At 38.4% G+C, this 115,343-nt stretch carries 95 protein-coding genes and 2 tRNA genes (2 of these 97 running past the window's edge); 52 read left to right on the top strand and 45 right to left on the bottom strand.

What is annotated here, in order from left to right; genetic code table 11:
• Positions 1 to 535, top strand: the 3' portion of a protein-coding gene (locus PGN18_RS01300) for a ribose-phosphate pyrophosphokinase (RefSeq protein WP_090504927.1). Its footprint begins 407 nt before the window's first position; only the last 535 of its 942 coding nucleotides appear in the window; its start codon lies off the left edge, out of view; the stop codon is at positions 533 to 535.
• 183 nt (positions 536 to 718) lie between these two features.
• Positions 719 to 1,303, top strand: a complete 585-nt coding sequence (locus PGN18_RS01295; RefSeq protein WP_335317558.1) for a 50S ribosomal protein L25/general stress protein Ctc — start codon at positions 719 to 721, stop codon at positions 1,301 to 1,303.
• 115 nt (positions 1,304 to 1,418) lie between these two features.
• Here the strand turns inward: PGN18_RS01295 and PGN18_RS01290 are convergent, their stop codons facing one another.
• Positions 1,419 to 1,613, bottom strand: coding sequence for a hypothetical protein (locus PGN18_RS01290; protein ID WP_335317556.1), 195 nt, complete (start codon positions 1,611 to 1,613; stop codon positions 1,419 to 1,421).
• A 113-nt stretch (positions 1,614 to 1,726) separates the two neighbouring features.
• Here PGN18_RS01290 and pth point away from each other — a divergent pair, with 113 nt between their 5' ends.
• Positions 1,727 to 2,287, top strand: a complete 561-nt coding sequence (pth, locus tag PGN18_RS01285) for an aminoacyl-tRNA hydrolase (RefSeq protein WP_335317554.1) — start codon at positions 1,727 to 1,729, stop codon at positions 2,285 to 2,287.
• A 491-nt stretch (positions 2,288 to 2,778) separates the two neighbouring features.
• On the opposite strand, the gene PGN18_RS01280 is transcribed toward pth, so the two are convergent.
• Together PGN18_RS01280 and PGN18_RS01275 are read right to left on the bottom strand one after the other, a co-directional pair.
• On the bottom strand, positions 2,779 to 3,444 hold the full coding sequence (locus PGN18_RS01280; RefSeq protein ID WP_335317552.1) for a tetratricopeptide repeat protein: 666 nt from the start codon (positions 3,442 to 3,444) through the stop codon (positions 2,779 to 2,781).
• Between the two features lie 122 nt (positions 3,445 to 3,566).
• Positions 3,567 to 3,974: a hypothetical protein gene (locus PGN18_RS01275; protein WP_335317550.1), complete on the bottom strand. Its 408-nt coding sequence runs from the start codon at positions 3,972 to 3,974 to the stop codon at positions 3,567 to 3,569.
• A gap of 105 nt (positions 3,975 to 4,079) precedes the next feature.
• Here PGN18_RS01275 and recF point away from each other — a divergent pair, with 105 nt between their 5' ends.
• Positions 4,080 to 5,183, top strand: coding sequence for a DNA replication/repair protein RecF (recF, locus tag PGN18_RS01270; protein WP_335317548.1), 1,104 nt, complete (start codon positions 4,080 to 4,082; stop codon positions 5,181 to 5,183).
• Positions 5,176 to 5,466, top strand: a complete 291-nt coding sequence (locus PGN18_RS01265) for a DUF721 domain-containing protein (protein ID WP_335317547.1) — start codon at positions 5,176 to 5,178, stop codon at positions 5,464 to 5,466. Before recF ends, PGN18_RS01265 begins: the two co-directional genes overlap by 8 nt.
• 101 nt (positions 5,467 to 5,567) lie before the next feature.
• On the opposite strand, the gene PGN18_RS01260 is transcribed toward PGN18_RS01265, so the two are convergent.
• The 3 genes from PGN18_RS01260 to PGN18_RS01250 form a co-directional block, all read right to left on the bottom strand.
• Positions 5,568 to 5,744 carry a hypothetical protein gene (locus tag PGN18_RS01260; RefSeq protein ID WP_244155737.1) on the bottom strand — a complete coding sequence of 59 codons (177 nt, stop codon included), beginning with the start codon at positions 5,742 to 5,744 and terminating at the stop codon, positions 5,568 to 5,570.
• 357 nt (positions 5,745 to 6,101) lie between these two features.
• Positions 6,102 to 6,872 carry an FKBP-type peptidyl-prolyl cis-trans isomerase gene (locus PGN18_RS01255; protein WP_335317545.1) on the bottom strand — a complete coding sequence of 257 codons (771 nt, stop codon included), beginning with the start codon at positions 6,870 to 6,872 and terminating at the stop codon, positions 6,102 to 6,104.
• A 134-nt stretch (positions 6,873 to 7,006) separates the two neighbouring features.
• Positions 7,007 to 7,426: a nucleoside-diphosphate kinase gene (locus tag PGN18_RS01250; RefSeq protein WP_090988166.1), complete on the bottom strand. Its 420-nt coding sequence runs from the start codon at positions 7,424 to 7,426 to the stop codon at positions 7,007 to 7,009.
• Positions 7,427 to 7,675: 249 nt separating this feature from the next.
• Between PGN18_RS01250 and PGN18_RS01245 the strand changes: the two genes are divergently transcribed.
• From PGN18_RS01245 to PGN18_RS01235, 3 genes are all read left to right on the top strand, one after another.
• Positions 7,676 to 8,686, top strand: a complete 1,011-nt coding sequence (locus PGN18_RS01245) for a DHH family phosphoesterase (protein ID WP_335317542.1) — start codon at positions 7,676 to 7,678, stop codon at positions 8,684 to 8,686.
• A 47-nt stretch (positions 8,687 to 8,733) separates the two neighbouring features.
• A complete protein-coding gene (locus PGN18_RS01240; protein ID WP_335317541.1) occupies positions 8,734 to 9,723 on the top strand; it encodes an FKBP-type peptidyl-prolyl cis-trans isomerase in 990 nt (329 codons plus the stop codon).
• A gap of 194 nt (positions 9,724 to 9,917) precedes the next feature.
• Positions 9,918 to 10,886, top strand: coding sequence for an FKBP-type peptidyl-prolyl cis-trans isomerase (locus PGN18_RS01235; RefSeq protein ID WP_335317540.1), 969 nt, complete (start codon positions 9,918 to 9,920; stop codon positions 10,884 to 10,886).
• A 144-nt stretch (positions 10,887 to 11,030) separates the two neighbouring features.
• Here the strand turns inward: PGN18_RS01235 and PGN18_RS01230 are convergent, their stop codons facing one another.
• The 4 genes from PGN18_RS01230 to PGN18_RS01215 all read right to left on the bottom strand — a co-directional run bounded on the left by PGN18_RS01230 (position 11,031) and on the right by PGN18_RS01215 (position 14,853).
• Complete coding sequence (locus PGN18_RS01230) at positions 11,031 to 11,501, bottom strand: CYTH domain-containing protein (protein WP_335317539.1); 471 nt, start codon at positions 11,499 to 11,501, stop codon at positions 11,031 to 11,033.
• Positions 11,502 to 13,451 (bottom strand): beta-N-acetylhexosaminidase, encoded by a 1,950-nt coding sequence (locus PGN18_RS01225; protein WP_335317538.1) that lies wholly within the window; start codon positions 13,449 to 13,451, stop codon positions 11,502 to 11,504.
• 218 nt (positions 13,452 to 13,669) lie between these two features.
• On the bottom strand, positions 13,670 to 14,059 hold the full coding sequence (locus PGN18_RS01220) for an STAS/SEC14 domain-containing protein (RefSeq protein ID WP_335317537.1): 390 nt from the start codon (positions 14,057 to 14,059) through the stop codon (positions 13,670 to 13,672).
• 74 nt (positions 14,060 to 14,133) lie between these two features.
• Positions 14,134 to 14,853 (bottom strand): gamma-glutamyl-gamma-aminobutyrate hydrolase family protein, encoded by a 720-nt coding sequence (locus PGN18_RS01215; RefSeq protein WP_335317535.1) that lies wholly within the window; start codon positions 14,851 to 14,853, stop codon positions 14,134 to 14,136.
• Positions 14,854 to 15,069: 216 nt separating this feature from the next.
• Here PGN18_RS01215 and PGN18_RS01210 point away from each other — a divergent pair, with 216 nt between their 5' ends.
• Entirely contained in the window at positions 15,070 to 17,166 is a 2,097-nt protein-coding gene (locus PGN18_RS01210; RefSeq protein ID WP_335317533.1) for a M48 family metalloprotease, read from the top strand.
• 84 nt (positions 17,167 to 17,250) lie between these two features.
• Here the strand turns inward: PGN18_RS01210 and yiaA are convergent, their stop codons facing one another.
• Positions 17,251 to 17,661 (bottom strand): inner membrane protein YiaA, encoded by a 411-nt coding sequence (gene yiaA / locus PGN18_RS01205; RefSeq protein WP_335317532.1) that lies wholly within the window; start codon positions 17,659 to 17,661, stop codon positions 17,251 to 17,253.
• Positions 17,662 to 17,826: 165 nt separating this feature from the next.
• Between yiaA and PGN18_RS01200 the strand changes: the two genes are divergently transcribed.
• Positions 17,827 to 19,323 carry an NAD(P)H-hydrate dehydratase gene (locus tag PGN18_RS01200; RefSeq protein WP_335317531.1) on the top strand — a complete coding sequence of 499 codons (1,497 nt, stop codon included), beginning with the start codon at positions 17,827 to 17,829 and terminating at the stop codon, positions 19,321 to 19,323.
• A gap of 106 nt (positions 19,324 to 19,429) precedes the next feature.
• Positions 19,430 to 20,131 (top strand): AIM24 family protein, encoded by a 702-nt coding sequence (locus PGN18_RS01195; RefSeq protein WP_335317530.1) that lies wholly within the window; start codon positions 19,430 to 19,432, stop codon positions 20,129 to 20,131.
• Between the two features lie 246 nt (positions 20,132 to 20,377).
• On the opposite strand, the gene PGN18_RS01190 is transcribed toward PGN18_RS01195, so the two are convergent.
• From PGN18_RS01190 to PGN18_RS01175, 4 genes are all read right to left on the bottom strand, one after another.
• Positions 20,378 to 21,235 carry an anti-sigma factor gene (locus PGN18_RS01190; RefSeq protein ID WP_335317528.1) on the bottom strand — a complete coding sequence of 286 codons (858 nt, stop codon included), beginning with the start codon at positions 21,233 to 21,235 and terminating at the stop codon, positions 20,378 to 20,380.
• 2 nt (positions 21,236 to 21,237) lie between these two features.
• Positions 21,238 to 21,789 (bottom strand): RNA polymerase sigma factor, encoded by a 552-nt coding sequence (locus tag PGN18_RS01185; protein ID WP_335317527.1) that lies wholly within the window; start codon positions 21,787 to 21,789, stop codon positions 21,238 to 21,240.
• A gap of 111 nt (positions 21,790 to 21,900) precedes the next feature.
• On the bottom strand, positions 21,901 to 22,794 hold the full coding sequence (lipA, locus tag PGN18_RS01180) for a lipoyl synthase (protein WP_335317526.1): 894 nt from the start codon (positions 22,792 to 22,794) through the stop codon (positions 21,901 to 21,903).
• A 295-nt stretch (positions 22,795 to 23,089) separates the two neighbouring features.
• Complete coding sequence (locus PGN18_RS01175; protein WP_335317525.1) at positions 23,090 to 23,545, bottom strand: GNAT family N-acetyltransferase; 456 nt, start codon at positions 23,543 to 23,545, stop codon at positions 23,090 to 23,092.
• A gap of 169 nt (positions 23,546 to 23,714) precedes the next feature.
• On the opposite strand from PGN18_RS01175, the gene cysS reads away from it, so the two are divergent.
• The 3 genes from cysS to PGN18_RS01160 all read left to right on the top strand — a co-directional run bounded on the left by cysS (position 23,715) and on the right by PGN18_RS01160 (position 27,262).
• The gene (cysS, locus tag PGN18_RS01170) at positions 23,715 to 25,175 is read left to right on the top strand and encodes a cysteine--tRNA ligase (RefSeq protein WP_335317524.1); all 1,461 of its coding nucleotides are present in this window, start codon (positions 23,715 to 23,717) and stop codon (positions 25,173 to 25,175) included.
• Between the two features lie 196 nt (positions 25,176 to 25,371).
• Positions 25,372 to 26,229, top strand: coding sequence for a nuclear transport factor 2 family protein (locus PGN18_RS01165; protein ID WP_335317522.1), 858 nt, complete (start codon positions 25,372 to 25,374; stop codon positions 26,227 to 26,229).
• 145 nt (positions 26,230 to 26,374) lie between these two features.
• Positions 26,375 to 27,262, top strand: coding sequence for a glycerophosphodiester phosphodiesterase family protein (locus PGN18_RS01160; RefSeq protein ID WP_335317520.1), 888 nt, complete (start codon positions 26,375 to 26,377; stop codon positions 27,260 to 27,262).
• A 221-nt stretch (positions 27,263 to 27,483) separates the two neighbouring features.
• Here PGN18_RS01160 and PGN18_RS01155 read toward each other — a convergent pair whose 3' ends face one another.
• The 5 genes from PGN18_RS01155 to PGN18_RS01135 all read right to left on the bottom strand — a co-directional run bounded on the left by PGN18_RS01155 (position 27,484) and on the right by PGN18_RS01135 (position 31,647).
• Entirely contained in the window at positions 27,484 to 27,675 is a 192-nt protein-coding gene (locus PGN18_RS01155; RefSeq protein ID WP_025144195.1) for a hypothetical protein, read from the bottom strand.
• A gap of 136 nt (positions 27,676 to 27,811) precedes the next feature.
• A complete protein-coding gene (locus PGN18_RS01150; RefSeq protein ID WP_335317517.1) occupies positions 27,812 to 28,333 on the bottom strand; it encodes a hypothetical protein in 522 nt (173 codons plus the stop codon).
• Between the two features lie 379 nt (positions 28,334 to 28,712).
• Positions 28,713 to 29,675: an AAA family ATPase gene (locus PGN18_RS01145; RefSeq protein ID WP_335317516.1), complete on the bottom strand. Its 963-nt coding sequence runs from the start codon at positions 29,673 to 29,675 to the stop codon at positions 28,713 to 28,715.
• Between the two features lie 5 nt (positions 29,676 to 29,680).
• Entirely contained in the window at positions 29,681 to 31,042 is a 1,362-nt protein-coding gene (locus PGN18_RS01140) for a peptidylprolyl isomerase (RefSeq protein ID WP_335317514.1), read from the bottom strand.
• A 53-nt stretch (positions 31,043 to 31,095) separates the two neighbouring features.
• Positions 31,096 to 31,647, bottom strand: coding sequence for a hypothetical protein (locus PGN18_RS01135; RefSeq protein WP_335317513.1), 552 nt, complete (start codon positions 31,645 to 31,647; stop codon positions 31,096 to 31,098).
• Between the two features lie 140 nt (positions 31,648 to 31,787).
• Between PGN18_RS01135 and PGN18_RS01130 the strand changes: the two genes are divergently transcribed.
• From PGN18_RS01130 to PGN18_RS01120, 3 genes are all read left to right on the top strand, one after another.
• On the top strand, positions 31,788 to 32,441 hold the full coding sequence (locus PGN18_RS01130; protein ID WP_335317511.1) for a hypothetical protein: 654 nt from the start codon (positions 31,788 to 31,790) through the stop codon (positions 32,439 to 32,441).
• Positions 32,442 to 32,552: 111 nt separating this feature from the next.
• Positions 32,553 to 32,990 carry a non-canonical purine NTP pyrophosphatase gene (locus PGN18_RS01125; RefSeq protein WP_335317509.1) on the top strand — a complete coding sequence of 146 codons (438 nt, stop codon included), beginning with the start codon at positions 32,553 to 32,555 and terminating at the stop codon, positions 32,988 to 32,990.
• Complete coding sequence (locus tag PGN18_RS01120) at positions 32,923 to 33,129, top strand: non-canonical purine NTP pyrophosphatase (RefSeq protein ID WP_335317508.1); 207 nt, start codon at positions 32,923 to 32,925, stop codon at positions 33,127 to 33,129. Before PGN18_RS01125 ends, PGN18_RS01120 begins: the two co-directional genes overlap by 68 nt.
• 132 nt (positions 33,130 to 33,261) lie before the next feature.
• Here the strand turns inward: PGN18_RS01120 and PGN18_RS01115 are convergent, their stop codons facing one another.
• Entirely contained in the window at positions 33,262 to 35,664 is a 2,403-nt protein-coding gene (locus tag PGN18_RS01115) for an OstA-like protein (protein WP_335317507.1), read from the bottom strand.
• A 65-nt stretch (positions 35,665 to 35,729) separates the two neighbouring features.
• Here PGN18_RS01115 and tilS point away from each other — a divergent pair, with 65 nt between their 5' ends.
• From tilS to PGN18_RS01095, 4 genes are all read left to right on the top strand, one after another.
• The gene (gene tilS / locus PGN18_RS01110; RefSeq protein ID WP_335317506.1) at positions 35,730 to 37,061 is read left to right on the top strand and encodes a tRNA lysidine(34) synthetase TilS; all 1,332 of its coding nucleotides are present in this window, start codon (positions 35,730 to 35,732) and stop codon (positions 37,059 to 37,061) included.
• The gene (locus tag PGN18_RS01105) at positions 37,062 to 37,550 is read left to right on the top strand and encodes a hypothetical protein (RefSeq protein WP_335317505.1); all 489 of its coding nucleotides are present in this window, start codon (positions 37,062 to 37,064) and stop codon (positions 37,548 to 37,550) included.
• 458 nt (positions 37,551 to 38,008) lie between these two features.
• Entirely contained in the window at positions 38,009 to 39,151 is a 1,143-nt protein-coding gene (bshA, locus tag PGN18_RS01100) for an N-acetyl-alpha-D-glucosaminyl L-malate synthase BshA (RefSeq protein ID WP_335317504.1), read from the top strand.
• A gap of 259 nt (positions 39,152 to 39,410) precedes the next feature.
• Positions 39,411 to 39,857: a KTSC domain-containing protein gene (locus tag PGN18_RS01095; protein ID WP_335317503.1), complete on the top strand. Its 447-nt coding sequence runs from the start codon at positions 39,411 to 39,413 to the stop codon at positions 39,855 to 39,857.
• 188 nt (positions 39,858 to 40,045) lie between these two features.
• On the opposite strand, the gene PGN18_RS01090 is transcribed toward PGN18_RS01095, so the two are convergent.
• The 4 genes from PGN18_RS01090 to PGN18_RS01075 all read right to left on the bottom strand — a co-directional run bounded on the left by PGN18_RS01090 (position 40,046) and on the right by PGN18_RS01075 (position 44,273).
• A complete protein-coding gene (locus tag PGN18_RS01090) occupies positions 40,046 to 40,345 on the bottom strand; it encodes a GIY-YIG nuclease family protein (RefSeq protein ID WP_335317502.1) in 300 nt (99 codons plus the stop codon).
• A gap of 227 nt (positions 40,346 to 40,572) precedes the next feature.
• The gene (locus PGN18_RS01085; protein ID WP_335317501.1) at positions 40,573 to 41,292 is read right to left on the bottom strand and encodes a phytanoyl-CoA dioxygenase family protein; all 720 of its coding nucleotides are present in this window, start codon (positions 41,290 to 41,292) and stop codon (positions 40,573 to 40,575) included.
• Positions 41,293 to 41,412: 120 nt separating this feature from the next.
• The gene (locus PGN18_RS01080) at positions 41,413 to 42,522 is read right to left on the bottom strand and encodes a lactonase family protein (RefSeq protein ID WP_335317499.1); all 1,110 of its coding nucleotides are present in this window, start codon (positions 42,520 to 42,522) and stop codon (positions 41,413 to 41,415) included.
• A 254-nt stretch (positions 42,523 to 42,776) separates the two neighbouring features.
• Positions 42,777 to 44,273: a pseudouridine synthase gene (locus PGN18_RS01075; protein WP_335317498.1), complete on the bottom strand. Its 1,497-nt coding sequence runs from the start codon at positions 44,271 to 44,273 to the stop codon at positions 42,777 to 42,779.
• Positions 44,274 to 44,535: 262 nt separating this feature from the next.
• Here PGN18_RS01075 and PGN18_RS01070 point away from each other — a divergent pair, with 262 nt between their 5' ends.
• The 6 genes from PGN18_RS01070 to PGN18_RS01045 all read left to right on the top strand — a co-directional run bounded on the left by PGN18_RS01070 (position 44,536) and on the right by PGN18_RS01045 (position 54,178).
• The gene (locus PGN18_RS01070) at positions 44,536 to 45,318 is read left to right on the top strand and encodes a lytic transglycosylase domain-containing protein (protein WP_335317497.1); all 783 of its coding nucleotides are present in this window, start codon (positions 44,536 to 44,538) and stop codon (positions 45,316 to 45,318) included.
• Between the two features lie 477 nt (positions 45,319 to 45,795).
• Complete coding sequence (locus PGN18_RS01065; protein WP_335317496.1) at positions 45,796 to 46,836, top strand: ferredoxin--NADP reductase; 1,041 nt, start codon at positions 45,796 to 45,798, stop codon at positions 46,834 to 46,836.
• Positions 46,837 to 47,236: 400 nt separating this feature from the next.
• The gene (uvrA, locus tag PGN18_RS01060) at positions 47,237 to 50,152 is read left to right on the top strand and encodes an excinuclease ABC subunit UvrA (RefSeq protein WP_335317495.1); all 2,916 of its coding nucleotides are present in this window, start codon (positions 47,237 to 47,239) and stop codon (positions 50,150 to 50,152) included.
• 75 nt (positions 50,153 to 50,227) lie between these two features.
• Entirely contained in the window at positions 50,228 to 50,995 is a 768-nt protein-coding gene (locus tag PGN18_RS01055; protein WP_335317494.1) for a TatD family hydrolase, read from the top strand.
• Positions 50,996 to 51,355: 360 nt separating this feature from the next.
• On the top strand, positions 51,356 to 52,375 hold the full coding sequence (locus PGN18_RS01050) for an asparaginase (protein WP_335317493.1): 1,020 nt from the start codon (positions 51,356 to 51,358) through the stop codon (positions 52,373 to 52,375).
• Positions 52,376 to 52,765: 390 nt separating this feature from the next.
• Entirely contained in the window at positions 52,766 to 54,178 is a 1,413-nt protein-coding gene (locus tag PGN18_RS01045) for an MBL fold metallo-hydrolase (RefSeq protein ID WP_335317492.1), read from the top strand.
• A gap of 150 nt (positions 54,179 to 54,328) precedes the next feature.
• Here the strand turns inward: PGN18_RS01045 and PGN18_RS01040 are convergent, their stop codons facing one another.
• The 4 genes from PGN18_RS01040 to ileS all read right to left on the bottom strand — a co-directional run bounded on the left by PGN18_RS01040 (position 54,329) and on the right by ileS (position 59,609).
• Complete coding sequence (locus PGN18_RS01040; RefSeq protein WP_335317491.1) at positions 54,329 to 54,847, bottom strand: DUF4269 domain-containing protein; 519 nt, start codon at positions 54,845 to 54,847, stop codon at positions 54,329 to 54,331.
• A 344-nt stretch (positions 54,848 to 55,191) separates the two neighbouring features.
• Positions 55,192 to 55,794 carry a lipoprotein signal peptidase gene (locus tag PGN18_RS01035; protein WP_335317490.1) on the bottom strand — a complete coding sequence of 201 codons (603 nt, stop codon included), beginning with the start codon at positions 55,792 to 55,794 and terminating at the stop codon, positions 55,192 to 55,194.
• Entirely contained in the window at positions 55,794 to 56,177 is a 384-nt protein-coding gene (locus PGN18_RS01030) for a TraR/DksA family transcriptional regulator (RefSeq protein ID WP_090984197.1), read from the bottom strand. The genes PGN18_RS01035 and PGN18_RS01030 overlap by 1 nt, the downstream gene beginning before the upstream one ends.
• A gap of 30 nt (positions 56,178 to 56,207) precedes the next feature.
• On the bottom strand, positions 56,208 to 59,609 hold the full coding sequence (ileS, locus tag PGN18_RS01025; RefSeq protein ID WP_335317489.1) for an isoleucine--tRNA ligase: 3,402 nt from the start codon (positions 59,607 to 59,609) through the stop codon (positions 56,208 to 56,210).
• 269 nt (positions 59,610 to 59,878) lie between these two features.
• On the opposite strand from ileS, the gene PGN18_RS01020 reads away from it, so the two are divergent.
• Positions 59,879 to 60,151, top strand: a complete 273-nt coding sequence (locus PGN18_RS01020) for an isoleucyl-tRNA synthetase (protein WP_335317487.1) — start codon at positions 59,879 to 59,881, stop codon at positions 60,149 to 60,151.
• A gap of 307 nt (positions 60,152 to 60,458) precedes the next feature.
• Here the strand turns inward: PGN18_RS01020 and PGN18_RS01015 are convergent, their stop codons facing one another.
• Positions 60,459 to 61,052: a hypothetical protein gene (locus PGN18_RS01015; RefSeq protein ID WP_335317486.1), complete on the bottom strand. Its 594-nt coding sequence runs from the start codon at positions 61,050 to 61,052 to the stop codon at positions 60,459 to 60,461.
• 68 nt (positions 61,053 to 61,120) lie between these two features.
• Positions 61,121 to 63,394 (bottom strand): efflux RND transporter permease subunit, encoded by a 2,274-nt coding sequence (locus PGN18_RS01010; protein WP_335317485.1) that lies wholly within the window; start codon positions 63,392 to 63,394, stop codon positions 61,121 to 61,123.
• A 198-nt stretch (positions 63,395 to 63,592) separates the two neighbouring features.
• On the opposite strand from PGN18_RS01010, the gene recO reads away from it, so the two are divergent.
• The 3 genes from recO to PGN18_RS00995 all read left to right on the top strand — a co-directional run bounded on the left by recO (position 63,593) and on the right by PGN18_RS00995 (position 64,620).
• Positions 63,593 to 64,318, top strand: a complete 726-nt coding sequence (gene recO, locus PGN18_RS01005) for a DNA repair protein RecO (RefSeq protein WP_335317483.1) — start codon at positions 63,593 to 63,595, stop codon at positions 64,316 to 64,318.
• A gap of 94 nt (positions 64,319 to 64,412) precedes the next feature.
• Positions 64,413 to 64,490 (top strand) — tRNA-Val (locus PGN18_RS01000).
• A gap of 52 nt (positions 64,491 to 64,542) precedes the next feature.
• A tRNA-Val gene (locus tag PGN18_RS00995) sits at positions 64,543 to 64,620 on the top strand.
• 481 nt (positions 64,621 to 65,101) lie between these two features.
• Here PGN18_RS00995 and PGN18_RS00990 read toward each other — a convergent pair.
• On the bottom strand, positions 65,102 to 65,518 hold the full coding sequence (locus tag PGN18_RS00990; RefSeq protein WP_335317482.1) for a VOC family protein: 417 nt from the start codon (positions 65,516 to 65,518) through the stop codon (positions 65,102 to 65,104).
• A 121-nt stretch (positions 65,519 to 65,639) separates the two neighbouring features.
• On the opposite strand from PGN18_RS00990, the gene PGN18_RS00985 reads away from it, so the two are divergent.
• The 3 genes from PGN18_RS00985 to PGN18_RS00975 all read left to right on the top strand — a co-directional run bounded on the left by PGN18_RS00985 (position 65,640) and on the right by PGN18_RS00975 (position 68,254).
• Positions 65,640 to 66,551, top strand: coding sequence for a hypothetical protein (locus PGN18_RS00985; protein WP_335317481.1), 912 nt, complete (start codon positions 65,640 to 65,642; stop codon positions 66,549 to 66,551).
• Positions 66,552 to 66,657: 106 nt separating this feature from the next.
• Positions 66,658 to 67,302, top strand: coding sequence for a class I SAM-dependent methyltransferase (locus PGN18_RS00980; RefSeq protein WP_335317480.1), 645 nt, complete (start codon positions 66,658 to 66,660; stop codon positions 67,300 to 67,302).
• A 55-nt stretch (positions 67,303 to 67,357) separates the two neighbouring features.
• Positions 67,358 to 68,254, top strand: a complete 897-nt coding sequence (locus PGN18_RS00975; RefSeq protein ID WP_335317479.1) for an NAD(P)/FAD-dependent oxidoreductase — start codon at positions 67,358 to 67,360, stop codon at positions 68,252 to 68,254.
• A gap of 14 nt (positions 68,255 to 68,268) precedes the next feature.
• Here the strand turns inward: PGN18_RS00975 and PGN18_RS00970 are convergent, their stop codons facing one another.
• Both PGN18_RS00970 and PGN18_RS00965 read right to left on the bottom strand, forming a co-directional pair.
• A complete protein-coding gene (locus PGN18_RS00970; protein ID WP_335317477.1) occupies positions 68,269 to 68,433 on the bottom strand; it encodes a hypothetical protein in 165 nt (54 codons plus the stop codon).
• A gap of 208 nt (positions 68,434 to 68,641) precedes the next feature.
• Entirely contained in the window at positions 68,642 to 70,096 is a 1,455-nt protein-coding gene (locus PGN18_RS00965; protein ID WP_335317476.1) for an amino acid permease, read from the bottom strand.
• A 604-nt stretch (positions 70,097 to 70,700) separates the two neighbouring features.
• Here PGN18_RS00965 and PGN18_RS00960 point away from each other — a divergent pair.
• The 4 genes from PGN18_RS00960 (at position 70,701) to PGN18_RS00945 (ending at position 75,820) form a co-directional block, all read left to right on the top strand.
• Positions 70,701 to 71,036 carry a PadR family transcriptional regulator gene (locus PGN18_RS00960; RefSeq protein WP_025145298.1) on the top strand — a complete coding sequence of 112 codons (336 nt, stop codon included), beginning with the start codon at positions 70,701 to 70,703 and terminating at the stop codon, positions 71,034 to 71,036.
• A gap of 15 nt (positions 71,037 to 71,051) precedes the next feature.
• A complete protein-coding gene (locus tag PGN18_RS00955) occupies positions 71,052 to 72,788 on the top strand; it encodes a PspC domain-containing protein (protein ID WP_335317475.1) in 1,737 nt (578 codons plus the stop codon).
• Between the two features lie 114 nt (positions 72,789 to 72,902).
• Positions 72,903 to 75,356: an outer membrane beta-barrel family protein gene (locus PGN18_RS00950; protein WP_335317474.1), complete on the top strand. Its 2,454-nt coding sequence runs from the start codon at positions 72,903 to 72,905 to the stop codon at positions 75,354 to 75,356.
• Between the two features lie 101 nt (positions 75,357 to 75,457).
• Positions 75,458 to 75,820 (top strand): hypothetical protein, encoded by a 363-nt coding sequence (locus PGN18_RS00945; RefSeq protein ID WP_335317473.1) that lies wholly within the window; start codon positions 75,458 to 75,460, stop codon positions 75,818 to 75,820.
• Between the two features lie 864 nt (positions 75,821 to 76,684).
• Here the strand turns inward: PGN18_RS00945 and PGN18_RS00940 are convergent.
• The 5 genes from PGN18_RS00940 to PGN18_RS00920 all read right to left on the bottom strand — a co-directional run bounded on the left by PGN18_RS00940 (position 76,685) and on the right by PGN18_RS00920 (position 79,218).
• A complete protein-coding gene (locus PGN18_RS00940; protein ID WP_335317472.1) occupies positions 76,685 to 77,074 on the bottom strand; it encodes a hypothetical protein in 390 nt (129 codons plus the stop codon).
• 103 nt (positions 77,075 to 77,177) lie between these two features.
• Complete coding sequence (locus PGN18_RS00935; protein ID WP_335317471.1) at positions 77,178 to 77,462, bottom strand: hypothetical protein; 285 nt, start codon at positions 77,460 to 77,462, stop codon at positions 77,178 to 77,180.
• An 87-nt stretch (positions 77,463 to 77,549) separates the two neighbouring features.
• A complete protein-coding gene (locus tag PGN18_RS00930; RefSeq protein ID WP_335317469.1) occupies positions 77,550 to 78,206 on the bottom strand; it encodes a hypothetical protein in 657 nt (218 codons plus the stop codon).
• Between the two features lie 70 nt (positions 78,207 to 78,276).
• Positions 78,277 to 78,798, bottom strand: coding sequence for a DUF2199 domain-containing protein (locus PGN18_RS00925; RefSeq protein ID WP_335317468.1), 522 nt, complete (start codon positions 78,796 to 78,798; stop codon positions 78,277 to 78,279).
• 228 nt (positions 78,799 to 79,026) lie between these two features.
• Positions 79,027 to 79,218, bottom strand: a complete 192-nt coding sequence (locus PGN18_RS00920) for a hypothetical protein (RefSeq protein ID WP_335317467.1) — start codon at positions 79,216 to 79,218, stop codon at positions 79,027 to 79,029.
• Between the two features lie 862 nt (positions 79,219 to 80,080).
• On the opposite strand from PGN18_RS00920, the gene PGN18_RS00915 reads away from it, so the two are divergent.
• From PGN18_RS00915 to PGN18_RS00865, 11 genes are all read left to right on the top strand, one after another.
• Positions 80,081 to 82,159: an FUSC family protein gene (locus tag PGN18_RS00915; RefSeq protein WP_335317466.1), complete on the top strand. Its 2,079-nt coding sequence runs from the start codon at positions 80,081 to 80,083 to the stop codon at positions 82,157 to 82,159.
• Positions 82,160 to 83,400: 1,241 nt separating this feature from the next.
• Positions 83,401 to 84,060, top strand: a complete 660-nt coding sequence (locus PGN18_RS00910) for a GDSL-type esterase/lipase family protein (RefSeq protein ID WP_335317465.1) — start codon at positions 83,401 to 83,403, stop codon at positions 84,058 to 84,060.
• Positions 84,061 to 85,377: 1,317 nt separating this feature from the next.
• Positions 85,378 to 88,296 carry a ligand-binding sensor domain-containing protein gene (locus tag PGN18_RS00905; protein WP_335317464.1) on the top strand — a complete coding sequence of 973 codons (2,919 nt, stop codon included), beginning with the start codon at positions 85,378 to 85,380 and terminating at the stop codon, positions 88,294 to 88,296.
• 261 nt (positions 88,297 to 88,557) lie between these two features.
• On the top strand, positions 88,558 to 91,701 hold the full coding sequence (locus PGN18_RS00900) for a SusC/RagA family TonB-linked outer membrane protein (RefSeq protein WP_335317463.1): 3,144 nt from the start codon (positions 88,558 to 88,560) through the stop codon (positions 91,699 to 91,701).
• Positions 91,702 to 91,713: 12 nt separating this feature from the next.
• Positions 91,714 to 93,240, top strand: coding sequence for a RagB/SusD family nutrient uptake outer membrane protein (locus PGN18_RS00895; protein ID WP_335317462.1), 1,527 nt, complete (start codon positions 91,714 to 91,716; stop codon positions 93,238 to 93,240).
• Positions 93,241 to 93,389: 149 nt separating this feature from the next.
• A complete protein-coding gene (locus PGN18_RS00890; RefSeq protein WP_335317461.1) occupies positions 93,390 to 94,730 on the top strand; it encodes a glycoside hydrolase family 30 protein in 1,341 nt (446 codons plus the stop codon).
• Between the two features lie 17 nt (positions 94,731 to 94,747).
• Complete coding sequence (locus tag PGN18_RS00885; protein ID WP_335317460.1) at positions 94,748 to 96,499, top strand: cellulase family glycosylhydrolase; 1,752 nt, start codon at positions 94,748 to 94,750, stop codon at positions 96,497 to 96,499.
• A gap of 85 nt (positions 96,500 to 96,584) precedes the next feature.
• Positions 96,585 to 97,712 (top strand): multiheme c-type cytochrome, encoded by a 1,128-nt coding sequence (locus PGN18_RS00880; RefSeq protein ID WP_335317459.1) that lies wholly within the window; start codon positions 96,585 to 96,587, stop codon positions 97,710 to 97,712.
• A 95-nt stretch (positions 97,713 to 97,807) separates the two neighbouring features.
• Positions 97,808 to 100,132: a TonB-dependent receptor gene (locus PGN18_RS00875; RefSeq protein WP_335317458.1), complete on the top strand. Its 2,325-nt coding sequence runs from the start codon at positions 97,808 to 97,810 to the stop codon at positions 100,130 to 100,132.
• Between the two features lie 4 nt (positions 100,133 to 100,136).
• Positions 100,137 to 100,943 carry a DUF4249 domain-containing protein gene (locus PGN18_RS00870; protein WP_335317457.1) on the top strand — a complete coding sequence of 269 codons (807 nt, stop codon included), beginning with the start codon at positions 100,137 to 100,139 and terminating at the stop codon, positions 100,941 to 100,943.
• Positions 100,944 to 100,986: 43 nt separating this feature from the next.
• Positions 100,987 to 101,946: a 2-hydroxyacid dehydrogenase gene (locus tag PGN18_RS00865; protein WP_335317456.1), complete on the top strand. Its 960-nt coding sequence runs from the start codon at positions 100,987 to 100,989 to the stop codon at positions 101,944 to 101,946.
• Positions 101,947 to 102,096: 150 nt separating this feature from the next.
• Here PGN18_RS00865 and PGN18_RS00860 read toward each other — a convergent pair whose 3' ends face one another.
• Together PGN18_RS00860 and PGN18_RS00855 are read right to left on the bottom strand one after the other, a co-directional pair.
• Positions 102,097 to 104,823 carry a carboxypeptidase regulatory-like domain-containing protein gene (locus PGN18_RS00860; protein WP_335317455.1) on the bottom strand — a complete coding sequence of 909 codons (2,727 nt, stop codon included), beginning with the start codon at positions 104,821 to 104,823 and terminating at the stop codon, positions 102,097 to 102,099.
• Between the two features lie 473 nt (positions 104,824 to 105,296).
• Complete coding sequence (locus tag PGN18_RS00855) at positions 105,297 to 105,929, bottom strand: NAD(P)H-dependent oxidoreductase (RefSeq protein ID WP_335317454.1); 633 nt, start codon at positions 105,927 to 105,929, stop codon at positions 105,297 to 105,299.
• Positions 105,930 to 106,374: 445 nt separating this feature from the next.
• Between PGN18_RS00855 and PGN18_RS00850 the strand changes: the two genes are divergently transcribed.
• Complete coding sequence (locus PGN18_RS00850; protein ID WP_335317453.1) at positions 106,375 to 107,772, top strand: IS4 family transposase; 1,398 nt, start codon at positions 106,375 to 106,377, stop codon at positions 107,770 to 107,772.
• 226 nt (positions 107,773 to 107,998) lie between these two features.
• Here the strand turns inward: PGN18_RS00850 and PGN18_RS00845 are convergent, their stop codons facing one another.
• From PGN18_RS00845 to mutL, 4 genes are all read right to left on the bottom strand, one after another.
• Positions 107,999 to 109,081: an endonuclease/exonuclease/phosphatase family protein gene (locus PGN18_RS00845; protein ID WP_335317452.1), complete on the bottom strand. Its 1,083-nt coding sequence runs from the start codon at positions 109,079 to 109,081 to the stop codon at positions 107,999 to 108,001.
• A 29-nt stretch (positions 109,082 to 109,110) separates the two neighbouring features.
• Positions 109,111 to 109,965 (bottom strand): rhomboid family intramembrane serine protease, encoded by an 855-nt coding sequence (locus PGN18_RS00840; RefSeq protein ID WP_335317450.1) that lies wholly within the window; start codon positions 109,963 to 109,965, stop codon positions 109,111 to 109,113.
• Entirely contained in the window at positions 109,958 to 110,689 is a 732-nt protein-coding gene (locus PGN18_RS00835; protein WP_335317449.1) for a rhomboid family intramembrane serine protease, read from the bottom strand. The genes PGN18_RS00840 and PGN18_RS00835 overlap by 8 nt, the downstream gene beginning before the upstream one ends.
• A gap of 258 nt (positions 110,690 to 110,947) precedes the next feature.
• Entirely contained in the window at positions 110,948 to 112,783 is a 1,836-nt protein-coding gene (gene mutL / locus PGN18_RS00830) for a DNA mismatch repair endonuclease MutL (RefSeq protein WP_335317448.1), read from the bottom strand.
• Between the two features lie 488 nt (positions 112,784 to 113,271).
• On the opposite strand from mutL, the gene PGN18_RS00825 reads away from it, so the two are divergent.
• Entirely contained in the window at positions 113,272 to 114,906 is a 1,635-nt protein-coding gene (locus tag PGN18_RS00825) for an amidohydrolase (protein ID WP_335317447.1), read from the top strand.
• Positions 114,893 to 115,343 carry the 5' portion of a serine hydrolase domain-containing protein gene (locus PGN18_RS00820; RefSeq protein ID WP_335317446.1) on the top strand. It continues 1,367 nt past the right edge of the window, so only the first 451 of its 1,818 coding nucleotides appear in the window; it begins with the start codon at positions 114,893 to 114,895; its stop codon lies beyond the right edge, outside the window. Before PGN18_RS00825 ends, PGN18_RS00820 begins: the two co-directional genes overlap by 14 nt.

Genomic DNA, 115,343 nt, shown 5'->3' with positions numbered 1-115,343 from the left:
GATTCAAGGTTTCTTTGATATTCCGGTTGATCACTTAGATGGGTCGGTAATTTTTGTGCCTTATATCAAAAGCTTAGGCTTAAAGAATTTAACTATTGCATCGCCTGATATGGGTGGTTCATATAGGGCACGTACTTTTGCCAAGTTTTTTAATGCCGAGGTAATTATTTGCGATAAACGCCGTAAACGTGCCAACGAAATCGAATCGATGTCGATTATTGGTGATGTAACCGGACAGGACGTGGTATTGATCGATGATATTTGTGATACCGCCGGAACCTTATCAAAAGCTGCGGCTTTGATTATGGAAAATGGTGCAGCAAGTGTTAGAGCTGTTTGTACACATGCTGTATTATCTGGGAAAGCAGTTGAAACGGTAGAGAATTCGGTTCTAACTGAATTGATTGTTACAGATACGATCCCGTTGAAACAGGAGAGTCCGAAAATTAGGGTGCTAAGTACCGCCAGTTTATTTGCAAGGGCAATAGCCAATGTAAACGAACATGGATCGATTAGTGACTTGTTTAGGGTTTAGTTGGGTGAACTGTAGAAACTGGTTAATCGGTTAATTGTAAATATTTTCAGTTAACCAATTTGAACAATTAACAAGTTAACATAAAAAAAGAATTTAAATAAGGTGGAAGGTAGAGGGTTGAAGACTTGAGGTCTTAATACTCAATACTAGATACTTACTACTAATAATTAAATAAATATAAAAATGAAAACAATCGCAATTAGCGGTTCTCCAAGAGAGAACGTAGGGAAACGCGATGCCAAGGAACTTCGTTACGAAGGTAAAGTTCCGGCGGTATTGTATGGTGGAAAAGAGCAACAACACTTAGCTGTAGTTATTGCTGATTTAAGAGATGTTATTTATACCCCGGAAGTAAACTTTGTGGAGATTGATGTTAATGGTGCTAAAACCAAAGCTATCGTAAAAGATACTCAGTTCCACCCACTTACCGATGTATTATTGCACATCGATTTTCTTCAGTTATTTGACGATAAAGAAATCGTTATGGAGATCCCGGTTAAATTAACAGGAACTTCTCCAGGTGTAAAAATGGGGGGTAAGTTAATTCAGAAGTTACGTAAACTACGTGTTAAAGCTTTACCAGCTAACATGCCTCAAAACGTAGAAGTAAGCTTAGAGAAATTAGAAGTTGGTAGTTTATTCCGTGTTCGTGATCTTCAAGGCGATCAATACGTAATCACTAACACTCCTGAAGATACTATCGTTTCTGTTGCAATGTCTAGAGCATTAAAACAAGCAGAAACTGAAGCTGCTAAAGGTAAAAAATAATCAGGATTCTTAGGATTTCTTGATTTCAAGATGAAGCGTTTCGATTTAATTCGGAACGCTTTTTTTGTTAATATGAACCTTAGTTCGATTAATATCTACCAGTTGTGATTCAATTTTAGTCTCCTTTTCCTAATGCGATCGTCTTGCTGAACTTCCGGCCGGCCGGTCGGACGGGTGTTTCAGCATCTTTCCAGCGAGATAGACCCTGAAATAAATCCAGGGTTACGGCGCTGAATAAGGCCATGTTATTAATCGAATTCAGGTTATGAGATGATTCTGCCAGATGTTTATTACCAACCGTTCTACTCATTATTAAGGGGCTGTTTGGAGATAGTGGTATAGACTGTCGACTTCGGACTCCTGACATCGGACTTTTCGCTTTAGTCTTTGGTCTTTTCCCTTTAAGCTTCTACCTTTGACTCCATGAAATATCTTATAGTTGGCTTAGGGAATATCGGACCAGAGTATGCGCATACCAGGCATAATATTGGTTTTGATATTGCAGATGAATTGGTTAAAGGTTTAGGAGGTAGCTTCGATAATATCCGTTTGGCCTATTATGCCGAGGTTGGTTTTAAAGGTAAAAAACTGCATGTAATTAAACCAACCACCCTCATGAACCTAAGCGGTAAAGCAGTAAACTATTGGATGAAAGAGTTAAAAATAGCGCCAGAAAATGTGCTGGTAGTCGTTGATGATCTTGCTTTACCTTTAGGCAAATTAAGACTTAAACTGCAAGGTTCGAGCGCTGGGCATAATGGACTAAAAAGCATAGAAGAGGTTTGTGGTGGGCAAAATTATGCGCGCCTCCGCTTTGGGATAGGAAACGATTACCCCAAAGGAAGACAGGTAGATTTTGTATTGGGGTTATTTGATAAAAATGAACAGCTGGAACTTCCTGCATTAATTGATAAAAGTGTAGAGTTGATTAAAAGCTTTGTTACCATTGGACCTGCCCATACCATGACAGCTTTTAATAGGTAAATGTTTAATGGGTTAACTGCTAAAACATTTTGTTTTCCTGGGTGCAGCGAAAGATCTTTTCTTCGCAAAGAATATTTAACCATATAAGAATTTGAGCTTACATGACCCTTGTATTTCTTATATGGTAATAGATAGGATGTTTCAATTTTCTGCACCATGCAGCCCTAAATAGCAGTGCTGGCTGCGCCACCTAAACCCGATCGCAGTGATTCCGATGCTTCTGATAAATTACCATATCAGATTAATCAAACATCGGATTAACGTAGAGCGGGACTGCAGTAACCTAAACGCATCTGCACCTGATTTCCAGAAAAAGAATGAAGTAAGTTTTTATGCTGTTTGGTGAGTCACTTAAACAGGAGATCGATTTTGGACCTACGCTGTCGTTATAGATCTCTGCATTTCTGCGCTACAGTCGAGATGATGAAAAGCTGCTAAACAAAAAAAGACCATCTTTCGATGATCTTTCCTGTAAATATGTTTGGTTCGTTCTATTTCACTTTTTCCTGAGCTCTTGCAATGTAAGCATCAATTAACTGTGCTTCTGCACTCTCTGGATATTGTGTTTTTACTTTAGTATAAGCTTCAACGGCGCCTTTAAAATCATTTTGGCTTTCGTTAACCAATCCTAACTTTTTTAAGAACATTGGTGAGGTAAATTTACTGGCCTTATCAGCTGCTTTTTTATAATAAGTAGCAGCTTGTTTATAGTCTTTCAATTCGCTATAAGCATCACCTAATAAACCTAAAGCCAGTGGATCGGCAACCGGGCTACCAGTAGCGCTATATTTACTTAAAGCCTCTATAGCTTGTTTATATTCGCCTTTACGTAAGTAAATACCGCCCAAATAAAGGTTAGCTAGATTTGCCGATTTTGTATTATCATATTCCTTTGCAATCTGCTCAAAACCCGGGTAACCACTTTCACCTTTAACCGCCCTGTTGGATAATGAATCTACACCAACAAACTGCTCTGCTTTATACATTCTGCTGGCAGCTTCTTCAGCACGACCTTTCAAATACACGCCTTGATACCAAAGATATATTAAAACTAATAAAACTACAGCTCCTGCGATAAACAGTAAGCTCTTATTATTCTCTTGTAAAAATGAACCTTTTTTAGTTGGTTGAATTGTCTGGTTATCTGTTGTAGACATGTTTGTTTAAAAAATTTAAGATTGCAAAAATACATTTTTCAATCAAAGTATCAACCTTTATTTTGAAGTATTTAATTAAACATTAGTTAATTAGGCATCAGATCATAAAATTATGACGATCATTAGCGTAACAAGCTAATGAGTGTATTAAACCAGGTTTGGTTGTCGCTAAAGATGCCAGTATGGTTAATTACCAGGTAAACAGTCTGGCTTTCAGAATTGCTTATAACAGATTTGATTCTGATCGGTTGCCAGAATGCACCAAAGTTTTTGGCTGATGACGCCGGGAATAAATCGTCGAAGCCCATATAAACTTCTTCAATATGCGATAACGGAAGTTCCAATTGTTCATCTCCGGTGATGAAGATACCATTTGAGGCTAATAAAATGTCACCCTCGTGATTATGAACGGGCTTTAAAAACGAAAATAGATCAGCGATTTTTTTAATCCAGTTTGAATTTTTATTGCTGTTCAGTTCATGATCATAAGACCACAGCACATTTCCTTCTAACATTTTTTGTGCAACCATTTATTCCTCCTTGCGATGAAAGTACAATTTTTTTAAATCTTATTAACGTTTATTTTAAACAATGGGTTTTAAGAAGTTAAAAAACGGTAAATTTGTGACATATTTATGTGGTTAAAAAATATTACCCTTCTAAATTTCAAGAATTATACGGATGCAGATCTCCACTTTTCGGAAACTGTGAATGTGTTTACGGGTAATAATGGCGCAGGAAAAACGAATATGCTCGATGCCATCCATTACCTGTGTTTATGTAAAAGTTACTTTAATCCGATAGATAGCCAGCAGATCAAAGCCAATGAAGAGGTTTTTATGATTCAGGGCGATTTTGACCGTAATGATAGAAATGAAAAAATTTCTTGTGGTGTAAAGCGGAGCCAGAAAAAACAGTTTAAACGGAATAAAAAAGAATATGAGAAACTGGCCGATCATATTGGCCTCTTTCCGGTAGTAATGGTTTCTCCCTATGATGTAAACCTGATTATGGAAGGGAGCGAGGAGCGGAGAAAGTTTATTGATAATGTAATTTCGCAAACCGACGCGCATTACCTGGATCAATTGATTACTTATAACCGTATTCTGTTAAACCGAAATGCTTTGTTAAAACAGATTGCCATTACCAGAAAATATGATCCTACACTGCTCGAAATTTTGGATGAACAATTGGTTATAGCCGGTAATAAAATATTCACCATCCGCAAAGCTTTTATGGATGAATTTATTCCTTTGTTTAATCAATACTACATTTATCTTACCGAAAACAGGGAAATTGTAGAGCTGAACTACCAATCGCAATTGAATGAAGCAGCCTTTGAAGAATTGTTAAAAAAATCAGTAGGAAAAGACCGTATACTGGAGCGGACCACAACCGGTATCCATAAGGATGAACTGGCCTTTATCATCAGCGGGATGCCTTTAAAAAAGTTTGGCTCACAAGGACAGCAAAAGTCTTTTTTAATTGCCTTAAAAATTGCTCAATATGCTTATCTCGCTAAAAATAAAGGATTTAAACCTTTACTTTTGTTAGACGATATTTTTGATAAACTAGATGATAACCGCGTTCAAAAACTCATGCAAATGGTTTCACACCATGATTTTGGGCAGATATTTATTACCGATACCGGAAAGGAAAGAGTAAAATCGATTTTTGAAAAAATAAAAGTTGATGTAACTTTGTTTGAAGTAGATAACGGAAATATACAAAATGCGTAAACCCAACGATGTTACCTTGAAAGACGCGATCAGCAAGATGCTGGATGTATACCGTTTACGGCGTAAGTTTGACGAAACTTCGATTTTATCTATCTGGCCTGAAATTATGGGTACCGCAATTGCCAACAGAACCAAGCAGATTTATATTCATGATAAACGACTTTTTTTGCGGATAGAATCTTCCGTCATCAAAAATGAACTGATCATGGTAAGACACGGGATCATCCAAAAGTTGAATGAACATGCCGGTAGCGAGGTGATTACTGAAATGGTGTTTTTATAAAATTTACAAAAAGGGCAAAACTTTTCAAACTTTTGCCCTTTATATTTTAATAGGGATGATAATCCCGACTAAAGATTTTAGACTTAGGACTCAAGACTAAACTAACTCCTGCCTCCGCCAAATATTTTGGACAAAATCCAGATGACCAGCGCAACCACCACTACCACTACAATTACGCCTACCCAAACGCCGGCTTTAAATATACCTTCTACCAGTTCACAACTGCTTAAGGTGGTGCATAAAAATGCAATCAGTACTAAAGGAAATGCTCTTTTCATATTCATGTTAATTTGTAATAGCTAACATTGAATACTCAAGAAAGTTTTAATAAATTCCTGGATTCGTCTTGCTAAACTTGTTTTAGCATCATTACATGTGATGTCAGATGTTTCCATATGACATCAGAAGGCCTTTTTTTTTAAAAAAAATCATTTTACTTAAAAAAACAGTCGGCTGGTAACAGCCGACTGCACAGTGTTTTCACAACAACTAACTGTAATTGCCGACAGCATATTGTTTTTCAAAAAAATGGTCATCTCGGCAGCATAAGCTTGTGTGAAATGACGATTTTTATTAATTTATTTCAGATGGTCCACCTTATTTTTCACTTCACATCCTCCACCTTCCATTTATATTTATTTCCCATTAACCTTTAACAACTCTACTTCAAAAATCAAAGTGCTGTAAGGAGGGATGTCTGCTCCTGCGCCACGTTCGCCGTATGCGAGGTTGTAAGGGATGAAAAATTTATATTTTGAACCTGCTGGCATAAGTTGTACACCTTCTGTCCAGCCTGGAATCACACGATTCAGTGGGAACGAAATTGGCTCACCTCTGTCGTAAGAGCTGTCAAATTGTTTTCCATTTAATAAAGTGCCTTTGTAATGTACCAGTACCGAATCTGTTGCTTGTGGTTTAACGCCGGTACCAGCAGTTAAAACTTCGTATTGTAAGCCACTCGCAGTTGTTTGTACGCCTGCACGTTTTTTGTTCTGTTCTAAGAAATCTTGTCCTTCTTTCATAATTGGTGCGTATTTAATTTTATTTGCTGCTTCTTCAGCTTTGTTTTTTACTGATGATGCCTTTGCTAATGCTTCATTTATACATTGTTGGGCCTGTTGTTGGGTTAATAAAACCTTGCCGCCTGTAAATGTATCTTTCAGGCCTTTTAACAATGCTTCGTAATTTAAGGTAGAAAGGCCGGTTGTTTTTAAACTGGCACCAATTGAAGTACCAAAAGCATAACTGGTAGAATCTAAAGCAAATTTTAAACCAGTTGTAGGAACTGATTTTTTACTGGCTGTGGTTGGTTTTTTAACAACAGTTTTTTTTGCTGCTGTTTTCGTTTGTGCATAAGATGCAACAGCGATACCAGATAAGCATACCGCTAAGAAAATTCGTTTCATTATTTGTGTTATGGTGTAACTAATTCCACCTGGTTTAAATGATGGATTATATTTAAGTCCGAAAGATACAAAATAGATAAAACAATAAAACCCCGAATATTCGAGGTTTTATTGTAAATTTTTTGTGTTGACAATTAGAAACGTTCGTCGGCTTTGAAGAAAAAGTTTCCTTCAATTTCTGCATTTTCATCAGAATCTGATCCATGAACTGCATTTGCATCGATCGATTTTGCATATTTCTGACGGATTGTACCTTCCGCAGCTTCAGCCGGGTTAGTAGCACCTATTAATTTTCTGAAATCTTCGATTGCGTTGTCCTTTTCTAAAATAGCTGCAACAATTGGTCCGGAAGACATAAAGCTTACTAAATCTTTATAAAAAGGACGTTCAGCGTGAACCGCGTAAAACTGACCAGCAGTTTCTGGTGTAAGTTTGGTATATTTTAATGCAATGATTTTGAAACCAGCATTAGTAATGTCGTTGATGATTGAACCGATATGGCCGTTTGCAACCGCATCAGGCTTAATCATGGTGAAAGTTCTGTTAGTACTCATTGTGTTTTGATATCAATTTTCTGCAAAAATACGTTTTAATTGACGAATAACCAATACAACTTATTTTTCAGTTGAAAGTGGATGATGCCAAGGCGAAAGTGACTGATCAGGGCTTTTTTTGATTCATAATCCTGCTGATCTTTTATTCCTGTTTAAATATCTTTAATGCTAAAGCCAATGCCCTTCCTAAAATCTTTAAAACCTGATTAATCCTATTTTAAATTTACTTAGCTTTGCAGCGCAAAATATATGCTTACACTAACTGAATTAAAAACATTATTGGCTACGCCACAACGGATTGTGATCACTACGCATCACAAGCCTGATGGCGATGCGATGGGATCGTCCCTGGGTTTATATGGATATTTAATTCAGAAAGGCCACCATGTTAAGGTAATTACCCCAACCGATTACCCTACTTTTTTGCATTGGATGCCAAATAATAGCGATGTAATTATTTTTACAGAAGCGCAAGAAAAGGCTGCTCAACTTGTGGATGAGGCCTCACTTATCTTTTGTCTCGATTTTAATACCTTAAGCCGTATTAATGAATTGGGCGAATTGGTTAGGGCTGCTGGCGCGAAAAAGATCATGATCGATCATCATCTGGAACCAGAAGATTTTGATGATTACCGCCATTGGGATATCAATGCCTGTGCTGCAGCACAATTGGTTTATGATTTTATTGTTAATCAGTTGCAGGATGGTGGGCTGGTTAATAAAGATGTTGCAACTTGCCTGTATACGGGTATAATGACCGATTCAGGGTCTTTCCGTTTCTCATCAGCAACCGCTGAAGTTTACCGTATTGCCGCGAATCTGATCGATCTGGGGGCTGATCAATCGAAAATACACGAATTGGTATACGATAACTCCAGCGAAAACCGATTGCGTTTTTTAGGCTATTGCCTATCTAATAAACTGGAGGTTTTAAGAGATTACAACACCGCCATTATTTCGGTCACTAAAGAGGAATTGGCACAGTACCATAGCATTACCGGCGATACGGAAGGCGTGGTAAACTATGCGCTTTCCATCAACGGCATCCGCTTGGCAGCACTAATTGTAGAGCGTACCGATAAAGTTAAATTATCGGTAAGGTCTACTGGTGATTTCCCGGCCAATGAAATTTGCAAGAAATATTTTAACGGTGGTGGACACAGAAACGCAGCCGGTGGAGCATCAGAGAAATCTTTAGCCGATGTAGTAAACGACTTTAAATCGATATTAGCAGAATATCAAGAGCAATTGATCGCTTAGAAAACAAGAAATAAAACAATAAAAATTTTAAAAAGTCAAATTAATAAATGAAAAAGGGAATTATTATTCTAGCAGCAGCCACTTTAGGTTTAGCAGCATGTAAACAAGAAAAAAAGGGAGCTGGTGGCTTACTATATACCATTCACCACTCTGCAGGTAACGAAAAAATCAAAGAAGGTGATATTGTTAAAATGAATTATATTCAAAAAAATGATAAAGATTCGATTTTAGCAAACACTTTCGAAACTGAAAACCCTGCATTATTTCCTGCACAGAAAAAAATGTACGCGGGTGATATGAACGATGTTTTAACATTGTTTGGAGAAGGTGACAGCGCTACTTTTAAAGTAAACTTAGATACTATGGCATTTCATAGTAAACAACCTAAACCAGAGCAATTCAAGAATGATAAGTATCTGACTTTTACGGTTAAGATCGAAAAAGTAATCAAGAAAAAAGCTGGAGAAGCTGATTCTACTTTTAACAAGCGTGCACAAGAGTTTTTCCAGGCTGATTATAAAGCTAGTTCTGAGAAAAAGAAAGCTGCCGAGCCCGCTAAATTAAAAGCTTACTTAGAAGATACTAAACTGGCTACCAAAACAACTGCAAGTGGTTTACATTACATTATCGAAAAACCGGGAAGTGCAGAAAAACCAGCTTTAGGCGATACCGTATTAATTGATTATACCGGTAGAGTAACTAAAAAAGGTAAAGATGGTAAATACAAAATCTTTGATACCTCTGATAAAAAGCTGGATGAAGCTGAAGGTACACTTAAACCAGGTAAGCCTTATGGTCCTCAAAAAATGCCAGTTGGCGGTACAATCCCAGGATTTACTGAAGCTTTACAGTTAATTGGTAAAGGTGGTAAAATTAAAGTGATTATCCCTTCTAACTTAGGTTATGGCGAGCAAGGTGCACCACAAGTTGGTATCATGCCTTTCAGCCCAATTGCTTTTGATCTGGAAATCAAAGATATCATCAAAGGAAAACCGGCAACTTCAGCTCCGGTAACGGCTGCTCCAGTTAAAAAATAATTTTTAAAATATATTTTAAATCCTGCTTATTATAATAAGCAGGATTTTTTTTTACCAATTTTTTTGACGTTTAACCGAGAAATAATATCTGACAAAGATTCTTAAAAACTTATTATCGCCTATCTTTGTATGATCAGATAAAGTGGCCTGCTATCCTTAAGGATTATAGGCTAATTTTTTAATTAAAATATTAAATGAAAAAAGGAATAATTATTCTCTTGGCAGCAGCATCAGGCCTATCTGCTTGTAACAAGTTTGAAAAGGGTGAAGGAGATATGACTTATAAGATCTATCAAAGTGAAGGTAAGCCAAAAATTCAGGAAGGCGATTATGTAAAGCTGAATGGAGTTCAAACAGTAGAAACCAATACCAATCCCGATTCGGTAATGGTGAATACTTACGATAATGAGCGTCCGGCTTTCTTTGCTATTAGTAAATCGATGTTTAAAGGCGATCTGGCTTCTGGATTGAAACTGCTAGGTGAGGGGGATAGTGCTGTTTTTAAATTGAATCTGGATTCGATGGAGAAATATTCAGGTCAACCGAAACCAAAAGGATTAAAGTCGAACATTGCTTCCTTTACCATTAAAATTGAGAAGGTTTTACATAAAGGAAAGGATCCTGACTCAATTTTTGAGGCCAAGAAAAGACTCTTTTTTGAATCTGAATACAAAGCATTAAATGAGAAAAACAAAACTGTTGAACCTGCCAAAATAGCTAAGTACGTTGAGGAAAACAATTTAAAGGTAACTACCGCACCGTCTGGCTTGCAGTATGTTATTTATGCCTCTGGAAACTCTGAAAGAGCAACTTTAACTGATACAGTTTTAATTGATTATACTGGCCAGTTTACCAATAAAAAATCAAATGGAACATTAAATGTTTTTGATACTTCAAATGCTAAAATTGCTAAAGAGGCTGGAATTTTCTCTGAAAACGTACAATATGTACCTCGGGGTTTACCATTAGGCCAATTGCCGCAAGGCGTAATCCAAGGTATTCAGATGATTGGAGTTGGTGGTAAGATCAAAATGATTTTGCCCTCAAAATTGGGTTTTGGTGAAAGTGGCGGCGGACCGATCAATCCATTTACACCATTGGTATTTGATGTAGAATTAAAGGGCATTATTAAGCCAAATACGGCTGCACCATCAGCGAAATAATTTATAAATTCTCGCAGGTTTTAAAACTTACGGGGGTTATTTAAAGAAGTCAAGTTTTTAAAACTTGACTTCTTTTTTTGTGAATTAAGGAGATCATTCAAGAAAATATTTCCAACAGCAGGTTAAATGCTGCCAGGTCTTAATCTAAATCCAATCCTTAAAAGGCCTAACCGTTAAATTGGCGTTATAATATCTTTCTTCTTCGGTAACTTCTTTATCTATCCAGTCTGGTAGATCGAAAGTTTCATCTTCTCTTTCCAGTTCAATTTCGGCAACGATCAACCCTTCGTTATCGCCCGTAAACACATCCACTTCCCAAAGCTTGCCGTTAAATTCAATTTCGTAACGGGTTTTTGAAAGTTCGGAAACTGAGAAGTTATCCAATAATTCGCTGGCTTCACTAACTGGGATTTCATATTCATATTCTAACCGTGTGGCACCGATGGTTTTACCTTTTATGGTTAAAAAGCCTTTATTTTCAGTTGCCCTTACGCGTATCGTTTTAGCTTGATCAGTTAACAGATAACCCTGCCTTAAAAGTTTTCCTTTTGGCTTAGTCAGGTTATCCCACTTTGGTTGGTGGATTAAAAACTTGCGTTCTATTTCTTTTCCCATTTATCTTGCCCTTTTTTGTAAATCTGCAACAGGCATGCTGATCAACCTTCCAATAGGCTGTTTGCCACGATAGGTAATTACGCGTAGCATACTGGCATCTTTAGGTACCGGTAATGCAGCTGTATACTTCGGATAAAAACGGTCGGGTGTGGAATTGTCAAAGCTATAATAAATGTCCAGACCATCTATTTCTGTGGTCAGGTCTACCATCAGCTGTTTATCTGCGCTGCGTTTAACGGTAAAAATCGGGTCGTAAATAGCGGGTGAATATTTGATCTCTGCTACATCCAATCTTTTGAAATGCTGTTGTGTACGATCGACAAAATTTGTCCAGTTTTTCTTTTCAATCGGGCTCCAGATCGATTCGGCAATGGCAAATGCACGTGGGTAAAGCATGTATTCTACCTGGCGGAATGTAAAAATCTGCTCTGTCCAAAGGTTGGCCTGTGCACCAATAATATACTTTGCGTTTACACCTGCTGGAACCGGATTAAATTGGTAGGCCTTATTTAACCTCAGCGAAGCATACACTTTTGGCTCGGTAATGGCGTCAGCCTGCATATAATCTAAATAGGCAAAATCAGTCGGACTCATCACTACATTATGTTTGTCGTTAGCGGCCTGGATGCCATATTTCATTCCCCTCCAACTCATCACTGCAGCCGTTGGGGAAACACCTCCTTCGAGAATTTCATCCCAACCCATAAATTTTTTACCTTTCGAAATCACAATCTGTTCAACACGTTTCTCAAAATATGCCTGAACTTGTGGAATGGTTTTTAAGCCTTCGCGAACCATTAAAGCTTTAACCTGATCATTCTTTTCCCAAAAATTATGCGGAGCTTCATCGCCACCCATGTGGATGTATTCGAAAGGGAAAAGTTTAGCTACCTGGGTAATTACCGAATCTAAAAAAACATAAACCTTTTCATTGGCCGGGCAAAGTGTATTATCAACCAAGGCCGTTGGTGGCGCACCACGACTCCAATCCATTATTTTTTCGCCCGAGCGAACCTTATAGTTTACCGCATCAGGCGTACATGATAACTCTGGATATGAGGCAATAATGGCTAAACTATGTCCTGGAACATCAATTTCGGGCAATATGTTTACAAAACGTTCCTGTGCATACTGAATGAGTTCTTTAATGTCCTCCTGAGTGTAAAATCCGCCATAAGTTCGGGGCTCATCAGGCGTAGGTGGTGTAAAATCACCAAAAGTTCCTGTTTTTTTAACACTCCAGGCGCCGATTTCGGTTAATTTAGGCAAGCCTTTAATTTCAATCCTCCAACCTTCATCATCTGCAAGATGTAAGTGTAAAAGGTTGAATTTATAGCGTACCATGCCATCAATAAATTGCTTTACTTCCTGTTTGGTAAAAAAATGACGGGCAACATCGAACATCAAACCTCTCCAGCCTAATTTTGGATAATCTATTACATCAACGCAGGGTGCTTTCCATTTGATGCCATTTACCAGCTCTTTACTTTCTATTTCCGCTGGAAAAAGTTGCAGCAATGATTGAACGCCGTAAAAAATACCAGCCGGCTGATTTGCCGTGATGACAACCTGAGTAGGGTTAACATTTAATTTGTAGCCCTCTTTACCCAACTGTGCATCTTCCTGCATGTTTAAAATTAGTTTAATGGTAGGATGGGCCGAATTACTTACGGTGCTCACAAATTTACCTGTAGCGGTAGTGATCCGGTCAGACAGATAGTTAATGCATTGCTTCAGCTCTGCACTTTTTACGGCCTGTATAATTACGTTTTCAGGCAAAGTAAATGTACCTGCCTTTTTTACCAGTGATACAGGTTCAGGTATAATGGCAATTGGCGTTTGTGCAACTTCACTTTCAGCATCTCCAATTTCAGTTTCTGTAACAATAGACTGGGCGGAGATAGTAGCTGCAAAAAAACAGCAGTAGATGATCAGGAATAATTTTTTCATTAAAATAATTAAATCGGGTTGACCGGATAAGTATAATCCGCAATTTATTAAAAAAGATTTTAATGGGGGTGTTGTTTTCTCAATTTAACCACAGGCGTCAAAGAGAAAGACGCAGAGAGCACAGAGTGGGGGCTTAGGCTGGAGCTTTGTCAGTCTGAGCGGTGCCGAAGACTTAACTGATAAGGTCATCGTCTCACAAATAATCAAGCCATCTTAACTTACAAAAAACGCTTTAGCCATTCCATGGCTTTCTGATCATCCGCAAACGATTTAATTGGGATGGGGGGATTTTGAAACTTAAATAAAATCTTCATAATCAATTGCGCCAAACTAGGTTTTGAAACCATGGCCATAGCCGTATAAATTTGAGGCAATTGTTCTGTTGAAAATTTTCTGGTTTCTTTATCTGGTACGGGAGAATTTTTTAAATAAATTAATAATGGAACTTTTTTGTTATTGGTTATTTTCTTCACCAGTGCGACATTGGCTTTAATATTTTCTACAGTACGCAAAATGCTTTTACTATATGAAATCAAGATGCCCTCATCCGTTAGTAAGTAATCGGCAATTTCGCCTTCTATAAGTTGATTGTCGCTGTCACTTCTCATTTCATTACTTCCTTAAATGATCGCCCTATTATTTATTAAATCCCTTGATATTAGTATGTCAATTTATTTTCAGTCTATTCGCTTTCATTCTTTAGATTAGTCTTAATAGCACGAATAAAAGCCTCATGTATATTTTTGCTAAAAGGGCCTTGCTGATCTTTCAACCGCTCGGGATGCCATTGTACTAACAATAGAAAGGATTTGCCTTTGGGTTCGATTCGTTCCATCGCTTCGGTAACCCCGTCAGGAGAAATGGCACTCACCACAAGTCCTTTCCCTGTTTTATCAGTGCTTTGATGGTGGTTGCTGTTTACTAATCCCTTATCGGTATTTACAATCTGGCTTAACCAGGAAGAGGGATTTACCATAATCTCATGATAGCGGTCTGATTTATCGTGCATTTTAGAATGATCGAATTTACCCCATGTTGGGATGTCTGGGATTAAAGTGCCTCCAAAAAACACATTCCCAACCTGAATACCCCTGCAAATGCCTAAAACGGGGATAGAATTGGCTTCGGTATAGGTTAACACCTTAAATTCAAATTCATCACGTTTTTCACTTACGTCATCATCATAACAGTAAGGATAATATTCTGGTTGGTTATAAAATCGTGGATGTACGTCTTCACCTCCAGTTAAAACAATACCATCGCATTTTTTGATCTCGTCGAAGTTATCGAGCTTATATCCAAGTTGGATTACCGCTACATCTTTATCGTAAGATAACACCCAGTCGCGGTAAATTTCATATTTACTACAGTCGGTAACGCCAATAATGATTTGATCAGCCATATCAGTTACATTCGTTCTATTGCACTATTTACAAGATTACAAATTTACCTCTAAAATGAAAATACTTTGCCTTAAGTGCATGGTTCAAATTAACAATTTAATTTTTTTTGAATCATTTATCCTTTTGGCTTTATTGCGATATTTATTGTTAATTTTTTTAAAGCGCTTTTGAGCATTTACCAGTTTTGTTATCTTGCATTACCAAACAATATCTTTATGTACGAAAACGCGCTCCACCCTTCTGCAAATTTTAAGAAAATGGCCCGTAAATCTATTATGGCTATTTTATTATTTGTGCTAACCTACCTTCTGTTGGTCTCTGCCGCGGTGGTTTTAACTGTCCTTTCAGCGTATGCCGGGCTCATGCTCATTGTAGCCAAGCCGATGATAATTACAATTATGCTTGGCGGTGGATTGATTTGTTTTGGAGTGTTGATTTTGATCTTTCTGGTAAAGTTCATATTTAAGGTAAACAAAATTGACCGTTCCCACCTAACACAGGTTACAAAAGCAGAACAACCCGAGCTTTTTAAAATGATTGATGAAATTGTTATCGCAGTAGGTACTGATTTTCCTAAAAAGGTTTACTTTTCGTCAGACGTTAATGCCTCTGTATTCTATGATTCCAGTTTCTGGAGCATGTTTCTTCCGGTAAGAAAAAACCTGCACATTGGCCTGGGGCTTATGAATACAATATCGATAGACGAGCTAAAGGCGATTCTTGCACATGAATTTGGGCATTTTTCACAAAAGAGTATGCGTACCGGAAGTTATGTGTATAATGTTAACCAAGTCATTTACAATACACTTTACGATAACGAAGGTTACAGTCATTTTGCACAACAGATAGCAAATGTGAGCAATTACTTCGCGATTTTTGTTGTTTTAGCCGGTAAAATAACAACTGGAATACAGTTTATACTAAAAAAGATTTACGATGTTGTTAACCTGAACCATTTGGCACTTTCCAGGGAAATGGAATTTCATGCAGATACGGTTGCCGCAAGCGTAGCTGGTTCTGATGCGTTAATTACCGCTCTTCACCGTCTGCAACTTGCCGACTATTCGCTGAACAATGTATTTAATTATTATAACGATAAAATTAAGGATAGGGAAAAAACCAATAACATTTTTCCACAGCAAAAATTTGTGATGGATTTTTATGCCAGTCTTCAGCAGATCAGGACAGTGCATAATCTTCCAATAGTGTCAGAAGAGCATTACAATAAATTCAATAAAAGTAAACTCGTTTTGAAGGATCAATGGTCTTCACATCCAAGTACCTCAGATAGGGTAACGCATCTTAAGAAACTGAATTTTCCGTTGAAAAGTTATGGCTCCGGTATAGCGATAGATTTGTTGGTTAATAAAGATGAAGTACTTGAACTGATTACCAAAAAGCTTTTTGATGCAATAGATTATGGAGATACACCTGTAATTTCAGATATTAGTAAGTTTGAGGAAGATTTTTTTGAAAATCAGCGAAAAAATGCATTCCATCAGCTGTATAACGGCTATTTTGATTTTAGAAATCCACCAATCGATTTTGATGCTGGTGCATTTGAAAAAACTACGTTTACTATCCCGTTAGAGGTTAATCATTTTTTTAGCGATGAAAATCTGAGTTTGATATATCTCCATGATGGTATTAATGAAGATTTAAATCTGCTTAAGCAGATTGAGGATAAAACTTTTGAAGTTAAAACCTTTGATTACGATGGAAAAAGATACACACAGGCTGATTGTCGGGAATTAATTAATCGCTTAGAAAGTGAATCCAAAGATTTGGAAGATCAACTGAAAAGACTAGATATGCAGATTTTTGAGTATTTTCTATCTCTTGCCTGTGAGCAAGGTCGAAAGGAAGAATTTATAAATTTTTATCGCAACTATCAAGCCATCCATTCACTTTTAGAAGGGCAGAATGATTGTCATCATAAAATCGCGCAGGTAACATCTTTCATGCATACACGTACGGCTGTTGAAACGATTGAGCAACAGATGTATTTGGTCAAGAATGAAGAAATTAAATTTAAAAAAGAACTTCTAAAATTACTCACAAACCCTTTGTACAGTGAGCAGGTAAATGAAGAAGATAAAAAACTGATAGAAAAATTTACCTCATCTGATTATAAGTACTTTGCAGGTGGCAGCTATTTTAATCTTCAGGTGGATGAACTTTTTGAGTCGATACAGTTTTTCGTAAAGATTATTAATGTTACAAATTTTAAATCCAAAAAGAAATTACTCGATTTTCAAATAGAATTGGCAAATATACATCTAAGTAAAACCGATAAATTACTTGCTGATTAGTCTTTTCCGTAAATAAAAAAGCAACAGGCTTTATGAATAATTTTCATAAGGCCTGCTTTAATTTTTTGAGTATCATTAGCTATTTTAGTTATCCTGATCTTTGTTTTTATGCGCGATCTGGCTGTCCCTAGTATTTTTTTGGACTGTTATGGCGCCAAAAAGTGAGAGTAAAAAAGCAAAGGCATAAAACCCCTTTTCACTAGGCAACAAGGTTGCGTTCCACAAACCAATTACCAATAACGTAATGGTTAATAAAGTAGAAAACCAACTGATGCCATAATAAATTTCTGTTACAGGGATGCCTTCCAGTTTATCTCGAACAGCTTTTTGCAAAGAAATTACCGCGAAAAGTCCAAACATCAATACGGTAAAATAATATCCTTTTTCATTAAGGAGCATGTCAGAACGCCACAGGCCCACAATAAAGCCAATCATTCCAGTGCCCAGGGCAATCCAGGAGGCTGCTATAAATGCATTTGAAGGTTTTTGATTCATAGTTTTGAGATTTAATTTAATTCGACAGACAAGGCTAACGATGGGTAAAAGGTATAAAATAAAAAGCAATTGCTATAAATTGTTTTAAATCTGTTATCATCAGACACAAAAATCAAACAAAATTCAATCTTTTGTATTATAGCTGTATACTCTTATTTTAGTCATATGCGAACGTTGCTTACATCTGCCCAAATGCGCAGTGCTGATCATTTTACCATCACCAACAATCCTATTGCATCAATTGATTTGATGGAAAAAGCCGCCAGGGCCTTTGTGCAATGCTTTTTAAGAAATGAGTTCGATACAAATAAAAGCATAGCGATCTTTTGCGGGAAGGGAAATAATGGAGGGGATGGACTGGCTATCGCACACTTACTTATTGCTAACGGATATGATAATTTAAAAGTTTACATAGTTAACTTCACGGAAAAGCAAAGCGATGATTTTGCAATTAACCTGCAACGGATGCAGGAAACACGCTGTAAAAAAACAATTATCAATAAGGCTGCAGAGCTAAAAAATCTGAAGGCCGATATCATCATTGATGCGATTTTGGGTTCTGGATTGAATAAGCCACTAAGTGGAGACTTTGAAGCGCTGGCACAGGTTATAAACAAACTGAACAAAAAAGTATATGCCGTTGATGTGCCTACAGGTTTTTTTACTGAAGGTAAATTACCTAAAGATTATAATGGCATAAAAGCCTATAAAACCATTTGCTTTCAAAGGCCAAAGATTAATTTTTTCTTTCCGGAGTCGGCCATGGCGACTGAAAAATTTGAAGCCGTTGATATTGATCTGGATGAAGTTTTTATCCAAAAGCAAGAATCAGATTTTTATTTACTGGAAGCACGTGATATAGAAAAGATCCTACAGCCCCGAAGATTGTTCAGTCATAAAGGCACATATGGTCATGCATTGATTATAGCAGGGAACAGCAATACCATGGGCGCAGCCTTACTTTCTGCCATGGCTTGTTTACATACTGGCGCAGGATTGACCACGGCATGTATTCCACGGAGTGGATTAACCGCCTTAAACGCTACATTACCAGAGGTAATGGCATTGCCAAGGGATGAATACACCAGGATAGAGGATCCAAAGAAATATCAGGCAATTGCTATTGGTCCCGGCTTAGGTACCGAGCCTGATCATGAGAAACTATTAGAAAGTTTGATAATGGCAAAACGGCCACTCATCATTGATGCAGATGCGCTGAACATTTTGGGCAAAAAACCAGATTTGATCGATAAACTTGTTGCAAATACTGTGATCACCCCACATATGAAAGAGTTCGATCGGTTATTTGGTGAGCATGAAAATTGGTGGGATAGGGTGCAGAGTGCCAAATTATGGGCTAAGCAGCATAAAATAGTTATCGTGCTTAAAAACCAATATACTTTTATCTGTTTACCAACAGGTAAGATATTTATTAACCCTACAGGTAATCCGGCCATGGCACAAGGAGGGATGGGGGATGTGCTTACTGGCATGATTGCCAGTTTTAAAGCACAGGGATATCCGGCGGCAGATGCCGCTATTCTGGCCTGCTATATCCATGGCAGAGCAGGCGATTATTTAGCAGAGGAACAATTTGTGGTTCCTGCATCGCAGCTTGCAACAAGAATACCAAAAGAGATTAAAAAACTCATATCTAAATAGATTAATACAATTTTATTTAAAAAAGCTTTATTAGCTTCTATGCTAATAGTTTATAATTCAAAGGAATATTTTAGTTAACAGATATTTTAGAACGGAAAACAAATTTATGGCACAAAAAGAATACACGCTTAGTGAGTTGATTCAGGAATCGGCTGAAAACCCAAATGAAAATGATTTTTTTGAATTAGAGAAACCTGCCATGCTGGAGGTTAATCTGAAAAACCAAAGAATCCTGGCAAAAGCAGGTTCTATGGTAGCTTACATCGGAAATATTGATTTTAAAAGAGAAGGGCTATTGAGTAAAGGGTTGGGCGGTTTATTAAAAAAAGCGATCTCTGGCGAGGGTACTTCACTCATGCATGCAACAGGAACCGGTAAATTGTATCTGGCAGATGAAGGAAAAAAAGTTAAAATTATTAAGCTTCAAAACGAAGCAGTTTTTGTAAACGGTAATGATGTTTTAGCTTTAGAGGATAATATTAAAAATGAAATAAAAATGTTAAAAAGCATTGCAGGGATGATGAGCGGTGGTTTATTCCAGGTAAAATTATCAGGAAGTGGTTATATTGCCATTACTACACATGGCGAACCCATATTATTAAGGGTAACGGGCAACCAGCCTGTGTATACTGATCCAAATGCTACCGTAGCCTGGTCAGAAAATTTAACGCCAAACATTAAAACCAATTTAACATTTGGCTCTTTCATCGGTAGGGGAAGTGGCGAATCTTTTCAGTTGGAGTTTTTTGGCGAAGGATGGGTATTGGTACAGCCTTATGAAGAAGTAAAGTACGCTGCTAAGTCTTAAATTCTTTTATTCGTGGAGACACGAACCAAGGCGATAGTGGGTAAACCTAGAATACGACCACAGTGCCTGCCCATAAAGGCGGGCATAGATCTTTATCTATAAGATCTATCTCTACTTCATGACTCGTGGAAACATGACCAAGGTGATAGTAAAGACCCTGAAACAAATTCAGTGCGCCGATTACTAAACAAAAAATCCCGGCATTTTTTATGTCGGGATTATAATAAGTTATTTGATTATTATGCTTTAAACGCCACCCATGACGGTTAGTTTATCCATTGTTGGATTAACACTTCCACCCATAGGCTCTAAGGTTACCGCAAAAGCTTGCGCTTCCTGTATGGCTTGCATTTTTACCACAGCTTCATTATGGGTAGAATCTATTTTTCCGAAAACACCTAAACTTACAGGCTTGCCATTTACCAAAGCCCAGAGCTGGTATTCATGTTCGGCATCAGTTTTTGGTAAATCCATGGCCACATAATTGATCAATACACTCTTATCTTTTTTATTCCAATAAACCTTCATTTTAGACGCCGGACTAAAAGCCTGCCCCGCCATACGGATGGTTGCCCATTCTTTGCTATCGGCCATTGCGGCCATATTTCCTAGGCCTTGGTTTTCAAACTCAAGCTTACTTACTACTCCGGCAAATTTCTGTTTATCCAGGCTTAAGCTGGCAATCTGATCATGCGCGGCATTTAATTTATTGTATGTAATAAATAGTGCCACTGTACTTATTATCAATAAAGCGATACAAGCTACCAAGGCATAACGTAAAACCCTCACTTTGCCATCGCTTCCGTCCAAACGTATAATTTTTGCTTCTTCTGTATAAATTGGTTCGGGCTGGACATTCAAATCATCTTCAAATTCATTTAATCCCAATTTTTCGAATAATCTTGTTTCTACATCCGGAGATGGCTGTAAAGCATTTTGCATAGCATACCTCTCCATAGCTCGCTCTATAGCAGCTATTTCATCCCCTACCTCAGGATATTGAGATGCCATTTCCTCCACCCGCAATGTTTCTTCAGGTGATAAATCACCCAAAACATACAGTTCAAGTACTCCAGATTCGATATATGCTTTTAAATTTTCCACGCTCAATTAAAATTCCTTCTCAACTCAATAATAGCCAATCGGATCCGGGTTTTCACCGTACCTAATGGCAGATCTAACTTTTCTGCGGCTTCCACATGGGTGAAGCCTTTGTAATAAACTAAATCAAGAACCGCTTGCAAATCCGGTTTAAGGTTATTTACAAGTTGCTTAACACCAAGAACATCGGGATTAAACGTAACCTTGTTTTGCTCATCAACAAAACTTACGTTATTTTCTATATCTTGGTTTTTGAGTGAATTCTTAAAATCTTTAGAACGTAATTTATCGATCGATAAATTGCGGGCAATATTCATCATCCACGTGAATAAACGTCCTTTAGTATGATCATAATGTGCGGCAGATTGCCAGATCTTTACAAAAGTTTCTTGTAAAATATCTTCAGCAAGCTCGGAGTGGGTAATAATGCGTGAAATAACACCATAAAGCGCTGACGAATACATGCTGTATAGTGTTTTTAGTACCGCTGGATCTTTCGATTGCAGTGCTAGCACAAGTTCTGGCTCAGTTAAGGTTAATTTTTTAAATGCAGTCACTATGGATACTAAGATACATTACACAACAGCAAAAGCAAAAAAAAGTTTTATAAAGACATTCCATCAAGGAATATAGTTATAAAACTTTTGTATTTTATTTGTGTGAGTAAACTATACTATCCCTTCAATAGGAAACAAGTGTTTTTCGGCATGGTAAGATGAACGAACCAGCGGACCACTTTCAACGTATTTTAAGCCTTTTGCCAAGCCAACTTCCTTAAACTTGGCAAAGGTATCAGGGTGAATCCAATCAACTACAGGATGGTGGTTGCGGGTTGGTTGTAAATATTGCCCTAAAGTTAAGATGTGCACGCCATTGGCTACTAAATCGTCCATGGCTTCGAAAATATCTTCTTCAGTTTCGCCCAAACCAAGCATAATACCTGTTTTTGTTCTTAAACCAAATTCAGAGATTCTTCTTAGGGCTTCTAAACTTCGATCATATTTTGCCTGGATACGCACTTGTCTGGTTAAACGCTTAACGGTTTCCATGTTGTGCGAAACCACCTCCGGACGTTCTTCCAAAACGCGGTACAAGTTATCCCATTGGCCCTTAAAATCCGGAATCAAGGTTTCTAAGGTAGTAATTGGACTTTCTCTGCGAATAGCTTGCAAGGTTTCTGCCCAGATGATGGAACCGCCATCCTTTAAGTCATCACGATCTACCGAAGTAATTACACAGTGTTTAACCCCCATTAACCTTACCGAATCGGCAATGCGGTTAGGCTCATCAACATCAACAGCCAAAGGACGGCCTGTGGCTACCGCACAAAAAGAACAGCTGCGGGTACAGATGTTTCCTAAAATCATGAATGTTGCTGTACCTGCACCCCAACATTCGCCCATATTAGGGCAATTGCCACTTTCGCAGATGGTATGGAGCTTGTGCGTGTCTACTAAACTGCGAACCTGTGCATATTCTTTACCAACGGGTAATTTTACACGTAACCAATCTGGTTTACGCTTTACTTCAGTCACAGCAGGTACTACCGGTAAATCAATCATGATACAAAGTTAACGAATAGGATTGAATTGTTGCAATGCCGAAATGTTTGAGCGTTGTAATAATAAGTTAGGTTAATTGTTTAAATCGGTTAACTTAAACCCTATTGAAGCGGCAGCTCCCGATTTTTTCATCGGGACTACAGCGGAAAGAGGGACTGCTTTTCCCAACAAGTAGGGCCGTACCTTTTCAAAAAAATAAAAAGTCTTAAAGCCTTTGGGCAAAGTAAATAATGAAATATGTTGCCTGTGAATGTTGGCTAAAAATCATAAGCCTAAAATACCATTGCCCGTGGTGTCAGCTATTTCTATCAGACACTAAAAAAATTAACCCCATTTCAAAAGCGATTTGCTGTTTATTTTCTTTAAAGCCAATCTGCTTGTAAAACCGATGACTTTCAGTCCGTTTAACGTTACACCTTACTTTTATTTTTTTTACCTCATGCTTTTTCGCCCAAATGTTTACATTTTCAATTAACTGCTTCCCGATTTTTAGGTTTCGGTAATTTTCATCCACAATTAAACCTCCAATTTCTACAAATGCATCAGATTCTACCCTTAAAGTGTAAAAACCGTGAATCCAGCCTACTACTTTGTTATCAATTAACGCAACGAAGGCGCAGTTTTCGTTACTGTTATTAATATGTTTAATTCTTGCTGATGTTTGCCTGATGTTACTTTGATAACCCAATTGTGTGGAAAGTGTGGCTACGCTTTCGGCATCTGTTACCGAAATTTCTCTGATCTGAACCATTTATTGATATTTGATAGGAAAACCTAAAAATAGGGATTTAAATTTGTTTCACGTTCAGATGGTAACACTGGCAGCACGGATACCATTTATAAATGTTAGCTAAAAATCATATACTCAACAATACCATTTTAAAGGTTTTAACTTTCTAACTAAATATTACATTTGCAATATGGATACTGGCTTACAGCTTTACAATACGCTTTCGCGCAAAAAAGAACTTTTTCAACCCTTAAATGCACCCAATGTTGGGATGTATGTTTGCGGTCCTACTGTTTACAGCGATGTGCATCTTGGCAATTGTCGTACATTTATCTCTTTCGATTTAATTTTCAGGTACCTGAAGTATGCTGGTTATAAGGTGCGTTATGTACGTAATATTACGGATGCAGGCCATTTGGAGGGCGACAGAGATGAGGGCGATGATAAGTTTGCCAAACGTGCGAAACTGGAGCAGCTTGAGCCAATGGAAATTGTGCAGAAATATACCTTAGGTTTCCATGATGTATTGCGCATGTTCAACACGCAGCCGCCAAGTATAGAACCCACTGCTACAGGCCATATTATAGAGCAGATTGAAATGATCAAGGTCATCATTGCCAATGGTTATGGTTATGAGGTAGAGGGCAATGTATATTTTGATGTAGAAAAATATAGCAAAGAGTATAATTATACGATTTTAACCAACCGAAACCTCGAAGATATGCTGAACAATACCCGCGAACTGGGTGGACAGGACGAGAAACGTGGAAGGTTAGATTTTGCACTATGGATAAAAGCAAAGCCAGAAACTTTGATGCAATGGCAATCGCCATGGGGCATGGGTTTTCCGGGCTGGCATATCGAATGTTCGGCCATGAGCGCTAAATATTTAGGTGCTGAATTTGATATTCACGGAGGTGGAATGGATTTGGCAGCAACACACCATACTAACGAGATTGCGCAATCTGAGGCTTGCAGCCATAAACAGCCTGCCCGTTATTGGATGCATACCAATATGCTTACGGTAAACGGTACGCGTATGTCTAAGTCGGCGGGTAACGGTTTCCTTCCGTTAGAGTTGTTTACTGGCGACCACCCGTTATTGAAGAAAGGCTACAGCCCGATGACGGTTAAGTTTTTTATGCTACAGGCGCATTACCGTAGTACTTTAGATTTTTCTAACGACGCACTGGATGCTTCGGAGAAAGGCTTCCGTCGTTTAATGTCGGCCATTGGCCTGTTAGATAAATTATCAGTTTCTGAACAAAACGATTTTGATATCGATGCATTGAAAGAGAAGTGCATTAATGCGATGAATGATGATTTTAACAGTCCGATTTTAGTTGCCGAGTTATTCGAAGCCGTTCGCATCATCAATACGGTGTACGATGGTAAAGGAAAAATTTCGGCAGATGCTTTAGAAAAGTTAAAACAACTGATCAACGATTTCGTATTCGATATTTTAGGGTTGAAAGATGAAGATGCCGGAGGAAATGACTTAAATGGCGTTCTAGATATGGTAATCAACCTAAGAACCGAAGCAAAAGCGAATAAAGATTATGCCACTTCTGATCGTATCCGCATCGGATTGCAGGAATTAGGCATCCAGCTCAAAGATGGCAAAGAAGGAACTACCTGGAGTAAGGCTTAGTTAGCTCTGTAGTAAGGTCATCCCCAGACTGGTTAAAAGGAAAAATTTTTTACAGGGTCATCCGCCTGCTCATTTCAAAGGGAAAGAAATTGATCTGCCAGGGAAAATAAATAGCTTTTATGTGTAATTGTTAATTACTTTTGAAGTTAGCCAACTGATAAAATTTTATATTCGCACAACTATACTTAAACATATAATGAAAAAAATATTTTCAACAGCAATCGCTTCGCTTTTAGCTTTAGGTGCTTTTGCTCAAAAAAGCGACGGAACAACCAAATCTTTAATAAATGCTGAAAAGGATTTTGCTAAGTCAATTGCCAAAAATGGAGATAAAGAAGCTTTTATAGACTATTCAACCACCAACACTTTGGTATTCAGACCAAACCCTGTTAATGCTAAAACTTTTTATGCAGCCAAGGCAAATGCAGAAAATGATGTAACATGGACACCAAATTTGGCAAAAGTATCGCGGAGTGGTGATTTAGGTTTTACTACAGGACCATATGAAGTTGGGACTTCAGAGAAAAAATACGGTCAATACTTATCGATCTGGAAGCCGGAAAACGGCAGATGGAAATTAGCTATTGATTTAGGGACAGAAAGTAATAAACCTTTAGCTAAGATTACGCCACAGTTTGTTGAACCTAAAGATCATGTTGCTCCAAAGTTCTTAAATGAAAAAGAAATTAAAGCAGGAAGGGATATAATATTAACTACCGAGAAAACATTAAACACCTTATTAAAAACGCATGGTATTGCTGCCTTTGGCGGCTTTTTAAACAACGATGCACGTTTGCTTTTCCCTGGTAACGAAGCCATTGATGGAAAAGGAAAAATTATTGCTTTTTATAACAGCATGATCAGTAAAATTAACCTGAAAACAACTGGTGTAGACAAAGCAATCGGCAGCGATCTGGCTTATACCTATGGTGTTGCCACTATCGATTACAAGGCCGATTTACGTGAAAGTTTTAACTATGTTTTCGTTTATGAAAAGGCAGCAGATGCAAGCTGGAACCTAATTGTACAGGCTTTTGTGCCAGCAGAAAGATAAATAACAAAAATGTGAATTAAAGAGGGGCTATCTATAAAAAGAGGCCCTTTTTTATTATGACATTTTACGTTGGTAATTTCCGTTCGTATTTATTATTAAAGTTGTCAGCCTACTAATAAAATTACCCTTTTTACGTTTAAAATTTATGCACAAAAAATTACTTTTCTTCTCTACGCTCGTTTTATTGTTTTTTCAGGTTTCTGCTCAAAGAAAAAAGTTTGATGTTCAGGGTAAAGCCGGCGCTCGTGGTATTATGCCGGAGAATACTGTTGAAGGAATGTTGAAAGCGATAGATTTAGGCGTTACCACCCTCGAGATGGATGCCGTAATTTCTAAGGATAAACAAGTAGTGCTTTCGCAAGAACCCTATTTCAATAACGAAATTTCTTTGCTGCCCAATGGCAAGCCGATTACTTTAAAGGATCAAAAGAATTATAACATTTATAAAATGGACTATGAGCAGATTAAAAAGTTTGATGTAGGCAGCAAAGTTCACAACCGTTTTCCCGGGCAGATGAAGTTTAAAGCCTATAAGCCTTTACTCTCCGAAACCATAGATGCAGTTGAGGCTTACGTTGAAGAACACAAAATGAGTAAACCCGTTTACAGCATTGAAACAAAAACGATTAAAAATGGCGACAATGAATTTCATCCGGAGCCTGCAGAATTTGTGGAGCTGATCATGGATGTCGTTCATTCAAAAAAAATTGCCAAACGGGTGATTATCGAATCGTTTGATATGCGTACGCTGCAGTATTTGCACGAGAAATATCCAAAAATACAAACTTCTTTATTGATTGATGAAAAAGAACCTTTTGAAGATTATATTGACAAATTAGGATTTAAACCAACTATTTATAGCCCTTATTCGGTGTTGGTTGGTAAGGGATTGGTAGACCGTTGCCATGAAATGGGCATTAAAATTATACCCTGGACAGTAAACACAGTGAAGGAGGTAAAATACTTTAAAAGTTTAGGTGTAGATGGTATTATTACCGATTTCCCAAACATTATGGGACAGTTAGATAAATAGCTGCTGACGCTCCGATCTGTTTCAGTTTGTTGAATTAAGCGTCGCGTCTCTACGGATTTAAGATAAAATTGAGTTTCAAACTCAATATGAAAAATGAATCATAAACCCTTGTCTATTCGATAATCCATAGTGATTTTTTGGAACTTAACAGACAGATTATGGGTATATAGGAAATCAAAAAGCGCTGATTTGCAGCGCTTTTTGATCCTTTAACTTAATGCCTAGTGATGCGATTCAGGCGCTTCTGTATGGTGTGCTTCAGTTTTCTCATGTGAAGAAGTCTCTTCACCATGGTGAAAAATTGGTCTGGTGAACGCCACAAGCAGGATTAAAACAATAATCCAAGCCGTTAATGGCAAAGCCCAAATGCCTTTTGTTTGCTGAACCGGTGCGTGTGAATCGTGAGCTGACATATCGAATATTTTTGATTTTAAAATTATGCTTTCTAATTGTGTGGTAAAGATAGTAACAAAATTAAAATAACAAGGGCAATTTGGCGAATAGTATTTTAAGATAAAAAGTTGTCAAAGGGGATAAAATGCACTGCCTTTATCCTTGTAAATCGTAAATCATCACTTTCGTACTATTTATCTTGCCTTTAACGCGGGTTTGGTGCTCCTGTAAAGTGCGTTGCTCTTCATGAAGGGCATTAAAAAGTTCTGCCTTTTTGAAATGGTTTGCCGCTTCTTCAAAATTTAATTGTTGCTCAGCATGTAAGCCTAAACATTCATAAATATGCGATTCGCAAACACCAGGCACAAGTAAAGCCTTTTCTGCAATCTGTTTTACCAATTTGCGCATTTTAAGTATAATAACAAGTTCCAGGTAGGGTTTGTATACCTCCGGAAAATCAGGGTCTAGTTCTATGCAACGCTTGTAATAATAACCTGCGGTTTTATAATCTTTAAAATGGTTTTGATAAATATTGCCCAGCTGAAAATAAGCTCTGGCATAATCAGGGGCGGAAACAATAATTTCGTTAAAATAATGAAGTGCCTGTGGTAATTCGCCCCAGCGCAATTCTTCAATGGCCTGTAGATATTTTTCTTCTACAGTGGTATAAATGTCCATAACGGATATCGTTGATTTTTGCTAAGCAGTTATTGCTTAGCAAATGTGTAATAAATTGATTTAAATTGGATTTTACAATGTTGAAACTGAAAACCGGACTAAGGGTTGGAAAGGGAATTGAAGTCACTACCCAAGTCCTTTATGCCACAAGACGGGCTAAAGTTTAGTTGCTGGATATGTAGTTGACGTAGCATTGCTGTGAATTTGTTGCAAAGATATTTATTTTCAACGAATTGCAAATTATTTTTATGGACGCTCTGAAAATTTCTCATTATTGTGCACGGCAGAATTCAATAATAATCAGGGAAATTAAATTAGCTGCAATAGGTATTCAAAATAGGGATTACAAATCCCGACTAGCCTAGTAACGAACCTAATGCTACAATAAATTTTTAATAATGTTTTCAATTGATAAACCTTCGGCCTCGGCGCGGTAATTACGTACAATGCGGTGGCGTAAAATTGGTTCTGCAACTGCTTTTACATCTTCAATATCGGGGGAGTATTTTCCGGTTACTGCGGCATGGCATTTGGCACCCAACACTAAAAACTGTGAAGCACGCGGACCGGCACCCCAACTAATGTATTTATTAACGGCATCAGTAGCAAACTCTGTATTCGGACGGGTTTTCGATACGAGTTTAACGGCATATTCCAGTACATGATCTGTTACGGGAATCTCACGGATCAGTTTTTGAAAATACTGGATGTCATCTGCATGGATAATTTTCTGTAGCTGGATGGTTTTATTACTCGTGGTGTTTTTTACGATATTCAATTCATCTGCAAAAGCAGGATAATTTAACTGGATATTGAACATAAAACGGTCTAATTGAGCTTCGGGTAGGGGATATGTTCCTTCCTGCTCAATAGGGTTTTGCGTAGCCAGGACGAAAAATGGCTTAGGCAAGGTATGTGTTTGCCCTGCTGCGGTAACCGATTTCTCCTGCATGGCCTCTAAAAGTGCTGCCTGCGTTTTTGGAGGGGTACGGTTAATTTCATCAGCAAGGATAATATTAGAAAAAACAGGCCCTTTTATAAATTTAAAGTGCCTGTCTTCCCCTAAAATCTCTGCACCGATAATGTCGCTTGGCATTAAATCTGGTGTAAATTGGATCCTGTTGAAATCAAGATCGAGAACGGAGGCCACAGTTTGTACAAGTAAAGTTTTAGCCAGTCCTGGTACGCCAACCAACAGACAATGTCCGTTACTAAAAATGGCAATCAAAACAGATTTTATGATGTCATCTTGTCCAACTACTACTTTGCTTATTTCAGCTTTAATGTTGTTGAAAGATTGATGAAGTGCATCAACAGCTTCTACTTCGTTTTTATACTGCATTGGTGTTATTTTGCGGCTGTGGCGGTTTTAGTCCAGATTTTTAATTCATCACAAGTGTTAAATTCGTCGTCGATTTTAATATATGTACTCTCACGACGTTTTTGAAACCATTCGCTTAAAGTACGATTAATTTTATCACTTTGCGCGGCATCTCTGATTTTTGGAAAATCTTGAGCTAAGTTTGCTTTATGTGGTGGAATTTTCGATTTAAGATATAAAATACGGTAGCCTTGTTTACCATCAGCTGCAGTAAATAAATCAGGTTTGGAAATGCCGCCAACCTTCATGGTATCAATTACCAGAAATACTGAAGGATCCAATTTGTCAACCGGAATAAAAGTACTTCTTGCCTGAACGTTTTCGGCATTCATCATCATACCACCGTTGTATTTAGTCTCTTTATTATCTGAATAAAGGTTTGCCGCAGCAGCGAAGCTTAATTTCTTGCCAATGATTTTGTTGTAAATACTATCTGCATGCAATTTTAAACGTGTTAAACTTTCTGGCGTAGTTTTAGGCATAATTAAAATATGTCTAACATGTACCTGCTCGCCTCTACGCTCTAAAACCTGTAAAAAGTGGAAGCCATAATCTGTTTCGAACACGGGTGAAATTTCTCCGGCTTTTAATTTGAATGCCCAGGCCGTAAATTCTTTAACCATGGTGTTTCTATCAATAAAACCATAATCACCGCCGTCTGAGGCAGAACCTGGATCTTCGGAATAGGTTTTGGCCAAAACCCCCATATCTTCACCACTTTTAACCCTTAAACGAAGCGCTTCAATCTTATCGCGGAATTTCTGTTTTTCTGCCCTCGTTAATTGTGGATTTAAAATCACCTCTCCAACTTCAACCTCCGTATTAAATTCAGGAATGCTATCGCCTAACGATTTGAAGTACTTTTCCACCTCCATTGGCGTAACATTAATGTTTTCGGTAATTTTTTGCTGCATTTTATTTGCAATCAAATCATCTTTTATGGATGGTCTGATTTCATCTTTATACTGTAATACCGATTTGTTTAAGAACTGCTCCAAACGCTCCTGCCCACCGGCCCTTTGCATACTGTAACGCATTCGCTTGTTTACTTCTTCATCAACAGCGCCATCATCAACCATTACCGAGTCGATTTCAGCCTGTTGCTTAAGTAATTTTTGGGTTAAGGTTTGTTGTAATATTTTACACTTAATACTATTGTTTGGTTGGTTTCCCTGATAAAGATATTGTGCGTATTGTTGGTCTAAGTCAGATAGCAGGATAATATTGTTTCCTACAACAGCAGCAACTTTATCTACGGTGTGTTTTTGAGCAAAACTGTTTAAAAACAGGCAAGTTAGAGCGGTTGCTACTAAAAAAACTTTCTTCATTCTATTTATTATATTTTCAAATTTAATACTTATCGTCAACAAAATCATGTTGGTTATAATTTGGCAAGCTTCTTTAACTCACTTTCATTAATTTTGATCTGATATTTCTGTTTAAGGCTTTTTAGCCACTTTTCTTCTAAACTTTGTTGGTAATCGGCAATTACCGCTCCTCTTACCTCGTTTAGAGGTTTATTGTAATTATTTTGGTTTTTAGCATAAAATTCATTTATGGCCTGCTCATCTTCCTGCGCCTTGTTCCAGATTTTTTGTTCTGAAACATTGAACATTAAAACCCCTTCGCGGTATTCATTCAGTAAGAAATCATGATCTTTGCTACTAACCCCAGCTTTTTTATGTGTAGCCAAGGCATCCTCAAAGGTTTTAATTTCTTCCTGGTAATCTGCGCTTTTGTCCAACCCCATCTCGCGGGCATCTAAAACCTTCAGCTTAAAATTGATGTACAAATTTAAATAGGCTTGTAAAGTATCATACGGCACACTAATATTTCCGTTATGGCTTTTTTTGTATGCCCACAAAAATTCTTTAGCACTTATCGATTTTCCGTTTACCACAGCAACGTTTTGCGCAAACGAAATGCTATACATTAAGCAGAAAAAAAATAAGGAGTAAGCTTTTTTCACGCAGGGTACTCTATAAATTTTAAGGGATAAAAGTAACAATTAGCAGGGCTATTATAAGATATTTAACTAATTTTAACAGAAATTATTATCCAGCAAAAATACGAATGGAAAACCAGGTTACCAACAATGCGAATGCTTTACGTTTATTTTTTACTGAAGAGGTTTTTCTGGTAAAGGATGAAAACGTAGAAATTCTGCCTGTACGTAATACTGAGCCAGTTTCTACTATCGAAAATGTTTCTGTTAAACTAGCAGAAGAACCTGTTTTCAAGCAAGAAATAGCGCAAATTCCGGAGATTAATCCTACAAACTCTCCTAAAGTTTACCCAGAAACTCCTGAAATTCTGCATCAAGTGGCAGAATCTGCTCCTGAAAAAACATTTAAATTTTTAGGCGGGAATAAAAAATCAGTACTCATTTTAGTTAATGATGGTGCACATGAGGTCAGTACCGAGCAAGGCAGGGAGCTGTTGAGGAAAATTGTTAAAGCTGTAGATTTGGGTACGCCAGATTTCGCACTTTTAAACTACTCAAATTATAAAGGAACAGATTTTGTAGAACTGCATCGATTTTTCAAACCTGCCATTATGTTATCTTTCGGAGTGGAGTTTGTTGATTTGAGATTGAACTTTACCTGGCAGAATGAAATCATCGTTCATGAAACGACCAGAATTATCTATGCTCCACATCTCCATCATCTGGATAGCGATTTAAATGCAAAGAAAATATTGTGGGGACACCTTCAGAAAATTAAATAGCTTTGGTAGAATAAAGTAGTTAGTATCAAGTATCTACATTTGATAGCATAGCCTTGATATAAAAGCCTTAACCTTTCAACATTTCAACTTTTTACCTTCTAACTTTTTCCAATGAAAAAACTTGTATTTGCTACCAATAACCAACATAAAACTGAAGAAATACGTGCTGCACTTGAAGGCAAATATGAAGTTTTAAATCTGGAAGACATTGGTTGTTTCGTTGATATCCCTGAAACTGCCGATACTTTTGAGGGTAATGCAACCTTAAAAAGCAGTTATGTCGTTGAACATTTTAATTTGGACTGTTTTGCCGATGATAGCGGTTTAGAAGTTGAAGCCTTAAATAACGAACCCGGCGTTTATTCTGCCCGATATTCTGGCAGCAGGGATAGCTTGGAAAATATTCAAATGGTTTTGGCAAAGCTCGAGGGGAATCCAAACAGGAAAGCAAGGTTTAAAACGGTAATCTCCTTAATGCAGGATGGTGAAAACCATATTTTTGAGGGGGGTAATAGAAGGGACAATCAGAACAGCGCTATCAGGCTCTAAGGGTTTCGGTTATGATCCTGTCTTCCAGCCAGATGGTTATGAGATTACGTTTGCTGAAATGGAACTAGCAGAGAAGAATAAAATTAGCCACAGGGCTATTGCATTAAAAAAGATGCTGGCTTTTTTGACGGATATTTGAGGTGTCGTCATGCTGAATTTATTTTACAAGTAGATATGATGTTTTCAATTGCCTTGTAGCTACTTCGTGGTCAGCATCTTACAGACCACATAGACCCTGAAATAAATTCAGGGTGACGACTATAAGAATAAATCACATTTTACCAACTGCCTTTTTCACCTGAACCGAGTCTTTTTTCGGTAAGATGGGTTTAATGCCAAAGTTGGACGTGTCTGCAGGTTTAGTTTGAGGCGATTTCTGATCAACTTTTAAACTATCTTTCCTCAAGGTAATTTTGGGTTTAACAGCAGGTGCCGTTGTTGATGGTTTGCTTGCTGTTGCTTTTGCACCAGTCCCGGTTTTGGTCACAACTGTTTTCGCTTTTGCTTTCGGTTTAGCTTTACCAGATGAGCCGATAGCATCTTTCTTTGATTTCGGACGTTCATTGGGTTTCCAGGAGAATCCTTTTAATACATGATCTTTTGCAATAGTATTTTCGGGATTCAAAGCACCCTCTATTCCTTTAATATATACAATCTCCTCAATGGCATTTTCCTTATCCTTAAAAATAAACTTTATCCTGCTGCTTAAGGTTTGGTTCATTTCTTTATACACTTTCGTGCTGTCATCCTGGGTATAATAAATGCTTTCGGCATTGCCATCTACATATAAGGTTTTGAATTTCCCGTTGGTAAAGAAACCTGTCATCAACCTTCCTTTTATTTGGTTAAACCTTAACGAATCTTTAGGCGTATTTACTAAAAATGCATTCCTAAAAGCCTGTAAATTGTTTAGTTTTTTATTCTTAAACTGAACAAATATGGTGTCGCCAACCTGTTGTGAGCCTTCCGACCAGATGATCGGGTTATTGTAGCAGCGTAAGGTAGAGTCGGCACTGGTGTAAAACAGGCTATCAGTTTTCGCCTGAATATTTGTTTTAAAAATCTTTACGCCATGATAAGCCTTTATAATACGTGTTTGAACGGTATCAGCCGGGTTAAGTTTGGCCGTATCCGTTTTTAATGCACCGGCTTTTAAATTTCCAAGGACTTTTGTTAAATTATCTTTGCTGCCAGGTTTTGTAACATTCTTTTGCAGGCTGTCAACATTGGCTTTCGAAACATCCTGTACCAATGGCGAAGCTTTGTCGGTAATCGTTTTTTGCAAACTATCGATTTTGGTTTTCGATAGGTTTTTTGTAATCGAATTGGTTTTTTCAGATGGTTTTTTCAAACTATCAGTTTTAAGCTTAGGCAGATTTTTGATTATTGAATCGGCTTTTGCCTTTACAATATTGCTTTTTTGCAAACTGTCTAAATTAACTTTAGGCAGTCCTTTACCAAGTGAATCTACTTTTGATTTTAAACTATCAATACTTTTATCTTTCAGGTTCAGCTTGTCTTGTGTTTCAGCATCACCTTGTTTTTTCTTTTTATCAGCCTTGTTATTTCTGGAATTACGCTTATTTCTATCTTCTTTTTGGCTTAGTTCGGCTTCTGGTTTATATTTTGGTTCCCCTTTTTCTTTCTTTCCACTATCCTCATCATCTTCCCCAACCTGGTTATCAGCTTTAATCGAGATTTTAGGTACTAATTTTAAGGTTTTTTGCAGTACCATCTGCGTTTCCAGTGTATCTGCGCCCATCCATAAACTATCAGGCCTTTTTTTATTCTTCACCATTACTGAGTCTTCAGTACCTATCCCTAAATAGGCATTTCGGGTAACTAAGGTCCGTTGATCCAGTTTGTAGTAATAGCCTAAATCGCCAAACATTTTCATCTTATCTTTGGTGTCAGAAAAAACAATATTTTTAACCGCTTTGCCCACGCCCTGTTTGCCATAATAATATAAACTATCACCTTTTAAAGACCTTGTACCTTGTGTGTAGAGATTTTTCTTTCCGAAAAAAGCATCTTCTGTTAAAGTATTGTATTGGCCATTTTCTGTATACAAGTTATCATCTTTGCCCTTGATATTGGTTGGTCCGTAAAAATAGGTCCACTTATCCTGAGTATTGTAACTCATGGTATCAGATTTAATGGTCGATTGAGGCGTAACCACTACCACATCATATTTAAAATAGGCTACATTTCGCTGACTAAAATAATATCCATTTTTACTGGTTAGGGTTACATCCTTATTTACAATTTTACCACCACTGGTATAAGTTCCGATTTTAGTGAGTGTGTTGTAATCCAGAATATTAGTGGTTAAAACTGAAGTAGGATCAACCATTCTTACATTGCCGGTTAAATGTGCCTGTTTTTTATTTCCATCATATTCGAGCTGATCGGAATAGATATCGGTGGTAAGCTGGTTGATGTGCACATTCTTATATGCTTCAAAATAATTACGCTTGCTATAAAATATAGCGCTATCGCAGGTTAAAGTTGCGTTATCTTGTTGGAAGACTGGATTCCGAAGAAAACTGACGTTTTCATTTGCACGTATCAAGATATGATCATATGAAACAATCTTAATTTTCGAAGCAGGCTGCTGGCCGAATAAAAATGCCGGACTGATTAAAAGTAATAAAAAGACAAATAGTTTTTGCACACTACAAAGTTAGTTTTTTGTTCCGAACGTTCGGAATACCAGTTAAAATTAAATATTTTTGATGGATGTTACCCCTTAGTCAATTTCAGGATTTTATTGAACAGCAAAACTTATTTGTTCAGGGCAATCGCATTCTTTTGGCTGTAAGTGGGGGGAAGGATTCGGTATTAATGCTGCATTTGTTTAAAGCAATAGGCGTTGATGTTGGTGTGGCACATTGTAATTTTAATTTGCGTGCCGATGAAGCACAACGCGATGAAAGTTTTGTTGCATTGTTGGCCAAAAATTTTGAGTTACCTTTTTATGTAACGCATTTTGATACCAAAAAATATGCAACCGAAAATAAAATTTCTACCCAGATGGCAGCGCGCGATTTGCGCTATAATTGGTTCGAAGAAATCAGGCGTAATGAAGGATACGATTACATAGCCCTGGCACAACACCAGAACGATGCGGTAGAAACTGTACTCATTAACCTCACGCGTGGTACAGGCATAAGCGGATTGCATGGCATTTTACCTAAACGTGATTTTTTGATCAGGCCTTTACTTTTTTTAAACCGCCAGCAGATTGATGAGATAGTAAAGGTTAATAACATTGATTTTGTAGAGGATAGTTCGAATGTAAGTACAAAATATACCAGGAATAAAATCAGGCTACAGGTAGTGCCGCATCTGCAGGAAATCAATCCTAATCTCGAAAAAACATTTGCCGAAAATATAGCTCGTTTTGCTGATCTGGAGGCTTTTTTGGATGTGCAGGTGCAAAAACTTGTTCATGAAATCCTGGTTCAAAGAAAAGATGGTAGCTATATTTCCTTAGATGAGATTTCCAGATTAACCCCACAAAAGCTGCTGCTTTACGAGCTGCTTAAACCGTTTAATTTTGGCGAAAATGTGGTGCAAGAAATTATAGATAGTTTAAAGGGCTTGAGTGGTACACATTTTTTCAGTGCCACACACCAGGCAATTATCAATAGGAATGACCTGGTAATTGTTGAAAAGAATAAATCGGTTGCAGCCAATCAGTTTATTCATCCAACAACAGAAAACATTGGCTTTGGCAACGTAGAAATCTCATTAGTGTTTACTGATGAAGTTAAATTCGAAGTGGATACAAATAAAGCTTTTGTAAATGCAGATAAATTAATTTTTCCTTTAGTACTTCGGAACTGGCAAAATGGAGATAAATTTATTCCACTGGGCATGCGTAACCCTAAAAAGGTAAGCGATTATTTTATCGATACGAAAGTTCCCCTGCATTTAAAAAGCACTACGCCAATTCTGGTTAACGGAAATGGCGAAATTATCTGGATAACGGGTATGCGGCAGGATAACCGATATAAATTAATTACAGCAACAAAAAAAGTTGCTATATTCGAACTCAAAATTAAATAAGTGGAAAGCAAATACGCCTATATCGAAAAACAATACATCGGACGTGATTATGTGCGCATTTTCATTAGGCTCATTATGGCTGCTTTCTGCTTTGCTGCTTATGTTTACGAGCGCGATCGTGACAATACGCAAGACCTGTTCCTGGTAGTAGGCTTCGGAATCATAGGTGTATCAATGCTTTTGCTTTTCCTGATCCAGTATAAAATCGTGGTAGATAATGGTAGTGTTATATTAGATGGACTTTGGACAACAAAGCGTGTTAAGATCGACCTAAATAGTATTGTTGATGTACGTAAGGCTACCTACAGCCGTTATTTTTTCAATAACCCGGTTTACAACCTGCATACAAAAGGAACGATTCGTTTTTATTCGTCAGGAAAGGACGCGGTGGTGTTAACCGATCGGGATGGTTTAGAGTATTTTATCGGTACACAACGTCCAAATGAACTTTTCCTTGTAATTAAAGAGGAAATGAGAAATCTGAAATAGTTTTCTGGATAGGCTATATTTGAGATCGAAAAAATGTTAGTTGTGAAGGCAATCTAGAAGCTGCAATATTTTGGAAAGCAGTTGCAGTAGCGTATTGGGCAATCCTGTCCCGCTATCTCTGCTGCTGCCGTTAGAAAAAACGGCGAGCATTCGTTCTATCGGGTTTAGGTTCGTTAGGTTTATGCTACTATGTCTGTTTTTCTGCTACCGCCTTAAGTTTTTAGCCCTGATTGTAGCAACAGACCCGAGGTACGAGGGCTATAGCGTAAAGCAGGAATTAACTTTAAAAAAGACTTGTGGTACTGCGCTGCAAAAATAAGCAAAACACAAGTTACTGTTCCAGCGCGACGAGAAAGTTATATCAATATGATATAAATGTTATAACTTTTATTGCAATAAACCGACACGCATTATAGATTAAAATCGGCTACATTTGCGGTAACAACAATACATTTACAATGAAGATAGGAATTGTTTGCTACCCCACTTTTGGTGGTAGTGGAGTGGTTGCAACAGAATTAGGTAAAGCGCTTGCTAACGAAGGGCACCAGGTTCACTTTATTACTTACAGTCAGCCCGCCAGGCTCGATTTCTTTTCTTCCAATCTTTTTTATCACGAGGTCTCGGTAAGGGATTATCCACTTTTCGATTACGCCCCGTACGAATCGGCATTGGCTAGCAAACTGGTGGATGTTGTCCGGTTTGAGCAATTGGATGTATTACATGTTCATTATGCCATTCCACATGCTTCTGCTGCTTTTATGGCGAAGCAGATTTTGGCCAGTTATGGCCTTCATATCCCTGTAGTTACTACTTTGCATGGTACTGATATTACTTTAGTGGGTAAAGATCCTACCTACAAACCTGTGGTTACTTTTTCTATTAATCAAAGCGATGGTGTAACCACTGTTTCGGAAGATTTAAAAGAGGATACTTATAACCACTTTGAGATTACTAAAGAAATTAAGGTCATACCCAATTTTATAGATTTTTCCAGATTCAGTTTACAGGCTAAAGGGCACTTTAAAAAAGCGATTGCGCCAAACAATGAGCGTATTTTAATTCACACCAGTAATTTCAGAAAAGTGAAACGTACGGCTGATGTGATCAGGATTTTCGAAAAAGTGCAGGCCGTTATTCCCTCAAAACTCTTAATGGTAGGAGATGGACCTGAACGCGCTTACGATGAACAGCTTTGCAGATCGTTGAATATTGGTGAAAACGTAAGGTTTTTGGGTAAGCAGGATGCGGTTGAAGAAATTTTATCGGTTTCAGATCTTTTCCTAATGCCTTCAGAATCTGAAAGTTTTGGTTTGGCAGCGCTAGAAGCAATGGCTTGTAAAGTGCCGGCAATTACCACGAATGCCGGCGGTTTGCCAGAGCTTAATGTGGATGGCTTTTGCGGTTACATGAGCAATGTTGGCGATGTAGATGCAATGGCCGCACATGCCATTGAGATTTTAAAAGATGATGAAACACTTAACCGTTTTAAAGAAAACGCATTCAAAAGGGCACAGGATTTCGATTTAAAAAAGATTTTACCGGTTTATGTCAGTTATTATAAAGAAGTAATTGAAAACTCTTTACAAGCTAAATATTAACTACGTCTTTCTTTATATTTTCACCACAGCAAAAACAAAGGTTTGCAGATGATAAACTCACATTGATCTTTAAACATCTGGAAAAAAAGATAATTACAGTATAGGAAATTGTTCGCTTGATCATTGGTGTCGGCAATAATTGAAAAATGTAAACTTTCTCAAAATCAAATGATTATAAATCGTATCTTTGCGGCTTGAAAAGGTTTGGTGTTTAAAAATTCCTGAATCATTTCCGCAAATTAAAAAGAGGTTATTCCAAATGAAGAAAATTGTTGATTACAGAAAGCTTTTGAGCGTAGATAAAAATGTTGAGTTAAAAGAGCTTAAATCTGTGTACCGTACATTGATGAAAGATTGTCACCCTGATAAATTTCAGCAGGAAGAAGAAAAGTTGGATGCAGAGGCGAGAAGTAAACAGATTATTGAAGCTTATCATTTCTTAGTGAGTATTGCGCCTGAAACACGCGAGCAAAATATTGAATCCTACACACAAACAACTACATTATCGAATATTCAGGATTTCGAATACAAACAACAGGTTTTAAATATCCAGTTTTTTGATGGAAGTGTTTACGAATATTTTGATGTACCAAGAGCAATCTATGTGAAATTGGTTAATGCTGATTCTCCAGGCCGTTTTGCCCGCAGACATATTTTTAATGAATTCCCATATCGTAATGTGGCCGGGGTTGCAGAACCGGCATAATACGTGAAAATATATTATTTGAAAGCTCCAATGAAAATTGGGGCTTTTTTATTTATAGCAGTTTGCGGTATTCGGTTGCTTTAAAGACCCTGAAACAAGTTCAGGGTGACGATTGCTTGTAGAATCCGTCATACTGAACTTCCGCCCGGCCGGACGGGTGTTTCAGTAGCTGTAGTAGGCATTGTTACCTAATTATCTTCCAAAGTATCAAACAAATCTATCCAATTGGGATTACTTTCATTAATAAGGTTTATCTTCCATTCCCTCCTCCAGTTTTTTAATTGCTTCTCTTTTGAAATGGCTTCTTCTATTGACTCGAATTGTTCGTAATGTATAAGTTTATTGCAATTGTATTTAGCTGTAAATGAATTTGGATACTTCTTATCCCTATGCTCAACCATCCTGAAATATAAATCTGATGTTACACCGATGTACAAAACAGTGTGAGTGTGATTGGTTAGTATGTAAACGCAGCCACCACGCTTCATAACTTCTGTTATTTTATTTAGTTTTCCTTGTACTAAAGATGCTGAAATAATTCAGGATGATACTCGTATAAAGTAAAAAGTTTAATTCATTTACCCGTTGAATCAGACTTTACTGAGCAGTGACATATCGTGCTAATAAGACCCTGAAACATCCGTCCGACCGGCCGGGCGGACGGATGTTTCAATAGCTATCACGTTATAAGATTTTGAAATATTTAATCACAGTGTTATTCTAACTCAAGATATTCTGACCAGCTTAATTCTTTAGGTAGTATTTGATTGCTAAATTCTAAATGAATTACCCTTCTTTTTTTATGGTTACTTGTTCTATTTGAGCTATGAAGGAGCAGTGGTTTCATAATCATGATGCCGCCCCGCCTTACAGAACAGCTTACTTCTTTTACGATCCTCCAGTCAATTGTTTCGGGACGATAAATACCTTTGCTGTGAGAACCGGGGATTACTTTTAATGCCCCATTATGTTCAGTGGTGTCATCAAGATGGATGCGGATGGTAAAATTTCCTTCAAGGATATGAAGAGGTGGCTGAACGGCGAACTGGTCATGTTTCTTTGTATAAGGTCCAAATCCTGTAATATCTATTTTCTGGTTAACTGATATAGTTAAATCCTGGTGATAGGAAACAAACCAATTTGACGTTTCGGGTTTGTCGAAGTAAATCGATTTAACCAAAAAATAATCTTTCCCAAATAACTCTGTAACGATGGCTTTTAGTTGCTGATTGAATATTAACGCTATGCTATCAGGGACTTCTCTTAAAAATTGTCGTATGGCAAAGAGATCGTTGGATTTCCTAAAAGTTTCTTTTGTAGAATCCACGCGGTCAATAGCCGCAAAGATATTTTCAACTTCGTCATCTGTAAATACATCATCAATCACGGCAAATCCTGATTCCCGGATTTCTTTCTCCTTTGCGACCAGATCCATCAATCAATTTTGAGATAGGTTTTATGTTCATGTATTGTTTGCATACCAAAGTTTAGCTTTAACATCAATTCTAATTTTGAATTTAATCCCATCGCAATTTTCCTTGAATAATGTTAACGTTTAATTAAAAAGCAGGCATACCGGAGCGCCAACATCAATTCTTTTGCCGCTATCAGTTAATTTCCCAGTCGTCTTATTTCTGTTAAAAATAACAATGTTATTGGTGTACTGATGTCCGACCAATAAAAATTTTCCAGTAGGATCAATGGTAAAGTTTCTTGGCCCTTTACCCAGCGTACTTACGGTTTCGATAAATTTTAACTTTCCAGTCGGTAGGATAGAAAAGGCCGAAATGCTGTTGGCATCTCCGCGGTTGGTTTCGTAAAGAAATTTACCGTCGGCAGAGACGTGGATATCTGCACCATCAATTTTTCCTGTAAAATCTTTTGGGGTAGTGCCAATTTCCTGGATTTTGGTAAGTGTGCCATTTGAATAAGCAAATGCAGTGATGCTACCATTAAATTCGTGCGCTAGATAGGCAAATTTTCCATTCGGACTAAAGGTAATATGTCGGGGGCCAGTGCCTGCATTGGTTTTAAGCACTGATTTTATAGCTAGTGTTTTTTCTTTTGCCGTTGGGTTGTAATTGTAAATATAAATTTGGTCTTCACCCAGATCGTTAACAATTAGATATTGATGATCCGGTGTAAATTTAACCATGTGTACGTGTGCACTTTCCTGTCTGCCTTTCGGATCAATGCTTTTGCCTGTATGTTTAATGATTTGCACAGCTTCTGTTAACGATCCATCTGCTTTTCGTGAAAATACCGCTAAACTGCCCCCGCTATAATTAGCCACAATTACATTTTTTGCGTCAACGGTAAGGTAACATGGATCAGCACCATGGCTATCAACCTTATTCAGAAAAATCAGGTTACCGCTTGCTGCATCATATTTAAATGCGCTAACCGTACTGGTTGCCCCGGTTTCATTAACAGCATAAACAAATTGGTTATCTGGTGAAACGGCTACATAGCTTGGGTTTGCTGTGTTTTTTGTAATACTTTTTATGAATGTGGCAGCTGTTTTAGCATTAAAACTATAAATATAAATCCCTTCACTTTTTCCAGGTGCAGTATACGTACCAACAATGAGGTTGTGATTGCTTTTTTGGGCAAATGTTACGGTAGATAGTATGGTGAGTGTAAGCAATGAACTAAATTTTTTCATGAAACGATAATGTTTATTTTAACAAAGATAAAGAAAGTTGGCTACGGAGGCACATAAAACAAGCAGGATGTTTTTTGATTTATTATCCTGATTTGCAATCTGTATGTATGAGAATGGCGATTTTATCGCCATTTAAGGTGTATAAATGTAAAGTTTATTTCTCTTCCTTACAATTGGGGACGATGCGATTCTCTATATACGTTGTGCCCGAAAAACAATAAACTAAAAAAGGCAGCCAATTGGCTGCCTTTATACTATTTAATTAAATGTTTAATCTGGATCAATTCATGTTCTTCAAGATAACGCCATCTGCCGCGTGGCAGGTCTTTCTTGGTTAAATTACCATAAACCACACGGTCTAATTTTTCTACATTATAACCTAAGTGTTCAAAAATACGGCGAACAATCCTGTTTTTTCCACTATGGATCTGGATGCCGATTTCTTTTTTGGTTCCACCTGCAACGTAAGAAATATTGTCGGGTTTAATCAAGCCATCTTCCAGCTCTAAACCAAATGCAATTTTATTTAAATCGCCTTGTGATAAAGACTTGTCCAATTCAACGTTGTAAATTTTAGTGATACCGTTTTTAGGATGCGATAATTTATCTGCTAAATCACCATCATTTGTCATTAACAACAAACCAGTGGTATTGCGGTCTAAGCGACCAACCGGATAAATACGTTCACGACTTGCTTTATCAACCAGTTGCATCACCGTACGACGTTCCTGAGGATCATCGGTAGTGGTGATGTAATCCTTTGGTTTATTCAATAAAACGTAAACTTTTTTCTCACGTTTTAGTAATTCTCCGTTGTAACGAACCAAATCCTTTGCCGGATCAACCTTATGCCCCAGTTCGGTAACGGCTTCGCCGTTTACGGTAATAATACCTGCAATGATCAACTCGTCAGCTTTACGACGAGAGCAGATTCCTGCATTCGAAATATATCTGTTTAGGCGAATTAGGCCTTTGTCTTCATTTGTTTTGCGGCCTTGGGCAATAACAGTGCGCTCCGGGCGGTTAAATTCTGTATCTCTTGGCTGCGCCTCCTCACGTTTTCTAAACGGACGGGTATCGCCTTCCCTTGGTTCTCTGGGCTTTACATCTCTTGAACTTCCAGCACTTGGCTTGAAGTCATCTGATTTGCCTCTTGATTTGTAATCTTTATAGCCGCCCTCTCTTGGTTTGTAATCTCTTGATCCGCCTTCTCTGGATTTAAAGTCGCGGTCGCCAGTTCTCGGTTTAAAATTTCTCGAATCTCCATCCTTAGATTTGAAATCGCGCTCTCCTGTTCTTGGCTTATAATCTCTTGCACCACCATCTCTTGTTTTAAAATCTCTGTCTCCTGTTCTTGGTTTGTAATCTCTCGATTTGAAGTCGCGGTCGCCTGTTCTTGGCTTGTAATCTCTTGATTTAGCGCCACGATCTTCTAAGCTCGAATCTTTAGATTTAAATTCACGATCTCCGAATTTGAAACTCTGAGGTTCCGAATCTCTTGATTTAAAATCGCGTCCGCCTGATTTTGATTTGAAATCTTTTTGATTTCCGAAAGATTTTGATTTAAAATCTTTACCGTCTGCGCTTCTGGGTTTGAAGCCATCTTTCGAATCGGATGATTTTTTGAATTTGCTGTCTTTGTCGTCTGACCTTCTTCTGTCAGATCCGGCCGAACTGCTTCTTCCTTCCGTTTTCCGTCCGCCTGATTTGGACTTGTCATCCCGACTGTTCCTGTTGTTTTTATTTATCATGATACGCTTTTAACGCATTAAAAATGCGGGCTGCAAATTTATGAAAAAATGGTGAACATAACAATTATCCGAGCGGGAAAAGTAGATAAAAAAATAGCCTCTAAAATAGGAAAAATCGTTTAAAAAACAAAATTTAAAATCCACGTTTAAAGTGGTTTAAAGGCTGTTTTTTACACTTAATTACGTAACTATTTGATAGTGTGCTTATTATTTTTTAGCTTTGCCAACGTTTTTATTAAGTTTCACCAAAAAAAGGAGGAGAATGTTAAAGAAACACATCGTACCATTTTCAGTAGTGGCAACACTATTTATTTTGGCAAAAGTGTTCACTTACCAAATGCCCTTAACAAAAAAAAGTCTTTTTAAGGAAGAAAAATTAAGCTCTACAATAACAAAAACTGATAGCATAAAAGTTGAAGACGTTGTGAAACCTCTTTCTTTAATGGCCCAGTTAAATTTCGCGGATGAAACCCTGCCTTTGGGCGATAAAAGGGTGGAAAGAAAAATGAAGAAAGTTTTGGCCGCACACAGTTACAAGAACACACACACTAATCTTTTGCACCAGAAAGCAGCAAAATGGTTCCCGATTATCGAGCCGATACTTGCCGCTTATGGTATCCCGAATGATTTTAAGTATTTGGCCTTGGTCGAATCTGGAATGACTGAAGGAACTTCGCCAAAAGGTGCAGCCGGAATCTGGCAGTTTATGCCAGGTACTGCCCGTAATTATGGATTAAAAGTGAACGGGGATGTTGATGAGCGTTATAACCTACGCAAATCTACTATTGCAGCCTGCAAATACATTAAGGAAATGTATAAGGGTTTAGAAAGCTGGACATTAGTGGCTGCGGCTTACAATGTTGGCGACGGGCGTTTGCGCAAGCAGATCAATAATCAGAATCAGGATAATTACTACAAAATGAGGCTAAACCGCGAAACCGGTGGCTATGTGTATAAAGTAATTTCCATGAAACAGATTATGGAGCACCCGAAACGTTACGGTTATAAAAAACCGAGGGTATTATTGGCTTATAACGGCGGATAATATAATTAAGATAAAGACAAGCATTTGGTAAGGCGTCCCGGTTTCAATATCGGGACGCTTTTTATTTGAAAGTGATTTCACAGATTATTGGATTTCACCGATTCGTTTTGCATCATGCTAATCAATGAGACGTGAACCAATGGGCTTTTTAGCCACGGAAGCACGGATTAACACGGAATGGTTATACCATATAAGAAATGTAAGGTCATTTAAGTGCACGTATATCTAAATATATTTGATCATTATTATAAATTTCCACTATTACAAAACACAAGTTTCTCTGATTGGTGTTTTTCCTAAACCCTAAACCCTAAACCCTAAACCCTAAACCCTAAACCCTATGAACAGTTTCCATTTAGCGATTTGCAGTTACCAATGAACAAAAGGCTAATGAACCAATTAACAGTTTACGATTTGCATTCACCAATGAACTACTGACCAATGAACTATTGAACTAATAATTTCCTTTCTTTGCATATGTTCAAACTGCGGATAAATAAAATCATCAATCAACCCGGCGATAATATTACTTTTCAATTTGAAGAGGTAGATGAATATCCTGCATATTTAGCAGGGCAGTTTTTATCACTTGTTTTTCAAGGGAGACATCAAGAAGTAAGGAGATCGTATTCTTTTAACAGTTCGCCCGACGTGGATGAGCCTTTGGCAATTACCGTGAAAAGGGTGGAAAATGGAGAGATCTCCAGGTTTCTTCATCATAAAACTTCAGTAAATGATATTCTTTTGGCACAAGAGCCACAAGGCTTGTTCAGTTATATTCCAAACGAAAATCTGGAACGTGATCTTTTTCTTTTTGGCGCAGGTGTTGGCATTACGCCATTATTCTCCATTTTAAAAACGGCATTGGTATGTGAGCAAAAATCGTTGGTTACACTCGTTTACAGTAATAGATCGAAAGAGGAGACTTTGTTTTATGATGAATTGATCGAATGGCAACAGAAATATCCGGAGAGGTTAAAGATCATCTGGGTTTTTAGCAACAGTAAAAATTTAATGATGGCCAGGCTGAATAAGTTTTATATCGAAAAATTAATTAAAGAATATTTACATTTCGATCGCGATCGGGCACTGTTTTACAGTTGTGGACCGGTTATCTACATGGATTTATGCCGTATTACGTTATTAGGTATGGGATTCGATATTAAACAGATTAAAAGAGAAACTTTTGTGTTGCCAGAGGATGAGGTTGATGAAGATGACAGTTCTGAAAAAATAGTGGACAAAAACACTTATTCCGTTATTTTAAATTTTGAAGGCAAAACCTATCATCTCGATATTCCCTGGCCCAAAAGAATCCTTGATGTTGCGCTCGAAAATAAAATCAAACTACCATATAGTTGTCGTGGGGGCGTATGTAGCACCTGTGTAGCCAATTGTACCAAGGGTGGGGTAAGGATGGATTATAATGAAGTACTTACCGATGATGAATTGGAAAGGGGCAGGGTTTTGGTTTGCACCGGCCATCCTACGGAAAATGGAACAACGATAACTTGGTAATAATTAGCTCCAGTACTTTTATTATCGTTGAATGTAATGTTGATAACAATGTTTCGGTTTTTAAAGTAGTTTTCATCATCTCAATCATCATGCTGAATTTATTTTACAAGTAGAATTAGTATTTTCAATGGTCTTGTAGCTACTGCGTGGTCAGCATCTTTTATTGATAAAGACCCTGAAATAAATTCAGGGTGACGATACGATAAATATAAAACATATTTGTAATAAATCATGTTGTTTGTAGCATGTGATTTTTGTAGAAATTAATGCTGATATTATGACAATTAATCCTTAATACAGCTTGGCTTAAACTTTCTTTTTGATAAAATTTTTAGCATTTTTGCAGATTAAAATCTGGCCTTTTTTAAGCCAGGGTTTTGTTCCCAACTTTAAATAAAATATGAGTAATAAATCTGTCGACCTCGGTGAGCAAAGGGATGTAGAAGTATATGGTGCGAGGGTACATAATTTAAAGAATATAGACGTTAGCTTTCCGCGCAACGAGCTTGTGGTAATCACAGGCTTAAGTGGCAGCGGAAAATCTTCCCTGGCTTTTGATACGATTTACGCCGAAGGTCAGCGACGATACATGGAAACATTTAGCGCTTACAGCCGTCAGTTTATGGGCGGCATGGAACGCCCGGATGTAGATAAAGTTTCGGGTTTGAGTCCGGTTATTGCCATTGAACAAAAAACCACCAGCAAAAACCCACGTTCTACCGTGGGCACCATTACCGAAATTTACGATTTTATGCGTTTGCTTTATGCACGTGTGGCTGATGCCTATTCGTACAATACTGGTGAGAAAATGGAACGCATGAGTGAGGACCAGATCCTCCAGAATATCTTTAATAAATTTGATGGTTTGGCTGTAAATATCCTTGCGCCTGTAGTTAAAGGTAGAAAGGGGCATTACCGTGAGCTTTTTGAGCAAATCCGTAAACAGGGTTATGTAAAAGTGCGTGTTGATGGAGAGATTAAGGATATTACTGCTAAAATGCAGGTAGATCGCTATAAAATCCACGATATCGAAGTGGTGATTGATCGCCTGATTGTTGATGTAAAAGATAAAAAGCGCCTGCTCGATTCGTTACAAATCGCAATGAAAATGGGTAAAGGGGTAATCAAAATCAGTGATAAGGACAATAACGTAGCACATTTTAGTAAATTTTTGATGTGTCCTACCACGGGTATTTCTTACGATGAGCCTCAACCCAATAGTTTTTCGTTCAACTCACCTTATGGTGCCTGTGAGCGCTGTGATGGTTTGGGGTATATTTTTGTGGTGGATAAAGAGTCGGTTATCCCGAATCCAAAACTGAGTATTTTAAACGGTGGTTTGGCTCCATTAGGCGAATACAGAGATATCTGGATGTTCCAGGTATTAAAAGCTTTGGCCAAAAAATACAGTTTCTCACTTTCTACACCTATTGAGAAATTAAGCGACGAAATCATCAACATCATTTTAAACGGTTCGCCCGATCTGATCAAGGTTGAGGTAGAATACAATAAATGGAACGTTCAGAATTATAACATCACTTTCGATGGGATCATTAAAATGCTCGAAGAGCAGAACGAAAAGAGGAGCGAATCTGCAGCTGACGATATGGATGAGTTCAGGAAACTGAAAACCTGTCCGGAGTGCCATGGTGCCCGTTTGAAACGAGAAAGTTTGCATTTTAAGGTAGATGGCAAAAATATTTTTGAACTTTCATCAATGGATATCAATAACCTTCATCAATGGTTTGAAAAGGTTGATGAACGTTTATCCGACCGTCAAAATATTATTGCGAAAGAAATTTTAAAGGAAATTAAAGCCAGAATCGGCTTTTTGACTGATGTAGGGTTGACCTATTTAACTTTAGACCGTACCGCACGTACACTTTCTGGTGGTGAGGCACAACGTATCCGTTTGGCTACGCAGATCGGTTCGCAATTAATGAATGTTATGTACATTCTCGATGAGCCAAGTATCGGTTTGCACCAGCGCGATAACGAACGTTTGATAAATGCACTTAAAAACCTCCGTGATTTAGGAAATACCGTGTTGGTGGTAGAGCATGATAAGGATATGATTCTGGAGGCTGATTGGGTAATTGATGTTGGTCCTGGTGCCGGTATTCATGGAGGAACAGTGGTTGCAGAAGGAACCGCCGCACAGATTCTGAAGTCGAATACTTTAACCGCTGATTACCTGAATGGTAAAAGGAGCATTGAAACACCAAAAGTGCGCAGAAAAGGCAACGGACATAAATTGTCGCTGATTAAGGCAACGGGGCATAACTTAAAAGAGGTTTCCGTAGATTTTCCTTTGGGTAAATTTATTGCAGTAACCGGCGTTTCAGGAAGTGGTAAATCGAGTTTAATTACCGAAACTTTATATCCGATTTTGAACCATCATTTTTTCAGAGCTAAAAAAACACCTTTGCCTTACGAAAAAATCAATGGCTTGAAAGAAATTGATAAGGTAATTGAGATTGATCAGGCGCCGATTGGTAGAACCCCGCGCTCTAATCCGTCTACTTACACAGGTGTTTTCTCTGATATCAGGAATTTGTTTGTGCAGTTGCCTGAGGCCAAGATCCGTGGTTACAAACCCGGTCGTTTCTCTTTTAATGTTAAAGGTGGTCGTTGCGAAACCTGCCAAGGTGCTGGTTTAAAGGTCATCGAAATGAACTTTTTGCCCGATGTGCAGGTGCCTTGCGAAGAGTGTGGCGGTAGAAGATACAACAGGGAGACCTTAGAGGTGCGTTTCCGTGGAAAATCCATCAGCGATGTATTGGATATGAGTATCGAAGATGCCTGTACGTTCTTTGAAAATATTCCAATCATCTATAGAAAGATCAAAACCTTAAAAGATGTGGGCTTGGGTTATATTACCTTGGGTCAATCATCTGTTACCTTATCAGGAGGAGAGGCACAGCGTGTTAAACTGGCAACAGAGCTTTCTAAAAAGGACACCGGAAAAACGTTCTATATATTAGATGAGCCTACAACCGGACTCCACTTTGAAGATATTAACGTGCTTTTAGGTGTATTGCAGGAACTGGTTGATAAAGGAAATACGATTTTGGTGATCGAACATAATTTAGATGTGGTTAAAGTTGCCGATTGGGTAATTGATTTAGGGGAAGAAGGCGGTGCTGGCGGCGGAAGGATTTTGTTTGAAGGTACACCGGAAGGTTTAATCCAGAATCCAATCAGTTTAACAGGTAAGTTTTTGAAAAAGGAAATGGAGTGGAGCCCGCAGTCCGAAGTCGGCAGCCCGGAGTCCAAAGTTAAAGCGCCAAAAAAAAGCAAGGCTGCAAAAAAATAGACTCATAATGAAAGTATCAAGAACGACAAATCAATCTTGATACTCAATTCTAAATACTTGATACTATAATAAAACATGCTTTTTACCGATACCCATACCCATTTATATTACGAGCAGGATGAAGAAAAACAGGCCCAGTTAATGGAACGTTGTTTTGAAAGCGATGTGAACCGTTTGTTTTTGCCCAATGTTGATGTGAAATCAATTGCAATGATTGATGAACTGGTGGCGAAATATCCGGCAAACTGCTTTGCAATGGCTGGCCTGCATCCCTGTGATGTAAAGGACGATTACCTGGCGCTGTTGGATATAATATATAGTAGCATTGTTGACCGGAAAATTTACGCCATTGGCGAAATCGGGATTGATTTATACTGGGATAAATCTACTTTGGCCATTCAGCAAGATGCATTCCGTAAACAGATTGGCTGGGCAAAAAAATTAGGACTACCTATTGTAATCCATTGCAGAGAAGCTTTTGATGAAGTTTTTGAGGTGTTGGAAAGTGAAAAAGATGTAAAATTGCGTGGTATATTTCATTGTTTCACTGGTAATTTGGCACAAGCCCGACAAGCTATCGATTTGAACTTTTATTTAGGCATTGGCGGTGTGGTTACTTATAAAAATGCAGGTTTGGATGCTGTCCTTGCTGATATACCGTTAGCAAATCTGGTTCTTGAAACCGATTCTCCTTATCTGACCCCTGTTCCTTTCCGTGGTAAACCCAATGAAAGCAGTTACTTGATTTATATCGCCCAAAAAGTAGCTGATATTTATCGCGTTTCTATTGAAGAAATAGCGGATGTAACCACAGAGAATTCGAGAAAAATTTTTGGTGTTTAGGATTTAGATCGGTCTTCAATTCGACTGAAGCGCAGTCCCGAATGTTCGTGAGAGAAATTTTTCTCTCAAGATTTATCATCTATCCGTAGCGTTAAGAAGAACTTTACGGATGCTGAATGAAAAAGAGTCCATTTCTAATCCGTAGAGGCACTTTGCTTAATGCTATGGATAGTATGTTATTTCTTGATATGTATAATACGCTGCATGAATAATTATTAATTATGTAATAATTTTCCGATTTAATTATTATTTTGATAATTATATTTCAATAATATTAACTTTTATTGTTAATTTAAAAATATCGCCCAATCATTTACAAATTTTTAGTTTCTTTGCGTTGAGCAACCTTCACTAAACCAAATGACCAAAATACTTATTATCTATACCGGTGGTACCATTGGTATGGTTAACGACCCTACAAACGGAATGTTGGTTCCGTTTGATTTCGAGCAGATCAAAGAAAACGTTCCAGAACTAAGCCGTTTAGATTATCATTTAGATGTACATTCTTTTAATCCGGTTTTGGATTCGTCAAATATGGATCCTGAAATATGGAAAACACTGGCAGAACTGGTTTATAACAAATATGATCAGTATGATGGCTTTGTGATCTTGCATGGGTCAGATACCATGGCTTTTACCGCTTCAGCATTAAGTTTTATGCTCGAAAATTTAGATAAACCAGTCGTGTTAACCGGATCTCAGCTGCCAATCGGCGAAATCAGGACTGATGCGAAAGAGAATCTGATTACTGCTTTAGAGATTGCAGCAACAAAAGAAGACGGTAAGGCGCTTTTTCCTGAGGTTTGTATTTATTTTGATGCACAACTATTCAGGGGCAACCGCTCCATAAAATACAATAGCGAAAAGTTTGAGGCTTTCCGATCACCCAATTATCCTGTGTTGGCAGAGGCTGGTGTACATCTACAGTTTCACAGAAACTATATTCTAAAAGCTACCGGTGGCGAGCTAAAATTGCACACCAATTTTAATGCTAACATTGGTGTGCTCAAATTATATCCTGGAATTACACCGCAAGCGGTACAGGCCATTACCGATTCAAAAGTAGATGCCATTATTTTAGAAACTTTCGGCTCCGGCAACACTTCCACGGCCCAGTGGTTTCTAGATAGTTTAAGGCAGGCTATTTTAAACGGAAAAATTATCATTGACATTTCTCAGTGTAAAAAAGGCTCCGTGCAATTAGGTCGCTACGAAACCAGTAGGGAATTGTTAAAAATGGGAATTGTAAGTGGTTACGATTTAACTTTCGAAGCTACGGTAACCAAACTGATGTTTGTAATGGGCTTGGGTTTATCGATAGAAGAAAGCCGGAAATTGATGGATGAATCGTTACGGGGTGAATTGACTAAAGATTAATGTCACAAACTCATAGTGCGTGAAAAAAAGTTAGGGTGTAAATTGTAACTGATAACTGATTTGGGCGTTCCCCAATCCTGTGAAATACGGGAAAGGGGCGGGCTTTCCAGGGCTACGCTTCGCTCCGGTGCCGATGAAGGTCGGCACTGAACCCTTACAATCCCTAACGCAAAACCCACCTTTTCAAAAGCTTACACATTCCTAAAACCTACGAGGTTTGCATCAGAATAAGTAAAACTTCTGCAATTATGAGCAGCATCATTTCGGTTATCAGTATTTAGCCCTATTTTTGTTATGAGAAAGGTATAAGGCGAAAGGTTTAAGGTGTAAGGTTGTTTTTGCTTATGCCTTGATACTCACTTCTAACATCTCAATACTCAAATCTAAAGAATGAAAATAGAACAAATATATACAGGTTGCCTGGCAGAAGCCGCTTATTACATTGAGAGTGACGGTGAAGCTGCAATAATAGATCCTTTAAGAGAAGTTGCAACTTATTTAAAGAAGGCAGAAAAAGCTGGTGCTGCCATTAAATATATTTTTGAAACACATTTTCATGCCGATTTTGTTTCCGGTCATGTAGATTTAGCCGAAAAATCGGGTGCAGAAATTATCTACGGACCAACTGCCAAGACTGAATTTAAAGCGTACATTGCTAAAGATGGCGAGCAATTTAAAATCGGCAGGCTGACCATAACAGCACTACATACACCTGGGCACACCTTAGAATCGACAACTTATTTGCTAAAAGATGAAAATAGTAAAGACCACTGTATCTTTAGTGGGGATACTTTGTTTATTGGTGATGTTGGCCGTCCGGATTTAGCACAGAAGGGTAATTTAACCATGGATGATTTAGCCGGAATGCTTTACGATTCGTTAAACGAAAAGATAAAACCTTTAGCTGACGATGTAATTGTTTACCCTGCTCACGGTGCTGGTTCTGCTTGTGGCAAAAGTATGAGCAAAGAAACTTTTGATACCTTGGGGCATCAGAAACAGGTAAATTATGCTTTAAAAGCAGAAACGAAGGAACAGTTTATTGCTGAAGTAACCGATGGTATAATGCCTCCTCCGCAATACTTTTCTAAAAATGCGGCCATGAATAAAGGCGGAGTAGAAAGTATTGATGACGTTTACGAAAAAGGATTAAATGCCTTAACGCCGCAACAATTTGAGGATCTGGCCAACCAAACGGGCGCCATTATGCTCGATACCCGCGATCCGCAGGTTTTTACAAAGGGATTTATTCCAAACTCGATCAATATCGGTTTAAACGGACAATTTGCACCTTGGGTTGGCGCTTTGATTAGCGATTTGAAACAACCAATTCTATTGATTACCGACGTGGGAAAAGAAGAAGAAACGATTACGCGTTTAACCCGTGTGGGTTATGATAATACCATTGGTTATTTGGATGGAAGCTTTGAAAGATGGACAGATGCCGGAAAAGAAATTGATACCATTGAATCGATTTCTGCAGATGCTTTTGAAGAAGCTGCCTTAAATGGCCAAATCAAAGCACTTGATGTGCGTAAACCAGGTGAATATGAAGCTGAACATTTGGAGTTTACATTGAGTCGTCCGTTAGATTTTATTAACGACTGGACTGGCGAGATCAATCCAAAAGCTACCTATTATATTCATTGTGCAGGCGGTTACCGCTCGATGATCGCCGCGTCTATTTTAAAATCACGTGGTGTAGAAAATGTAATTGATGTAGCCGGTGGTTATGGCGCTATAAAAAATACCGGTTTAAAAAGAACTGATTTCAGTTGTCCGAGTAAAGCAATGAAAGTTTAATAGCGGGCGAGATCGTTATTTTAAGCATCAGTTAAGTAGTTGCAAAGCTATCTTATTATATTCCGCGTTGATATACTATAAAGTTATGGTAGGAGAAAGATTTTTTTGTCTGTTTTACTTATCGTTACGTGATTCGGTATTTTTGGTCAGTTAAATTGCTACTTTCAATAACTCCTCATAAGCATTTCCCTCAATTTCCAGTAATTTGGCGAAGGCCGGTTCGGTTTTATAGCCCTGTTTTTTTAAGGCGATAATTTCCTGTCTGAAAATTTCTCCTTTTTCTAAAAGTAGTTGATATTCAATTAACATATGGCGATAGGCATTTTGCTTTATTGTTGGTATGGCCTGACCAAAAATTTCAAATTCAAAATCATCTATAAAGAAATTGGCTTTTATGGATTTAAAGGTTGAGTTCTTGGTGATTTTAAAGCCTTTTTCGCTTTGGAAATAATTGGTCAGGATTTCGGTAAAAGTAACCTTATCCTGTACATCGCAGATGATATCCAAATCACTGTTTTCAATGTCTATATTAATGGGTATAGTACCGACTAAAATAGGCTGATATGGGGCTAGCTTTTCTAAAATTTTGTTATCGGTTAAAACCTGATAAGCTTTCTTTTGCTTCTCATTTCCAGATTGGAGATAGGAGATATTGAGGAAGTTGATCATTGGTAGTGAATTGTTGTCAAAGTTAATACACCTGGGTTAAGTATTGGTAGTGCTTAACGCTGTCCGTAAAGCCCCTCGGAACCCTAAACAGATCGGAAACTTTACAAGTAGAGGGATTTGTGGGTCGGTTTGACACCCACCAATATGATTGTCATCCTGAATGAAATGAATGATCTTTTGAATGCGATTAAAATTCTTAATTTGGTAGGAGTGATAATAGGCCTCTTCCATATAACGAAAAGCCCATCTCAATTAAGAAATGGACTTTGTATATTCAAATCCTTAAGATGCTGAAACACCCGTCCGACAGGCCGGGCGGAAGTTCAGCATGACGGTTCGCGGATTTAATCTTCTACAATTTCACTATTTAAGCTTACATCATCTTTTACATCTTCTTTAAAGTAGTTTTTCTGAAAGATCAAGATCAGTATCACCCCAACCGAAATTGCGGCGTCTGCAAGGTTAAAAACAGGTCTAAAGAAAACAAATTCTTCTCCTCCCCAGATCGGAAGCCAGGTCGGGAAATGACCTTCGGCAATCGGGAAATAGAACATATCAACCACACGGCCATGAAACCAGGTTTCATATCCATAAATCTTCCCATAAAAAACCGAGTCGATAATATTTCCTAAGGCGCCGGAAAAAATCAACGCGACGTTTAAAATTAAACCGCGGTGATATTTATGCTTAATCAGGTAGTGTAGGCCATAACCAATTCCTGCAACGGCAGCAATGCGGAAAAGCGATAAAGCTAGTTTACCAAATTCGCCACCAAACTCCATCCCAAAGGCCATTCCATTGTTCTCGGTAAAATGGATAATAAACCATTTCCCAATAATGTGGAACTCCTGCCCAAGGTACATATGTGTTTTAACCCAAGTTTTAACCAGCTGGTCGGCAAGTAAAACTAAAAAGATAACAATTAAAGGTTTTGTATAGCCTTTCATTAACTCTGTTTTAATTTAGCTTCCATGCTTAAAGTAGCATGAGGAACAGCACGTAAACGCTCTTTTTGGATTAATTTACCGGTTTCGCGGCAAATACCATAAGTTTTATTCTCAATACGCACTAATGCGTTCTCCAGGTTATCGATAAATTTTTTCTGACGCGCAGCCAACTGATTGATCTGCTCTTTCTCCATTGTTGCCGAACCATCTTCCAATGTTTTGTAAGCACCAGAGGTATCTTCTGTTCCGTTAGCATTAGGATTACTTAATGATGCGGTAAGCGCATTAAGCTCTTCTTTTGCCATGCGTAATTTATCTTGAATTAATTCTTTAAATTCCTGAAGTTCACTGTCTGAGTAGCGTGTTTTATTACTGTTTTCCATGTTTTTAATTTAGTTTTCTAATATATGGATTTATATTTTAGTTACTGAAATGCTTAACTCAACATCGTCAATCACGATTTTGTTTGCATTATTTACAGCATCTGTTAATTCAAATTCATCAGCCAATATTTCAGCGCAAATGTAGGCCTTGTTTTTATCAACTGCGCTGGCTACCAGATTATCATTTTGTAATGAAACTTTAATCCTATCGGTTACTTCAAAGTTCAAATCTTTCCGTAGGTTCTGGATACGGTTAACCAATTCCCGTGAAATACCTTCCTGTTTAAGCGCTTCCGAAATGGTTACGTCCAAAGCAACGGTTAAGTTGCCTATATTGGTAACCTGCCATCCCGGAATATCTTCAGCAAAAACCTCAACATCATCATTCAGGTCAATAGCATGTTGAATGTTGTCACTACCGAAAACATTGATATAACCATCAACTTCCAAACGTTGGATATCGTCCTGCGTCATATTCTCTAAAGCTTCTTTTACGATGCCCATATCTTTGCCTACTTTTTTACCCAACGATTTAAAGTTTGGTTTCAGCTTTTTCTTTACGATGCCATGCGTATCGGTTATAAATTCGATATGTTTCACATTGGTTTCAGACAGGATATAATCGGCAACTTTAGAAATCTTCTGTTCAAAATCGCCATTTAAAGATGGAATTAAGATTTTTGCTAAAGGCTGACGCACATTGATGCCCGATTTTTTACGCAATGACAAAACCATCGACGAAATATCCTGCGCATAAACCATTCTTTCGTTCAATGCGTTATCTGTTAAACTTGGGTCAGCTTCTTTCCATAAGGTTAAGTGGACCGATTCTGCTGCGTAGGCATCTGTTACAGTTAAGTTTCTGTACAACCAATCTGCAAAGAAAGGTGCTACAGGACTCATCAGTTGTGCCAGGCTTTCTAAACAGGTATAAAGTGTTTCGTAAGCAGCACGTTTATCATCAGTCATTTCGCCTTTCCAGAAACGGCGGCGGCTTAATCTGATGTACCAGTTACTTAAATGTTCATCAACAAAAGTCTGGATGGCACGGGTTGCTTTAGTTGGCTCATAAGTATTGTAGCTTTCATCAACTTCGCTGATTAAATTCTGCAACAGGGATAAAATCCAACGGTCTAACTCTGTCCTGTCTTCAACTTTGCTTAGGTTGTTTTTGTCGATCTCGAATTTATCGATATTGGCATATAAGGCAAAGAAGGCGTAGGTATTGTAAAGCGTTCCAAAGAATTTACGGCGTACTTCATCCAAACCTTCCAAACTAAATTTAAGGTTGTCCCATGGCGATGCATTGCTGATCATATACCAACGCGTAGCGTCTGCACTATAAGTTTCGATGGTGCTAAAAGGATCAACAGCATTGCCTAAACGTTTAGACATTTTGTTGCCGTTTTTATCCAGTACCAGGCCGTTCGAAACGACATTTTTAAATGCTACCCCAGGGTTGCCAACTTTTGCGTTTACTGCTTTAATTTCGTCACTGGCTTCGCTCAACATTACGGCAATGGCATGTAAGGTAAAGAACCAGCCACGGGTCTGGTCAACACCTTCTGCAATAAAATCAGCAGCATAAGCGTTTTCAAACTCTTCCTTGTTTTCGAAAGGGAAGTGCCACTGTGCATAAGGCATAGCACCGCTATCAAACCAAACATCAATCAGGTCAGTTTCGCGGGTCATTTTTTCGCCTTTTGAAGAAGTTAAAATTACATCATCAACATAAGGGCGGTGCATATCTTTTAGTTCAAAACCTGCTGGCATTAAACCAGCCTCGATAGATTTTGCAATCTCAGCATTTAGATCAGCGATAGAACCTATACATTTCTCTTCCGTTCCGTCAGCCGTACGCCAGATGGGCAATGGTGTACCCCAATAACGCGAACGCGACAAGTTCCAGTCAACCAGGTTTTCTAACCAGTTACCAAAACGACCGATTCCTGTCGATTCCGGTTTCCAGTTAATTCCTTTGTTTAACGCTACCATTTTATCTTTAACTGCAGTGGTTTTGATAAACCAGCTATCTAATGGATAGTATAAAACCGGTTTGTCCGTTCTCCAGCAATGTGGATAGGTATGGACATATTTTTCAACCTTAAAGGCTTTATTCTCTTCTTTTAACTGGATGGCTAACTCAACGTCAACTGATTTTTCAGGTGCTTCACCATCTTTATAATATTCATTTTTGACGTATTTGCCACCGTAATTTCCGCCTAGTGAAGCGATAAATTTTCCTTGTAAATCAACCAAAGGAACTGGATTTCCCTTTTCATCTAAAACAAGCATTGGCGGCACTTCAGGTGTAGCCAGTTTAGCTACCCGGGCATCATCTGCACCAAAAGTTGGTGCAGTATGCACAATACCAGTACCATCTTCGGTGGTCACAAAATCTCCTGAAATTACCCTGAAGGCATTTTCAGCATTTTGGTAAGGCAAAGCATAAGGTAATAATTGCTCGTATTTAATGCCGACTAAATCAGCACCCACAAATTCTGCTAAAACAGTATATGGGATTTTTTTATCTTCAGCTTTGTAGTTTGCAAAAGCTTCATCGCTTTCGGCTAAAATGTATTTTCCGGCAAATTGTTTACCCACCAAAGCTTTTGCAAGTACCACCTGGATCGGCTCAAAAGTATATTGATTAAAAGTTTTAACCAGTACATAATCGATCTTCGGTCCTACGGTTAATGCCGTGTTGCTTGGCAATGTCCATGGGGTGGTTGTCCAGGCTAAAAAGTGAACTGTACCAAAACCCTTTAATGCTTCAGGTAAAGTAGACTCAATAGTTTTAAACTGCGCAACAATCGTAGTATCACTTACATCTTTATAAGTGCCTGGCTGGTTCAGCTCGTGCGAGCTTAAACCTGTACCCGCTGCAGGCGAATAAGGTTGAACGGTATAACCTTTATATAAAAATCCTTTGTCATAAAGCTGTTTTAAAATCCACCAAAGGGTTTCGATGTATTCATTTTCATAAGTGATGTATGGATTTTCAAGGTCAACCCAGTAACCCATTTTTTCGGTCAGGTCGTTCCATACATCGGTATAGCGCATAACCTCGGTACGGCAAGCTTCATTGTATTCGTCTACACTGATTTTTTTACCAATATCCTCTTTGGTAATGCCCAGTTTTTTCTCTACAGCAAGTTCAATCGGAAGACCATGTGTGTCCCAACCACCCTTACGTTTAACCTGGTAGCCTTTTAAAGTTTTATAGCGGCAAAAAATATCCTTAATTGCACGCGCCATTACATGGTGAATCCCTGGCATGCCATTGGCAGACGGTGGGCCTTCGTAAAAAGTAAACGGATTAGATTTAGGGCGAGAAGAAATGCTTTTTTCAAAGATGTTTTCCTTTTTCCAAAAATCTAATATTTCCTGTCCTATTTTGGCAAGTTCCAGTTGTTTAAATTCGCTATACATCAATTAAGTACCTCAAAAAATTAAAGGTTGCAAAGTTAACAGAATTGGCTGAATTTTGGTAGTTTTGATGTAAATACTTTTGACGTGAAATTATTTAATATTGGGCTTACCTTAATGATCATTGCCGTAATTGTTTTGCCAGTTATTGTGGTAATAAGCCCTTCTGACCGTAATTTTGTGCTTTATGGTTTTTATTTCTGCGGTCTGGTCGAACTTATTGGGCTTATTTTTGTTTTAATCCATATCATAACACTAAAAAGAAAGACCCTATGATTAAGCTATTAAAATTGCAGAAGGCTGTCTTTGTAATTGCTGCAGGGCTGCTTTCTTTTATCGCCTATAAAATTCTGGATGCTAACGAGGTAAAAGGGAGTATCTATTTTCAAATGCTGGCAGGTGTACTCATTATGATTGGCGCACTTTGGCTGCTTTATCCAATTTTATTTGCCAAAAAAGACAAGGATGGCAATGCCGAAATTATTACCGATCCGACTGTTGAGGTTCCGGTTGATGAAGAGGATAAAAAATCTGCAACAGAATAAATCGGCGAAAATCTATTATATAAGCCATACTTTATTGGTGCTTATGTGCACTCATATTTCTTATATGGTTAAAAAGTTTTTGGAAAGCAAGACCAGCATTTCATTTTAATGTCAGCCCTGCTGTTTGCTATAGCCCTCATGCTTCGGGGCTGCCGCTGCCATCAGGTTTAGATGATTTGGGTCTGTGCGAGAAAACCGTAGAGGTTGAGCTCCATATTTGCCTAAAATAATAGCCTTAAATGTTTAAACCCAAGGCTATGTATAGCATATATTCTGTTTCGAACAGACCTATAAGGTTTTAGAAACCTTATAGGTCTATAATAGATTTTTCATTTCGATGAAATTTAACAAACTCTTCTAATCCTCCAAACCAATCAAAAATTGCATTTCGTTCGAGTTTGGAACTTTTGTTGATTGTGATTATTGAATTGTAAGAAGAATAATCCCATTCCGATGGTAATTTACAAAAACCGTGATGCACAGGGTTTTGGTGAATATAATTTATTAATTTGCGAAAATAAGATTCATCATTAACTTCTTTTCTGCGAGTGAAATCTAAAAATAAAGTTCCTCTTCTATTGCATTGTTTATTGAATGCCTTCGCATAGCTGTTTAAAAAATTACTGAGTTGCTGCATAATGAATTTATGGAAATCAAATTCATCATTATCATTTTTCGCCAACAGCCTGATCACCTTTTCATTTCTAATTTGAATCAATAAATGAAAATGATTAGGCATTAAACAATAGCTAAATGTTTTAGCGATAGGGGATATATATTTACCATATCTGTTCAAGAAAAAAATAAAGTTATCATGTTTCCTAAACAGATTCTCTTCTCCTACAGCATGGTTATAAATATGGTAAAAATTGTCGGGATGAAATTTATCGAAATATTTCATGGCAATTTTTTTTTATAAAAAAAACAATCCTATAAGGTTTTAGAAAGCTTATAGGATTTAAAATTCACCTAATGATCAAACTCACCGGCATTTTTCGCAGATTCTTCTTCCGATACTACTTTCCTTACTTTCTTTTTATCTAGCCATAATACTAGTGCAGGCAATAAAGTTAAGTTGAAAATTAAGGCCACCAATAAGGTTATAGATAGGAGTAACCCCAATACTACTGTTCCGCCAAAAGTAGAAGCGGTGAATATTCCAAAGCCGAAGAAAAGAATTAAGGCAATGTGTGTCATACTTACACCTGTTTCGGTAATGGTATCTGTAATTACTTTTGGTATGCTAAAATTCGTCAGGTTTAGTTCCTGCTGGTAACGGGTAAGGAAATAAATCGTCTGATCGGATGCCAAACCAAAAGCGATGGTAAAAATTAAAATGGTAGAAGGCTTTAAGGAAATTCCAAAATAACCCATAATTCCAGCCGTAATAATGAGCGGAACAATGTTTGGCAACAGCGAAATGAACATGATGCCCAAACTTTTAAACTGCGCCAGTCTTAACAGAGAAATTAATATAATAGCAAGAGCAATACTCTCTACCAGGTGCCTCAACATATAATCCGTTCCTTTAGAAAAGATAATGCTCGATCCTGTGAGCTCCACATCGAATTTAGATGGAGGCAAAATACTATCGATACGTGGTTTTAATTCGGCCATAATGGCGTCTAAACGTTTAGAACCTACATCAGCCATTTGAAAACTAATCCTGGTACTCTGATTTCCTTTGCTGACAAAGTTGTTTAACAGATTGGCGTTTCCTTTACCGCCGTTGGCAATGTAAGCCAGAATAAAGTTCTTTTCCAGATTATCCGGCAAACGGAAAAAGGTAGAATCATTATTGTAAAATGCCTGAGTAGCGTATTTTAAGCCCATATTTACCGAAATAGACCGTGAGAACTCTGGGTAAGCTGAAATCATTTTTTCCAATTTTTCCATTCTTTTCAGGTTGGTTAAATTGAAAACGCCATTTTTCTTCTTGGTATCTACGCTTACTTCCAATGGTAAAATACCCTCAAAATTTTTCTCGAAAAACTTTAAATCGGTTAAGATCTCGGAGTTTTTGGGCAGGTCATCCACCACATAGCCGTTCACATTTATCTTCATCACGCCAATAAATGCAATAACGGAAATGATAATTGTTGCGATATAGATCAATCGGCTTTTATGCTGAACAAGTATATCTGTTTTCACTAATAATTGATGCAAAAAGCCTTCTTCAACATGATTTTGCGCTTTAAGCTTAGGTACTGGTAAATAGCTGAAAATAATCGGGATCAAACATAGGCACATTAACCAGGTAACCATTACATTAATAGAAGCCACGCTGCCAAATTGCATTAAAAGTTCGCTTCCGGTAAAATACAATACACCAAATCCGATGGCGGCAGTAATGTTCGCAATCAGTGTGGTAATGGCAATTCGCTCTATGGTGATGCTCAAAGCTTTTTGTTTATCGCCATGTTTTCTAAGTTCATTCTGATATTTATTCAACAGCAAGATACTGTTTGGAATACCGATAATTACAATCAGTGGTGGAATCAGTCCTGTTAAAATGGTCAATTCGAAGCCAAATAGTACCAATGTGCCAATACTCCAGATTACGCCCATTATAACCACTAAAATTGGGAAGAATACCGCATAGAATTTTTTGAAGAAAATCAATAGAATTAATGCCGAAACCAGGATGGATAAACCCAGGAACAATACAAATTCATTACTCACCAGTTTACTTACCGCAGTACGGATATAGGGTAGGCCTGAAATATGGACCTTAATTTTTGTAGCGGTTTGAAAGGCTTTGGCCTTTGCTTCAATCTCTTTTAAAATAGGATTACGTTCGGCAGTATTTAAGATTTTAGTGTCGAATGTGATGGCCATTAACGTCGCATTCCGGCGGTTGTAAACCAGTCCTTCGAAAAAAGGATTGCTATAAATTGTATTTCTGATGGAATCCATTTCTGCCTCAGTTTTAATCAGGCCGCCGGGCAGCGGTTTTAATACAAATTTTTGGTCAACGGTATCTTTTTCCAGCTTAAAAATTCTGCCTGATGATAGAACCTGCTTAATGCCTTTTAATTTCTGTATATCGTTTGAAAGCTGAATCCATTTGTTGTAAACTTCTTTTTTGAAAATATCAGGCGATTGTATGCCCACCACCATTACACTTCCATCCTCTCCGAAAGTTTTTTTAAAGGCATTGTATTTAATGAAGGCGCTATCGGTAACAGGAAGGATTTTGCTTCCTGTATATGAGAGTTTCACATTTTTGGCCTGGTAAGCCATGAAAATTGTTCCTAATACAAAAAATACAATGATTGCAATACGATTCTGAAGAATAAATCTCGATAGCTTAATCCACATGTGCAGCTTAGTTTATAATAATGTTAATGGCAAAACTAATCTTATTTGTAAAACGGGATTACTTTTAGCACAATTAAATTTGCACAAATAACATACTTTTGAAAAAATTGTTTTAAGCGGATGTTGCACAAAGTTAGGGGTATAGTTTTAAAGACTACAAATTACAGCGAAAGCAGTGTGGTGGTGCAAGTACTTACCGATAAATTTGGTATGCAGTCTTACCTAATCAATGGTGTTAAAAAACCAAAGGCGAAGATTAAGATGAACATGCTGCAATCGCTCCATTTGTTGGATATGGTGGTTTATCATAAAGTAAATACCAACATGCAAAGGATAGCTGAAGTGAGGCAAACACCCGTCTTTAAAAGTATTCCATATGATATGATCAAAACCAGTATCGTTATTTTTTTAAATGAGGTACTGTATAAAAGTATTAGGCAGCAATCGGCTGATGAAAGTTTATTCGATTATATTTTTAATTCAATTGCCTGGTTTGATGAAGTTGAGGAGATCAATCCAAACTTCCACCTTTCCTTTTTACTAAAACTTACCCGGTTTTTAGGGTTTTCTCCCAATGAGAAAAGAAGAAGTGATCAGATCTATTTCGATTTACAGGAAGGGGCGTTTACTTCCAGGCTGCCCATTCATTCCAATTACCTGCAATTGGGTGATGCAATTGGTTTTATTTCATTGTTCAATTCGCCGCTCGAGAAAATTTCCGAAATAAGATTAAGCAACATTCAGAGACGATTTTTATTAGATAAGATATTGGTTTTCTATACCTTACATACAGCATCGTTTGGTGTAGTGCAATCACATAAAATCCTCGAAACTTTGTTGGGTTGAAAAAAAAGAAAAAAAGATTTGCAGAACAGTTTTATAGCGCTATATTTGCATTCCCAAACGGAGAGTGGGATATTAAATTTGACAAAATATTAAAGGGAAATTAGCTCAGCTGGTTCAGAGCACCTCGTTTACACCGAGGGGGTCGGGGGTTCGAACCCCTCATTTCCCACCAAACCTTTCAAGTAATTGGGAGGTTTTTGTCAAACTTTGAAATATACCCAAATGGGAAATTAGCTCAGCTGGTTCAGAGCACCTCGTTTACACCGAGGGGGTCGGGGGTTCGAACCCCTCATTTCCCACCATTTAAAGCCTTTCAATTTATTGAGAGGCTTTTTTTTGTGCTTTCATTCTGAACGCAGTGAAGAATCTTCAAACTATAAGCTACCATTTAATGAATCATACCTTTTTAAGGATCGGCTTTTAAAGATTCTGTGCTTCGCTAATATTGACAGAGTCCCTAAAAAAAGCGTCATTGCGAGGAGAAACGACGAAGCCTGCCTGCTGCAGGCAGGCAATCTTTCACGCTAATGATCTTTGCTATAAAGATTGCCAGCCTGGTTGCCGGCAGGCTTCGTCGGCTGAAAAAGCCGTCTCGCAATGACGATCCTCGATTAAGTTTCTTTCGTAAAGATCCTTCGCCGCGCTACCAACGACAGATCCTATAGAGACAGATTTCTCGACTGCGTTGTACTCCGCTCAAAATGACGACTCGGGAGAGGCCTGTCAATCATATTGATTTTTATACAATAAATTATCCCTCAGGATGGCAAATATAAAAGGTAATTATTTAGGTTCCCATAACTCAATCTTATTACCCTCTGCGTCCATAATATGGATAAATTTTCCATAATCATAAGTGACAATTTCATCAAGTATCGTTACGCCATTCTCTCTTAATTTTTCTAATAGCGCTTCAAGGTTTTGAACCCTGTAGTTAATCATGAATTCCTTTTTCGAAGGAGAAAAATATTCATCACCTTTTTTAAATGGACTCCATTGAAGTGACTCTACTTCGTCCGGGTTATTGATATTCCGGGAATCAAAACTCACAGCACCCCATGCATTGATTTCGACCCCTAAATTTTTAGCATACCAATCTTTTGTTTCTTTCGGATTATCGGAAAAAAAGAAAATGCCGCCAATTCCCGTCACCTTTGGTGTAGTATCAGTTGTTGAAGTCGGTTTTTTTGTGTCTTCCATATTATTGTTAATCGAGATTTTATTAGTTACTTTTCTTTCTAACCCTAAGATAGCAGAAAATCAATTTTATCATTACCTTATTCAATAATATATCCGAAATTGCTGACGAAAACAGATTTAGATGCTCGGTAAAATAATCAGGTTTATTTTCTTTGGAAACTACTTTGTAGGGATTTTGGCAGTAGCACTTACGGTTGAAGCCACCCTTCAATTGAGGCTTCCATTTAATTCCGTCAATTATTACCTGTTGTTGTTTCTGGCACCCACCATTTATTATACCTATGCTTACAATAAAGTTTCTACTGCGCCATCTACTACCAATCCGCGTACTCAGTGGTATTTTAAGCATAAAACTTTTATCAACTGGAGCCAGGCTATGCTTTTTATTATTTGCATGCTGTTGACCATTAACTTGCTCTATCAGAACTCTCAGCATATTCTGGCCCTCCCGCTGACTTATTGGCTAGCCATAATTATTATCATTATTGCAGGAGGCTTATACTACGGCTTACTCCCTAAATCCTTCATTAAATTTAATCTCCGCAATACCGGGTGGTTTAAAGCTTTCGTTATCGGTTTTGTTTGGGCCTGTTGTGCCAATGTGCTGCCCTTAATTATGCTTAAAATTGAAACGGGAATAGGTTATCACGATTCGGTATTGTGGACCTGGTTATTTGTTAAAAACTGGATGTTTTGCACCGTAAACGCCATCATTTTCGATATTAAGGATTACCCTACAGACGCGAATAAACACCTGCGCACTTTCGTGGTACGTTACGGTTTACGAAGAACCATTTTTAATATATTGATTCCGCTTCTAATTATTGGGTTAATCTCACTAGGCATATTCGCCAGCTACAAAGGCTTCGGAATACCACAGGTTTTATTCAATGTGCTGCCATTTATTTTAACGATTTATATTGCTTACTCCATGCATAAAAGGAAAAATATCCTGTATTATTTGATGGTAATTGATGGACTGATTTTATTTAAGGCAATATGTGGGATAATAGGAATGCAGTTTGTTCAGTAAGCTGAAAGACTAAAGCTGAAAGGTTAAAGCGGAAAGACCAAGGCGTATTTACACCCGAAAAATTTATCTTGATACTTGATCCTCACTACTTGATACAACTATAAAAATGAACAACAACTACGATAAAATAGCCAATCATTATGATACCTTAAGCCGTTTGGTATTTTTTAAATCGCAGGTTAATGCTCAGGTTAATCAACTTCAATATATTCCAAAAAATAGCGCAGTCTTAATTGTTGGCGGCGGAACAGGGTGGATTTTAGAGGAAATCGCTAAAATGTATCCAGATGGTTTAAAAATTGTTTATGTAGAGATTTCAGCCAAAATGTTGGCAATTTCTCAAAAGCGAGATTGCAAAAACAACCAGGTCGAATTTGTGAGTCTGGGTATAGAGGATTTCAGAACGCACATTTTATTTGACGTAATTTTAACCCCATTCCTTTTCGATAATTTCGCTGAAAAACGTGCTGCAAAAGTGTTTGAACAATTAAATGGTTATTTAAAGAGAGATGGACTTTGGTTTATTGTTGATTTTTCGCTCGATAAAGGTGATGGAAAGTGGTGGAAATGGCTACTGCTTAACTCGATGTATAGCTTTTTTAAATTACTTGGAATTGTAGAGGCCAATCAACTAATTAACATGCACCCTTATTTTTTAAATTTTGATTACCAGATTGTAGAACAACGTTTTTATTATCGTGATTTTATAAAAGCAGTTATTTATAAAAAAAATAAAATGACATTCATTTAATGCATCTATGTTGCATTTGTTTTTTGAATGCTGATCTTTGCTTAAAAGATAGGATATGGATTTTGATGTAATTATAATTGGCGGCAGCTATGCAGGTTTGTCGGCCGCACTAACCCTTGGCCGTTCAACCCGCAATGTTTTAATAATTGATTCTGGCAAACCTTGCAACCGGCAGACGCCGCATTCACATAATTTTTTAACACATGATGGCGATCGCCCTGCTGATATTGCGAGAGCAGCAAGAGAAGAGGTATTAAAATATTCAACCATCAGGTTTTTGGAAGGAAAAGCCATTTCGGCCGAACGGGTAGATGGCGGTTTTAGTGTTATTGTCGAAAATGTAGGCAATTTTACGGCCAGGAAAATCTTATTGTCCACAGGTTTAAAAGATGTGCTGCCCGATATTAAAGGATTGGCAGCCTGTTGGGCCATTTCTGCTATACACTGTCCTTATTGCCATGGCTATGAAGTAAAAAATGAAAAAATTGGTCTGTTAATGAATGGTGAGCATGCTTTCGATATGGCTAAAAATCTTTACCTCTGGAATAAGGATTTAGTCCTTTTAACCAATGGTAAATCACAATTGAATGCAGAGCAAACCGAAAAACTGAAGGTTAAATCGATTACTATTTTAGAAGAGGAAATTGTTGAACTGGAACACCAAAACGGTCAGCTGGAAAATGTTGTTTTCAAAAACGGAGAAAGATTAAGCTTAAAGGCAATTTATGTTAAACCGGATGTTGAACAGCAGGTCAATTTTAACGAGCAACTCGGATTTGAATTAACAGATTTGAAAACAATAAAGGTTAATGAGCAGCAGCAAACCACTGCAAATGGCGTTTATGCCGCAGGAGATTGCGCAACCTTATTCAGGTCGTTGTCTATAATTACAGCCGCTGGAACCATGGCCGCGGTGATGATTAATAAAGATTTAATTTTAGAAGATTTTTGATCCACCATCAGGAATTAGAATAGGATCGCACCAATAATAGTGACAATAAACATCACTGCCATCACAATTCTATCTGCAGTAATCCATTGATCTCTGGTAAGCGGTTTTGCAACTTCTTTTACGGTTTCAGCTTTATGCCTGGAAATCCTGAAAATCGATGTGTCTAATTTAATAATCATGGGATGATGTTTTTAATAGGTCGATTTTATTAGGACAAATCCCAAGCCAATATCTCAGAGAGATGTTAAAATGTGGAAAACTAATAATTTTTCTTAATTAATTGATATTTATACGGTTGTAACTACAGTAGTTATTAAATAAAAAGCAATTGGGTTGTACGGAATATCCAACAGCCCGATTGCTCATTGTGTATAGCAAAGTGTTTTATTACAGGTCTTTGTCCGGTTTTTCTACATTATTCAGTTTACTGTGCTGTTTGCCATAACCAAAGTAAATGGCTAAGCCGATAATCAACCAAATAGCAAGTCTTAACCAAGTCTCCCAGGGTAAAAATACCATCATGGCGATGCAGGTTAAAATGCCCAAAATTGGAATTAATGGCACCAACGGAACCTTAAATGGGCGTTTGGCTTCCGGATTTGTTTTTCTTAAGATCAGGATGCCTACACAAACCATCAAAAACGCCAGTAAGGTGCCGATACTGGTCATTTCACCGACCACATTCATCGGTACAAATGCAGCAAAGAGGCCGATAAATAGACAAAGTATAATATTTGATTTATAAGGCGTTTTAAATTTTGCATGCACATCAGAAAACATCTTTGGCAATAATCCATCTTTACTGATGGAGTAAAACATCCGGGATTGTGCCATTAAATCGATCAGGATTACGGAGGTATAGCCGATGAGAATGGCCAGAATAATAGCCTGACTTAACCAGGCATAAGGTGTTTTTTCAATGGCTATCGCTACAGGCGCACCACTATCGGCAAATTCTTTATAATTGGCCAAGCCTGTCATTACATGGCCGAACAATCCAAACAAAACCGTACAAACAACTAATGAGCCGATAATACCGATCGGTAAATCCCTTGCCGGGTTTTTGGTTTCCTGTGCGGAGGCGGCAACGGCATCGAAACCTATAAATACAAAAAACACTAAACCTGCGCCTCGTAATACACCACTCCATCCAAACTGACCAAATGTCCCGGTATTTTCGGGGATATAAGGATGATAATTTGCCGGATCGATGTATTGCCAGCCTAAAGCGATAAAAACCAACACTACACCCACTTTAAGAAATACGATAATCCCATTTACAATTGCAGAGCCTTTTGTGCCGCGAATTAATATGGCCGTCATCAATACCACCACCAATGCCGCGGGGATGTTGATGATGCCACGAACAACAGAACCGTCTGCCAGTTTAGCGGTTTCAAAAGGGGATAGGGTTAGCTGTGGGGGAAGATAAATGTGTAAGCTAGCTAAAAACCTGGTTAAATACTGCGACCAGCTGATGGCTACAGTAGCACAACCCACAGAGTATTCCAATACCAGATCCCAGCCAATAATCCACGCAAAAAGTTCGCCCATAGTGGCATAAGAATAGGTATAGGCACTACCTGCCACCGGAATCATAGATGCAAATTCAGCATAACATAAAGCTGCGAAACCACAACCCAATGCTGCAATTACAAAAGATAGGGTAACTGCCGGCCCGGAGTGATTGGCTGCTGCCAAACCAGTAATGGAAAATAAACCTGCGCCAAGCGTTAAGCCTACGCCAATTAAAATCAGGTTTATTGGACCTAAAGTTCTTTTAAGCGTTCCTTCGCCGCTTTCGTTTGCTTCAGCAACAATGCTGGCAATAGATTTCTTCATGAAAATAAGTTAAGAAGCAGCAAAATTATTAAAATATATTAAATCTATCGTATTTATATGCTTAATTCCTGTAAACCTAAAATCAGATATGTACTGGCTAACTTTAGAAAACAAAATTCAGTTTTTGAAAATGTACGTGCTGTTTTTCATAGGTACTGTAGTCCCGCCATCGCTTGCAGTCCTCGTTACGCTTTGCTTCACTGTGGGCTACCCACTCTGTCGGGTTTATTTACAAGGGGCTGTTCCAACAACCATAAATAGCAATACCAAGCCTCTCCACCTAAACCTGATAGAACCCAATAGCTCCCGATTTTTGGGGCAGCCAACTTAAGAAGTTCAACAGGTAGGTGCAGCGCAACTTCGTAAGTTTAGCACAGGCCCAATCGGGACTATAGGTGATAGCAGGACTGCAGAAACCGATGTATCACCCGACCTTGCTTTTCTAAAAAACTGGCTGAAATTTCTATTATTTACTTAATTATTTCAAAACACAAAATTTTAATTTAAAATTATATATATGATAATCAGTTGTTTATAATTTCATTCTAAATTATTTTAGTACTATGTATTGCATGGTAGTTTATAAAACATATATCTTTGTAATATGATAGCAGAAAATACGCAAACACAAATGCGGAAGGGAATTCTGGAATACTGTGTTTTATCAATCATATCACGGGGCGAAATATATGCTTCGGATATTATTGCCGAATTAAGATCGGCAAAGCTGTTGGTGGTTGAGGGCACATTATATCCATTATTAACCAGGCTTAAAAACAACGGTTTATTAAGCTATAACTGGGTAGAATCTACCTCAGGCCCACCGCGTAAATATTATACCTTAACCGAAGATGGTCGGGGCATTTTATCACAATTAGATCAAACCTGGCAGGAGCTGGCTTATGCTGTAGGTATTTCACAAAAAGGAGCCAATTCATAATTAGTAAAAACAGAAATGGAAAAGACCATCATCATCAATATAGGAAACACGATTATTCACATTGAAGAAAGTGCTTACGAGCTCTTAAAAGCTTACTTGAACGAAGTAAAACAATATTTTGCCAACCATGCTGATGACCTCGAAATTGTAACTGACATTGAAAACCGGATTGCAGAGCTGTTGACTGAGCAATTGGAAGAACAGAAAAAACAAGTTGTGGATTCGGCCAACGTCAATTTAGTAATTGCACAAATGGGCAGGGTTCAGGATTTTGACAATACAGCGGAAGGCGAGGAAGAACCTATAATCGATAACCACTATCAATATCAATACACAGAGAAAAAACTCTACCGCGATATGGACGACCGCGTGGTTGCCGGTGTTTGTTCGGGTATTGCACACTTTGTAAATGCGGATCCGAAATGGATCAGGTTAGCTACCTTATTAATCAGTTTAGCTGGTGGATTCGGCATATTGGTATATGCACTACTGTGGATCATCATGCCAAAAGCGAAGTCTCGTGTGGAGAAAATGGAAATGAAAGGCGAGCCGGCCAATCTTCAGGGATTTCAGAAAAACCTGGATGAAGAATTACAGGCTGTTAAAGAACGTTTAACTGAAGTAAATAAACACGCACAGCCTTTATTTGCGCGCTTTGGCATTTTTATCGGAGAGTTTTTCGAATGGCTTGGCCGTTTTATATCAGGGACCGGAAAGGTTATTTTTAAGGTAATTGCTGGTCTAATTGTTGTATCCGGTGTATTGTTTTTACTGGCATTAATTATTGGCACAGCGGCATTTCAGGGGTTTTGGGATGCAAGCATTTATGAATATTTTCCATTCTCCATTGTGAATGAAAGCAATAGAGGCATCATTTTGTTAGGCGCATTCATCGTATGTTTTGTGCCAATTTTAGCTTTAGTATTATTCTCCATCCGGGTTGCTTTTAACAAACAGGCGATAAATAAAACACTTTCTTTTGCACTGTTAATTATATGGTTGGCGGGTGTGGCCGTAACGGGTTATCAGGCAGCTAAAATATCATCAGAATTTAAACAGCATGCGGAGTTAACACAAACAACGGACCTGAAATCTTTTCCTACTTATACGCTAAACATCGATAAAAGCAAATATTTCAGTAAAGAGGATAGCGTAGCTTACCACATTGATGCGAGCAACCGCCACCAGATTGTAGTTGATGACCTGGAAGACGGACCATTTATTTCGCCCAACCGGATCCGTATTGACATTAACAAAAGCGAAAACGGTATTACCCGTTTAACACAGAAATATGAATCGCAGGGTAAAACCTTTCAAAGCGCCTTGCAAAATGCACAGAATATCAGCTACAATTATGTAATGAAAGATTCGGAGCTGATTTTTAGTCCGAGGTTCCAATTAAGAAAGGGAAGCATTTGGAGAAACCAGGAAGTACGGTTAACTCTTGAAATCCCCGTGGGAACCAAACTAATTTTAAAGCAGGATATTTATCGCTATGTGAACAACTACTGGACCTGGGAATGTAGCGACAGCGAAAATGACCACAATGATTACAGTGTTTGGGTGATGACCGAGGATGGGCTGAAATGCGTTGCGAAATTAAAAGAAGAAGCATTAAAAAGGCAAAAGCTAAAAGGGGAATTATACGATTTAGAATCGTTACAAAAGAATAAAACTGATGATGTGATTTATCAGGATTCCGTTTCAAACAGGATTAGGGAGGTTAAAGAAGAGTTGGGGATAGCGCCATAATAATATTTCGTCATTTCGAGCGGAGTGTAGCGCAGCCGAGAAATCTATCGGGATAGATCTCTCCATTTCACTACGTTCCAGTCGAGATGACGTAAAATTTAAAAAGAAGAAACCATGAAAACATTATTTACGCTAATTGCATGCCTAATGGTGTGTGGGGCTTCTTTTGCCCAAAAATTAAATAAACTTAACGGAAAAATTGTGGATGAAAAAACTGCTCCGGTATCGTTTGCGATTGTTCGTGTACTGAATTATCCCGATAGCACTGTGGTTAAAAGTGTATCGACTAATATAGACGGTGAGTTTAGTGTCGACCAGTTAAAAAGTGGCGATTATGTTCTCTCCATATCTATAGTAGGTTTTAAAAGCAAAAAGACGGATCGCTTTTCAATCAACGGGGATTTAAAATTACCTGCTATTGGTATAGAAAGTTTAACCAAACAGTTAAAAGAAGTAAGCGTTCAGGGCAAGAAACCATTTATTGAACACCAGATTGATAAAACGGTACTAAATGTTGAAAATAGCATTACAGCAACAGGTAGCACTGCACTCGAAATTTTAGAAAAAGCCCCCGGTGTACAAGTCGATAGGAGGAGCGAACAGGTTTTGTTAAATAATAAATCGGGTGTGACGGTGATGATCGATGGGAAGAACAATTTTTTATCGGCAGCCGACTTAACTACCTATTTAAATAACTTAAGCAGCAGTCAGATTGCAACCATTGAAATTATTACCAACCCATCAGCAAAATATGACGCGGCAGGTAATTCAGGAATCATTAACATCAAGCTAAAGAAGAATAAGGCATTTGGTACCAACGGGAATGTGTCGTCAACTTATCGCAATGCGATAAGGGCTAATTTACCCACCAATATTTACGGATCGGAGCTGAACTTTAATTTAAACCACCGTGTAGAAAAGTGGAACTTTTTCACCAACGCAAATGCATCAAAAAACAACAATTTTACCAATTTATTTTTAGATCGAACCACCAATGCAAATGGTTTGCAGAGTGTGTTTAATCAAGATTTTCAAAAAATATTTACCGGATCGCGCCTGGCTGCAAAATTGGGTGCAGATTATTTTGTGAGTGAAAAAACGACCATTGGGGTGATGTTTGATGGCAGTAGCAGTACGCGTAAACTGGATAATTTCTCTCAAACCTTTATTAACGAAACTCAGGCTGGCACAGTTAACAAAAATTCGTTGATCCAATATTCTGATGCCAATACACCAAACAAAAATTACAGCGCAAATTTTAACATCAAACACGATTTCAAAATGGAGGGGGCGAGTTTAAATTTCGATGCAGATTTCTCTGGTTTTGATTATTCAGGTCTGGAAAATTTTAACACTAATTTTTTTAATGAAAAAGGAGTAGTTTACAACAATACCATTTTTAAAAACGACAGTAAAACAGCAATTGATATTTATGCTGCAAAAACGGATTTTACCTGGCCAATATCAAAAACGACCAAGCTGGAAGCGGGCCTGAAAAGCGCTTATGTTAAAACCAATAACGATTTTCTTTCATCAGCGCTGATTAATAATGAATGGCAGAATATTGTAGGGCAGAGCAATAACTTTATCTACAAAGAAAATGTAAATGCAGCTTATGCCAATTTAGCTAAAGATTGGGGTAAATGGCAGCTTCAGGCTGGTTTGCGGGCAGAGTATACACAATCTACTGGAACATCGGTAACGAATAATACCGAGGTGAAGCAGCATTATTTATCGTTGTTCCCAACGGTTTTTGTCAGTCAGAAAATTTCGGAGAGCAGTAATTTACGCTATTCCTATGGTAGGCGTATAGATCGGCCAAATTATCAACAGCTTAATCCTTTTAATTTTTATATGGATCCTTATACCATCCAACAGGGTAATCCATATTTGAAACCACAGTTTACCAATAATTTTGAAATAAGTTATAACTATAAAAGTGGATTATCATTTTCTTTGAGTTACTCAAAAACGAAAGATCTCATTTTAGACAGTAAAACCGCGCAGAACGATAGCACCAGGATTGTTACCGTTGGACAAGGCAATATTGGGAGCGGGCAATATTATACTGCTGGCTTATATTTTCCGCTAAATATTACCAAATGGTGGAGCCTGCAAAACAACTTCAATCTTTTTTATAATAAATTTAAAGACGATAACCTGGAAGGCGCTCCTTTTATGTTAAGTAAAGTGATGTACAACTTTAACATCAGCAGTTCTATAACCTTGCCTCATAACTGGACTTTAGCAACTAATTTTTGGTTAAATTCTCCGCGGGTTCGCGGCATAGAGCGCACCATAATTTATCAAAAGGCCTTAAATATGGGCGTGCAAAAAAGCTTCCTAAACAAAACTTTAAAACTTAGATTAAATGTTGATGATGTATTCCAAAGCAACTATTGGAAAGGAACGCTCGATTATCAGAATGTGAATTTAAGGGTGCAGAACAATTACATCAGCAGAAGAGCTACTTTTAGTGTGAGTTATAGCTTTGGTAATCAGAATTTAAAATCGAACCAAAACCGTAGAACAGCTGCGGATGATGTTAAGAACAGAGCAGGGGGGTAGATGAGTTTTTTAGTCCGGTGTCCGGAAAGTCAGAGGTCAGAAGTCTGGGTGGTAAAGCCCCATTTAACCAATTTAAACAATTAACCAGTTAACCAATAACCATGAAAAATATCTTTTACAGTATCGCAATTTTATTTACCGCTTTAAGTTTTGGGTGCCATAATGGTGAAGGCCATTTATCGGTAAGCACAATAGACAATCAGTATGACTTTAAATTTGAGGCAAATTATGCCGATAGTAAGACGGATAAACTAGAGAAATACCTTGATAGTGCATTAAGCAACGAACTCCCATTGGATCAGCATATCGATCTCTTAGTGAATTTAAATGGCACTGATAAATTTAACCTTAAAGCCAAAAAGGGCTGGCTTGAAATCAACTTCGATAAAAGGAATAGTACAGCCGCAGGTTATATGAAATTGAAAAAACTTACTGAAGGGATTAAAGATGAATTAATGAAATAACCTTTTTTAACCGCAAAGGACGCAGAGATAAGGCGCAGAGGGCGCAAAGTTTCACTGTCTTAAAATCCATTACCATTGACAGAATCTACGAGTGTGGTTGTCATTCTCGCGCATGCGGGAATCTTAAAGCGCTTGAATTACGATTATTCATAAGTTTTTTGTTGTTTTAAAGGTATTCATGAGCACTACGTGGTTCCCAATCAAGTTGGGAATGACGATCTATCAAGGGATATTAACTAATATAATTTATCTGTTAATTACATTAATTTATGCCATAAATTATTCTCAGACAGAAGATTTATGACGAAAATCTGCGTGTATCAGTGTGATCAGCGGGATAATGTTTTCTTGATATTGTCCCGCAGATTTAAGGTGATGGGCGCAGAACTAAAGCGGTCGGCATTCTCGCGCAGGTGGGATTTACTTGCTTCGTGTTTTATTATATATAAATGTGTACGAATAGAAAAAACAATTATCTATTTTTATATAATTTAATTTTCCGCCCGTCGGGATTAATGATTATTGCAATAAAACCGAATGCTGTTTGGGTTGGCTCTTGAACAAAATTAGCTTGTGATTTATTTAATTCATACATCACTTGATCAAAATTTTCAATACCAAAACCTAACCTTAAGTTCTTGTCTGCTTCAATTTGGTTTTTCGCTAATGGATAAATTTCAAGAATAGTTGCCCCAATTGAAGCCGAATAATGATATGGAGAGTTTCCATGTTTGTGATATTCAAATTTAAATCCCAGTAAACTATAAAAGTCAGCTAGAAGTTTATATCTCCAGTTCGTAGTACAAGTAATCTAATATCCATATTTTGAAACTAAAAACTAAAAGTGTTTTACACATAATCTATTCAAAGCGTTGTGTTTTCCTTAATAAATTTAATATCCGGGCTTTCTGAAGTTATGCCAATCTCAAATTCATAAGGTTTATGGTCTATCTCGATAATTAATTTTCTTTGATTGGAGTGTAATTTTACGTTGCTCCCAATTTCTTTAATTATTCCCTCCCATAGTAAAGTATAAATTTCAGCCCGACCATTCTTTATCGAATAGGGGAAGTATCGATCCTTTAAATCGGGATTGAAAGATGCAACATTACTTTTTACATTATCAATTGAGATTATTGCGAAACAATGATTTCGGGATACCTTTACAGATTTTAAGGTGCCTTTAAATTCAATATTGTTCTTTAGTAGCTTATCATTTTCAGTTTTTCGGCCTCTACCTGTTTTATACCACATAAAGATAAGTAATAGCCAAAAGATAAAAAGGACAAAAACAATTTTTGGGTGCTTCATAATGGGGGAAACCTTACATATCAAGTTAATTTGCGTGTCTAATACATCAGTAAATCACAAAAGACTCATCTATTAATTCCCCATTCAAGGAGAAAACCAATCTGTAATAGCCTATTTTATTACCGTCTTTATCAATTTGGCTTTTGAAAGTAATCGCATCTTCGTCAAGTAGTTCAAAATCAAGGTTTTCAGTTTCTATTAAAATATTCTTGTTGCCAATGTCTAAATCTTCACAGGTATTTTGATTCAATAATGATTTAAAAGATTGAATGAAAATTTGATGGATGTTGTGGGCTACGATAAATTTTTTTATATATAAATCGTTTAACATATCAGTTATGACCATTACAAGTTGATAATTTTATTTTTAATCCACTAAATCTCATAGCTATATTAACAGTTGCATTAAATTATACAATTATTTAACAACAATGCTATCGTTCCATTTTTCTTTACGACCATCATTTAGTGAAATTATAGTGGCAGATAGATGAACGATATGTTTGTTAGGTTCGTAGCTAACTTTTATCTCATTTGGATAGGCAATTACATCGTAATATTCCTTTTGGATTATTTGGTATTCGAAAACAGGTAACCATTCAACAGTTTTATAAATTTCTACACGTGTGCCCCTGTAATCGGAAATGGCATTACCGATGGAATGTTCCCTATAAATAATACCATTGCTCAATTTTTTTTCTGCATCGGATTCGAAATCTGCGACAATAAATCCTACGCCCAAAATACCAAGTGTGCCCGAAAGATAACCTATTCCAAAAGTGCTTATCATTAAAAAGGTGCCGATAATTTTTAGGAATTTATTCGGCTGAAATTGCGACCACCACAATATAAGTGACAGGCTTAGGTAGAAACCCGAAACTAATAACCAGTTTAGAGGTACCGATATAGTTGAAACTTTAAAAAGTAAAGCCAGAGTGGTTAAAACAGTTAATGCAATTGAAATGCTGATCAGCCATTTCCTTGTTTTTGGTTTCCTTTTAGTTAATGCAAAAAAGATTAAGCTTAAAATAGGATAGGCCCAAAGCGCTGTTAAGGTAATAGAAAATGGATTCATGGAGCGTTAAGGTTGATTGAGTTATGGTATCATTCCAACGATGATAAGCGTTAGGCATACCTTGTTTTCTTTAGTCATTTATTAAACCAATCATTTCGCTAATTCTTCTCTCAGCTTCCTGTTTAGGAATTCCTCCATAATAATCCTGAACAAATTGATGCTCAAAATCCTCATGTGGAATAATTAATGGACGATTATTGCCTCGCTGGGTGTAAACTGTTGTAGGAATACTCAATGTGTCTTGGTAGCCTGGTATGTTGTTGCATAGCCAACCGAAATAACTTACTTCGTGGTTTTCGTTGTTGAAATTTTGCTTGTAATCTTCGAAATTCTTTTCACTTAACGATACCCACAAACCGTATTGCAGGTCTTCACAATGATCGTTAACAGGTTGGTATAAGGTGCAGCGGATAAATCTGTCAATATCTTCGCCATACTCTATCGTGCAAAAATCTGAGCTTAAAGTTGCAATAGCTTCTTTATCCTGATCATTTAGTTCATTATAATGCAAAGGAGAATTGAAAGCCAGTGCGGGCCAATCATTATGTATTTCACCACAGGTATGGCATATATAAGTGGAGAGCTGACTCATTAACACATCAATTTAAATTGACTGAAAGATATGCATTATGCGTAACAGTACAAAGCAGTAGATATAGATTATGAAATGATTTTAGAGTTTGATGAGGTCGATTTATAGGAGAATTGATCTAGAAATGAACGCTTTGGCTCTCGAACCCAACTTCATCAGACTGGTTTATTAAGTCACAAAAAACGCCCATACATTTCTGCATGAGCGCTAGTTGTTGTTTATTATTTTTTAGTGTTTAGCATCAGCTGGCGCATTGGTAGTCGAATCGGCTACAGCATCATTACTTGTGCTATCAATCACCTTATTGGTATCTGTGTATTTATACATACTATCTGCATTTTCCTGATCGGCTTTTTTACCACTACATGCTGACAATGCTAAACCAAATGCCGCCACTAAGATTATTATTTTCGTTTTCATATCAAATGTTATTGGTACACTTATATAATCCATTTTAAAAGGCAATTGTTTTGGTAATTGTAGAATTAGTCGGGAGTCGGGTGACCGAGGTCGGAAGTCTGGATGCATATTCCAAAAAATACGTCATTGCGAACTGAAGGGTAGGGCAGTTGTGGTGGCGTGAAGCAATCTTTTATTTCAGTCAGGAGTTGAATGACAGAGGTCGGAAGATTGGGTGCATTTTTTTACCACAAAGGTCACGGAGAAATGGCACAGAGAACACGGAGCCATACGAGTGCGAATAGGTTAGTCTGAAAGGGTACGTCATTGCGAACCGAAGGGCAGGGCAGTTGTGGTGGCGTGAAGTAATCTTTTTTCTAGTCAGGAGTCGGGTGGCCGAGGTTAGAAGTTTGGGCGCATTTTTTTTAACCGCAAAGGTAACGGAGAAAGGGAGTGCAAAGGACGCAAAGTTGGATTGATCTATAAGCTCCATTCTTTCGTCATTCTCGCGCATGCGGGAATCTTAATGGTGTTGCGTTTTATCGCCAAGAGTACGAGGAAATCAGTCTGAAAGATTTCGTCATTGCGAACCGAAGGGTGTGGGCTTGAGGTGGGGTGAAAGAATCTTTTCGAGAAATTTGGGTATCTAAATTTTAGATAAAGCACAAGTCAGGCCATCGCACCGGCCCCGGACGCTAAGACTTGCGCTAGTATGGGATGGGTCACTATGGAATAACACAAAAGATCGAGTTATGAACGAACAGCTCAACTAAAGTCCAAAGAACAAATCGGTATCTGGTTTTCTGTAGCTATTTGTTATGCATGCATTATAAATCTGTACCTTTGCCGCGTTTATCAGTTATAAGCAGTCATTAACATTAATATGGGCAAAAACGGCATCGGCTCCAGCATTTCGTATTTCTTTTTAGGCGAGTACTTTTCTGACGCCCTGCGGACCACCATTACCGTGGTATTACCCATTATTTTATTCTTTTACCTGGGCAATTTGGAGGCCGCAAAAGGAATAGGGGTGGGTGCTTTGCTGATCAGTTTAACCGATTTGCCCGATAATCGTTTGAATAAACTGAAAACTGCGCTGTGGAGTATCCTGGTCTTTTTCGCGACTACGCTGGTGGTTTCATCCGTTTTGGATCATGTCTACCTAACTGCCGTTGTGGTTATTATCGCCGCTTTCAGCTTTTCGATGTTTGCGGTTTACGGGCAGAAACTCTCGCTAATCGGTACTATGGCGCTCATTGTATGTACTTTTGTGATGGGGCTTCACCCTGCCAATCCACTTTATTTTAGCAGTTATATGTTGGTAGGAGGGGTTTGGTATTATATGATCAGTTTAATCCAAACCTTGCTGCGGCCTTACCGCTCGCTGCACCATGCCATTTTCGAATGCCTGATGAGCAGCGCGGTGTTTTTAAATGCCAAAGCCAGGAATTATGACGTAGCTATTCCGCTCGATCTGCAACAAAAAGAAGCCATTAAGCTGCACATTAAGGTGAATCAGAAACATGAGCTGATCCGCAATCTGTTGCTTACCGATAAGTATGCCATGAATCCCGACAACCCCAAAGGTCAGTTGTTGCTAGAGCGCGCCAGGTTACTGATTGATTTATATGAGCAGTTAAATGCGGTACATTACGATTATGCTTTGGTACGCAAAACTTTGGCTACCTGCCCAAGCTTAACACTGATTGCCAGTTTGATTAGATTATTAGCCAAAGAGCTGGAGCAATTGGGCAGGCACGTGCGCTCGGCAAAGGCTTATAAAGGCGAGGTAGCCACCAACATCGAATACCAGCAGCAACGTGTGTTATTATTGCAGGAAATGGAACGTTTAAACGAAACGCAACGTAAAATTGTGCTGAAAGTGCTTTCGAACATGAACGACATTGTGCGGATTATCGAAATGATCAGGGGCAACGAGCGCGTGCCAGAAAAGGAGCAGCAAGAGTTAAGCGGTACCATCGCGTACCCGCTGTTTATTACCGGCGATCGCTTTTCAATTAAAGAGCATCTGACTTTAAAATCGCCCATCTTCAGGTTTTCGCTGCGCCTGGCCATTTGTTTTCTTTTCGGTTTCTTGCTCATCTGGCAGTTGGAACCCAGCAAATACAGTTACTGGCTTTTTTTAACGCTGGTTATCGTCGCAAGGCCTAAATTCTCCATCACCTGGAAAAGGAATTTACAGCGTTTAAAGGGCAGCATGGGGGGCGTTGTTATCGGGCTGATTATGGTGTACTTTGTGAAGAGTCCGGCGGTGCTGTTGTCTTTTTCTGTGGTTTTTTTATTGGGTTTTTATGCTTTTAACCGCTTAAATTATACCATTAGTGTGCTATTTATCACCCCAGCGGTGATTTTAACGCTGGGTAGTTATCAGGGCCATTTCGATCATATTGTGCACGATCGGATTATATTTACGTTGTTGGGCTGTGTAATTGCTATTTTTGCCACCTATTTGTTCCCGGTCTGGGATAGTCAGCAGTTAAAGGCAAAAATGGTAGAGGCAGCTAAAGCCAGTATGAATTACCTGCAGGTGGCCATTCAAAATCGCACCGATAGGGATGAGAACCAATCGCGCATGGCACGAAAAAATGCCAATTTAAGTTTATCTGCATTGAGCGAAGCGATTGATTCTGCCAGTCAGGAGCCCGTGCGGAAACACATCGATTTTAACGGGCTTTACGATGTGCAGGCTATTATCTATCGGATAAATGCCATTATCACTTCTATATACCTTTCTATTAACCATAAAGCAGAGCAGGCCGATCCAATGTTGGTTGCACAAATTGTAGGTAACCTGAGTAATGAAGTGCTATTAAAAAACGATGCAGTAGGTATTGATGCCATGGATGTAAATGATGATGATCATTCTACCAGGCAGAAACTAGCCTACATTACAGCTTTATCTTTTGATTTTAAACGGTTAAGTGCTGGTTTTTGGGGCTGAGTTTGATAGTTGTTAGTCTAAAGAATAATTTTTTAATAAAAATCAATCTGGGTGATGCCACACAGCACAGCCTTGCCTCGGTTCTCCGCCACCGAAGGGCTCTTACTTTTGGCTTGGCCCAAAAGTAACAAAAGTCCAAGGCTTGCATCCTTTCTTGTAAAAACCTACGGAAATCTATATTGCGGCAGCATCGAGGCTGCTAGCCCTTGCGTAGTCCACCGCTCTCGCTTTGATCCTGCCTTGGGTTGTGGGGTAATGATAAAGGGGTGCAAAGATTTACGTGCTTTTTCCTGCGAAAATCTGCCAGGCCGGAGGCAGGGAGCAGATAGTAAAGAGCGTATTGCAAGTTGCGGTTCTGTTATTTATATTGGTTTCCCGACGTTGAGTCCTATAGAGTGGAAACATCTTTAAGAATAGTTTAGGCGTTTTGCTAACCAACTTTAATAAAGCACGGATTTTAGCTAAGGATGTTGTCAATCCCAGGAGCCAGGGAAATCAAAAAAACAGTTGCAGTTCAGGTAAACTTGCACTAACAAACCTTAAACGCAGTGGTTTTGTGTTCATAACGATGATTTAATTTTATAAAAAAAATGTTGAACACAAAACGAAGTGCCGCTGTTTTTTTGATGCCCATGGGATTGTGCAAAAGGCTCATTGCTGGATTGACGAGGCGCTTTGGGTACTTTGGCGCTCCAAAGTACCATGCCACCGCGGCATAGAGCGGAAGAAAAATATCATTATTTGAGGGTGTCCTCATATAAGGTAGAAAATCGGGATTCCGGGCTTTCCATTTCAATCAGGTTTATTCACAAAGTTTAGTGCTCGCCTAAAGAATACATATAATTTTTTGTCAGTCTTAGCGGAGTTGTAGACCGTGCCAACTGTTAATTTTCAAAATGTATTTACGCGCAAAAGATCCTTCGACTACGTCAAGGATGACAAAATCCTATAGAAGGATCGTCATCTCGACTGTAGCGCAGCGGAATGCGCGCCTGTGCGGACAGGCCTGCCCGTACAGGCGGGGAGAGATCTTTGCACCTGGTTATTGAAATCTAGTTTAAAAGATTTCTCGACTACACTGCGTTTCGCTCGAAATGACGATGCTACCAGATAGATTTAGCCATTTCCTCCGTGTTCTTGCTTCCCTAGCAATCACATCGTAAACCAACGGTAATAAAATTGTTTGATTTAAGCACCGCCAATAGTATATCGCTATATTGTGAGCCTTAATCTTTATTCGTATGAAAAAATTATTTCTAAGCTTCTTTTTGATTGCTTTTTTAACCATAACCGCTTTTGCCCAAAAGAAACCCAACTTCTGGGATGATGTACAGGTGATTAGAAAGTACGATCAAATGTATAAACCGCCTGTAAACCCGGTACTTTTTGTGGGGAGTTCATCTATCCGCAAATGGGACGATTGTACACAGGTTTTTGCGAAATACAATGCCTTAAACAGGGGTATCGGCGGTGCAGTAATTAATGATATTACCTATTATTTAAATGATGTTGTTTTTCCTTACCACCCCAAACAAATTGTACTTTATGTGGGTGAGAACGACCTGCCAAATGATAAGGTAACACCAGATACCGTGCTGAATCGTACCATTAATTTATACAAAGCCATCAGGGCCAAATTGCCAACCGTGCCTATTGTGTACATTTCGATTAAACCAAGCCCAAGCAGGGATAAGTATAAAGAGAAAGCAGTAGCCTCTAACGCATTGATTAAAAAGTTCCTTGCCGGAGAGGCCAATACAACCTTCGTCAATATTTATCCTTTAATGTTAACGAAAGATGGAAAATTAAGGCCTGAACTTTTTGTGGAAGATATGTTGCACATGAATGCTAAAGGTTATGCCATCTGGAGGAAAGCTGTGGAACCACATTTGTTGAAGTAGATTTTAGTCGGAAGTCCGGTGTCGGAGGTCCGAAGACTAAATTTGAATACCAATATGAAATTCTGTCATTTCGACCGGAGTGCAACGAAGTGCCTGCCCGTATAGGCGGGGAGAAATCTATGTTAAGTATATTGAGATTAAAATTCATTTGCAATAGGGCGATCAAGGTATATTGGAGTGAGGCTGTATCAAAAACATTTATGATTGCTCACTAATCAAATTATATTTTGATACGTCGTCATTCCCAATTTAATTGGGAATCTTAATGCTATTGCAAAGCGCTTTAAGATTCCCGCCTGCGCGAGAATGACGAAAAACAAAATAAAATTTTGGGCTTAAATACTAGATGTTACTTTTGAGACAGCCTCATTTATGCACGCGTTAGAAACGCGCGCAAGCTTATTAACTAGGTTTTTACCATATAAGATGTATAAAGAACACATCAGCTTACATGATCTTAAATTTCTTATGTAGCTACAACCTATTGGAATATGTTCAGTACAAATAAACCACAGTCTCCAATAAACTAGCCCTGATTGAACGGAAAGCCCGGAGCGCAGCGAGGACTTGAAGGGAAAGCGGGACTAAAACGTACCGAAGCACTACAGGTACTGCGCTTCCAAATAATAGGAAGACTAAAGCTGAAAGACCAAAGCAAAAGCTTAGATGTTCAAAGATGCCTTTAAAATAGTGTGCATTAAACGATGCAATCATTTAGCTATTTATGCACGCGTTAGAAACGCGCGCAAACTTAGTAACTAGGGTTTTACCATATAAGATATATAAGGACATATAAACTTACATGATCTTAAATTTCTTATGTCACTACAAACTATTGGAATATGTTCCGTACAAATAAACAAACCACAGTCTCCAATAAACTAGCCCTGATTGAACGGAAAGCCCGGAGCGCAGCGAGGACTTGAAGGGAAAGCGGGACTGAAACGTGCCGAAGCACTACAGGTACTGCGCTTCAAAATAATAGGAAGACTAAAGCTGAAAGACCAAAGCAAAAGCTTAGATGTTCAAAGATGCCTTTAAAAATAGTGTGCATTAAACGATGCAATCGTTTAGCTATTTATGCACGCGTTAGAAACGCGCGCAAGCCTCAACACATCAGCTTACATGATCTTAAATTTCTTATATGTTTAGAAATTTTCGGGATGTTGTTTGGTATAAATAAACCACAGTCAATATCTGAGCACAAACTACCTATTCTCGCGATAGAAATGTACGCAAGCGATTGAAATTAAAAGCGTGGCTAACCAGATTTAAAATTATATATTTATTATTGCGTTTTAACCATCACTAACCCAAATGAAGAAACTTTTACTAGCAATATTATTCTTCTTAACTACTTATGCTACCCATGCACAGGTGCTATTGGGTATTCCACAGGTAGTAAACTACAGTAATGAACAATATAATGGCGGCATTCAGAACTGGGATGTGGAGCAGGATAAAAATGGCACCTTATACTTTGGTAATAATGAGGGACTGCTTACTTTTAATGGCCGCTACTGGAACCTGTTCAGGTTACCCAATTTCACTTCGGTACGGTCGGTAGGGATCGATTCTAAAAACCGTATTTATGTAGGTGGACAAGATGAGTTTGGTTATTTCTATCCTAATGCACAGGGCGTGTTAAAATATACCTCGCTGTTAAACCTATTGCCCGAAAATATGCGGAAACTGGCCGATATCTGGGGTGTTTCAGTCGTTCGGGATGAGGTGTTTTTCAGGTCGATACATGCTATTCTGCATTATAAGGATGGGGTAATTAAAAGTTATAAAACCAATACCAACTGGATGTTTATGGGTACTGCAAAAGGCAAAATCTTTTCGCAGTCGTCTGATTCGGGCCTTATGATTTACGATCGTGGTATGTGGAAACCATTTTGCAAGGATAGTATTTTAAACCGTTCCGGTATTACCGCTGTATTGCCTTACAGTGGTGATACTTTACTGATTTCGATGTTAAAAAAAGGATTATTTTTACTTATTAACCATCAACTAAAACCTTTAAGTAGTAGGATAAATCAGATTTTTTTAAACGAACGGATTTATCTTGCCACCCAGATCAGCTCAGATTTATATGGGGTAGCCACCACTTCTGGGGGGGTGTATATTATGAATAAAAAGGGCGATCTGGTACAGAAATATAACTACAAAGAAGGTTTGCAGAACAATAACGTAAGGGGTATACTGTTGGATAAGGATAAAAATATGTGGCTGGCCCTTGATGACGGGATTGCTTATGTGGCCATCAACAGTGCCGTGAAAAGCATTTCTCCTGATCGCAATAAGCAGATTACCAGTTATGCTTTCCGCAAATATGGCAAATCCATTTATATCGGTACCTCTAACGGTTTGTACCATGCCAAAATTAATACGTCCATGCCAGATTTAAGCTATTCGCCCGCTAATTTCGAAGAGGTAAAGAACAGTAAAGGGCAGGTATGGGGATTGGACGAAATTAACAATCAGCTGCTGATGGCGCATGAAGATGGAACGCTCCTCGTGAGAGAAAATACTGCCACTCCGCTGTACAGTTCAATTGGTACCTGGATGTATCAACCCATAGATAATGTTTATCCGAGCAAAGAGGTAATAGCGGGTACTTATGCAGGATTGCAGGAAATTACTTACGATGGAAGCCGATTTATAAATGGTGGTAAAATTGCAGGTATTAACGAAACCCTCAGGTTCATAGTAGCTGATAATAATAATCCTGATCAGATTTGGGCTTCGCATCCTTATCACGGTGTATATAAAATAGAGCTGAACCCTGATCATAAATCTGTGCTGCGCACCACCTTATTCTCTGATCGGGATGGTTTACCAACCAAGCTTTATAATTATGTATTTCATATTAAAAACAGGGTTGTCATCGCCACTACAAGTGGGATTTTTGAATATCATGCCGGAAATAAAAAGTTTATCCGCTTTAAATTATTCGGCTCTGCCCTTAACGGTATCCCTATTCAATACTTAAAAGAAGATAATGATGGTAATATCTGGTTTATAACTAATAAAAAAGTGGGTGTAATCGATTTTCATAGACCGAGCGGAAAAAATGCTTTCAGTATTTTATACCTGCCGGAGCTGAATGGAAAAGTGGTTGGCGGTTTCGAATCGATATACACACCCGATAGCAAAAATATATTTATAGGGGCCAACAAAGGAGCTTACCATATCAATTACCAAAAATACATTCAGAATATTACCCGGCCAAACGTGGTGTTGGGTACCGTAAAATTGATGGGTAACAAAGATAGTGTAGTTTTTGGGGGCTATTTTGTAAATAAGGGAAACATTGTGCCTAAGCAGGAGCTGAGTGATATACCTGAATATGTAAACAGCCTAAATTCGATCCATTTCGAATATGCCTCTACCCTTTTTGAGCATGATAAAAATATTAAATTCAGTTATCAGCTTGCCGGCTTTGATAGCAAATGGTCTGCATGGAGCACTAAAAGCGAAAAAGATTATACCAATTTGCCCGCTGGTAAATATACGTTTAATGTTAAGGCGAGTACCGGTATCAGTAACGAATCGGAGGTGGTCAGTTATACTTTTGTGGTGCTACCGGCCTGGTACAATACCACCTGGATGCGGATTTTTTATCTTATTTTAATTGTAATGGCCCTTAGGTTAATTATCAGGTGGCAAAGAAAGAAACACATTAAAGAACAGGAACGCATGAGCTATCTGCACCAGTTGGAGCTTGATCGAAATGAAAAGGAAATTGTACGGCTTCAGAACGAAAAGCTAGAAGCCGACGTAAATTATAAAAACAAAGAACTTTCTACCATGACCATGCACCTCGTACAACGTGGAAAGGTTTTGGCCAAAATTAAGGAAGTGATATCTGCGGTAATTAAAAACCACGACCTCAACGAAAGTTCGCCGAGTTTCAGGCACCTGATCAGGCTGATTAAAGATGTAGAAAAGAAAGACCAGGAGCTGGATCACATGAGTGTACACTTTAACCACGTGAACACCGAATTCTTTACCCGGCTAAAGGCTCTCTATCCAGACCTCAGCCAGAATGATCTAAAGTTTTGCGCCTACCTCTCAATGAACCTTTCTTCAAAAGAAATGGCCCAGCTGATGAACGTAACGATTAAAGCAATTGAGGTAGGTCGTTATCGCCTTCGAAAAAAACTCCAGCTAAAACCAGAAACCAACTTGTATGAATTTCTGATTGAAATAGCACGACAAAAAACGCCTTAAACGTATATTTTTGTTACAAAAGCATTTATTTTCGATATAAATGTTTAAACATCTGTAATACAGAATTTTATGATTATCCTGTAGGGCTTATGTAGGCCTATTCTTTCCTTTATTTAGTCTTTTTTAAGGCTGCTGTATGGTTGGTGTAGTAGTATTGAATTCTGCTATTGCGCAACACGTGTATAGATTTGATTCATGAAACAGCAACCAGTAAGACTGTATCATGAGCTAACCAAATTCATTAACTTAAAAGTAATTTCTATGAGAAGAAGATTTACATTCGTATTCTTCATTTACTGTATCCTCGCATTCCCGTTGGCCTTATTGGCACAAGACATTCCCGTTACAGGAAAAGTAACGGAACAAAACGGTAGTCCTTTACCAGGTGTAACCGTTCGTCTGGAGGGTACAACAAAAGCCGCATCTACAGATGCCAATGGTGTTTTCAGTATTCAGGCACCAGTAGGTGGAAAATTAAACATCAGTTTAATTGGTATGACTACACAAACGGTAACAGTTCCAGCTGGTGGCCGTATTAACGTATTGCTATCTGCCAATTCAAAAGATTTAACAGAGGTAGTAGTTGTGGGTTACGGTACACAGAAAAAAGCACTCGTAACCGGATCTATCTCCAGCGTAAAAGCGAAAGACTTGGAATCGATGCCAATTAACAGAGTAGAGCAAGCCTTGCAAGGAAGAACATCTGGTTTAACCATTGCCAGTGGTAATGGACAGCCTGGTTCTGCCTCAACAGTAAGGGTAAGGGGTTTTACCTCTTTCGCATCTTCTGGCAATAATGATCCGCTTTGGGTTGTAGATGGTGTAATTGTAGATAATGGCGGTATTGGCTATTTAAACCAATCAGATATAGAATCTATTGAAGTTTTAAAAGATGCCGCCTCGCAAGCCATTTATGGTGCCAGAGCAGCCAACGGTGTAATTATTGTGTCTACCAAGGAAGGTAGAGAAGGTAGGTTATCTATAAATTACAATGGATTTTACGGTACTCAAGCGCCTGCTAAAAAGTTAAAACTGTTAAATGCTACCGAATATGCTACCATCAGGAATGAAGCCTATGCAAACAGTTACAACGCAGCAACCGACGGTACCTTTACACTTCCATATGCAAATCCATCTGCTTATGGTGAGGGTACTGATTGGCAATCGGTTGTTTTTAATAACGATGCCCGCAGACAGACCCATGAGTTTAGCGTTTCAGGCGGAACCAATAAATCAACCTTTTATACTTCCTTCGGTTACATCGATCAGGAAGGTATTGTATCAACACCTATCTCTAATTTTAACCGGGCAAACATCCGTCTGAATTCTACATTTAAGCCTGCCAAGTGGATCAGCTTTGGCGAGAATCTAGGTTACAGTCATTCGGTTAATAAATCATTGGGTAATACCAATAGCGAGTTCGGGGGGCCTTTAAGTTCAGCCATTCATTTAGATCCAATTACGCCGGTTATTCAAACCGATCCGAGCCTGATTAGCAAATCTCCTTATACCATAGCCAATATCATAAGAGACCCGGCAACGGGATTTCCTTATGGTATTTCGGGTCCAGTTGGTCAGGAAATGAGTAATCCTTTGGCGTACAATCAAACGAGATTAGGTAACTATGGTTGGGACCATAACATTGTTGGTAATGCTTTCTTAGAAATTGAGCCTATTGAAAATTTAAAATTCAGGTCATCATTAGGAACTAAAATTGCTTTTTATGGTTCTGAATCTTATACCCCTTTATTTTGGTTAAGTCCTTCCAATACCAACAGTAAGGCGAATTTCTATCGCGAGATGAACATGACCTTAAATTATAACTGGGAGAATACCATTAGCTATTCTAAAAGTTTCGGTAAACACCATGCTTATGCTATTTTGGGTCAGGGGTATTACATGGATAACAATAACCGTGGTTTAAATGTCAGGTTTAATAACATCATTGCTCAGGATTTTTATCAGGCCAACTTAAATTATAAGCCGGCAACTGCCGATATCCAGGGTGATGGTAGCGATGCTACCTTGCATGTGGTTAACTCTTTATTTACCCGTGTAACTTATGATTATGACGAGAAATATCTATTTACGGGTATTATCCGTCGTGATGGTTCTTCACGTTTCGGTACCAACAACCGCTTCGGTTATTTCCCTTCAGCATCGGTGGGCTGGGTGCCTTCAAAAGAGGCCTTTTGGAAAGAAAACAAGGTGGTTAACTTCTTAAAATTACGCGGAAGTTATGGTATTACAGGAAATGATGCCATTGGCGATTTCAGTTACATATCATTAGTAAATAGTGGGCGTAACTATACATTTGGTACCACTGATGTAAGTACCATTGGATGGAGTCCGGCTGCATTATCAAACCCTAATCTGAAATGGGAAGAAACCCACCAGACAGATATCGGTTTAGATGCCACTTTGTTTAACGATTTTAGTTTGAGCGCTTCTTACTTCAAAAAGAAAACCATTGGTGTATTGCAAACGCCTTCTATTCCACTTTATTTGGGTGCAGCAGGGGGAGCCGCAGAAAATGTTGGCGATATGCAGAATACCGGTATAGAATTCGAATTAGGTTATCGGAAAAAAATTGGAGAGCTTAATTTAGGTATTAATGCCAATATCTCTACCTTGAAAAATAAGGTAACCAAATTATTGCCTGGAAGAGAATTTATTGAAGATAATGCACAAAGCTTTCAAGGAATGGGCAACTTTACCCGTACCGGACTTGGACGCGCATTTAATGAGTTTTATGGGTATGAAGCGCTGGGCATTTTCCAGTCGCAAGCAGAGATTAACGCTTACAGAGGACCAGCTGGTACCATATTGCAACCAAATGCAAAACCAGGGGATATTAAATTTGCTAATCTTGATGGAAATGAAACGATAAATGGTAGCGATCGTACTTATTTAGGTAGTCCGCTTCCGAAATATACTTATGGTATAACCATTAACCTGGCTTATAAAAACTTTGATTTTGTTGCTTTCGGAAACGGCGTAGGCGGAAACATGATTTTCCAGGGATTAAGACGTTTAGATGTAACTTACGGAAACTGGCAACAATCCATTCTGGATAGATGGACACCAACCAACACTTCGACTGATATTCCTCGTGTTGCAGATAAAGATCTTAATGGAAACTATACTAAATTCTCTAAAAACTATTTAGAAAAAGGTGATTACTTCCGTTTAAAAACCCTTCAGGTAGGTTACAATCTTCCAAATGACTTAATTAAAAAAATCGGTGCACAAAAAGTTAGGGTGTATCTGATGAGTGAAAACCTGTGGACCATTACAAAATATACAGGTTATGACCCTGAGATCGGCGGAACGGTATTGGGTGTAGATCGTGGCGTTTATCCGCAGGCACGTTCGTTTATGGTGGGTTTAAATGTTGGATTCTAAGAAAAATTAAAAATGAAAAAGAATATTTTAGCTATTGCAGCCCTTTTAACCGCTTCTCAGCTTATCGTTTCTTGTCAAAAACAGCTTGAGGTAAATCCACGAGAGCGTATATTGGAGACAAATTATTATCAAAATCAGCAACAGGCATTTACGGGTTTGGTAGCGGTTTACGATCAATTGGGTAATCAATCGAGCGGTTACCTCACTAAACTTAATTTATTCAGCTCCGCATCAGATGATCACTATGCTGGTGCCGATTCTCCATCAGATTTGGGAGATATGCAGGCCATGAATAATTATACAGTGAACTCTTTATCTGGTGCCCCAAGTTATTTGTGGAGTAAAGGCTTTACCGGTGTTTATCGTGCAAATGTGCTATTGAAAAAAATAGAAGGCATTAACATGGATGCCTCAACCAAGGCAAGGTATATTGCTGAAGCTAAAGCATTAAGGGCTATATTTTACTTTGATTTGGTACGTATTTTCAAAAATATACCGCTAATCCTGGCGCCGATAGAGCCTTCTGCTATGTTCGATGTTACGCAAGTTGCGCCGGCAGATGTATACAAACAGATAGAACAAGATTTAAAAGAGTCATTATCCGCTCTTCCGGTAACCATCCCTACAGCAGATGCAGGACGTTTAAACCAAGGTGCAGCACATGCGGTTTTAGGTAAGGTTTATTTATGGCAGGAAAAATGGGCACTGGCAGCAGCAGAGTTTGCCGAGGTTAATGGTACAGCACCTGGTGCAAGTACCTATGGCTATAAATTATTGCCAAAATTTGCCGATTTATGGAACTGGAAAAATAAATTCAATTCAGAGTCTATCCTCGAACTTAGTTATAATACTACGTCTAACATGGGTTGGGGTAACGTTGGCAGCCGTGAAGGTAATGTGATGGGCATCCTGGTAGGGCCTCGTAACTATGTACCTGTAATTGCTTCGCAAGCACCAGACTATGTTTCGGGCTGGAGTGTGATGCCAATAACCAAGGAACTGTTTGATTTAATCCATTACGATCCGCGTAACAAACCTACTGTTGCCAATTTAGATAGTTTGGAGAAAGCAGGTATTGTAACCTATAAACATGCTAATGATAATACCGGATACTTTGTTGAAAAATATGCTGGCAGAGTTTCTACCAAAGCTGCCGTTGGCCAGTTGGAACTAAACTTTGGGCAGAATATGTACGAAATCCGTTTAGCTGATACCTATTTAATGGAAGCCGAAGCTTTGTTGAGAAGCGGTGCTGCGGTTGGTGCAGGTTCCAGAGCATATATTTTCTTGAATGCTGTAAGAGCCCGCGTAGGCTTAAATCCTGTGGCGGTAACTATGGATAATATCATGAAAGAAAGACGTCTGGAACTGGTAGCGGAAGGCCAAAGATGGTTTGATTTAGTGAGATGGGGACTGGCGCCTACTAAACTGGCCTTTAAAGGATTTCAGGCAAATAAAAATGAAACCTTGCCTATCCCGCAAGCGGAGTTAAACAACACCAAAATTGTACAAAGTAAAGAGTGGGGTGGCACTAAATAAATAAACTAGAGTCTATATATCCTTAAAGTTTAATTGTTACAGGGAGAGAGCGAAGTCTTTCTTCCTGTTTTTTATCTGCTTATTTTTCTTATATGCTATTTACCAAGTCCGTTGGACTCTTAATGGGTTGTGCTTTTACTTTTTCGGTTATGGCACAAAACCAACCACAGGTATGGTTAACCAAAGCCGATCGTACTGCTTTATTTACACGCCAGGCAACAGGTTTAAAATTGTCTGCAGCTAAGAATAAACAACCTGTAATTGTAATCAATGATAAAAAAACTTTTCAAAGTATAGATGGTTTTGGCTACGCTTTAACCGGGGGTAGCGCGCAGCATATTGTAAAAATGTCGGCGCCGGCAAGGGCTACTTTGCTTAAAGAACTTTTTGCAACCAATGGCAATCATATTGGTGTAAGTTACATCAGGTTAAGCATTGGTGCATCTGATTTAAACGAAAAAGTATTTTCTTACAATGACCTTCCGGAAGGGGAAACTGATTTGGAACAGGCTAAATTTGATTTAGGTCCTGATAAAGCAGATGTTATTTCGGTAATGAAGGAGATCCTGGCCATTAATCCTAAAATTAAAATAATGGGTTCGCCATGGTCTCCTCCCTTATGGATGAAGACAACATATGATGCCCGGGGCGGGATGCTTAAACCAGTATACTATGCAGCTTATGCCAAATATTTTGTGCGTTATGTGCAGGAAATGAGAAAGGAGGGGATACCTATCGATGCCATCACGGTGCAAAACGAACCTTTGCATCCTGGTAATAACCCCAGTTTATTTATGGCTGCACCTGATCAGGCGCTTTTTGTAAAGCAGTTTTTAGGCCCTGCTTTTGTAAAAGCCAATATCAGGACCAAAATTATTATTTACGATCACAATGCCGATCGTCCCGATTATCCGATCAGCATTTTAGATGATCCCGAAGCCAAAAAATATATCGAAGGTTCTGCATTTCACCTTTACGGCGGAAAGATTGAAGCGCTGACTGATGTGCACAATGCTCATCCAGATAAAAATATCTATTTTTCTGAACAAATGGTGGTAGAAGAGCCTGATGCCACAACCATTAATATCATCAATCCGGTAACACGTTTAATTATCGGCGCCACTCGTAACTGGGCAAAAAATGTGTTGGAATGGAACCTTGCTGCAGATTGGGAAAATAAACCTTATACCGATAGGGGAGGTTGTTCGATGTGCCAGGGAGCGGTTACCATAAATGGCGATCATTATAACCGTAATCTGGCCTACTTCTCCATTGCCCATGCCTCAAAGTTTGTTAGGCCGGGATCCGTAAGAATCGCTTCTTACGAGCCGGATGGTTTGGCCAATGTAGCATTTAAAACCCCCGATGGGAAATATGTACTTATCGTGGCCAATACGGGCAAAACAGCTGCTGCATTTAAGATTAGCCTTAAAGACAAAACCTATACTGCGGCGCTCGATAAGGGTTCAGTAGCTACTTATATCTGGTAAATTCAATTCATTTAACTATGTTTTTAAAAAAATCACTTTTGTCTGTTTTTTTGTTCAGTAGCATTTCGTTAGCCGGTTTTGGTCAGGGGTTTTTAAAAGCATCGGGCACAAAAATTATTGATGGACAGGGCCAAAACGTATTGTTGCGCGGCATTGGTTTAGGCGGCTGGATGTTGCAGGAAGGCTACATGCTAAAGATTAATAAAGAGGCACAACAATACCGCATCCGCGAAAGGATTGCAGACCTGATGGGGCCAAAGCAAACACAGGAGTTTTATGATGCATGGCTGGCTAACCACATGCGTAAAATTGATGTTGATTCGATGAAACGCTGGGGTTTTAATTCTATCCGATTGCCCATGCATTATAATCTTTATACCCTGCCGGTTGATCAGGAACCTGTAGCTGGTAAAAATACCTGGCTTGAAAAAGGTTTCGCCTTAACCGATAGCTTGCTCAATTGGTGTAAAGCCAACAAAATGTACCTTATTTTAGATTTACATGCCGCACCTGGCGGTCAGGGAAACGATTTAAACATTGCCGACCGCGATCCATCGAAACCCTACCTATGGGATAGTGAGGCTAACCAGGAGAAAACCATGGCCCTATGGCGAAAACTAGCCGAACGTTATAAAAATGAACCCTACATTGGCGCTTACGATATTATAAACGAACCCAATTATGGCTTTAGTAATCCAGAAGAAGATAAAAACGGTACTAAAGAAAAAGTAAATGCTCCCTTAAGAAAACTGATGGTGGATATTACGAAGGCCATCCGCGAGGTAGATCAGCAGCACCTCATTATTATTGAAGGTAATGGCTGGGGCAACAACTACAATGGTATTTTTCCGCTTTGGGATAACAATATGGCCTTAAGTTTTCATAAATACTGGAATTACAACGATCAGGCTTCGATAGCACACATCATTAAAGCCCGTGATGAGCAGAACGTACCGGTTTGGCTGGGTGAAACCGGCGAAAACTCGAATGTCTGGTTTACTGATGCCATCCACCTTTTGGAAAAAAATAACATCGGCTGGTCGTGGTGGCCTTTAAAGAAAATGGGCGTCAATAACCCCATGCAAATTAAATCAAACCCCAATTACGATGCACTGGTTAAATACCTGAACAACGGCGGCAATAAACCTAAAGATAGCAACGTATATAGCGGCCTGATGGAGCTGGCCATTTATTCGAGGCTGGAAAATACCATCATTCACCGCGATGTAATTGATGCGATGATCCGCCAGCCCTTTAGCAATGAAACCAAGCCTTTTAAGGCCAATTTAGTTCAGAACAAAGGCATTATTTACGCGGTTGATTATGATTTGGGAAAAAACGGATTTGCCTATTTCGATCATGATACGGCTGATTACCATACGGTAACGAACAAACAGACGGCTGGAAACCGCGGAGGTATTTACCGCAATGATGGTGTTGATATTGCGAAAGATTCACTTCAGTACGAAAAATATTATGTAAACCATATCGAACAAGGAGAGTGGTTGCAATACACCGTTAAGGTATCACAAAAAGGCAACTACACTTTAAAAATAAATGCAGCAGCCGATCAGGCAAGCGGGCGGATTACCATTTTAATTGATGGTAAAACCATTGCCAGCGAAGTAGCAGTTCCCAATACTGGCAATATGAAAAAGTTTGCCACTTTCGAAATCAAAAATGTTCCTTTAAATAGCGGATGGCAAAAAATCAGGCTGGTGGCTGCCAATGGTGGTTATAATTTTAGCTATATTCAATTTATAAAATAAGGCAAAAATTATTTTGAAAGGTATAAAGCGGATCCTGGTTATTTTAGGAGCGATAACAATCGTTATCATTATCCTTTCAAGATGCATGAATGCAGCCGACGCATTACCAAAAGACATTAGGGGTGAAGCTTACACCGGTGCTGCCACCTGCGTAAAGTGCCATCAGCAGATTAAGCAATCTTTTGCGCATAACGCACATGGTTTAACTTCTAAACCTGTGTACGATCGGGAACTGTTAAAGGTTTTTTCCCCCGATTCTAATGTCTTTAACTTTGATGCGCATCAAAAGGTAGTTATTGAGAAAAGAACTGGCGGTGTTTTCCAGGTCGCATATGTAGATGGAAAAGAGGTACGTGCCGAAAAGTTTGATATGGTATTTGGTTCGGGCGAAAAAGCTTATACCTATGCTTATTGGAAGGGTAAGAAGCTATATGAGTTGCCACTTTCCTACTTCTCTGAAATCCGTAACTGGGCCATTAGTCCGGGTTTTACCAATCAAACCTTTTATTACGACCGTCCCATTGGTAGCCGTTGCTTAGAATGCCATGCTTCTTATGTAGATAAAAAAGTAACCCAAACTTCAGGCATTACCACTGATGAGGACATGGAGCGTGGCGCCTTGCTTTATGGTATCGATTGTGAACGTTGCCATGGACCTGGCAGACAACATGCGGTTTTTCATCTCGAAAATCCAGCACAGAAAACCGCCAAATTCATCACCATTTATAAAACATTAAGCCGTAAACAAAAGATGGATGCCTGCGGAGTGTGCCACTCCGGAAATGCCTTGGTTGCCCAAAAATCGGTTTTTGGTTTTACCCCCGGTGACAATTTAGATGACTACTACGCACAGGATTTTGTGGGTTTTGGTGGTGGCAATCCAGATGTACATGGCAACCAGACCAGCATGTTAATGGGAAGCAATTGTTATCGGAAAAGCCAAAATATGACTTGCCAATCTTGCCACAATACACATGAAAATATTAAAGGTAATTTAAAGATTTACTCGCAACGTTGTATCAGCTGTCACCAAAGTATCAGGCATAGTGAAGTTACTTTGGCAAAGGGATCGCTCAGCACAAATTGTATCGATTGTCATATGCCTAAAGAATCTTCCAAATTAATTACCTTTCAACAGGCAGGTCAGGCTCATCTGAGCCCGTACCTTTTACGTTCACACCGTATTGCTGTTTATCCTGATATTAATAAATAAGAACCAAGCTTTCATTAAGAAATCCTCCATTATCTAATAATAGGGGTTGAATTTCGTACATTTGGTTTCTACCTAAAAATCAGATAGTAGCCGATATGTCCATAAAATACTACTTAACTTTATTTTTTTTCCTTTTTTTCACTACCTCTGTTTTTGCTCAAAAGAAATTTACCCTTAGTGGTACCATCCGCGATGCAGGTACCGGCGAAACCTTAATTGGTGCAACGGTGCGAATTTCCGGTACTTCCAATGCAGCAACTTTAACCAATAATTATGGATACTTTGCTTTAACACAGGCCGAAGGAACTTACACTGTCGCGGTAAGTTATACTGGTTATACACCCATTGTTAAAACCATCAACTTAACAAAAGATATCAAGTTAAATGAGGAATTAAGAAGTGCAAATGATCTGGACGAAGTAAAGGTAAGCGCCAATAACCGTAAAAATGAAAATGTGAAGAGTGCGCAAATGGGTTTGGAAAGGATTGATATGAAGACGCTTAATTCCATTCCCGTATTGTTAGGCGAAAAGGATGTTTTAAAAACGATCCAACTCTTGCCAGGTGTAAAATCAGGTGGCGAAGGAAACACCGGTTTTTATGTTCGTGGTGGTGCCGCCGATCAGAACCTTATCATTTTAGATGAGGCTGTGGTGTATAATTCTTCACACTTGCTGGGCTTTTTCTCCACGTTTAATGCCGACGCGATTAAGGATGTAAGTTTGTATAAAGGTGGCATGCCAGCGCAGTATGGCGGCCGTTTATCATCTGTTTTAGATGTTAAAATGGATGATGGAAACAATAAAGAATTTAAGTTTCAGGGCGGTGTCGGTTTAATTGCTTCGCGTTTAAAAGCGGAAGGACCTATTGTAAAAGACCGTGGCTCGTTTATGGTAAGTTTTCGTCGTACTTATATTGATCTGTTTTTAAGAGCATCGCCAGATTCGTCTGTTAATGGTAGCACCTTAAATTTTTATGATATCAATGCCAAGGCGAATTATAAAATCAACGATAAAAATACCATTTATATCTCGGGTTATTTTGGTAAGGATAATATCGGGGTTAAAGATTTGTTTGAGAATAACTGGGGCAATGTAACCACCACGATCCGTTTAAACCATATTTTTAACGATCGCTTATTTTCAAATACCTCATTAATTTACAACAATTACAATTATACCGTTCGCTTGCTAAACGATGCGACTAATTTCAAGGCTACCTCACTGGTTCGTGATTTCAATTTTAAAGAAGATTTTCAGTATTTCAGCAACAAACATATCCTTAGGTTCGGGCTAAATGCCACCCAGCACCGCATTTCGCCGATTGATATCGATAGCGATGCTTCTTCGCAGGTGAATTCGCTTTCGCAAGAGCGTAGGTATGGAATAGAATCTGCTGCTTATATTGCTGATGAATGGAATGTAAACGAGCACCTTAACTTTTTATATGGCGTACGACTGGCTGCTTTCTCTTTAATGGGGCCTGGTAATTTTAACACCTACAATGCCGCGGGCGAAATTACTTCCACAGAAAATGTAGCCAAAGGCAAATTCTATAAAAATTATTTCAACCTCGAACCCCGTTTTTCGGTAAGTTACCTGCTTAATGAACAAAACTCGATTAAGGCATCATACAACCGCAACACGCAGAATGTTCACATTTTAACCAATGCCACCTCCAGTTCGCCAACTGATCAGTATGTGCTGAGCAGCAATAACATCAAACCCGAAATTGCCGATCAGGTGGCGCTGGGTTATTTTAAAAATATTAAAGAGAATACCTACGAACTCTCTGCTGAAATTTACTATAAGTGGCTGCAAAACCAGATTGATTATAAAAATGCTGCCCAGTTGCTGGCCAATTCGAATGTAGAATCGGAATTGATTTATGGCATAGGTCGCGCTTATGGGATGGAGCTGTTTTTTAAAAAGAAATTTGGCAAGCTGAACGGCTGGATCGGATACACCTTATCGCGTACTGAACGTAAATTTACTGAGTTGAATAATGGTAAATATTTTCCGGCCAGGCAAGACCGTACGCATGATATTTCATTGGTTGGCATTTACAACATGACCACAAGGTGGACGTTTTCATCAAGTTTTATTTACAGTACGGGTAATGCAGTTACCTTTCCGGCAGGAAAATATACCGTTGGCGGGCAACCAGCCTACTATTATACCGAGCGTAATGCTGGCCGTATGCCTTACAACATGCGTTTAGATGTAAGTGCAACGTTAATAGGCAAGAAAAAGGGTAAATACCAATCGAGCTGGAATTTTGGTATTTACAATGTGCTGGCCAGAAAAAATCCTTACTCAATTGAGTTCATTACCGACCCACAAAACCCTAATAAAACGGCCGCACAGCAAACTTCACTTTTCGGGCTTATTCCTTCTGTTACCTGGGATTTTAAATTTTAATGTCATGAAAATACTAACATTATATTTCGCTTTATTTACTTTGTGCCTTTCTTCATGTAAGAAAATTATTTCTATTGATACTGAAAATGCCGATCCACAGGTGGTTATTGAGGGTATCATTAATAACCAATTGATCAATCAGCAAATTAAAATCAGCAAAACGATAGGCTATACGGAAGAAAATGTTTTTCCAGCAATTTCAGGTGCTACGGTTACCGTAACGGATAACAAAGGCAATACATTTATATTTAAAGAGGGAAATAAGCCGGGAACATACATTAATCGCATGAAAGGTGAGCCTGGTGTTACCTACAATTTAAGTGCAACTGTTGAAGGTCAGAACTATACTGCAACCTCTAAAATGCCTAACATGGTTAAACTGGATTCTATCGGGATTATTAATAACAATTTTTTCGGCCGAGAGCGCAAAACAGCGGCAGCTTTTTTAAAAGATCCGGTTAATGAGGCCAATTTTTACCATTTTAACCTTTATGTAAATGATGTATTGTCGCGACGCTATTATGCGTACAACGACAGATTAACCAATGGCAACGATTTGCGGATTCAGCTCTTTTTTAAACCCAACAATGATCATGATAGTGATGAGTTGAACACAAATGATAAGGTTAGGATTGAAATGGAATGTATTGATGGTAATATTTTTAATTATTGGTATGCATTAGGCCAACAGTCAGACCGCGGACCTAACCAGGGTACCACACCAGCTAATCCCACATCAAACATTAGCAATAATGCCCTGGGTTATTTCAGTGCAAATACTTATCAGGTACTTACAACTACGGTGAAGTAAGCATTAATCAAAACTCACGATCAGATTTAACTGTTAAATGAATATGAAAGTATTTATAAGCGGAACCATTGCTCCGGTTGGTTTAAAGCAACTGGAAGAAAATAATATTACCATTACCCAATGGAAAGAAAACAGGCAGATTACGGCAGAAGAACTGATTGAAGCCTGTAAAGACCAGGATGCATTGATTAGCGTTGGCCCAAATAAGTTGGATGCTGCATTTTTAAATGCCTGCAGGCATTTAAAGGTTATTGCGCTACATTCAGTAGGTTTTGATCAAGTTGATTTAAACACCGCTAAAAAATTAAATATTCCCATTGGTAATACACCTGGCGTTTTGAGCAGTGCAACTGCCGATACTGCTTTTTTATTGATGCTGGCTGTATCGCGAAAGGCTTTTTTCTCGCATAAAAAAATTATTCAGGGAGAGTGGAAAAACTATGAGCCCTCACCAGAGCTAGGGATTGAAGTAAATGGCAAAACCCTCGGTATTTTTGGCTTGGGTAAAATTGGCTTAGAAATGGCCAAAAAATGTGCTGCAGCCTACCAAATGAACGTAATTTACCACAACCGCTCGCATAGCGAAGAAGCTGAAAAGGAAATTGGTGCAAAATATGTATCCTTCGAAACGCTTTTGGCTCAAAGTGATGTGCTATCTATCCATACGGCGCTAACGCCTGAAACCAAGGATAAATTTACAATTGATGTCTTTAAGCAGATGAAACCCAATTCGATTTTCATCAATACAGCTAGAGGTGGTATACATAACGAAAATGATTTAATCAGAGCCTTAGAAGAGAAAATGATATGGGGAGCCGGTTTGGATGTCACGAACCCTGAACCGATGGATAAAAACAATCCTTTGTTAGCCATGGAAAATGTTGCGGTTTTACCACATATTGGCTCGGCCACTGAAGAAACGAGGGCAGCTATGGCCAAAATTATCGTGCAGAATATTGTTGCCGGGTTGAAAGGGGAGCAGTTACCGTTTGAGGTGAAGTAGAATGATGTAAGATGTAAGATGGAGGATGGGCAAGGATCCAATTCCATCATCCACCTTACATTTTCCATATAGGCTATTAACAATTTGTGAGTGGTGAAATGGATGAGCGAAAGAATTCAATTCCCCATCATCCATCTTACATTATCCATCCTACTTAACAAGATACTTAAATACTGATCTTCCTAAATTACCATTGGCATCTATACCTTCAATAATTACTTTATACTGTCCTTTACCATCAGCATTGTAGTATTCAAAAGAAGCATTCCCCGTTGCATCAGTAACCACTTTAGGGTTCCAGTAAATGGTGGTTCTTAAATCGCTGCGGTTCATGCTCGCTGGAACATCATATTTAGGAGAGTAAAACTGTTTTTCTTTATTATAACCCTGTGGCGAGAAAGTTAGCTCGTAGTATTTAGGAAGCATGTCCATCAACTGCGCTTTCGAAATCCTGGTGCCTTTAGGTGCTTTTTTCTGGTTAAATACAATTACGCCATTTACATTGTTGGCTCGGTTAACCAGACCTAAGTCGTCTCTTAAAAATATTTCAACCGATTCAAGTTGGTTCACGTCTATCGTATTAATCTGATTTACATCCACAATCATACCATTGATAAAAATACCCATTGGAATTTTTTTGCCCTGGTTGTAATCGCGTGTTACGTAAAAGTTATTATCGGCAAAGGTAACCCCTGCCAGCATACCTTGTAAGCAGTTAATCAACAAACCGCAGCCTTTAAACCGATCGCCACTAACTTCATGGTCGGCCATTTGGCTTAGTCCGCTCAATGCAGGATAATCTTTATGACTTACTTTCGGAACCGCAGCGGCTTTAATGTTTACATCTTTTAAGGTATGTAAATAAGCATATTGTTTTTTGCTGTTATCTAAATAACTGGTCAAAGTACTATCAATATTTAGAACTTCTTCAGCTGCACTAAAATTTCTGGTTAATGTAGGTACAGGTGCGCCATTTAAACTTAAAGTCATGTTTTTATAGTTTACATTGTACTTAGCAGTAATGGTTACTTTCGATGAATCGTTAAATACCAGGTTGGAGAATTTAAAGTTTCCTACAGGATCCGTGGTACCTTCCTGGTTAAAGCGTTTATCTGGAATACTTAAAAGCAGGGCACCTTTTCTCACCGGAATGCCATTGTTTTGACGTAAAATACCAGAAATTTCGATGCCCTGTTCTGGTAAGAAATCAATTTTTGGTAATTTATTGGCGATGATGTCTGTATACTTAAAACCGCGGTAACCCTGAGTAAGGAGTAATACATCTAAATCGGCATTCTTCTTGGCGTCGGGTGCATTAAAATAGTAATTGGCTTTTTCAATATAACCTTTAACATCGCTGCTTAATAACAAGCCTGTTAATATCGTACTGGTGGCATCTTCGCTTGATGGAACTTTGGTTTCATCTACAACAGCTACAGAAAAACTGCCTTCTACAGGAGCACCATCTTTTTTCGCTGCCACATTTATCTTTACCTTTTTCTTGATTCCATAAGTAGTTGCCGCACTGGTTAGTGTTACCGCCATCGTATTTTTATGCTGAACAAAAACCAATCGTTCACTTAATGGTTTACCAAACTCGTTAAATAGCGTAAATTGTGCAATTCCATTTGGGAATTTTGATTTCAGTACAGTGGTATTATATTCCAGGTTGGCTAATGCGGTTTGCGCACCATAACAGATCACGCCCTTACTCTGCGCTATCAAATAAAGCTTTTTACCTTTGTTCTGTTCAAAGAAAGCATCATTAGCCAGGATTTTTATGGCAATATTATCTGCACCCGTATTATCTATGTTTAGCGTAACACCACTTGCCGAAACTGCGGGCAAATTATAAGTTTGTGTGGTGCCATCGGCATAGGTAACGGCAGCCTTATAAGTTTTTCCAGCTTCTGCCAATAGGTTAAAACTGCCCATTCCTAAATGCTGAGCAGTAAAGTTGGCAACAGTTTTGCCATCATTATCGGTTACGGTACCTTTTGAGTTGATACCCAAACCATCACTTTTAATGGCTTTAAAAGCTATTTTATTATTTAGGCCAGCTATTAAACTTCCTCCTTCAGGGAAAAATTGAAAATCCTTGCTTAAGATTGCATTTTTAAGTGGGAAGCTGCTGCTAGCCACATCTTTATCCGTTGTATTAATACTGGTAATCAGTTCGCCTTTTTGTAATTGATATTCTGCCTTTTGTGCATTGCTCATGGCGATATTTAGATAACCGTTCGCATCTGTTGTGCCTCTGCCTTTGGCAATTACGGTAAAACTGGTGACTACCTGCCAGCTCACATTTTTATTAGCGTAAGGTTTATTGCTTGCATCTTTAAATTGTACACGCGCCTCAATTTTTTCTAATTTATCTGTAGAGGTATTTTTATAAGTGATGTGGGTTTTTACTTCTTTATCAATGGCTTCGCCTACGTAAAAAGTTTTGTTAAAATAAGCGGGATCATCACTGTTGAGCATCCATAAAGTATAAGCCCTGATGTGATAGTTGCCTTGTTTGTAGTTAATCTGATCTAAAGGAAAGCTGCCATAAGCAAATCCACCGGTTATGGGTAACTTTAAAGTTTGGATCAACGAATCTTTTTGGTTGATTACATCTACATAGATGATTTTACTGATGCCCGATAAAAAAATCTGGTTTTCGGTAACATAAGCTTTAAACCAAACGGTATCGGCTACAGCATAATAAGGCTTATCAAAATGAAGGTAAATCTTTTCAGCAGGATAATCACTTAATACCTTATTGGTTTTGGCAATGATGCTGTTGATGCTAATGGTATCAGTTTGGGCCGAGGAAGAAAAACTTAGTGCTGATAAGAGAGACAGTATGATAAAAGATAATCTAAAAATCTTCATGGATTGGATATTAATGGCTAAGCCCGTAAATATATCCAATTATAAATAGCTGTCCTAAATTGTGCAAAGGTTTAACATTTTTTTACAAAACTATTGGGCTATAATTTTCTATTCCTTGTGTTCCATATTGCAAATGGATTACAGCATGGAATGGCATTTCCATTCGCTCTATAATCATGCAAAAAATGCTCACGCTCGTTTCTTAACGAGCGTAGAATGATTTAGCGTTTTTAACGCAGCTTATTTGCGATAGAATCGTGGTGCTATTAAAGCTTGCGTTAGAAACGCGCGCAAGCTTTAATGATGTGATCATTGAGGTAAATTTGTATGCAAAGATTGCTATATGCCAATCTACTAGCGGCGCTTCCGTTCGCAATGACGGATTTTTGTCATATAATATCTGGTATGAAAAACTGTAAAACAAAACAAGCCGCTAAATAGCGGCCCGTTTTCAATATAATGGTGTTTGCCTGTTATTTAAATTCAATTAAGAATTCTTCTTTTGGTGTTCGCACTTTTTTAAGGTTTACCAACCAATCGCCAGCTTCGTCCCTGTATCCCAAAGGCAATAAGGTAACACTTTTTAAACCTTTTTTATCTAAACCTAAAAGTTCATCTAAGGCAGGTCCGTTAAAACCTTCCATTGGTGTAGCATCTACTTTTAACACCGCAGCTTCTGCAATGGCAATACCAAAAGCAATATAAGCCTGACGGGCTGCATGGTTAAAGTTTTCTTCTGCAGTTCTAGGTAATAGCATGCCTTTAAGTTGTGCTTTGTAAGCATCTGTAGTATCTAAAGGCAAACCACGTTCTGCATTCATTCTGTCGAAAACAGCATCTATGCCTTCTTCAGTATAATTTTCGTTTGCAGCAAAAATTAATAAATGAGAAGAATCGATTACCTGCGATTGGTTAAAAGCAATCGGCGCAATTTTTTCTTTCAATTCCTGGTTGGTTACTACAATCACTTTAAAAGGCTGTAAACCTGATGATGTAGGTGCCAAATGTGCTGCGGCAATAATTTTATCAACCTTTTCTTGTTCAACCGGCTGACCATTCATTTTCTTAACGGCATAACGCCAGTTTAGGGCATCTATTAAGCTCATATTTTGAATATTTTTTTTAGATTTTATAAGGCAAATATGGAAATAAGGAATAAACCTATTGTTGATGTATGGTAAGAAAATTTAATAGGCGTATTTCGGTCATCTAGGCAGGACTCCATCGTTGTATTTGATGATACATATTTACGGATCCGTCATCCTGAATTTATTTCAGGATCTTTCAGCCGGGCAATTTATTGATCCTATCGGTGGCGTCTTACTTACCGACCGAAATAGAATTAGGAAATGATTGGACTATGGTTCTTGGCGGTTTTCAGCCCCGCTTTCGCTTATAGTCCTCGCTACGCTCCGGGCTATTCCGCTCAATCGCGTTTAGGAACAAGGGTTCGGCATCCTGCAACCGCAAAAATGAAATGCTGTTTTGCCTACCTAGCCCCCTGCCGGTTGCAGCTACTATTAGGACACAAATAAAAAATATCTTTGCAGAATGGATCGCATAGGACATAAACCAGATTTTGATGGGCTTTTGGGAGATAAACGATTAGAGCGTCGAGCAGAGCTGATATCTTCATCCCTACTTCAAAGCAGGAGCTCCAGCATTCATTCAGCTACAAAAAATGAAGCAGAACAGAGAGGTTTTTATCGTTTTCTGGGCAATGAGGCTGTTAATGAGTCCGTTTTGATTAAAGAGATGATACAGCGGTGTGTTAAAAACACGATGGGTAAAGATGTATTGGTAATTCAGGATACCAGTTCCTTCGGTCTAAGCAAAAATGCCAATAACATTAAACCTGGAAGTGGACTCGGTTTGGTTGGGAATAAAACAGGTTTAGGATTTCTTTCCCATGTGAGTTTGGTACTTGATGCCGGTAGTGAAGACATATTGGGCTATTGCGACCTCCAGTTATGGCACAGAACCAGGGACAAGTCGAATAATACCACCAAGGTTTACAAAACAGAAGCGATTGAAGAAAAGGAATCTTATAAATGGATTAAAGCGGGCAAGAAAACCAAAGATGTTTTATCACAGGCAGCCCATGTTACCATTATCCAGGATAGAGAGGGCGATATCTATGAGCAGTTCTGTTTAGTTCCAGATTCCCGTACCAGTTTGATCATCCGGAGCAGGGATAACCGAAGACTGGCTGATGGTTCCAAATTACATTCGGTATTGAGGAACGCCCCAGTTCTGGGCGGATACCTACTAACCTTACCGGCCGACCTGCGCAAAGATAAAACCAAAAGAGTCGTGGAAATGGAGGTAAGGTGTCAAAAGGTAAGTATCAAAAAGCCAAGGAACGGAGTTGGCAAAGAGATAGCTGAAGAAAAAGAACTATATGCTATAGAAGCAAGGGAAAAGAATAATGACACCAAAGATGGCGTGTGCTGGAGGCTGCTCACAGACCAGCCCACCTTAAGCTTAGAGGAAGCCCTGAAGATAGTTTATCGGTATACACAGCGATGGTATATCGAGCAACTGTTCCGCATACTAAAAAAACAAGGTTTTCAGATAGAAGAGAGCCAGTTGGAAACAGGATGGGCAATTAGAAAACTATTTTTGATGGTATTAAATGCAGCACTGAGGGTGATGCAGCTTTATCTGGCCTATGGCAAAGAGGACTGTCAAGAGCTTAAGGAAGTGTTTGATCAACAGGAAATTGATTGTCTGGAAGCTATTGAGAAAAATCATCTGCCAAAAACACCGAAAACGATTAATCCATACCGAAAAGACAAACTCTCCTGGGCAAGTTGGATTATCGCAAGACTTGGGGGATGGAAAGGAAATGTTAGATCCCAACCAGCAGGACCCATTATAATAAAAAGAGGATTGGATAAATTTGAAGATATCTATCAAGGCTGGAAACTTGCGGCATTTAAAACTTAAGATGTGTCCTAATAGTAGCGGCAACCAGGCTGGCGGTTGAAGCGTTACCCTGCAGCAACGAGGTACGAGGCTGCGAAGCGTAAAAGCAAAAAACGGGAGGAAACTTATTATTTTGTACAAGCCCTGCTCTCCTATACAAAAATATTTTCTATCCTAGGTCTGTGTCCTTACAGAACGAAAAAGGAATATTCAAGGATGGTCTGTGGAGATACAGACCACGCTAAGTTTACGGCACAAACCTTAAATCACTCCTAACCGGAAAATGATCAGATAACTTTGCCTGAATGATTTTGTAATTCAACACCTCAAGTTCTTTCGAAGTGGCAATATAATCAATCTGAAAATTAGGAAATTTACCATTATAAGTTTTACCGAAGCCATTTCCTTTTTTAATAAAACTATTGTTTAAACCAGCAGTAATCTGCGTAACCACGTATGAGGCTGGCGTATCGTTAAAATCGCCTGCAATAAGGTAAGGTGTTTTGCAGTTGGCCATTTCCTTTTTCATGATATCTACCTGACCGCTACGTTTCAGGAACGCACTTTTTAGCATTCTTAAGATCCGTTTAGAAGGTTGTAGTTCGGTATTCATTTCCTTAACCTTATCCAGGTATTCGTAGTCCTGCTTTTCAAAAGAAATGGATTGAAAATGTACATTGTAAATCCTCAGAGTTTTTCCTTTAATATTTAAATCGGTGTAAATACTCATGTTATTTGAAAAACCCTCAACAAAAGGAATCTTGCCAGAATTTTTAATGGGATATTTAGAAAATATGGCCAGGCCAACGGCCTCATAATCATTTTTATTGGCGGGTACAAAATAATAATATTTGGTATTCAGTAGTGCCTTTAGGCTATCTACAGTATCATATGCACCTTTGTAACGGGTAAAAAATTCTTGAAAGCAAATAATATCTGGATTTTGGTCTTTCACTACCTGAAGCATCTTTTCTTTAACCGATTCGGTATTGTCTTCGCCATACAGTTTAAAACTGTGTACATTATACGTCATCATCCTGATGCTATGATCAGCTTTTTCAGCAACACCTTCATCGCCACCAATGGCAAATGTGGCTTTTAAAGTTTTAGCACCCATTGCGATCACCAAAATGGTAGCAATGGCAAAAATCCATTTTTTGCTTAAAAACCACCAAATCAGGAAAATAATATTAGCGAACAGGACGAAAGGATAGGCAAGTCCGAAAAAAGCAATAACAGCGTGTTTTCTCGGATCCATATTTCCAGCCAGTACTCCTAAAAGTAAAGCAATTGCCAATAGAATGGCAATAGGCAAGAGGAGTTTATCCATGAAATTGTATTTACTCTTTTTCGTGGCCATTAATCTTTACTTGCCTTAAATAGTTTTTCTTTTTCCACAGCTGTTAATTTATCGTACCCTGAAGTTGAGATTTTATCTAAAATGGTATCTATTTCCTGTTGTGATACACCACCTTTAAATTCTGGTTTTTTAACAGGTTTTTCATTTCGAACTACCTTCAGTTTTGGCTTGCGTTCAAACAGTTTGCTCCAATCTCTTCCACTTTGCAAACTTTTGATAAAAGTGAAGCCTAAAAGCGCCCCACCAATATGCGCTAAACTTCCACCAGCATTTATAGAGCCTATGGCGATGAAATCCAGAATAAAATATACCATGGCAATCCATTTAATTTTAACTTCCCCGAAGAAGAGTAGCATGATGCTGTAATTGGGCACCAGTGTTGCCGTAGCGAAAATAATGGCCATGACGGCGGCCGACGCTCCAATAATGGTTACACCAGCTAATCCATCAGCATAAACTGGGAATATATTTAATGCAGCAAGGGCAAATAAGCCACCAAACAAACCGCCCGCGAGGTATACAAAATGAAACTGCCTGCTTTTTAAAAAATTCATAAATATGCTGCCGAACCAAAATAAGCCAAGCATGTTGAACAAAACGTGGAGTATCCCGTCATGAAAAAACATATAGGTGAATAGGGTATAAAAACGTTCAGGTAGTTTCGAAATACTAGCAGGTAGTCCTACATATTCTCTGACCCATAAGTTAGCATCGATGGGAATACGCCCAAAAAATACAATCAGGCCAATAATAGCTGTTACTACGAAAAGGATTACATTAATCCCAATGTAAAAGAACAGCGGGTTGCCCGATTGAAAAACCTTGTATTTTAAGTCATTGAAAGTATTATTCATAGAGTGTATAAAATGTATCGTTTTTATCTTTCCATATTTTAACCAAAATAAAGCCGATTAAGGCACCCCCCAGGTGCGCATAATGGGCAATAGAATCGCCTTCAAATTGGGCAACACCCAAAGATAATTCTACTAAAATATAAATGGGTATAATATATTTAGCTTTTACGGGAACCGGAATAAACATAATCAGTAATTCGGCATTTGGATAAAGCATACCAAAAGCAACTAACAAACCAAAAATAGCACCCGAAGCCCCAACCATACCGCCAAAATAGATACTTCGAAGGGTAACCGCCTGCGCCATTGTAAGTTGTTTGGTATTAAATTCGCCCTGAAATAATGCGGTAAGGTTTATCTTTCCGTTATTGGTTGCGCTACCTATAATCTGGTGTACCTCGTAAGCCTGCACTGCCCACTGTAAGGCTAGTGCGCCCAGTCCGGTAATAAAATAAAAAATGATAAATTTTTTGCCGCCCCATCTCGATTCGAGTATACTTCCAAAAGAATAAAGCGCAAACATGTTAAAGAAAATGTGTGCTATGCCACCATGCATAAACATGTAGCTAATGGGCTGCCATATCTGAAACTTCGGAGAATCAAAGTAATATACAGCTAACCGATCATCCAAGTGAAGTGTTGTAAGCAGGTAAGTGGCTACGAAAAATAAAATGTTAATAATCAGTAGGTTTTTTACTACTGGTGGAATATATATGTTATTCATTTAAATTTTTAAAATGGGTTAACTGGTTAATTATTTAAATCGGTTAACTGTTTTTTTATCTTCCTGGCCCTCAAAAGGGAACAGATTTACTGCATGGTATTTAATCTTCCAGTCTCAGATTTTCCGATTTTCACTGTCCATTCTAAGCTGTTGTACTCAAGCACATTGCGCTAAGTCTAACTTCCCGGCTTAAAACGCTAAATTGTATTTTAGGCTGTTAGCGCTAGTCTTCAGACCTACAACTTTCGGACCTCTGTCTCATTTCTCAAACTTTTTATCCAGCTCTGCCAGGGTAATGGTCTGGATAATCGGCTTACCACTCACGCTAAAGTTAGGCGTTTTACAGGCAAAAAGCTCATCAATTAGGCTGTTCATTTCTTCCTGTCCGAGACCAGTTCCAGCTTTTATTGCGCTGTTTTTCGCCAAGCTTCTTGCCAGACTATCGCGTTTACTCAATTTTAGCTCCTGTTGTGAATTTTTAAAGCCCTCAATCAATTGCTCAAATAACTGCGTTTCGTTAATGTTGCTGCTGCCCAGATCAACGGGAACACCCTCTACTACCAACGTATTTTTTCCAAATTCCCGTACATCGAAGCCCAAACTTTTTATATCGTCCAATAAACTTTTGGCCAGTTCAAAATCATTGGCATTAAGCGTAATGGTTTGTGGAAATAAACTTTGTTGCGACGCACCTTTCCGGTCGTCCAGATGTACGAGAAAACGCTCATAAAGGATCCGTTCATGTGCCATCTGCTGATCAATAACCATCAAGCCCGACTTGATCTGCGAAACAATGTAACGGTTATGCAATTGCATGTATTGCTTCTGCTTGGTTTCTAAAATAGTCTCGTCAGCATAAATAGATGTCTGCTCTACAACAGGTTGTTCGGTGATATCGTAAAGCGAACCCCAGTTTTTGGCGCTCGGTTTCGCATCATAATTTCTTGGCGATGTAGCGTAACCAGAACTAGACCTGCTATCATTCGCAAATGGATTAAAATCAGGATTGAAATTAATACTGGGCGGTACAATATCCTCAACTGCTTTATGCGTAATCATATTGCTAAAACCAGTTTCCTGATCAAAGTCTAAAGTTGGCGCAATATTATACCGTCCGATGGAACGTTTCACCGCCGACCTCATGATTGCGTAAATCGACTTTTCGTCAAGGTATTTAATTTCCGTTTTGGTAGGATGTACGTTTACATCGATTTTCGATGGATCAATCTCAATAAACAACACATATAATGGATAACTATCATCAGGTAATAGCTCTTCAAAAGCAGAGCTTACCGCATGGTTTAGATAAGGGTCTTTAATAAAACGGTTATTTACAAAAAAGAACTGCTCGCCCCTGGTTTTCTTTGCGAAAGCAGGTTTTCCGATGTATCCTTTCAAGTTAATAATAGTGGTTTCTTCTTCAACAGGAACCAAACGTTCGTTATAGTTGTTGCCAAAAAGATGGACGATGCGCTGTTTTAAGTTACCTTTTGGAAGATTGAAAATTTCAACTCCATCGTGGTGCAGACTAAAAAAAACACCAGGATGTGCCAATGCCACACGTTGAAATTCGTCTATGATGTGTCGCATTTCTACCGGATTGCTTTTCAGAAAGTTTCTTCTGGCGGGCGTATTAAAAAACAGGTTTTTAATCGAAATCTGCGTTCCGGGAGAGGTAGCTACCGGTTCCTGATTGGTAACCTGTGCACCTTCAATAGAAATGCAGGTGCCTATTTCATCTTCGTGCCTGCGGGTTTTCATTTCTACCTGTGCAATAGCCGCGATAGAAGCCATGGCCTCGCCACGAAAACCCATAGTACGGATAGCGAATAAATCTTCTGCCTTTTTTACTTTTGATGTAGCATGGCGTTCGAAACACATTCTTGCATCGGTAACGCTCATTCCACAGCCATTATCAATAATCTGAATCAATGCCTTGCCTGCATCTTTTATTACCAGTTGAATTTTATCTGCGCCAGCATCTATCGAATTTTCGAGTAATTCTTTGACTGCAGAAGCAGGTCGTTGAACAACTTCTCCGGCAGCAATCTGATTGGCAACAGCATCGGGCAATAAATGAATAATATCAGTCATGTATTAAGGCAAAGTGAATTCGCTAAATTATGCAAAATAAGCTTAAAGAACCCGATTTGTTTAAAACTCAACATGTAAATGACTGTAGGTAAATAGGATTGATTGCTACCTGTCATTCTGAACGCAGTGAAGAATCTTTGGAAGGAACATTTGTTATTCCTGCCTTAGCTTTGTTTTTTGAAAAGCAGGGTTCTGCACCAATCGGTCCCGGTAGCCCTGCTGTACACTGTATCTCGATAGAAAAAATCGGGATGCCGTTCCCATCAGGTTTATTTACATGGGCCTGCCGTTCTGAACTGGTAACGAATTTCTGCTGGTTTCACTGATGTTTAATCAACTTAAGCTATATTTCCGTGCTTTCAGTGTCTCCGTGGCAAACGATAATTGGGAGTAGGTCTTAGCAAGACGCTAAGACCAGGATTGAGTCGTTGTTTCTGTAAAACCGAATTTACAAATCCAAATGCGTTCTATTTTCTATCTTTATCGGTATGAAATCCGTCCTATACAGCCTTTTGCTTACTTTGCTCGTTACTTCGTGTAGCAAAAAAGAAGTGGTTGATGTAATTATTTATAATGCAACTGTTTATACAGTTAACAGTAAGTTTGAAACAGTTGAAGCTTTTGCCGTAAAAAATGGAAAAATCCTCGCGCTGGGTAAAAGTGATGAGATAAAAAGTAAATATACAGCCAAAGAAGAAATCAATGCGGAGGGCAAAGCCGTTTATCCGGGTTTTATAGATGCACATGCGCATTTTTATGGCTATGGACAAAGTTTGCAGACAGCCGATTTAAGGGAAACAAAATCGTGGGACGAAGTGCTTGCGCGTTTAACAGAGTTTTCCAAAACGCATCCTGATGGCTGGTTAATTGGTAATGGCTGGGATCAAAACGATTGGCAGGATAAAGCTTTCCCAACAAATGAAAAGTTGACAGCGCTTTTTCCCGGTCGACCGGTATTTTTAAACCGGATTGATGGACACGCCGCTATTGCTAACCAAAAAGCCTTAGATGATGCTGGTATCAAAAGTGAGCAAAAATTGATAGGTGGAGATATGCTTACCCGAAACGGAAAACTTACCGGTGTATTAATTGATAATGCTGTAGCTTTGATAGAACGTAAAATCCCAACACCAGATGCTAAGTTGGCCGAAAAAATATTTTTAGATGCACAAAAAAACTGTTTTGCTGCTGGTTTAACCACTATTGATGATTGTGGCTTGAGTTATCAGGCTGTTGAGTTTATTGAAAAGCTGCAGCAATCGAATAAATTGAAAATGAGGCTTTATGTCATGCTTTCAGATGAGCCTGAAAATTATACCTATCTTTTTAACCGTGGCCTGATTAAAACTGATCGGTTAAATGTCCGGGCATTTAAAGTTTATGCTGATGGTGCTTTAGGCTCTCGGGGCGCCTGCCTGCTACACCCTTACAGTGATATGCCCAATAAAAGCGGGTTTCTATTAAGCGACCGGAAACATTTTGAAGAAGTAGCCGTAAAAATAGCGGCCCATAATTTCCAGATGTGTACCCATGCCATTGGCGATTCGGCGAATCGGGTAATCCTCAATATCTATAATAAAATATTAAAGGGTAAAAATGATAAACGCTGGCGCATTGAACATGCACAGGTGGTGAATGCCAGCGATTTTGATCTATTTGGACGTGCAAGTATTGTTCCATCCGTTCAGCCTACACACGCCACTTCTGATATGTACTGGGCCGGGAAGCGTTTAGGGGCGGAAAGGCTAAAAAGTGCATATGCCTACAAACAATTGCTAAAACAAAATGGTTGGATTCCCTTAGGTACAGATTTTCCTGTGGAAAACATTAATCCATTATTAACGTTTTATGCAGCAACGGTGAGAGCAGATGCAACAGGTTTTCCAAAAGGAGGTTTCCAAATAGAAAATGCATTAACACGTGAAGAAGCCTTGCGCGGAATGACGATATGGGCAGCACAATCCAATTTTGAGGAGCACGAAAAGGGTAGTCTCGAGAAAGGTAAATTAGCCGATTTTGTAATGCTCGACCATGATATTTTAAAATCAACACCACAAAACATTTTAAAAACCAAAGTTTTAAAAACCTATCTGAACGGAGAAAAAGTATATGAAGCGAAATAGATTGTGTATTATAGCTGTAGCATTTTGCTGCAATGTTTTATGTTTAACAGCTTGCGCACAAGATCATACAGCGAATGAAAAAAAACTGGCTATTGCCAATGCAATTGCCAACACAACAGTATTGTTAAACAATCAGGATGGGATTATCCCTCTAAAATCATTGGAGAAAAAAAATATTGCCTCGGTTAGTCTTGGCTTTGCCTATAGTACCGTTTTCGATAGTTTAGCCAATAAATACGACAAAATCACCTCATTTTCTACTAACTCTTATAAAGATAGCCTGAATTTGAACGATTTAGAAGATGACCTTAAATATTTCAACACCATTTTAATTGCTATTGATGTTCAGAATGTAAACAAGATCAGCTATATCAACTTTATTAATAGTATCAGTAAAAATAAACAGGTGATTATTTCATTTTTTGGTAACGGACCTG

Source organism: Pedobacter terrae, from assembly GCF_036946585.1.
Lineage (GTDB): Bacteria > Bacteroidota > Bacteroidia > Sphingobacteriales > Sphingobacteriaceae > Pedobacter > Pedobacter terrae_C.
Note: the sequence above shows the minus strand (reverse complement) of the source record. Positions and strands in the feature narration are given on the sequence as shown.

Excerpts from the sequence above, each read along its gene's own strand:
- PGN18_RS00875 (WP_335317458.1), top strand. The coding sequence starts at position 97,808 with ATGTCCATAAAATACTACTTAACTTTATTTTTTTTCCTTTTTTTCACT.
- PGN18_RS01055 (WP_335317494.1), top strand. The coding sequence starts at position 50,228 with ATGCTTTTTACCGATACCCATACCCATTTATATTACGAGCAGGATGAA.
- PGN18_RS01085 (WP_335317501.1), bottom strand. The coding sequence starts at position 41,292 with ATGGATCTGGTCGCAAAGGAGAAAGAAATCCGGGAATCAGGATTTGCC.
- PGN18_RS01290 (WP_335317556.1), bottom strand. The coding sequence starts at position 1,613 with ATGAGTAGAACGGTTGGTAATAAACATCTGGCAGAATCATCTCATAAC.
- PGN18_RS01010 (WP_335317485.1), bottom strand. The coding sequence starts at position 63,394 with ATGGCTTACCAGGCCAAAAATGTGAAACTCTCATATACAGGAAGCAAA.
- PGN18_RS01240 (WP_335317541.1), top strand. The coding sequence starts at position 8,734 with ATGAAAAAGGGAATTATTATTCTAGCAGCAGCCACTTTAGGTTTAGCA.
- PGN18_RS00935 (WP_335317471.1), bottom strand. The coding sequence starts at position 77,462 with ATGTTAAACGATTTATATATAAAAAAATTTATCGTAGCCCACAACATC.
- PGN18_RS01015 (WP_335317486.1), bottom strand. The coding sequence starts at position 61,052 with ATGAAATATTTCGATAAATTTCATCCCGACAATTTTTACCATATTTAT.
- PGN18_RS00870 (WP_335317457.1), top strand. The coding sequence starts at position 100,137 with ATGAAAATACTAACATTATATTTCGCTTTATTTACTTTGTGCCTTTCT.
- PGN18_RS01140 (WP_335317514.1), bottom strand. The coding sequence starts at position 31,042 with ATGAAGAAAGTTTTTTTAGTAGCAACCGCTCTAACTTGCCTGTTTTTA.
- PGN18_RS00945 (WP_335317473.1), top strand. The coding sequence starts at position 75,458 with ATGAAAAATATCTTTTACAGTATCGCAATTTTATTTACCGCTTTAAGT.
- PGN18_RS01155 (WP_025144195.1), bottom strand. The coding sequence starts at position 27,675 with ATGTCAGCTCACGATTCACACGCACCGGTTCAGCAAACAAAAGGCATT.
- pth (WP_335317554.1), top strand. The coding sequence starts at position 1,727 with ATGAAATATCTTATAGTTGGCTTAGGGAATATCGGACCAGAGTATGCG.
- PGN18_RS00880 (WP_335317459.1), top strand. The coding sequence starts at position 96,585 with ATGAATGCAGCCGACGCATTACCAAAAGACATTAGGGGTGAAGCTTAC.
- yiaA (WP_335317532.1), bottom strand. The coding sequence starts at position 17,661 with ATGAATCAAAAACCTTCAAATGCATTTATAGCAGCCTCCTGGATTGCC.
- PGN18_RS00970 (WP_335317477.1), bottom strand. The coding sequence starts at position 68,433 with ATGATTATTAAATTAGACACATCGATTTTCAGGATTTCCAGGCATAAA.
- PGN18_RS00985 (WP_335317481.1), top strand. The coding sequence starts at position 65,640 with ATGCTCGGTAAAATAATCAGGTTTATTTTCTTTGGAAACTACTTTGTA.
- PGN18_RS01045 (WP_335317492.1), top strand. The coding sequence starts at position 52,766 with ATGAAAATAGAACAAATATATACAGGTTGCCTGGCAGAAGCCGCTTAT.
- bshA (WP_335317504.1), top strand. The coding sequence starts at position 38,009 with ATGAAGATAGGAATTGTTTGCTACCCCACTTTTGGTGGTAGTGGAGTG.
- PGN18_RS00965 (WP_335317476.1), bottom strand. The coding sequence starts at position 70,096 with ATGAAGAAATCTATTGCCAGCATTGTTGCTGAAGCAAACGAAAGCGGC.
- PGN18_RS01030 (WP_090984197.1), bottom strand. The coding sequence starts at position 56,177 with ATGGAAAACAGTAATAAAACACGCTACTCAGACAGTGAACTTCAGGAA.
- PGN18_RS01275 (WP_335317550.1), bottom strand. The coding sequence starts at position 3,974 with ATGGTTGCACAAAAAATGTTAGAAGGAAATGTGCTGTGGTCTTATGAT.
- PGN18_RS01195 (WP_335317530.1), top strand. The coding sequence starts at position 19,430 with ATGGCACAAAAAGAATACACGCTTAGTGAGTTGATTCAGGAATCGGCT.
- PGN18_RS00850 (WP_335317453.1), top strand. The coding sequence starts at position 106,375 with ATGGATCGCATAGGACATAAACCAGATTTTGATGGGCTTTTGGGAGAT.
- PGN18_RS00890 (WP_335317461.1), top strand. The coding sequence starts at position 93,390 with ATGGCACAAAACCAACCACAGGTATGGTTAACCAAAGCCGATCGTACT.
- PGN18_RS01050 (WP_335317493.1), top strand. The coding sequence starts at position 51,356 with ATGACCAAAATACTTATTATCTATACCGGTGGTACCATTGGTATGGTT.
- PGN18_RS00825 (WP_335317447.1), top strand. The coding sequence starts at position 113,272 with ATGAAATCCGTCCTATACAGCCTTTTGCTTACTTTGCTCGTTACTTCG.
- PGN18_RS01280 (WP_335317552.1), bottom strand. The coding sequence starts at position 3,444 with ATGTCTACAACAGATAACCAGACAATTCAACCAACTAAAAAAGGTTCA.
- PGN18_RS01235 (WP_335317540.1), top strand. The coding sequence starts at position 9,918 with ATGAAAAAAGGAATAATTATTCTCTTGGCAGCAGCATCAGGCCTATCT.
- PGN18_RS01210 (WP_335317533.1), top strand. The coding sequence starts at position 15,070 with ATGTACGAAAACGCGCTCCACCCTTCTGCAAATTTTAAGAAAATGGCC.
- PGN18_RS00885 (WP_335317460.1), top strand. The coding sequence starts at position 94,748 with ATGTTTTTAAAAAAATCACTTTTGTCTGTTTTTTTGTTCAGTAGCATT.
- PGN18_RS00895 (WP_335317462.1), top strand. The coding sequence starts at position 91,714 with ATGAAAAAGAATATTTTAGCTATTGCAGCCCTTTTAACCGCTTCTCAG.
- PGN18_RS01130 (WP_335317511.1), top strand. The coding sequence starts at position 31,788 with ATGGAAAACCAGGTTACCAACAATGCGAATGCTTTACGTTTATTTTTT.
- PGN18_RS00855 (WP_335317454.1), bottom strand. The coding sequence starts at position 105,929 with ATGAGCTTAATAGATGCCCTAAACTGGCGTTATGCCGTTAAGAAAATG.
- uvrA (WP_335317495.1), top strand. The coding sequence starts at position 47,237 with ATGAGTAATAAATCTGTCGACCTCGGTGAGCAAAGGGATGTAGAAGTA.
- PGN18_RS00955 (WP_335317475.1), top strand. The coding sequence starts at position 71,052 with ATGGAAAAGACCATCATCATCAATATAGGAAACACGATTATTCACATT.
- PGN18_RS01145 (WP_335317516.1), bottom strand. The coding sequence starts at position 29,675 with ATGCAGTATAAAAACGAAGTAGAAGCTGTTGATGCACTTCATCAATCT.
- PGN18_RS01200 (WP_335317531.1), top strand. The coding sequence starts at position 17,827 with ATGCGAACGTTGCTTACATCTGCCCAAATGCGCAGTGCTGATCATTTT.
- PGN18_RS00925 (WP_335317468.1), bottom strand. The coding sequence starts at position 78,798 with ATGAGTCAGCTCTCCACTTATATATGCCATACCTGTGGTGAAATACAT.
- PGN18_RS00990 (WP_335317482.1), bottom strand. The coding sequence starts at position 65,518 with ATGGAAGACACAAAAAAACCGACTTCAACAACTGATACTACACCAAAG.
- PGN18_RS01230 (WP_335317539.1), bottom strand. The coding sequence starts at position 11,501 with ATGGGAAAAGAAATAGAACGCAAGTTTTTAATCCACCAACCAAAGTGG.
- PGN18_RS00950 (WP_335317474.1), top strand. The coding sequence starts at position 72,903 with ATGAAAACATTATTTACGCTAATTGCATGCCTAATGGTGTGTGGGGCT.
- PGN18_RS00860 (WP_335317455.1), bottom strand. The coding sequence starts at position 104,823 with ATGAAGATTTTTAGATTATCTTTTATCATACTGTCTCTCTTATCAGCA.
- PGN18_RS00975 (WP_335317479.1), top strand. The coding sequence starts at position 67,358 with ATGGATTTTGATGTAATTATAATTGGCGGCAGCTATGCAGGTTTGTCG.
- PGN18_RS00920 (WP_335317467.1), bottom strand. The coding sequence starts at position 79,218 with ATGAAAACGAAAATAATAATCTTAGTGGCGGCATTTGGTTTAGCATTG.
- PGN18_RS01065 (WP_335317496.1), top strand. The coding sequence starts at position 45,796 with ATGTTCAAACTGCGGATAAATAAAATCATCAATCAACCCGGCGATAAT.
- PGN18_RS00940 (WP_335317472.1), bottom strand. The coding sequence starts at position 77,074 with ATGTGGTATAAAACAGGTAGAGGCCGAAAAACTGAAAATGATAAGCTA.
- PGN18_RS00900 (WP_335317463.1), top strand. The coding sequence starts at position 88,558 with ATGAGAAGAAGATTTACATTCGTATTCTTCATTTACTGTATCCTCGCA.
- recF (WP_335317548.1), top strand. The coding sequence starts at position 4,080 with ATGTGGTTAAAAAATATTACCCTTCTAAATTTCAAGAATTATACGGAT.
- PGN18_RS01120 (WP_335317508.1), top strand. The coding sequence starts at position 32,923 with ATGGTGAAAACCATATTTTTGAGGGGGGTAATAGAAGGGACAATCAGA.
- PGN18_RS01150 (WP_335317517.1), bottom strand. The coding sequence starts at position 28,333 with ATGGACATTTATACCACTGTAGAAGAAAAATATCTACAGGCCATTGAA.
- PGN18_RS01225 (WP_335317538.1), bottom strand. The coding sequence starts at position 13,451 with ATGAAAAAATTATTCCTGATCATCTACTGCTGTTTTTTTGCAGCTACT.
- PGN18_RS00915 (WP_335317466.1), top strand. The coding sequence starts at position 80,081 with ATGGGCAAAAACGGCATCGGCTCCAGCATTTCGTATTTCTTTTTAGGC.
- PGN18_RS00865 (WP_335317456.1), top strand. The coding sequence starts at position 100,987 with ATGAAAGTATTTATAAGCGGAACCATTGCTCCGGTTGGTTTAAAGCAA.
- PGN18_RS00835 (WP_335317449.1), bottom strand. The coding sequence starts at position 110,689 with ATGAATAACATATATATTCCACCAGTAGTAAAAAACCTACTGATTATT.
- PGN18_RS01245 (WP_335317542.1), top strand. The coding sequence starts at position 7,676 with ATGCTTACACTAACTGAATTAAAAACATTATTGGCTACGCCACAACGG.
- PGN18_RS00930 (WP_335317469.1), bottom strand. The coding sequence starts at position 78,206 with ATGAATCCATTTTCTATTACCTTAACAGCGCTTTGGGCCTATCCTATT.
- PGN18_RS00840 (WP_335317450.1), bottom strand. The coding sequence starts at position 109,965 with ATGAATAATACTTTCAATGACTTAAAATACAAGGTTTTTCAATCGGGC.
- lipA (WP_335317526.1), bottom strand. The coding sequence starts at position 22,794 with ATGATTGATTTACCGGTAGTACCTGCTGTGACTGAAGTAAAGCGTAAA.
- PGN18_RS01215 (WP_335317535.1), bottom strand. The coding sequence starts at position 14,853 with ATGGCTGATCAAATCATTATTGGCGTTACCGACTGTAGTAAATATGAA.
- PGN18_RS01165 (WP_335317522.1), top strand. The coding sequence starts at position 25,372 with ATGAAAAAAATATTTTCAACAGCAATCGCTTCGCTTTTAGCTTTAGGT.
- PGN18_RS01255 (WP_335317545.1), bottom strand. The coding sequence starts at position 6,872 with ATGAAACGAATTTTCTTAGCGGTATGCTTATCTGGTATCGCTGTTGCA.
- PGN18_RS01250 (WP_090988166.1), bottom strand. The coding sequence starts at position 7,426 with ATGAGTACTAACAGAACTTTCACCATGATTAAGCCTGATGCGGTTGCA.
- PGN18_RS00845 (WP_335317452.1), bottom strand. The coding sequence starts at position 109,081 with ATGGATAAACTCCTCTTGCCTATTGCCATTCTATTGGCAATTGCTTTA.
- ileS (WP_335317489.1), bottom strand. The coding sequence starts at position 59,609 with ATGTATAGCGAATTTAAACAACTGGAACTTGCCAAAATAGGACAGGAA.
- PGN18_RS00980 (WP_335317480.1), top strand. The coding sequence starts at position 66,658 with ATGAACAACAACTACGATAAAATAGCCAATCATTATGATACCTTAAGC.
- PGN18_RS01035 (WP_335317490.1), bottom strand. The coding sequence starts at position 55,794 with ATGAAAGGCTATACAAAACCTTTAATTGTTATCTTTTTAGTTTTACTT.
- PGN18_RS01090 (WP_335317502.1), bottom strand. The coding sequence starts at position 40,345 with ATGAAGCGTGGTGGCTGCGTTTACATACTAACCAATCACACTCACACT.
- PGN18_RS01070 (WP_335317497.1), top strand. The coding sequence starts at position 44,536 with ATGTTAAAGAAACACATCGTACCATTTTCAGTAGTGGCAACACTATTT.
- PGN18_RS00910 (WP_335317465.1), top strand. The coding sequence starts at position 83,401 with ATGAAAAAATTATTTCTAAGCTTCTTTTTGATTGCTTTTTTAACCATA.
- PGN18_RS01075 (WP_335317498.1), bottom strand. The coding sequence starts at position 44,273 with ATGATAAATAAAAACAACAGGAACAGTCGGGATGACAAGTCCAAATCA.
- PGN18_RS01125 (WP_335317509.1), top strand. The coding sequence starts at position 32,553 with ATGAAAAAACTTGTATTTGCTACCAATAACCAACATAAAACTGAAGAA.
- PGN18_RS01260 (WP_244155737.1), bottom strand. The coding sequence starts at position 5,744 with ATGAAAAGAGCATTTCCTTTAGTACTGATTGCATTTTTATGCACCACC.
- PGN18_RS01160 (WP_335317520.1), top strand. The coding sequence starts at position 26,375 with ATGCACAAAAAATTACTTTTCTTCTCTACGCTCGTTTTATTGTTTTTT.
- recO (WP_335317483.1), top strand. The coding sequence starts at position 63,593 with ATGTTGCACAAAGTTAGGGGTATAGTTTTAAAGACTACAAATTACAGC.
- PGN18_RS01095 (WP_335317503.1), top strand. The coding sequence starts at position 39,411 with ATGAAGAAAATTGTTGATTACAGAAAGCTTTTGAGCGTAGATAAAAAT.
- PGN18_RS01020 (WP_335317487.1), top strand. The coding sequence starts at position 59,879 with ATGATTAAGCTATTAAAATTGCAGAAGGCTGTCTTTGTAATTGCTGCA.
- PGN18_RS01135 (WP_335317513.1), bottom strand. The coding sequence starts at position 31,647 with ATGTATAGCATTTCGTTTGCGCAAAACGTTGCTGTGGTAAACGGAAAA.
- PGN18_RS00960 (WP_025145298.1), top strand. The coding sequence starts at position 70,701 with ATGATAGCAGAAAATACGCAAACACAAATGCGGAAGGGAATTCTGGAA.
- PGN18_RS01040 (WP_335317491.1), bottom strand. The coding sequence starts at position 54,847 with ATGATCAACTTCCTCAATATCTCCTATCTCCAATCTGGAAATGAGAAG.
- PGN18_RS01175 (WP_335317525.1), bottom strand. The coding sequence starts at position 23,545 with ATGGTTCAGATCAGAGAAATTTCGGTAACAGATGCCGAAAGCGTAGCC.
- tilS (WP_335317506.1), top strand. The coding sequence starts at position 35,730 with ATGTTACCCCTTAGTCAATTTCAGGATTTTATTGAACAGCAAAACTTA.
- PGN18_RS01220 (WP_335317537.1), bottom strand. The coding sequence starts at position 14,059 with ATGAGAAGTGACAGCGACAATCAACTTATAGAAGGCGAAATTGCCGAT.
- PGN18_RS00905 (WP_335317464.1), top strand. The coding sequence starts at position 85,378 with ATGAAGAAACTTTTACTAGCAATATTATTCTTCTTAACTACTTATGCT.
- mutL (WP_335317448.1), bottom strand. The coding sequence starts at position 112,783 with ATGACTGATATTATTCATTTATTGCCCGATGCTGTTGCCAATCAGATT.
- cysS (WP_335317524.1), top strand. The coding sequence starts at position 23,715 with ATGGATACTGGCTTACAGCTTTACAATACGCTTTCGCGCAAAAAAGAA.
- PGN18_RS01080 (WP_335317499.1), bottom strand. The coding sequence starts at position 42,522 with ATGAAAAAATTTAGTTCATTGCTTACACTCACCATACTATCTACCGTA.
- PGN18_RS01295 (WP_335317558.1), top strand. The coding sequence starts at position 719 with ATGAAAACAATCGCAATTAGCGGTTCTCCAAGAGAGAACGTAGGGAAA.
- PGN18_RS01265 (WP_335317547.1), top strand. The coding sequence starts at position 5,176 with ATGCGTAAACCCAACGATGTTACCTTGAAAGACGCGATCAGCAAGATG.